The sequence below is a fragment of the Gammaproteobacteria bacterium genome (assembly GCA_013214945.1).
Classification (GTDB): domain Bacteria; phylum Pseudomonadota; class Gammaproteobacteria; order Enterobacterales; family Psychrobiaceae; genus Psychrobium.
Genome location: JABSRT010000012.1, coordinates 1 through 115,343, shown reverse-complemented (window position 1 = coordinate 115,343; position 115,343 = coordinate 1). Strand labels below are relative to the sequence as shown.

At 42.6% G+C, this 115,343-nt stretch carries 102 protein-coding genes, 1 tRNA gene and 2 pseudogenes (1 of these 105 running past the window's edge); 40 read left to right on the top strand and 65 right to left on the bottom strand.

Annotation, left to right across the window (positions count from 1 at the left end; all coding sequences use genetic code 11):
* The 33 genes from queA to HRU23_11065 all read right to left on the bottom strand — a co-directional run.
* Positions 1-535: the 5' portion of a tRNA preQ1(34) S-adenosylmethionine ribosyltransferase-isomerase QueA gene (gene queA, locus HRU23_11225; protein ID NRA54705.1), read on the bottom strand. 515 nt of this gene lie to the left of the window's left edge; only the first 535 of its 1,050 coding nucleotides appear in the window; the start codon lies at positions 533-535; its stop codon lies beyond the left edge, outside the window.
* Positions 536-723: 188 nt separating this feature from the next.
* Positions 724-1,128 (bottom strand): DUF2802 domain-containing protein, encoded by a 405-nt coding sequence (locus HRU23_11220; GenBank protein NRA54704.1) that lies wholly within the window; start codon positions 1,126-1,128, stop codon positions 724-726.
* A gap of 32 nt (positions 1,129-1,160) precedes the next feature.
* Entirely contained in the window at positions 1,161-1,652 is a 492-nt protein-coding gene (locus tag HRU23_11215; GenBank protein ID NRA54703.1) for a chemotaxis protein CheW, read from the bottom strand.
* Positions 1,653-1,682: 30 nt separating this feature from the next.
* Complete coding sequence (locus HRU23_11210; GenBank protein ID NRA54702.1) at positions 1,683-2,426, bottom strand: chemotaxis protein CheW; 744 nt, start codon at positions 2,424-2,426, stop codon at positions 1,683-1,685.
* 5 nt (positions 2,427-2,431) lie between these two features.
* Positions 2,432-3,229: a ParA family protein gene (locus HRU23_11205; GenBank protein NRA54701.1), complete on the bottom strand. Its 798-nt coding sequence runs from the start codon at positions 3,227-3,229 to the stop codon at positions 2,432-2,434.
* 4 nt (positions 3,230-3,233) lie between these two features.
* Complete coding sequence (locus tag HRU23_11200) at positions 3,234-4,199, bottom strand: OmpA family protein (protein ID NRA54700.1); 966 nt, start codon at positions 4,197-4,199, stop codon at positions 3,234-3,236.
* On the bottom strand, positions 4,189-4,941 hold the full coding sequence (locus HRU23_11195; GenBank protein ID NRA54699.1) for a flagellar motor protein: 753 nt from the start codon (positions 4,939-4,941) through the stop codon (positions 4,189-4,191). Before HRU23_11195 ends, HRU23_11200 begins: the two co-directional genes overlap by 11 nt.
* Complete coding sequence (locus HRU23_11190) at positions 4,934-6,058, bottom strand: chemotaxis response regulator protein-glutamate methylesterase (GenBank protein ID NRA54698.1); 1,125 nt, start codon at positions 6,056-6,058, stop codon at positions 4,934-4,936. Before HRU23_11190 ends, HRU23_11195 begins: the two co-directional genes overlap by 8 nt.
* A gap of 123 nt (positions 6,059-6,181) precedes the next feature.
* Positions 6,182-8,320 carry a chemotaxis protein CheA gene (locus HRU23_11185; protein NRA54697.1) on the bottom strand — a complete coding sequence of 713 codons (2,139 nt, stop codon included), beginning with the start codon at positions 8,318-8,320 and terminating at the stop codon, positions 6,182-6,184.
* 14 nt (positions 8,321-8,334) lie between these two features.
* Positions 8,335-9,072, bottom strand: coding sequence for a protein phosphatase CheZ (locus HRU23_11180; GenBank protein ID NRA54696.1), 738 nt, complete (start codon positions 9,070-9,072; stop codon positions 8,335-8,337).
* Between the two features lie 23 nt (positions 9,073-9,095).
* Positions 9,096-9,494, bottom strand: coding sequence for a chemotaxis protein CheY (gene cheY, locus HRU23_11175; GenBank protein NRA54695.1), 399 nt, complete (start codon positions 9,492-9,494; stop codon positions 9,096-9,098).
* Between the two features lie 26 nt (positions 9,495-9,520).
* On the bottom strand, positions 9,521-10,243 hold the full coding sequence (locus HRU23_11170) for an RNA polymerase sigma factor FliA (protein NRA54694.1): 723 nt from the start codon (positions 10,241-10,243) through the stop codon (positions 9,521-9,523).
* Positions 10,236-11,078, bottom strand: a complete 843-nt coding sequence (locus HRU23_11165) for a MinD/ParA family protein (GenBank protein NRA54693.1) — start codon at positions 11,076-11,078, stop codon at positions 10,236-10,238. Before HRU23_11165 ends, HRU23_11170 begins: the two co-directional genes overlap by 8 nt.
* Before the next feature lie 35 nt (positions 11,079-11,113).
* The gene (flhF, locus tag HRU23_11160; protein NRA54692.1) at positions 11,114-12,700 is read right to left on the bottom strand and encodes a flagellar biosynthesis protein FlhF; all 1,587 of its coding nucleotides are present in this window, start codon (positions 12,698-12,700) and stop codon (positions 11,114-11,116) included.
* 14 nt (positions 12,701-12,714) lie between these two features.
* Positions 12,715-14,823 (bottom strand): flagellar biosynthesis protein FlhA, encoded by a 2,109-nt coding sequence (gene flhA, locus HRU23_11155; GenBank protein NRA54691.1) that lies wholly within the window; start codon positions 14,821-14,823, stop codon positions 12,715-12,717.
* A gap of 496 nt (positions 14,824-15,319) precedes the next feature.
* Complete coding sequence (flhB, locus tag HRU23_11150; protein NRA54690.1) at positions 15,320-16,450, bottom strand: flagellar biosynthesis protein FlhB; 1,131 nt, start codon at positions 16,448-16,450, stop codon at positions 15,320-15,322.
* Positions 16,451-17,236, bottom strand: a complete 786-nt coding sequence (gene fliR / locus HRU23_11145; protein ID NRA54689.1) for a flagellar type III secretion system protein FliR — start codon at positions 17,234-17,236, stop codon at positions 16,451-16,453.
* A 3-nt stretch (positions 17,237-17,239) separates the two neighbouring features.
* Entirely contained in the window at positions 17,240-17,509 is a 270-nt protein-coding gene (gene fliQ / locus HRU23_11140; GenBank protein ID NRA54688.1) for a flagellar biosynthesis protein FliQ, read from the bottom strand.
* 55 nt (positions 17,510-17,564) lie between these two features.
* On the bottom strand, positions 17,565-18,311 hold the full coding sequence (gene fliP / locus HRU23_11135) for a flagellar type III secretion system pore protein FliP (GenBank protein NRA54687.1): 747 nt from the start codon (positions 18,309-18,311) through the stop codon (positions 17,565-17,567).
* A complete protein-coding gene (gene fliO / locus HRU23_11130) occupies positions 18,308-18,736 on the bottom strand; it encodes a flagellar biosynthetic protein FliO (protein ID NRA54686.1) in 429 nt (142 codons plus the stop codon). Before fliO ends, fliP begins: the two co-directional genes overlap by 4 nt.
* A complete protein-coding gene (gene fliN, locus HRU23_11125; protein NRA54685.1) occupies positions 18,696-19,079 on the bottom strand; it encodes a flagellar motor switch protein FliN in 384 nt (127 codons plus the stop codon). Before fliN ends, fliO begins: the two co-directional genes overlap by 41 nt.
* A 21-nt stretch (positions 19,080-19,100) precedes the next feature.
* Positions 19,101-20,120 carry a flagellar motor switch protein FliM gene (gene fliM, locus HRU23_11120; protein NRA54684.1) on the bottom strand — a complete coding sequence of 340 codons (1,020 nt, stop codon included), beginning with the start codon at positions 20,118-20,120 and terminating at the stop codon, positions 19,101-19,103.
* Between the two features lie 9 nt (positions 20,121-20,129).
* Positions 20,130-20,666, bottom strand: a complete 537-nt coding sequence (gene fliL, locus HRU23_11115) for a flagellar basal body-associated protein FliL (protein ID NRA54683.1) — start codon at positions 20,664-20,666, stop codon at positions 20,130-20,132.
* A 181-nt stretch (positions 20,667-20,847) separates the two neighbouring features.
* A complete protein-coding gene (locus HRU23_11110; GenBank protein ID NRA54682.1) occupies positions 20,848-23,154 on the bottom strand; it encodes a flagellar hook-length control protein FliK in 2,307 nt (768 codons plus the stop codon).
* A 164-nt stretch (positions 23,155-23,318) separates the two neighbouring features.
* On the bottom strand, positions 23,319-23,771 hold the full coding sequence (gene fliJ / locus HRU23_11105; GenBank protein NRA54681.1) for a flagellar export protein FliJ: 453 nt from the start codon (positions 23,769-23,771) through the stop codon (positions 23,319-23,321).
* Positions 23,764-25,113, bottom strand: a complete 1,350-nt coding sequence (gene fliI / locus HRU23_11100; GenBank protein NRA54680.1) for a flagellar protein export ATPase FliI — start codon at positions 25,111-25,113, stop codon at positions 23,764-23,766. Before fliI ends, fliJ begins: the two co-directional genes overlap by 8 nt.
* Complete coding sequence (locus HRU23_11095; protein ID NRA54679.1) at positions 25,110-26,045, bottom strand: flagellar assembly protein FliH; 936 nt, start codon at positions 26,043-26,045, stop codon at positions 25,110-25,112. The genes fliI and HRU23_11095 overlap by 4 nt, the downstream gene beginning before the upstream one ends.
* A gap of 26 nt (positions 26,046-26,071) precedes the next feature.
* Positions 26,072-27,115, bottom strand: a complete 1,044-nt coding sequence (fliG, locus tag HRU23_11090; protein NRA54678.1) for a flagellar motor switch protein FliG — start codon at positions 27,113-27,115, stop codon at positions 26,072-26,074.
* A 63-nt stretch (positions 27,116-27,178) separates the two neighbouring features.
* Positions 27,179-28,888: a flagellar M-ring protein FliF gene (gene fliF / locus HRU23_11085; protein ID NRA54677.1), complete on the bottom strand. Its 1,710-nt coding sequence runs from the start codon at positions 28,886-28,888 to the stop codon at positions 27,179-27,181.
* A gap of 171 nt (positions 28,889-29,059) precedes the next feature.
* On the bottom strand, positions 29,060-29,389 hold the full coding sequence (fliE, locus tag HRU23_11080) for a flagellar hook-basal body complex protein FliE (protein ID NRA54676.1): 330 nt from the start codon (positions 29,387-29,389) through the stop codon (positions 29,060-29,062).
* Positions 29,390-29,550: 161 nt separating this feature from the next.
* On the bottom strand, positions 29,551-30,891 hold the full coding sequence (locus HRU23_11075) for a sigma-54-dependent Fis family transcriptional regulator (GenBank protein NRA54675.1): 1,341 nt from the start codon (positions 30,889-30,891) through the stop codon (positions 29,551-29,553).
* A gap of 3 nt (positions 30,892-30,894) precedes the next feature.
* Positions 30,895-31,956 carry a PAS domain-containing sensor histidine kinase gene (locus HRU23_11070; protein ID NRA54674.1) on the bottom strand — a complete coding sequence of 354 codons (1,062 nt, stop codon included), beginning with the start codon at positions 31,954-31,956 and terminating at the stop codon, positions 30,895-30,897.
* Between the two features lie 153 nt (positions 31,957-32,109).
* Positions 32,110-33,552 carry a sigma-54-dependent Fis family transcriptional regulator gene (locus HRU23_11065; protein ID NRA54673.1) on the bottom strand — a complete coding sequence of 481 codons (1,443 nt, stop codon included), beginning with the start codon at positions 33,550-33,552 and terminating at the stop codon, positions 32,110-32,112.
* A 298-nt stretch (positions 33,553-33,850) separates the two neighbouring features.
* Here HRU23_11065 and HRU23_11060 point away from each other — a divergent pair, with 298 nt between their 5' ends.
* From HRU23_11060 to HRU23_11030, 7 genes are all read left to right on the top strand, one after another.
* On the top strand, positions 33,851-35,041 hold the full coding sequence (locus HRU23_11060) for a UDP-N-acetylglucosamine 4,6-dehydratase (GenBank protein ID NRA54672.1): 1,191 nt from the start codon (positions 33,851-33,853) through the stop codon (positions 35,039-35,041).
* A 10-nt stretch (positions 35,042-35,051) separates the two neighbouring features.
* On the top strand, positions 35,052-36,212 hold the full coding sequence (locus tag HRU23_11055) for a LegC family aminotransferase (protein NRA54671.1): 1,161 nt from the start codon (positions 35,052-35,054) through the stop codon (positions 36,210-36,212).
* A complete protein-coding gene (gene neuC / locus HRU23_11050) occupies positions 36,205-37,362 on the top strand; it encodes a UDP-N-acetylglucosamine 2-epimerase (hydrolyzing) (GenBank protein NRA54670.1) in 1,158 nt (385 codons plus the stop codon). The genes HRU23_11055 and neuC overlap by 8 nt, the downstream gene beginning before the upstream one ends.
* Before the next feature lie 12 nt (positions 37,363-37,374).
* On the top strand, positions 37,375-38,454 hold the full coding sequence (gene neuB / locus HRU23_11045) for an N-acetylneuraminate synthase (protein ID NRA54669.1): 1,080 nt from the start codon (positions 37,375-37,377) through the stop codon (positions 38,452-38,454).
* Entirely contained in the window at positions 38,447-39,103 is a 657-nt protein-coding gene (locus tag HRU23_11040) for an acetyltransferase (GenBank protein ID NRA54668.1), read from the top strand. The genes neuB and HRU23_11040 overlap by 8 nt, the downstream gene beginning before the upstream one ends.
* Before the next feature lie 191 nt (positions 39,104-39,294).
* Positions 39,295-40,356 carry a CBS domain-containing protein gene (locus HRU23_11035; protein ID NRA54667.1) on the top strand — a complete coding sequence of 354 codons (1,062 nt, stop codon included), beginning with the start codon at positions 39,295-39,297 and terminating at the stop codon, positions 40,354-40,356.
* Complete coding sequence (locus HRU23_11030) at positions 40,346-41,113, top strand: acylneuraminate cytidylyltransferase family protein (GenBank protein NRA54666.1); 768 nt, start codon at positions 40,346-40,348, stop codon at positions 41,111-41,113. Before HRU23_11035 ends, HRU23_11030 begins: the two co-directional genes overlap by 11 nt.
* A 62-nt stretch (positions 41,114-41,175) precedes the next feature.
* On the opposite strand, the gene HRU23_11025 is transcribed toward HRU23_11030, so the two are convergent.
* Positions 41,176-43,656 carry a DUF115 domain-containing protein gene (locus HRU23_11025; protein NRA54665.1) on the bottom strand — a complete coding sequence of 827 codons (2,481 nt, stop codon included), beginning with the start codon at positions 43,654-43,656 and terminating at the stop codon, positions 41,176-41,178.
* Positions 43,657-44,007: 351 nt separating this feature from the next.
* On the opposite strand from HRU23_11025, the gene fliS reads away from it, so the two are divergent.
* Together fliS and HRU23_11015 are read left to right on the top strand one after the other, a co-directional pair.
* Positions 44,008-44,412, top strand: a complete 405-nt coding sequence (fliS, locus tag HRU23_11020) for a flagellar export chaperone FliS (GenBank protein NRA54664.1) — start codon at positions 44,008-44,010, stop codon at positions 44,410-44,412.
* Positions 44,413-44,415: 3 nt separating this feature from the next.
* On the top strand, positions 44,416-44,745 hold the full coding sequence (locus HRU23_11015; protein ID NRA54663.1) for a hypothetical protein: 330 nt from the start codon (positions 44,416-44,418) through the stop codon (positions 44,743-44,745).
* Between the two features lie 32 nt (positions 44,746-44,777).
* Here HRU23_11015 and fliD read toward each other — a convergent pair whose 3' ends face one another.
* From fliD to HRU23_10980, 7 genes are all read right to left on the bottom strand, one after another.
* Positions 44,778-46,160: a flagellar filament capping protein FliD gene (fliD, locus tag HRU23_11010; protein NRA54662.1), complete on the bottom strand. Its 1,383-nt coding sequence runs from the start codon at positions 46,158-46,160 to the stop codon at positions 44,778-44,780.
* Between the two features lie 20 nt (positions 46,161-46,180).
* Entirely contained in the window at positions 46,181-46,612 is a 432-nt protein-coding gene (locus HRU23_11005) for a flagellar protein FlaG (GenBank protein ID NRA54661.1), read from the bottom strand.
* 220 nt (positions 46,613-46,832) lie between these two features.
* Positions 46,833-47,660, bottom strand: a complete 828-nt coding sequence (locus tag HRU23_11000) for a flagellin FliC (protein ID NRA54660.1) — start codon at positions 47,658-47,660, stop codon at positions 46,833-46,835.
* A 300-nt stretch (positions 47,661-47,960) separates the two neighbouring features.
* Positions 47,961-48,788: a flagellin FliC gene (locus HRU23_10995; protein ID NRA54659.1), complete on the bottom strand. Its 828-nt coding sequence runs from the start codon at positions 48,786-48,788 to the stop codon at positions 47,961-47,963.
* A gap of 778 nt (positions 48,789-49,566) precedes the next feature.
* Positions 49,567-50,394: a flagellin FliC gene (locus HRU23_10990; protein NRA54658.1), complete on the bottom strand. Its 828-nt coding sequence runs from the start codon at positions 50,392-50,394 to the stop codon at positions 49,567-49,569.
* 229 nt (positions 50,395-50,623) lie between these two features.
* Positions 50,624-51,451 (bottom strand): flagellin FliC, encoded by an 828-nt coding sequence (locus tag HRU23_10985; GenBank protein ID NRA54657.1) that lies wholly within the window; start codon positions 51,449-51,451, stop codon positions 50,624-50,626.
* Between the two features lie 302 nt (positions 51,452-51,753).
* The gene (locus HRU23_10980) at positions 51,754-52,578 is read right to left on the bottom strand and encodes a flagellin FliC (GenBank protein NRA54656.1); all 825 of its coding nucleotides are present in this window, start codon (positions 52,576-52,578) and stop codon (positions 51,754-51,756) included.
* A 531-nt stretch (positions 52,579-53,109) separates the two neighbouring features.
* Here HRU23_10980 and HRU23_10975 point away from each other — a divergent pair.
* The 6 genes from HRU23_10975 to HRU23_10950 are packed head-to-tail and all read left to right on the top strand — an operon-like array spanning position 53,110 to position 59,088.
* Positions 53,110-54,438 (top strand): N-acetyl sugar amidotransferase, encoded by a 1,329-nt coding sequence (locus HRU23_10975; protein ID NRA54655.1) that lies wholly within the window; start codon positions 53,110-53,112, stop codon positions 54,436-54,438.
* Positions 54,417-55,220: an imidazole glycerol phosphate synthase subunit HisF gene (gene hisF / locus HRU23_10970; GenBank protein ID NRA54654.1), complete on the top strand. Its 804-nt coding sequence runs from the start codon at positions 54,417-54,419 to the stop codon at positions 55,218-55,220. The genes HRU23_10975 and hisF overlap by 22 nt, the downstream gene beginning before the upstream one ends.
* Entirely contained in the window at positions 55,198-55,830 is a 633-nt protein-coding gene (hisH, locus tag HRU23_10965; GenBank protein NRA54653.1) for an imidazole glycerol phosphate synthase subunit HisH, read from the top strand. The genes hisF and hisH overlap by 23 nt, the downstream gene beginning before the upstream one ends.
* A 10-nt stretch (positions 55,831-55,840) precedes the next feature.
* Positions 55,841-56,881 (top strand): N-acetylneuraminate synthase family protein, encoded by a 1,041-nt coding sequence (locus HRU23_10960; protein ID NRA54652.1) that lies wholly within the window; start codon positions 55,841-55,843, stop codon positions 56,879-56,881.
* A complete protein-coding gene (locus HRU23_10955) occupies positions 56,874-57,989 on the top strand; it encodes an aminoglycoside phosphotransferase family protein (GenBank protein ID NRA54651.1) in 1,116 nt (371 codons plus the stop codon). Before HRU23_10960 ends, HRU23_10955 begins: the two co-directional genes overlap by 8 nt.
* Positions 57,982-59,088 carry a hypothetical protein gene (locus HRU23_10950; protein NRA54650.1) on the top strand — a complete coding sequence of 369 codons (1,107 nt, stop codon included), beginning with the start codon at positions 57,982-57,984 and terminating at the stop codon, positions 59,086-59,088. The genes HRU23_10955 and HRU23_10950 overlap by 8 nt, the downstream gene beginning before the upstream one ends.
* Positions 59,089-59,194: 106 nt before the next feature.
* Here the strand turns inward: HRU23_10950 and HRU23_10945 are convergent, their stop codons facing one another.
* The 14 genes from HRU23_10945 to HRU23_10880 form a co-directional block, all read right to left on the bottom strand.
* Positions 59,195-60,649, bottom strand: coding sequence for a flagellin (locus HRU23_10945; protein NRA54649.1), 1,455 nt, complete (start codon positions 60,647-60,649; stop codon positions 59,195-59,197).
* Between the two features lie 320 nt (positions 60,650-60,969).
* A complete protein-coding gene (gene flgL, locus HRU23_10940) occupies positions 60,970-62,226 on the bottom strand; it encodes a flagellar hook-associated protein FlgL (protein NRA54648.1) in 1,257 nt (418 codons plus the stop codon).
* Positions 62,227-62,237: 11 nt separating this feature from the next.
* Complete coding sequence (flgK, locus tag HRU23_10935; GenBank protein NRA54647.1) at positions 62,238-64,253, bottom strand: flagellar hook-associated protein FlgK; 2,016 nt, start codon at positions 64,251-64,253, stop codon at positions 62,238-62,240.
* Between the two features lie 69 nt (positions 64,254-64,322).
* On the bottom strand, positions 64,323-65,258 hold the full coding sequence (gene flgJ / locus HRU23_10930) for a flagellar assembly peptidoglycan hydrolase FlgJ (protein ID NRA54646.1): 936 nt from the start codon (positions 65,256-65,258) through the stop codon (positions 64,323-64,325).
* A gap of 46 nt (positions 65,259-65,304) precedes the next feature.
* The gene (locus HRU23_10925; protein NRA54645.1) at positions 65,305-66,414 is read right to left on the bottom strand and encodes a flagellar basal body P-ring protein FlgI; all 1,110 of its coding nucleotides are present in this window, start codon (positions 66,412-66,414) and stop codon (positions 65,305-65,307) included.
* Between the two features lie 29 nt (positions 66,415-66,443).
* A complete protein-coding gene (gene flgH, locus HRU23_10920) occupies positions 66,444-67,124 on the bottom strand; it encodes a flagellar basal body L-ring protein FlgH (protein ID NRA54644.1) in 681 nt (226 codons plus the stop codon).
* Positions 67,125-67,135: 11 nt separating this feature from the next.
* Positions 67,136-67,924 (bottom strand): flagellar basal-body rod protein FlgG, encoded by a 789-nt coding sequence (gene flgG, locus HRU23_10915; GenBank protein ID NRA54643.1) that lies wholly within the window; start codon positions 67,922-67,924, stop codon positions 67,136-67,138.
* Between the two features lie 106 nt (positions 67,925-68,030).
* Entirely contained in the window at positions 68,031-68,774 is a 744-nt protein-coding gene (locus HRU23_10910) for a flagellar basal body rod protein FlgF (GenBank protein NRA54642.1), read from the bottom strand.
* A gap of 146 nt (positions 68,775-68,920) precedes the next feature.
* Positions 68,921-70,234, bottom strand: a complete 1,314-nt coding sequence (flgE, locus tag HRU23_10905; protein NRA54641.1) for a flagellar hook protein FlgE — start codon at positions 70,232-70,234, stop codon at positions 68,921-68,923.
* 15 nt (positions 70,235-70,249) lie between these two features.
* Positions 70,250-70,942 carry a flagellar hook assembly protein FlgD gene (locus HRU23_10900; protein NRA54640.1) on the bottom strand — a complete coding sequence of 231 codons (693 nt, stop codon included), beginning with the start codon at positions 70,940-70,942 and terminating at the stop codon, positions 70,250-70,252.
* A gap of 10 nt (positions 70,943-70,952) precedes the next feature.
* Positions 70,953-71,372: a flagellar basal body rod protein FlgC gene (flgC, locus tag HRU23_10895; GenBank protein ID NRA54639.1), complete on the bottom strand. Its 420-nt coding sequence runs from the start codon at positions 71,370-71,372 to the stop codon at positions 70,953-70,955.
* 2 nt (positions 71,373-71,374) lie between these two features.
* Entirely contained in the window at positions 71,375-71,770 is a 396-nt protein-coding gene (gene flgB / locus HRU23_10890) for a flagellar basal body rod protein FlgB (GenBank protein NRA54638.1), read from the bottom strand.
* A gap of 243 nt (positions 71,771-72,013) precedes the next feature.
* The gene (locus HRU23_10885; protein NRA54637.1) at positions 72,014-72,847 is read right to left on the bottom strand and encodes a protein-glutamate O-methyltransferase CheR; all 834 of its coding nucleotides are present in this window, start codon (positions 72,845-72,847) and stop codon (positions 72,014-72,016) included.
* Positions 72,837-73,805 (bottom strand): chemotaxis protein CheV, encoded by a 969-nt coding sequence (locus tag HRU23_10880; GenBank protein ID NRA54636.1) that lies wholly within the window; start codon positions 73,803-73,805, stop codon positions 72,837-72,839. Before HRU23_10880 ends, HRU23_10885 begins: the two co-directional genes overlap by 11 nt.
* A 152-nt stretch (positions 73,806-73,957) precedes the next feature.
* Between HRU23_10880 and flgA the strand changes: the two genes are divergently transcribed.
* From flgA to HRU23_10825, 11 genes are all read left to right on the top strand, one after another.
* A complete protein-coding gene (gene flgA / locus HRU23_10875) occupies positions 73,958-74,650 on the top strand; it encodes a flagellar basal body P-ring formation protein FlgA (protein ID NRA54635.1) in 693 nt (230 codons plus the stop codon).
* Between the two features lie 71 nt (positions 74,651-74,721).
* Complete coding sequence (gene flgM / locus HRU23_10870; protein ID NRA54634.1) at positions 74,722-75,066, top strand: flagellar biosynthesis anti-sigma factor FlgM; 345 nt, start codon at positions 74,722-74,724, stop codon at positions 75,064-75,066.
* Entirely contained in the window at positions 75,067-75,495 is a 429-nt protein-coding gene (locus tag HRU23_10865) for a flagellar protein FlgN (GenBank protein ID NRA54633.1), read from the top strand.
* Between the two features lie 251 nt (positions 75,496-75,746).
* Positions 75,747-76,199, top strand: coding sequence for an LPP20 family lipoprotein (locus tag HRU23_10860; GenBank protein NRA54632.1), 453 nt, complete (start codon positions 75,747-75,749; stop codon positions 76,197-76,199).
* A 13-nt stretch (positions 76,200-76,212) separates the two neighbouring features.
* Positions 76,213-77,373, top strand: a complete 1,161-nt coding sequence (locus HRU23_10855) for a flagellar assembly protein T N-terminal domain-containing protein (protein ID NRA54631.1) — start codon at positions 76,213-76,215, stop codon at positions 77,371-77,373.
* Between the two features lie 142 nt (positions 77,374-77,515).
* Positions 77,516-77,592: transfer RNA gene (locus HRU23_10850), tRNA-Arg, on the top strand.
* A gap of 165 nt (positions 77,593-77,757) precedes the next feature.
* Positions 77,758-79,005: a DEAD/DEAH box helicase gene (locus HRU23_10845; GenBank protein NRA54630.1), complete on the top strand. Its 1,248-nt coding sequence runs from the start codon at positions 77,758-77,760 to the stop codon at positions 79,003-79,005.
* Between the two features lie 408 nt (positions 79,006-79,413).
* Positions 79,414-81,066 carry a methyl-accepting chemotaxis protein gene (locus HRU23_10840; GenBank protein NRA54629.1) on the top strand — a complete coding sequence of 551 codons (1,653 nt, stop codon included), beginning with the start codon at positions 79,414-79,416 and terminating at the stop codon, positions 81,064-81,066.
* A 251-nt stretch (positions 81,067-81,317) separates the two neighbouring features.
* The gene (gene ahpC / locus HRU23_10835; protein NRA54628.1) at positions 81,318-81,887 is read left to right on the top strand and encodes a peroxiredoxin; all 570 of its coding nucleotides are present in this window, start codon (positions 81,318-81,320) and stop codon (positions 81,885-81,887) included.
* Between the two features lie 107 nt (positions 81,888-81,994).
* Positions 81,995-83,548, top strand: coding sequence for an alkyl hydroperoxide reductase subunit F (gene ahpF, locus HRU23_10830; protein ID NRA54627.1), 1,554 nt, complete (start codon positions 81,995-81,997; stop codon positions 83,546-83,548).
* Positions 83,549-83,774: 226 nt separating this feature from the next.
* The gene (locus HRU23_10825) at positions 83,775-85,433 is read left to right on the top strand and encodes a methyl-accepting chemotaxis protein (protein ID NRA54626.1); all 1,659 of its coding nucleotides are present in this window, start codon (positions 83,775-83,777) and stop codon (positions 85,431-85,433) included.
* A gap of 129 nt (positions 85,434-85,562) precedes the next feature.
* Here HRU23_10825 and HRU23_10820 read toward each other — a convergent pair whose 3' ends face one another.
* The 6 genes from HRU23_10820 to HRU23_10795 form a co-directional block, all read right to left on the bottom strand.
* Complete coding sequence (locus HRU23_10820; GenBank protein NRA54625.1) at positions 85,563-87,272, bottom strand: bifunctional protein-serine/threonine kinase/phosphatase; 1,710 nt, start codon at positions 87,270-87,272, stop codon at positions 85,563-85,565.
* 140 nt (positions 87,273-87,412) lie between these two features.
* Positions 87,413-88,879 (bottom strand): NarK family nitrate/nitrite MFS transporter, encoded by a 1,467-nt coding sequence (locus HRU23_10815; GenBank protein NRA54624.1) that lies wholly within the window; start codon positions 88,877-88,879, stop codon positions 87,413-87,415.
* A 2-nt stretch (positions 88,880-88,881) separates the two neighbouring features.
* On the bottom strand, positions 88,882-89,235 hold the full coding sequence (nirD, locus tag HRU23_10810) for a nitrite reductase small subunit NirD (protein NRA54623.1): 354 nt from the start codon (positions 89,233-89,235) through the stop codon (positions 88,882-88,884).
* A 15-nt stretch (positions 89,236-89,250) separates the two neighbouring features.
* Positions 89,251-91,773 (bottom strand): nitrite reductase large subunit, encoded by a 2,523-nt coding sequence (nirB, locus tag HRU23_10805; GenBank protein ID NRA54622.1) that lies wholly within the window; start codon positions 91,771-91,773, stop codon positions 89,251-89,253.
* 395 nt (positions 91,774-92,168) lie between these two features.
* A complete protein-coding gene (locus HRU23_10800) occupies positions 92,169-94,838 on the bottom strand; it encodes a nitrate reductase (GenBank protein ID NRA54621.1) in 2,670 nt (889 codons plus the stop codon).
* A gap of 211 nt (positions 94,839-95,049) precedes the next feature.
* Positions 95,050-95,742 carry a hypothetical protein gene (locus HRU23_10795; protein ID NRA54620.1) on the bottom strand — a complete coding sequence of 231 codons (693 nt, stop codon included), beginning with the start codon at positions 95,740-95,742 and terminating at the stop codon, positions 95,050-95,052.
* A gap of 552 nt (positions 95,743-96,294) precedes the next feature.
* On the opposite strand from HRU23_10795, the gene HRU23_10790 reads away from it, so the two are divergent.
* From HRU23_10790 to HRU23_10775, 4 genes are all read left to right on the top strand, one after another.
* Entirely contained in the window at positions 96,295-96,912 is a 618-nt protein-coding gene (locus HRU23_10790) for a hypothetical protein (GenBank protein NRA54619.1), read from the top strand.
* A gap of 99 nt (positions 96,913-97,011) precedes the next feature.
* Positions 97,012-97,788: a hypothetical protein gene (locus HRU23_10785; protein NRA54618.1), complete on the top strand. Its 777-nt coding sequence runs from the start codon at positions 97,012-97,014 to the stop codon at positions 97,786-97,788.
* A 122-nt stretch (positions 97,789-97,910) separates the two neighbouring features.
* A complete protein-coding gene (locus tag HRU23_10780) occupies positions 97,911-101,594 on the top strand; it encodes a hypothetical protein (GenBank protein NRA54617.1) in 3,684 nt (1,227 codons plus the stop codon).
* A 91-nt stretch (positions 101,595-101,685) separates the two neighbouring features.
* On the top strand, positions 101,686-102,186 hold the full coding sequence (locus tag HRU23_10775; protein NRA54616.1) for a hypothetical protein: 501 nt from the start codon (positions 101,686-101,688) through the stop codon (positions 102,184-102,186).
* A gap of 285 nt (positions 102,187-102,471) precedes the next feature.
* On the opposite strand, the gene HRU23_10770 is transcribed toward HRU23_10775, so the two are convergent.
* Positions 102,472-103,938: a bifunctional hydroxymethylpyrimidine kinase/phosphomethylpyrimidine kinase gene (locus HRU23_10770; protein ID NRA54615.1), complete on the bottom strand. Its 1,467-nt coding sequence runs from the start codon at positions 103,936-103,938 to the stop codon at positions 102,472-102,474.
* A gap of 177 nt (positions 103,939-104,115) precedes the next feature.
* On the opposite strand from HRU23_10770, the gene HRU23_10765 reads away from it, so the two are divergent.
* From HRU23_10765 to HRU23_10735, 7 genes are all read left to right on the top strand, one after another.
* Positions 104,116-105,114, top strand: a complete 999-nt coding sequence (locus HRU23_10765) for an AAA family ATPase (GenBank protein ID NRA54614.1) — start codon at positions 104,116-104,118, stop codon at positions 105,112-105,114.
* Positions 105,101-106,903, top strand: a complete 1,803-nt coding sequence (locus HRU23_10760; GenBank protein ID NRA54613.1) for a cobalamin biosynthesis protein CobT — start codon at positions 105,101-105,103, stop codon at positions 106,901-106,903. Before HRU23_10765 ends, HRU23_10760 begins: the two co-directional genes overlap by 14 nt.
* Before the next feature lie 296 nt (positions 106,904-107,199).
* Positions 107,200-107,595 carry a DUF3461 family protein gene (locus tag HRU23_10755; GenBank protein ID NRA54612.1) on the top strand — a complete coding sequence of 132 codons (396 nt, stop codon included), beginning with the start codon at positions 107,200-107,202 and terminating at the stop codon, positions 107,593-107,595.
* Between the two features lie 449 nt (positions 107,596-108,044).
* A complete protein-coding gene (locus HRU23_10750) occupies positions 108,045-109,046 on the top strand; it encodes a TRAP transporter substrate-binding protein (protein ID NRA54611.1) in 1,002 nt (333 codons plus the stop codon).
* Positions 109,047-109,125: 79 nt separating this feature from the next.
* A complete protein-coding gene (locus HRU23_10745; GenBank protein NRA54610.1) occupies positions 109,126-109,722 on the top strand; it encodes a TRAP transporter small permease in 597 nt (198 codons plus the stop codon).
* 14 nt (positions 109,723-109,736) lie between these two features.
* The gene (locus HRU23_10740) at positions 109,737-111,077 is read left to right on the top strand and encodes a TRAP transporter large permease (GenBank protein NRA54609.1); all 1,341 of its coding nucleotides are present in this window, start codon (positions 109,737-109,739) and stop codon (positions 111,075-111,077) included.
* A gap of 73 nt (positions 111,078-111,150) precedes the next feature.
* The gene (locus HRU23_10735) at positions 111,151-111,870 is read left to right on the top strand and encodes a hypothetical protein (GenBank protein ID NRA54608.1); all 720 of its coding nucleotides are present in this window, start codon (positions 111,151-111,153) and stop codon (positions 111,868-111,870) included.
* Between the two features lie 134 nt (positions 111,871-112,004).
* Here HRU23_10735 and HRU23_10730 read toward each other — a convergent pair.
* A pseudogene (locus HRU23_10730) lies at positions 112,005-112,421 on the bottom strand (transcriptional regulator).
* A 118-nt stretch (positions 112,422-112,539) separates the two neighbouring features.
* Here HRU23_10730 and HRU23_10725 point away from each other — a divergent pair.
* The 3 genes from HRU23_10725 to HRU23_10715 all read left to right on the top strand — a co-directional run bounded on the left by HRU23_10725 (position 112,540) and on the right by HRU23_10715 (position 113,696).
* Positions 112,540-112,791, top strand: coding sequence for a type II toxin-antitoxin system prevent-host-death family antitoxin (locus HRU23_10725; GenBank protein NRA54607.1), 252 nt, complete (start codon positions 112,540-112,542; stop codon positions 112,789-112,791).
* Positions 112,788-113,048 (top strand): Txe/YoeB family addiction module toxin, encoded by a 261-nt coding sequence (locus HRU23_10720; GenBank protein ID NRA54606.1) that lies wholly within the window; start codon positions 112,788-112,790, stop codon positions 113,046-113,048. The genes HRU23_10725 and HRU23_10720 overlap by 4 nt, the downstream gene beginning before the upstream one ends.
* 306 nt (positions 113,049-113,354) lie before the next feature.
* Positions 113,355-113,696 (top strand): hypothetical protein, encoded by a 342-nt coding sequence (locus HRU23_10715; protein NRA54605.1) that lies wholly within the window; start codon positions 113,355-113,357, stop codon positions 113,694-113,696.
* A 210-nt stretch (positions 113,697-113,906) separates the two neighbouring features.
* Here HRU23_10715 and HRU23_10710 read toward each other — a convergent pair whose 3' ends face one another.
* Positions 113,907-114,902, bottom strand: coding sequence for a transposase (locus HRU23_10710; GenBank protein ID NRA54604.1), 996 nt, complete (start codon positions 114,900-114,902; stop codon positions 113,907-113,909).
* Between the two features lie 206 nt (positions 114,903-115,108).
* Positions 115,109-115,264 (bottom strand): annotated as a pseudogene (locus HRU23_10705) (transposase).
* Positions 115,265-115,343 lie beyond the last annotated feature (79 nt).

Genomic DNA, 115,343 nt, shown 5'->3' with positions numbered 1-115,343 from the left:
CAGTCGGGGCAGCGACCGCACCAGGATTCTTGTTATAGACCGTTTGATAACGTTCTGTATCACTGTCTTCAGCAGGGCGGTCGATATAAGGAGGTAATGGCATGTGGCCAACGTCTTCCAAAATCTCAAGTACACTGCGCGGATCATCAAATTGTAATTCGAATAACGCATCATGGCGTGCGACCATTGTTACCTCTACGCCACCATCAAGAATGATTTTGCTGCCTGGTTTTGGTGACTTACTCGCGCGAACATGCGCTAAAACACAGTGCTCATCAATAATACGTTCGATCAGGATCTCTAACTTGCCACCCGTGGCTTTACTGCCAAAGATGCGCGCAGGGATCACCCGAGTATCATTGAAAATCATTAGATCGCCGGCATTAAGCTGGCCAACTAAATCAGGAAATTTACCATCAGTCAATTGACCGTTATTACCATCAAGGGTTAATAAGCGGCTCGCACAGCGCTGAGCTTGCGGGTAACGGGCAATGAGTTCATTAGGCAGGTCGTAAGAAAAATTCGATACTTTCATCAATATAGTCAATCACAGTAATATAGCGGGGCTAGTCTATTATCGCCACTGCGATATAGCAAGCAATACAGACAATAAATCAGAGGCAATGATGACAAAATTAAGCAATTTAAATCACTTAATGTTAGCTCGAGGGATATTTTAGTGGGTAGGAGGACTATAAAACTAAAAAAGGGGTTAGATCAGCACTAGCGGCTGTGCAATGAGACTAACAACTCAGCTTCGGCCCGTGGCAATTCACATTCACGAACAATTTCATCGACATCGGCACCGCGCTCAACCAGTTTCATCGCATGGCTGTACAAACGAGATTGTGGATCGTGATATTGAGACTGAGACTGAATTTCGTCTTGCCGTTCAATCGCTTGAGCTAGTTTACCTTCAACTTCCTGAACTCTTGAACCAACACCAAGCGAACCACATCGAATTTCATGAAGCTCAGTTTTTAGATTAGCGATTTGACGCTGTTGCTCTTTAAATAATAACTTAAGTGCCTCCACTTGTCGCTTAAAGCGACGGTGGCTCCACCAATTAAAACTAAAAAGCAACACCATGAGTAAAGCGCTTGAACTGACAACAATATCAATCATCATTACTACTACTCATGATCAAACTACAGCTCGGATTAGAACGATGACAATTCATCCCATTCTTCATCGCAGAGCAATTTATCCAGATCAACTAAAATCAGTAATTCATTGTCACGATTACAAACGCCACGAATAAATTTAGCGCTATCGTCTGTACCAACATTTGGCGCAGGCTCAATTTCTGACGCTTTCATATAAACAACTTCAGCGACACTGTCGACCAAAATACCAATCACCTGTTTATTAGACTCAATGATCACAACCCGAGTATTATCGGTTATTTCGTCCGGCATTAAGCCAAAACGTGCACGAGTATCGATGACAGTAACAACATTACCGCGCAAATTGATAATGCCTAACACATAACTCGGCGCGCCCGGTACAGGCGCTATATCTGAGTAACGTAATACTTCTTGAACTTGCATAACGTTAACACCGTAAGTCTCATTTTCTAAACGAAACGTTACCCATTGTAATACTTCATCATTATCCACTTTAGTTCCTGCGATATCTTTTTCTATACTCATTTGAACGTTCCTCTGATTGCATACGAGACATTAGCCATTATTATCACTTAACAATTGGACTAATGCATCTACGGCTAACAAGCCACACATCCGTTGTTTTACTGTTCCGGCCAACCATGGACTTTTTTTAACACCAGTTCGCCATTTTATATCTTCGTAACTTAAGGTACAGCTGTCGATAAGCTCCTCACACAAAAGCCCCCAATTACTGTCTCCTAATACAATAATATACTTATAATTTAACGATTGTTCTAGTTCGGATTGGCCTTTTTCGTCGAATATGTACTTTACAGTGTCGATAACACTGATATTTTCGCCTCGTTCGACCTGAACACCATGAAACCAACTTGGTTTACCAATTAATTTGGTTACCTCACGCAATGGATAAATAGCACGTAATTTAATTAATGGCACCGCCATTGTGACTCCGGCGACCTTAAAATATAACACAGGAAAGGACTCCGCCATTTCCGATTCCAAGGTATTGGTCTGTAACGGCGACACAACCAACGACTTAGTAACATCAGGTGTCTCTTCAATGGCAGGCAGCACAGTTACATCAGGCTCAGTTACATCGGTCTTAGCTGGATTTACCGGCGGTGGTTGCGGCAACGCTTGCTCGAGCTCATCGCTAATAACAATTTCTGGGGCCGTTTCACTGACCGCAGCGAGTAACTCAGCCAAAGGCTTTTGTTCTAATTCTCTAACCGGTTTGTTATCTTCTAACAGGGTCGAAAAAAAATCGGTAATAACTTTTGTAGAACGTCTATTCATGCCAGTTACCTAACCAACGTTTTCGGTTGGGCACGATCAAGCGACATTAAGTAATTTAATAACTGCCCATAAGCAACCACACCACGACTTCTCGGTTTAAATTGCGGTAATGGTAAATGATGCTCACTGGCATCGCGAAATTGGGTGTCAACCGGGATCACTAAGTCCCACACCCGATCACCGAACTCCTGACGCATTTTCTCTAACGACTCAGGCGCCGCTTTAGTGCGTCGATCGTACATAGTCGGTAATATCGTGTAACTGTAATCGTTGTTTTTCGAGCGCTGCATAATCAATAAGGTTTTAATCATTCGTTCAAGCCCTTTAAAGGCCAGATATTCAGTTTGAACCGGTACTAAAACACGACTACTGGCCGCTAGTGCATTAACCATTAATACCCCCAGCACTGGGGAGCAGTCGACAATTGCGTAATCATACTTATCTTCAACAAAAGATAAGATTCGCTTTAAAATGAGCCCCATGCCTTCTTGATGTCCAAGTTCCCGGTCAATTGTCGCCAAAGCCATCGATGACGGAATTAAGTCGAGATTTTCGACTTGAGTTTGCAAGATCACCTTATCAAGGAAACGGCTGGTGAATTTAGCCGGGCAGGTAAACAAATCATACAAAGTATATTGCAACTCATCACAGTCATAACCTAATGAAAAACCCATCGATGAATGCGGATCAATATCGACTAGCAGTACTTTTTTTCCACGCTTAGCCATCAGCCCAGCGAGCGTTATCGCGGTTGTTGTTTTACCAACCCCACCTTTTTGATTCGCGACGGTCCAGACTTTCACCCGGCTATTCCCCATTCCTTGTTGTGATACGTAAGCCACCGTGGGGTAGCTCAATAATTTTTACTTCATTGTCTGTTGCAGGTGCAATCACCGCGGTTTCAATATCAGCTGTGACCGCTGCAGCAGCAATAATCGTTTTTTCTGGCGGCTGCCAGGCATAACGACTAACAGCAATCACCACCCGACGATTGCTTGAGCGGGTTTGCTCATCAATATTTGCCACTTTGGGTTTATACTGACCATAGGCTTCAATCGCTAAGCGCTGCGGCGCTACCTCTAATTGCTGTAACAATTCAACAATTGCGCTGGCTCGGGCAGAAGACAACTGCCAATTGGATTTAAATTGTTCATTGTTGATCGGTTGGTCATCGGTATATCCCCTGACATGAACAAAATTATTGGCAGGAGCAATAGTCTTAACGACCTTTCTCAGCAAATCTATCGTCGCAGGACGGGTCGCTGCACTGGCACTGCCAAATAACAAGCCACCGCTAAATTCGATAGTCAACCAATTATCGTCTTGTTCTATCTTGGCATACCCATCTTCAAGCACTTCGAGCAAATCGGTTTGTAACTTTTCAACCATCGACGAAAAAGGTGTACCTTCGAGCTTTTTGTCTAAATTAATTAACTGACTATCGCCTTCGACCGGCTCAGTACCAGCTTCATTAAGCAAACCTTTGTTAAATAATTGTACTTCTAACAGCTGATCGCTTGAATCTAGCAGCGAATCACTGACATTATTGAGTTGATTACCCAGTGCACCCTGTTTATTTTGGCCATCTAAGTGAAATATGGTGCCAAATGACTGAGATAAGATCGCATAATTTTCTTCTTTAACAATCGCAAAAGCGTACAACACCACAAACACCGCAAATAACAGCGTCATGTAATCTGCGTACGAAATTAACCAACGTTCAGTATGGGTATTGTCTTGTAATGAACTACGTCGTTTACTGTTAAGTACCATAGTTAACCTGATAGGCATCAAGACGGCGTTTGAGTATTGTCGGGTTTTCACCCTGATTAATTAACAGTACGCCTTCAAGCACCATTTCATAATAGAGTGCTTGTTGAAACACCAAGTTGCGCAGTTTATGGTGAATGGGTAAATATAATAGATTTGCAAAACCAACCCCGTAAATAGTCGCGACAAAGGCTGTAGCAATACCGCCGCCGAGCGCTTCTGGTTGGTCAAGGTATTGCATCGATTGAATTAATCCAAGTACCGCACCGAGAATTCCCAATGTTGGGCTATAGCCGCCCATTGCCTCAAATACTTTAGCGCTATGACCTAATTCGTCACGTTTAAAGAAAATACGCGTTTCTAAGGTTTGTCTAATGTGCTCAGGATCTGTGCCGTCGATAAGCAACATTAAGCTTTCGCGGATCATTGGATCTTGTTCCGCTTCAAGCTCGTTTTCAAGGACCAGAAAACCATCACTGCGCGCAATATGCGACCAACGTGTCATTGTTTCGACCCGCTGCCCAATCGCGAGTTTCGGCGGCCATACAATCCATTTTAACATCGCAAAGCTACGCTTAAATTGATGCCAAGGCGTTTGGATCATAACGGCAGCTATAGTACCCAAGACCACAATTAATAACGCAGGCAAGTTATAAAGTGCTGCAATTGCCCCACCTTCTAACATGTGGCCACCGACCACAGTACCTAGCGCAAGGATCAGGCCAATAACACTGAGTCTATCCACTGGTCATCTCTTTAACAATCGCAGCGCCAATATCAGATATAGAGAAAACTTGATCGGTTAAGCCAGCTTTAGCAACGGCTTGCGGCATACCATACACCACACAGCTAGCTTCATCTTGGGCCCAGACAGAACCACCTTTGCCTGCGAGTAATCTAGCCCCATCACAGCCGTCTGATCCCATGCCTGTTAATACGACGGTCAATACTTTACCTTCGTTATTTTTAGCAATAGATGCAAAAGCGACATCCGCACTGGGTTTATAATTTAAATGATCAGGTCCGGGTGTCACTTTGAGCCGCCGACTACGTTCAAGCAACATTTGCTGGCCGCCGGGCGCCAAATAAGCAAAGCCTGGTTTTAACATATCGCTATCTTGAGCCTCTTTAACCGAAATTTTACATAATCGATTAAGACGCTCGGCAAAAGCTCCTGTAAAAGCCGCTGGCATATGCTGGATTAGAATAATAGGATAAGGGAAATTCGCTGGTAATTTTAACAAAACTTCCTGTAATGCTACCGGACCACCGGTCGACGATGCGATAGCCAACAGACTATATCGTTTGCCACTGGCTTTAAAACTGGTCAACTCGTTCTTTTTAGCGACGTTACGTTCAACAGTCGGCTTAATTGCACGAGTGCGCAGTGTTGATGCCGTGGTAACATCTGGTGCGGCGGTTCGCCCAGTTCTAACAATTGGCCGGACAAGCTTACGTGGTAGACGCTTACCAACAATGGCACGAATACGATTGGTGATTAATTCCGCAGCTACTTTACCTGTTCCTGCGATTTCTTCAAATTTTTTCGGCAGAAAATCAGCCGCCCCAGCATCAAGCGCATCTAACGTCGCTTTCGCGCCATCATGAGTCATTGATGAAAACATTAATACTGGCATTGGTTGCTTATTCATGATTTCACGAACAGCTGAAATACCGTCTAACACTGGCATTTCGATATCCATCATCACAACATCGGGCTTTAGTCTCAGCGCTTTGTCGACGCCTTCACGACCATTTTTTGCAAAGTCAATTACCTCCATGTCAGCCGTCGATTCGATAATTTCACTAATGCGACGACGAAAAAAATGAGAGTCATCGACTATCAAAACCTTAATACTCATTAATAGGTCACCCTCCGACCGATTATATTGATAACACACGTTGTTAGTATTGCGAAGTATCATAACCTCACACAGCTGAGAACTTTACCCACTGAGGCGTAAAGTCCTCAATACTAAAGCGAGTTATGCATATTTATTCAACAGACCGCCAATATCAATGATCAGCGCGATACTGCCATCACTGGTAATGGTTGCACCAGAGATACCTGGTGTACCGTGTAATAATGCACCTAGCGGCTTAATGACCACTTCTTCTTGTCCAACGAGACCATCAACAACAAAACCGACATGCTGTGGACCAATTTGAACAATCACGACATGACCGCCCTGGCTTTTATCGTTACAACCTGCGACATTTAGCCATTGACCAAGATAAAATAATGGAATAGCTTTGCCGCGCACGACGATGGTTTGTCGACCGTCAACCATATTAGTCTTAGATAAATCTAAATTAAATATTTCGCTAACTGCCGCCAAAGGTAAAGCAAATGGCTGCTTACCAATGGTTACCATTAAGGTTGGCATAATTGCTAAGGTCAATGGCACCGTGATATCTAATGTGGTGCCCACACCTCTTTCTGACGTTATCTTAACCGTACCGTTTAGTTGGGTGATTTTAGTTTTCACTACATCCATGCCAACACCACGACCAGAAATATCAGAAATTTCTGTTTTGGTCGAAAAACCTGGGGCAAAAATCAAATTAAAGGCTTCTTCATCAGACATTCTAGCCGCAGATTCCTCGTCGAGTACGCCACGAGTAATTGCAATTGACTTAAGTTTCTCAGGATCCATGCCGGCGCCATCATCGACAATCGACAATTTAATGTGATCGCCTTCTTGCGAGGCTGACAATATAATGGTGCCGTTACGCGTTTTGCCTGATGCTTCACGATCATCAGGCATTTCAATACCGTGATCAACTGAATTACGCACCAAGTGAACCAAGGGATCGGCCAAAGCCTCAACCAAGTTTTTATCCAGATCGGTGTCCTCACCAACCATGGTTAAGGTGATCTCTTTTTCCAGTTTTCGGGCCATGTCTCGAACAACCCTTGGGAAACGTCCAAAGACCTTCTTGATTGGTTGCATACGAGTCTTCATTACTGATCCTTGCAGATCAGCAGTAACCATATCCAGATTCGCGACAGCCTTAGACATTTCTTCATCGCCACTGGCTAAACCTAAGCTAACCAAACGATTACGAACTAAAACCAACTCACCGACCATGTTCATAATTTCATCAAGTCTGGCAGTATCAACACGAACGGTAGTTTCAGCTTTAGGCGGAGCAGAAGCACCGCCCGATTTTTTCTCACTAACTGCGGCTTTAGGTGCAGGAGCCTTAGGTGCAGCTGGTTTAGGTTTAGATACAGGAGCTGCAGGCTTAGGCAATGATGCTTTAACAACAGATTTAGTTGTAGCCGCTGCTTGCTTTTTACTATCTATTTCATCAAGCATCGCCTCGAATTCAGCGTCGGTGATTTCATTATCACTGGCAGCGATTGTCGGTGCGTTTACTTTTTTAACAATCGAATTAACCGAGCTAGGCGCTTGCTTAGCACCGTGAAGTTGATCAAGAAAAGCTTCAAATTCTTCGTCTGAAATGTCGTCACCAGCAGGAGGAACAATCGCTGGTTCTGGTTTTTTATTACCGTGTAATTCGTCTAATAAAGCTTCAAACTCTTCGTCTGATATTTCTTGATCTGAACTTGAACTTACACTTGTTGAACTAACAGCTGCTGCAGGTTTTGCCTGATGAAGTTCATCGAGTAATGATTCAAACTCGTCATCAGATATTTCCTCATCACTCGTTGCAACGTCTTGCGAAACCACTTTCTGTTCAGGTGCAGCCGCGGCTGATTCACTGCCTTCCGGATGGCTTAATCGCGCAAGTTCAGCAAGTAATTGCGGCTCTGCAGGTGAAATAGGCTCTCGCGCCTGAACTAAGGTAAACATGTCATTAATACTATCAAGACCTTCTAGTATGACATCCATTAGTTCAGCCGAGACACTGCGCTGATTCGTTCGTAATAAATCAAAGATATTCTCGGCGCCATGACAGACATCGACTAGGTCTTTCACCCCCATGAAACCAGCACCACCTTTAATGGTATGGAATCCCCGGAATATAGCATTAAGTAGTTCCGAATCATGCGGGTTATTTTCTAATTCAACCAACTGTTCCTGCAATAATTCTAATATTTCACCAGCTTCAATTAAGAAGTCCTGGAGTATATCTTCATCGACATCAAACGACATAGGTTAGTGTCCTTTTAAAAACCAAGGCTAGAAAGTAAATCATCAACTTCATCCTGCCCTGAGACCACATCGTGTTGTTTAGCACTAGGCACTACAGGACCATCAGCAATTATACAATTATCAATTCGCTCAACCACGGTATTATCTTGGTGCTGACCAAATACTTTTAGCAAATTAATGAGATTTTCTTCAACATCTTGGACTAAATCTGAAATTTTATATAATACTTGACCAGTAAGATCTTGGAAGCCTTGGGCTAATAAAATCTCGTTAAGTTTGCTATTCAATATTTCGGCATCAGAAACTGATTCAGTAAAGTATTGATCAAGTTTTTCTCTTAGCTCACGAAACTCGCCAACCTTAATCTTGCAACTTTTTAAACGCTCCCAAGACGGTTGAATTTGAACAACCTGCTCCCGGTGTTTTTGGGCTAACGGGATACAATCATCAACAGCATCCATCGTTTGAGTGGCTGCTTTAGCTGTCATATCAACAACATATAACAGTCTCTCTTTAGCGTCGGGCAAAGAAGAATTGACCATTGAAGAAAAACTGTCATCTAAACTAAAGTCAACTACAGAATCATGTAGCTGCCTAGTGACTTTACCGATTTCTTCAAAAAGTTCTTGTTGCATATTTCGGCTGAGTTCTTCAAACAATTCGTTAGCACTGGTAACATTTCCCTGTCCCAGTAAAGTAACTAACTGATTTGCCTGTTCTAACGAAATGTGCGAAAGCTTTTCATCATCCATATTTATATCCATTAATATGTTGGTTAAGACTCAATTCGCTGAAATATTTTATCGAGTTTCTCTTTTAAAGTACCCGCAGTAAAAGGTTTAACAATGTAACCATTAACACCAGCCTGAGCTGCTGCAATAATTTGTTCACGTTTGGCTTCAGCTGTTACCATCAATACTGGTAAATGCTTCAAACTGTCATCGGCACGAATATGCTTGAGCAAATCGATACCCTGCATGCCAGGCATATTCCAATCCGTTACCACAAAATCGAAATCACCATCTTTAAGCATAGGTAAGGCTGTTTGACCATCATCAGCTTCGAAGGTGTTTGTTAACCCCAGGTCGCGTAATAGGTTTTTAATAATTCTTCTCATGGTTGAAAAATCATCAACAACCAAGATTTTCATTTTTTTATCCAAAATATTCTCCAATTTATAACTGCATTGTCCTTATGCAATCAATTCCATTCACGCAGACGTTGCTTTAATCTGATTACTGCTTGCGAGTGGATTTGACTAACCCTCGACTCACTTACACTTAATACTTGCCCTATTTCCTTTAGGTTTAATTCCTCATCATAATATAACGATAACACAAGCGCTTCCTTTTCAGGTAATCCACTAATAGCTTGCGCTAATGCCGATTGAAAACGATCTGATGCCATTACATTAAATGATTCATTATGCGATTGATCACCATCGGCGACAATCACATCTTCAGAAACACCTAGGTCTTCAATGCCTATTATTTTTCCTGATACTATATCATTAAGCATTTGAGCATATTCGTCTAGACTTATTCCCAACTTTTCTGAAATTTCATAATCCTGAGCCGGTCGACCCAGCTCTTTTTCCAAACTATCGATAGCTGCAAGCACCGCTCGATTATTACGATGAACGGAACGAGGAACCCAATCACCACGGCGAATATCGTCAAGCATAGCGCCCCGGATCCTAATGCCAGCAAAGGTTTCGAAACTAGCCCCTTTGTTCGCATTAAAGTTTTTAGCCGCTTCCAATAACCCGATCATGCCTGATTGAATTAAATCATCCAGTTGAACATTTGCTGGTAACCGACCTTTAAGGTGATGGGCAATTTTTTTGACTAAACCAGCATGACTCATAACGAGTTGATCGTCATTATGGTATGAGTTGCGATAAGCCGCTGCCACTTTATTCACCAAAGGCATCTCTATGTGGTTGATTATTGCGCACTAACTGCTCAATGAAAAACTCTAAATGGCCACCTGGCTGACTAGGAATCGGCCAGCTATCGACCTTGCTTGCTAATTTTTTATAGGCCAAACTTGCCGGTGACTGTGGAAATGTTTCAACCACCAACTTTTGTTTACGCACTGAACGACGGACATTTTCATCAAAAGGAATAATCGCTGATAATTCTAACGCGACATCTAAAAAGCGATCAGTGACTCGTGTCAGCTTGGCAAACAATTCTTGTCCTTCGCGTAAGTTGCGAACCATATTGGCCACAACTTTAATTCTAAACACGCCGTGCTCACGACTAAGCAACTTAATTAAGGCATACGCATCTGTAATTGAAGCAGGCTCGTCACAAACTACCGCGACAACGTCTTGTGCTGCTCGTGAAAAGCTCAATACCATATCGGATATGCCTGCGGCAGTATCGACTATCAAGATATCAAATTCGGTTCTCATTTCACTAAAAGCACGAATTAAACCAGCATGTTGTGCCGGAGAAAGCTCGACCATACTCTGCGAACCTGAAGTGGCAGGAATAATAAAAATACCTTTAGGGCCGTGAATAATGACGTCATCGAGTTCACACTCGCCCGATAATACATGCGATAAATTTCTTTCGGCACGTAAACCTAGCATCACATCAACATTCGCTAAACCAAGATCGGCATCTAATACCATGACTTTTTTACCTTGCTCAGCAAGAGCTACTGCCATGTTAAGTGAAACATTGGTTTTACCAACGCCACCTTTTCCGCCTGTAATTGCGATAACTTTAATCATTTTTGACTGATTCATTTTTCTTAAACCGCTTGCTTGATCCACGTATTTGCCTACCTGTTAAAACTAACAAATTGTGCTGGCGACGACGCAAAGTTTTGTTGTTTGCCATCGTTGCCTAGCTGTTCTATAACGCCGTTAACTAATGCATTGATATCAACTACACCGATATCCTCAGGAACGCGCTGACCATTAGTAACATATCCTATCGGTAAGGAATTGCCAATAGCAACACTTATTACCTCACCGGCCCCTAATGCTTCGTCCATTTTAGTTATGATACACCCGGCTATCGGGATTTTTCTAAATTGTTCTATTGCTTCTTGCAGAACTTTACGTTGTGCAGTTGCCGGCAAGACTAAATAACTACGAATATTAACATGACTGCTATTAACTAAGGTAGATAATTGCTCACTCAGTCGTAAATCACGCTGTCCCATGCCAGCAGTATCGATAAGCACCAATCGCTTATTGCGTAACTGGTACAGCGCATCAGCTAATTGTTGTGCATCTTTAGCCACTTTGACCGGACAACCCAAAATTTTCCCGTAGGTATTAAGTTGCTCGAAAGCACCAATACGATAACTGTCAGTGGTAATTAATGCCACTTGCTCACTACCATAAGCCATTGCATAACGTGCGGCTAATTTAGCAATCGTCGTGGTTTTCCCAACACCTGTAGGCCCAAGTAATGCCACGACCCCACCTTGCTCTATCACGTCATTATTAGTGCTCAATAAACGTTTAAAGATAGAATTAGCAATTGCTTGCTTAGCGGTTTCGAGCGCGCTATTAGGGGGAATATCAAGCACCAATTGTTCGGCAATAGCGACATCAAAACCAGCATCCACTAACTGGGTCGACAATATTGAGCGAGTAGGATCACGCCGCGCAACATCTTGGCTTACCAGCCCATTAACCTGATGTTGTAATAACTGGCGCATTGATGCCATTTCTTGGCGCAACTGATCAATCGCCTGATTATTGCCATCAACACCAAGTGAACTCGCTTGAGTCGCACTAAACTGACTTTGTCCCTGATGATTAAATCCAGTGGTATTGACTTGATTGTTCGGTACCTGCGGCGCCATCGTGCCCGTTTTAGCCCACTCTGGTAATGGGCTGTGGCTATCAGGTTGGCGCCGCTCAAGCGGGGTCATCACCGACTCGTATTTACCTGACTGGCGGTTACTTAAATTAGGATTAGCGATAGGTGTGCGATCCTTCGCAAGAAATTGCTCTGCTTGAACCTGTATTTGTTGCTTAACTAACCGCTCTTGAAACCCTGATAAAGAAACTTGATCATCGATAACTTCACGCGTACCAGGCTTCGCCATTGCACTTGTATTACTAGTTGCATTAGCACTTAAATTAGCGGCCGGAGCAGCCTTAACACCCACTGGCTGATTTTTAGCAATGTTAGCAAAGGGATTTAAATCTGACTTCCCAGGCGCCTTATTAGCCCCATGAACGGTACTTTTAGGGATCGCAGCAATATTATCGTCATCAACGGCAGCCACTATTTCAACCCCGCCATCCACTTTTTTATTAGACATAATGATGGCGTCAGGACCTAACGCGACCTTAATTTCATCCAATGCTGAACGAATGTCTTTTGCAAAAAAGCGTTTAATTTTCACTGTAATACCTCAAACTATTGCCCGACCGAACTAACAATTTTTATTTGTTTGTCATCGGGTATTTCCTGATAAGACAACACACTTAAACCAGGGATAGTATTTTTTACAAACCTTGAAAGCGTTGCACGTAATACTCCTGAAGTTAACAGGATTGCAGGCATACCTTCAAGCTCTAATTGTTCTGTCGCCTGTACGAGTGAGCTTTGCAAGCGTTCCGCCAGTCCAGGCTCCATGCCAGCAGCATCGCCACCGGAGGTTTGCATAGATTGATGCAACATCTGTTCCAGATCTGGTGCTAAGGTTATCACAGATAACTCATCACCTACACCATTGATTTCTTGTACTATTAATCGTTTCAATGCGATACGTATTGCCGCTGTTAATACGTCAGGTTCTTGACTACGAACCCCATACTCTACCAAGGTCTGTACTATAGTTCGTAAATCCCGGATCGGAACCCCTTCATGTAATAAATTTTGTAACACCTTAACCACAACGCCTAATGACAGTGTATCGGGGATCAAACCTTCAACGAGCTTTGGATACTGACGTTGTAAAATATCCAATAAATTCTGAACTTCTTCATGGCCTAATAATTGGGCTGCGTTATTCGTTAACAGTTGACTCATGTGAGTAGCAACGACCGTTGCGGCATCCACCACGGTATACCCCAGCGTTTGTGCATGTTCTCGTTGCTCTGGCTTAATCCACACGGCTTCTAAACCAAAGGCAGGATCAGTCGTTTTAGCCCCTTCAATAGTCCCAAACACTTGACCTGGGTTAATTGCTAGCTCATTATCATGGCGAATTTCAGCTTCACCAATTGTTACGCCCATCAATGAAATACGGTAAGTATTAGCATTTAAATCTAAATTATCTCGGATATGAACGGCTGGCACTAGGAAACCAAATTCCTGCGATAGTTTTTTTCGCACCCCTTTTATCCGCGACAGTAATTCGCCACTTTGACTGATGTCGACCAACGGGATCAATCGATAACCCACTTCAAGTCCAATAACATCAACTTGGCTAACATCATCCCAGCTAAGTTCTTTGACCGGTTCAGCCGCTCGTTTTGCCCCTGCACCATCAGCACCTGCAGCACTAACAGCTGTTACATCAGTGACTGCATTGCCTTTTTTATGGATCAAATAACCAATACCCAGACTAAGGCTGGCCATCGACAAAAAGGCAAAATGAGGCATTCCAGGCACAACGCCCATGGTAAATAACACCCCTCCTGCAACTATCAATGCCTTAGGATCTTTGAGCATTTGATTAAAAACAATGGTGCCCATTGATTTTGCTTCATTTTGGCGGGTTACCATTAACGCTGCAGCGATTGACAATAATAAAGAAGGTATTTGTGCGACCAAACCATCACCAATGGTTAATAGAGTATAGATTTCAATCGCTTCATTAAGTGTTAATCCATGCTGGACCATGCCAATCACAAAACCGCCAACGATATTGATCACCAAAATAAGCATGCCCGCTATCGCGTCGCCTTTTACAAATTTAGAGGCGCCGTCCATCGAGCCATAAAAATCAGCTTCGCGAGTTACTTCACTACGACGGTCACGTGCTTGTTCTTGATCAATAATACCGGCATTTAAATCGGCATCTATCGCCATTTGTTTGCCTGGCATCGCGTCGAGGGTAAAGCGCGCGCTGACCTCTGCTATTCGACCTGCACCTTTTGTTACTACCGCAAAATTAATAATTACCAGAATCAAAAAAACCACTAAACCAACTGCATAATTTCCGCCAATAACCACAGAACCAAAGGCTTCAATAACCTTTCCTGCGGCATCTCCCCCTTCATGGCCTTCGAGCAAAACCAACCGGGTCGACGCGACATTCAATGCCAATCGTAATAACGTCGCAATAAGCAGTACACTGGGAAAAGAAGCAAAATCAAGCGGGCGCAGTGCATAAATTGCAACTAATAGCACCACCAAAGATAATGAGATATTAAAGGCAAACAACACATCAAGTAAAAATGTTGGCATCGGTAAAATAACCATGCCAAGTGCCGCTAACACGAACAGCGGAGTACCGATGCCTTTAATGACAGCTATATTGTCTGCAAATATTTGTGCGAATTTGGCTTTAATATCCATCAAAAAATTATACCTGACAGCACCTGTTATGAGAAAGTTATATTGCTTAAATCTTAGTACCATCATTAAGCAAATATCGGACCAATATTTTACCTTAAAATAGCTAGAATAACCTCACAAATAACAACGAACTATCAATTATTATTACAAACTGAGTTGTGTCATTAAAATGTCAGGTCACCATTGTGATAACAAGCTGTAACAACTGGTAAGCCAATTACATTATATTTATGGCCTTGTCGTGCGTGGAGAAAATTAATTTAGACAAAGTGCTCGATTTATTTCGACTCTGATGTCGACATTAGGGCATCCATAAGCGCATGGACGCGCGTAATTAGAATAATGTAGGAGCAATTATCGAGGAGCAACTTCCGGCGTAATAGCGAGTAATTAGGAATGAAAACAACGAAGGATTAATGGGGTTTATCAAGCACAGACGGTCACTTAATTAATGGGACTGGTATTAAGCCCATACTTTGACAAAATCTCGGTCGTATTAATGCTTTAAATCGTCAGGAATATCAAATTCTCGGGGTAAGGACGTTGGCCTGCCGCCGCGGCGTTTTTTAAATTGCTCAAGTTGGTAAACGTAAGCCAGTATTTGGGCGACCGCTCCAAACAAACCGTCGGGAATTTGTTCTTCGATCTCAGTGGTATGATAAATTGCCCGCGCTAATGCAGGAGTAGCCACAATAGTAATGTTGTGTTCGCGTGCAATATCTCGAATTTTAAACGCCATATGATCAGCACCTTTAGCGACCACTGTCGGCGCCCTGTTACCATTTTGGTCGTACTTAAGTGCAACTGAAAAATGGGTAGGGTTAGTCACAATCACATCTGCGGTCGGGATATCCTGCAGCATTCGCCGCTGCGATATTTCACGTTGAATTTGGCGCTGACGGCCTTTTACTTCTGGTTTACCTTCGGTGTTTTTATATTCGTCTTTAACTTCCTGCAGTGTCATTTTTAATTCGTTATTGTGTTTCCAAATTTGATACGGGGCATCAACCAGTGCAATCAGCAATAACGAGCAGCACAGTAAAATAAACATCCACAACAAAATATCCAAAGCCCCCAGTACATTCAATGGAAAAGCGGTTTGGCTCAGTTTCAAAATTAACGGGAAATAATGGCTTAGTAAGGCCCAGGCTAGCGTTGCGATAACCCCAAATTTGGCGATAGCTTTAGTGAGTTCGACTAAAGCTTGAACCCCAAACATGCGCTTTAATCCTTTGGGTATACTCATTTTAGACAATTTTGGGCTGGCGGCGTCGACACTAAACGTAATGCCTCCTAACGCGACACTACCGATAAAAGCTGCGACAAATACCGTGCATATAAACCCCATTAATGGCCAAGCGATGGTCCGCATTACTTGCGCCCACATTAAACCAAATTGAGAAGTATCGAAGGCCTGCTCGCGTTTAAGACTGAGCAATTGATGCATGACATCAAATAACGATTTGGCGATTGCAGTGCCAAAAATATACATACCAACGGCCGACGCTATCAGTACCGCCGCTGTCGCTAGATCTTTAGAGCGTGGAACTTGGCCTTTTTTTCGCGAGTCAGCTAATCGCTTGGGCGTCGCTTGTTCTGTTTTTTCCTGCCCAGTTTCTTCAGCCATTTAAAACTCGCATTTAGTTGCAATCAGTTCACACATTAATCCCAAGGCCCTAACCCACTGAGTATCAAAATGGGCCATTACCGACTCAAGTGTTAACCATAATACCGTTAAACCGGCCAGCATGGTGACCGGAAAACCGATCGCAAAGATATTTAGTTGAGGAGCAGCACGGGTTAAAATACCAAAGGAAAAATTAATTAACAGTAAAGCGACAATCGCCGACATTGACATCGCTAACGAGGCTGTAAACATCCAGCTGCCCCACAGTGCTAGCTTTTCTAAACTAACTCTTGATAGACCATTAAATCCGATAGGCATGGTTTCAAAACTTAATATCACCATCTTTATCATCGCCAAATGGCCGTCTACGGTAAAAAAAATCAAGGTTGCTAAGATAAGAAAAAATTGACCAACCACCGGTACTTGTTGCCCAGAAGCAGGATCAACCATCGAGGCAAAACCTAAACTGGTTTGCATCCCAATGATTTGGCCCGTTAATACGAACGACTGCATCACCAGTAATGAGACAAAACCCAAAGCAATGCCAATCAATATCTGCTGAGCAACAATAATAAAGCTGCCTAACGAAAACAATTGCACCTCGGGCATTGGGCCCAAGGCAGGCACTACCGCAATGGTCACCGCGACCGAATAAACCAGTCTGATTTGCATCGGCATATTACGACTGCCAATGCCCACCATCACCATGAACATGCCGGCGATCCGGCAATACGGCCAAATATAACTGGCCAGCCATGCCATCATGGTATGTTGATAAAGTTCCATTGGTTAACCAATAACCCGCGGGATTTCATTGATTAGTCCAATCATAAAATCCATTAAGGTTTGAGTAAACCAATGCGCGCCAATAATCAGCGTCATTAGTGTCATCATCAAACGTGGTAAAAAGCTCAATGTTTGCTCGTTAATTGAGGTTGCGGCCTGAAATACCGCGACAATTAAACCAACCAGTAGGCTGGGCACCACAATAGCAGCCACAATAATCATCACAACAAATAAAGCTTCTCTAAAAATACCAACAAAGACTTCAGGAGACATACCAGACCTTCTTTAGTTAAACGCGCAGTGGTTTAGAACAATGGCCAACGCCAAGTCAGGCTCCTAAACCAAAGCTAGTGGCTAAGGTACCCATCACTAAAGCCCAGCCATCGACTAACACAAATAACATCAGTTTAAAGGGTAATGAAACGATCATCGGCGATAACATCATCATGCCCATTGCCATCAAGACACTAGCAACCACCAAATCAAGCACTAAAAAAGGAATGAATAACATAAAACCAATTTGAAATGCGGTTTTTAATTCACTGGTGATAAATGCCGGAATTAAAATAGTCATTGGGGTTTGTTCGGCACTTTCGATATCTTGGCGACCAGAAATTTCAAGGAAAGTTGCAATGTCCTTATCTCTAGTCTGCGCCAGCATAAACTCACGGATCGGTATTTGCGCCTGTTCAAAAGCAGCCATGGTCGTGATTTCTTCATTTAAATAGGGTTGAAGCGCATTTTCATTAATTCGTTCAAGCACTGGCGTCATGATAAATAACGTCATAAACAGTGATAAACCAATGATAATCTGATTCGATGGTGCCTGTTGCAACCCCATCGCTTGGCGTAAAATAGAGAGTACGATCACAATCCGGGTGAATGAAGTCATCATAATTAAGATCGCAGGAATAAAACTCAGCGCGGTCATCAGCGCTAAGACTTGCAATGTTATGGTGTACTCTTGCCCACCGTCAGGACCTGGCAATACCGTAACAGCAGGTATACCAGCGGCATGGACCAGTCCCGTTGGTACAATCAAGCACGCGAGCAATATCAAAAACAGCCTAATCATGAATTTCCTTTTTTTATCCGATTAAATAAGCTATCAATACGTGCTGATGCAATACCATCGCCCATCACCGAGGCCGCCTCGACTTTGTGGGGCAGCTTTTCTATTAATTGAACTTGTTGACTGGTCACGCCAATTAAGTATTGCTGGTCGCCTACTTCAACGATAATTAATCGTTCTTTAGCGCCAACCGACAATGTTGCAACTTGCTTAATCGCACCTTGACCCGTCATCCCAATATTGAAACGTTTGGCTAACATCGCTAACGTAAAAATAAGCCCTATAACCAGCAACAATGATAGCAGCATGTTGAGATAATCAGGTGCCGTGGGCCCAGTGCTCGCGTTGACCGGGGCGGCCATTACGGCCGCCATCATAATCACAGGATTAACGTAACTTTTTAATACGTTCTGTTTGACTAATAACATCGGTTAATCTAATACCAAATTTATCGTTAACTACAACTACTTCGCCATGGGCTATTAAAGTCCCATTGACCAAAACATCTAAGGATTCACCGGCAACGCGATCTAGCTCAATCACCGAGCCCTGATTTAGTTGCAGCAAATTACGGATCGTAATGTTGGCTCGCCCCACTTCCATCGATATTGTCACAGGAATATCGAGTATCGCATCGAGTTTTTCATCACCAGAGGATGCTAAACCTCCGGTGGACTCATCTTCTAGATTTTCAAGCTCAACCTTGCTTGCCTGTGCTTCCGATTCTTCTTGTTCTGCTAGGGCATCAGCCCAATCATCCATATCACTCATAAGTTAACTCACTTTGCCTGCTTAATTCGCCGGCTTAATTTTACGCTGTAATAACTGAAATTCAGACTTTTGGCTTTCCGGACGCGGGATCACTGAGGTAACTTTTATTCCAATATTATCATTTACTTGACCAAGCTTGCCACGAAATGACGGTAAATCTTCGACCCGGACTAACACATCATCAGGCATCTCAAATGGAATAATATCACCCACTCGCATTTCCATAATTTGGCGTAACGTTAACTCAGCTTCACCCAACGAGGCGTCTAGTTCAACTTCGACATCCATAATTTCATCTTTTAACGCGGCGCTCCAACGCTGATCGGTATCTTCTTTATCACTTTGAACACCGGCATCAAGCAATTCTCGAATCGGCTCCAACATTGAATAAGGTAAGGCAATATGGAAGTCCCCGCCACCACCATCGAGTTCAATATGGAACGAACACACGACAATAACTTCAGTTGGGCTGACAATATTTGCCATTGAGGGGTTAACTTCTGAGTCTAAAAATTCAAACTCAACATCCATTACCGGCGCCCACGCTTCCATGTAGTCTTCAAACACTATTTTCAATAACAATTGAATAATACGACGTTCGGTCGGGGTAAATTCTCGGCCTTCGATTTTTGCCGGATAACGGCCATCACCACCAAAGAAATTGTCTACTAGAATAAACACTAAACGTGCCTCTAGCGTAATTAACGCCGTGCCTTTAAGGGGTCTAAAACGCACCATGTTAAGGCTCGTTGGTACAAATAGCGTGTGAATATATTCACCAAACTTGAGCATTTGCACACCGTTAATCGATACTTCCGTTGTCCGACGCATCAAATTAAATAAACTGATCCTTAAGTGGCGCGCAAAGCGTTCATTAACCATTTCAAGGGTCGGCATGCGCCCACGAACAATTCGGTCTTGCGACGAAAAATCATACTCGGCGGCATTCTCATCACCGCCATCACCAGTATCATCGTCATCTACATCATCAACGCCATGCAGTAGCGCATCGATTTCATCTTGGCTTAGCAGATCATTCACAACTGATTCCTACTGCATTACAAAACCGACAAAAAGCACTTTATCAACCACGGGGTTTCCAACCACGGGTTCAAGCGCTTTTTGGACAGCTTCTTGAGCATTGATTCGTAACTCATCTTTACCAGTGCTGGTCGCGAGTTTTTCGGCATTTGAGCTACTAAAAATGGTTAACATCACATCTTCAATCAGCGGAATATGCTTACGTGCAGCAGTATCGTTATCAGCACCTCGTACTAACAACTGAACTTTTATTTGTACTAATCGATCGCGCCCGTAACCTGAGACGTTAAACACAAATGGTCGCGGCATGCCAACGTAAAAAGCATCGCCAATTTCAGCTTCTTCTGGCTCTTCTTCCTCTTGGGCTACTTCTTCGCCTTCAACCAGTTCTTGACCATCAATAGTTGGCTCTTCTTCACCACCAAGCATAAAGAAAGCTGCCGCACCGCCGCCACCTAAAACAATCAAGGCAACGATAATAATAATAATGAGTTTTTTCTTACCACCGCCGCTACTTTCTTCATTCTCAACTGCATCATCAGCCATAACATTATTCCTTTAGCTAAGCCTTGCCTCATTGGCAATCAGCTCAGTAATATAAAATTTCTAACGAAGTGACAACCATTTAAATAATATGCTTTGATATTATCAGCGTAAAATTGCCAACGTTAAATATAAAGGCTCAAAAGTAACATAAAATATCAACTGTTCATACGAGCTTATCTATTTAAGCATAATAATCAATGCCATCAGCCGATTGTTTGTTCAAGGTTAATACGACAACGTCTTGATCGCTTTCAAACTCGTGTTCTTGGCCAGTTGCTCGCTGTTGGTTTGTTTGTTGCTCTTGTTGTTCAGAGCTGTCTTTATGTTCAACATCACTGTCGGTTAAGGCAATGCCCTGTTCTTCTAACATTTCTTTGAGCTTGCTCATTGCATTTTCGAGCATTTCTTTAGCTTGGGCATTTTGTACTTGAAATTGCACGCTCATTTGATCATTTTGCAGTTGCAGTCTGATTGACATACCGCCAAGCTCTTCTGGATCTAACTGGATGATTGCTTGCTGCACATCCCCTTTCACCATCATACTCAATTGTTCTTTAAGTACCCGCGCTGCTTGCGCATCTTGGCCTAATGGTAATTTAGTCACCAGGTGTTCAGCCGCTAACTTTTGAGCCGTTGTCGGCTCTTTCTGCGCCAACGCCTGTGTTTTCTCCGAATCTAATTCTTGAGCTGCGGTGCTCGCAAGCTCAGCGGCACTAGCAGCAACATTCGAACTCGTTGCGGGTCGTGCTTCAAATTGTTTTAATAAACGCTCAATACTTTCATTGCCCTGAGGTTTTACGGCTAATTCGTCTTCTTGAGGCAGTGTAAACTCTGGGGGTTGCTCGTCGAATTCAACGTTATCGTGATTGTCTTGTTGATTAAGTTCTTGTTGATCGAGTCCTTGTTTCTTGGCGTCTAAGTTCACTTGATTGGTAACCATTGCCGCCGCTGACATATTCGATAACGCGGCAGCGCTACTGCTGGTATTGGTTTGTTCTCTTAATGCACTGCGTGAACGACTTTCTTCAAGGGCAATAGTGACAGCGGCACTGATTGAGGCCAGATCACGCCCTGCTAGTTCAGCACTTTGGGCGTTCGCCGTTGCTTGTTCTGACTTGGACACCGACGTAACATTGGTCTCACTATCATGTACCGTACTATCATTAATCGCACTAGCATTGACCGTACTATCATTGAGTGCCGCTTTGAGTTGTTGTTGAGTAGTAAGCGGTAATTTGTCTACCAATGATTTAATCTGCTGGATAATTTCCTTAGAGTCACCGGGCTTATCGTTCAATAAATCTGACTTCGATAAGTCTGACTGAGCGACTTGATTAATTAACTCGCTAATTGGCTGATTAACGCGCTGCTGAATAGCTTGCTCAATGTCACTCGTTGCCGCGGCCAAATCTTGTTCGGCCAACTCTTGTTCGACCATCGTTTGCTCTGGCATAACTTGTGCTTCGATGGCTTGTTTTATTCGCCCAAGCTCAGCTGTTATTTGTTGATTGTTAGCCAGTGGTTTAATCATCTGTTCTAACTTAGTTATTAATTGGCCAATCGGTAAGCTATCGATTGATTCTTCCTGAGCTATCACAGCTGATGAATTAAGCTCTGTGATTACCGTTCGAACCTGCTCTTTAAGGGCGAGTTTGTTTAGTTGCTCGACACTTATTCCGCTCAGTTTTGCTAACTGTTCGAGCTGAGTTGGCGTCGCTTGGGCGAGCTTATTGGCCAATTGTTGGTTTTTGTCAGGCTCAACAAAACGCGCTTGCTGTGATGAGTCGCTCTGATTAACCGTCTGCTCACTGCTGTCTTGAGCCAACAGGTCGTCTAAGCTTGTTGAAATGACAGCCATAGCCTGTTCATCAACTTCAGCTAGGATACGTTGCCAATTTTCTTTATTGCTATTAGCAACATCAGCTCCGCTTTCAACTTCAACTTCACGTTCAACATCACGTTCAACATCACGCTCAACATTACCTTCAACATCACGTTCAACATTACCTTCAACATCACGTTCAACATCACGTTCAACATCACCTTCAACATCACGTTCAAGTTCACGGTCATTACCAAGTGACGATTCGTTAGTAACCATGGCGCGCAATTGTTTCGCAAGTTCGGCCAAAGAAAAATTATCGCCTTGTGGATCTTCTGCAGCTTGCTTTACCGTATTTGATTTTAGTTGCTTTAGTTGCTCGTATATTTCGTTAACAATGTTGGCAATATCTTGTTCATCGACCACATCATTATTTTTCGTTTTCATTGAATCATTGCCAGGCTCGCTCGTAAGCGATGTCAGCTTATGCTGTAGCATTTGATTAAATTTTATTTTAGTTGGAGTATTGTTCATTACATCCCCCAGACGCCCAGATTCAAGTGACGGGTTATCTAAAGCGGCAAAAATTGCCGCTTGTTCACTCGAACCAGACAATTTACTATTTGCACTGAGCGGCATTAATATGCTGTTTAAATTGTCGATCATTCACGTCTCCAAGGCTTTAGCTGGCCTTCATCTAAAAACATCTGAGTTAGCTTGTTCGGTGATTAAGCATGCACAGGCCATCATAAGTGATGTTTGTCTATTATTAAGTAATACAATGCAAATAATAAGCCAACCTACCAAAAGATGATGATGATTGGCTAAAATTAACGGCTAGCCTTGAGTTTTCGATAATAGGCCATCATTGCAAATTCATCAGCGAGTTTTTGTTCTTTTTTAAGCTCAACATCGATGATCTTTTGCTCTGAGCTGCTAATGAGATGGCTGATTGAGTCAAGATATTGACGTGCCTGTTGCCATTGAGTCCGCCGAGAGTTAACAGCCAATTGCGCCCGCGCGATAATGTCACGCTGTTGAGTTAACGAGGTATCAATTTTAGCGAGGAAATTTTGTAACAAGAGTAAATTAGCCACCGTTACGCCTTCGCGGCCAGTGGCTGATATTTGCGCGACATAATCAGTTTTGTATTGCTGCAACGTCTTTAATTGCTGCTGCAACCCCGCCATTTGCTGCTGGGCGGCACTGAGCGCTTGCAACGCCGTACGCTCTTTTTTGAGTGCCAGTTCTTTTACAATATTCAATTGCTTAAGATCAGCCATTTAAAGCATCCCCTAATTGAGTCAGCGCCAGCAAAGAGTTGTCATAGAAATGAGTTTCTCGCATCGTTTGTTGGCAAAATGCTTCGATCACTTCATGAAACTGAATTGCTTTGTCAACACGCGGATCGGCGCCTTGCACATAAGCACCAATCGCAATCAAATCTTTATTTTGTTGATACAGCGAATAATACTGTTTGACGACTCGGGCATAAGCAAGGTGCTGTTCACTAACCACCATCGGCATTACCCTCGAAATCGATGCCTCAACGTCGATTGCCGGATAGTGGCCAGCTTCAGCTAATTTTCGCGATAACACAATATGGCCATCTAATATCGCCCGTGAAGCATCTGCGATAGGATCTTGTAAATCATCACCTTCGGTCAACACGGTATAAAATGCGGTGATTGAACCTTGCCCATCGCCGCCATTGCCCGCCCGTTCGACCAGCTGCGGTAATTTAGCAAACACCGACGGTGGGTAGCCTTTGGTCGCCGGAGGTTCCCCAACCGCTAGGGCTATTTCGCGCTGCGCTTGAGCAAAACGCGTTAATGAGTCCATCAGCAGTAATACATCCATGCCTTGATCACGGAAATATTCAGCAATTGCCACTGAGGTCTCACAAGCCTTAAGCCGCATTAAAGGCGATGTATCGGCTGGAGCTGCCACAACCACCGAGCGACTACGCCCTTCTTCTCCTAAAATTTCTTCAATAAACTCTTTAACTTCTCGACCACGTTCACCCACGAGTCCGACTACAATTACATCGGCAGTAGTGCCACGTGTCATCATGCCGAGCAATACACTTTTACCAACCCCAGAGCCTGCAAATAAGCCCATCCGTTGGCCTTTACCCACGGTTAGCATCGAGTTAATCGCACGAATTCCAACATCAAGTGGTTGCGATATTGGACGGCGATTTAACGGATTCATCGGTTTCGCTTTGCCTGATAAATGATTTTTGGTTTTTAGCGGCCCTAAACCATCAAGTGGTCGGCCTACACCATCAACAACTCGGCCCAACAACTCCATACCAACCGGAAGCCCTTTTTGATGTAATAACGGCTTAACCAGCGCCCCAGGCAATACACCTTGCACTTCTTCACTTGGCATTAAAAACAACACGTCATCAGAAAAACCCACCACTTCTGCAGTGATTTCACCGTTAAGCGTTTCAACACTGCATTGACTGCCGATAGGCGCACGACAACCAATAGCCTCCATTGTCAGCCCTACGACTCGCTTAAGCTTTCCTGATGCGACAGATTGAAATTGATGCGCATTTTGTTGATAAGCCGTGATTTTTTTCGCCCAATCAGGTCTTTGGTTCGTTAATGAACTCATGACGTTTCACTGTCGTTACTATCGTCAGATACAGCCTCTGAGGCTTGGTCCGTTCGCGGCACTTGTTCGGTGTGCGAGAGTTCTGCTTGCTCTAGAGCTTCTGAACCTTCTTTGAGTAATTCAGGCTCAACTTGTGGCGCTGGTCGGGAATAAAAATCACTAAAAACTTGTTCTATTCGTTCAGATAGCGCTAACGATACACTGCTCATTTTTGATTCAATGTGGCAACTGCCAAGTGTCATCGTAAGATCAGGTTCAAGTTCAACACCGCGTTTTTCTAGCTGTTCTTGTGGCCATACACTAAGCACGCTCTCAATATCTTGCGGGTGTAATTGCACCGTAATGGGTTCATTGCGACCAAGTACCTTAATACCATCGGTAATCGCCGTGATAATTGGTTGATGACTTTGAGTGACTTCGGTGTGAATGACTTTTTTGGCGACATCGAGCGCCAAATCAACCAATGCTAGTTCCAATTGCTGCTCTTGTTCATGTAGCGGCGCTTCAAGCTGTGCAACTAACTGCGTTAACAGTGCCACTTTCGCGGCGATTTCTTCTTGTCCGGCATCCATTGCTTGTTGATGCCCTTCTGCTTGCCCTTGAGCCAAGCCTTGTTCATAGCCATCATCATGACCCGCTAACACACCTTCTGACTGACCTTTACTAAAGCCAGCATCGTATCCTTCTTGTTGGGCACTTTGGCGAATCTCGTCAAGATCTTGCGCCGTTAACTGCGCTGACTCAGCTTCAGATTCTGGTTCGGCAACCTCTTCCACCACAGTGACTTGCTGTCGTTCAGCCATCTGCTGTGCCGTCAAGCCAAAGGCATTCGTTGTCTCTTGACTGACAGCCTTGGTGACATCGGGCGCATACCAACGCTTCAACAATTCTAACTGTTCTTCATTTGGGCGAAACACCCGATCTGATGACATCAATGGTCCCCTCAAAGGTTAATTAATTATAAAAATTCATCACCGCCACCACCACCTAGCATAATTTCACCAGAATCGGACAGACGAGTAGCCACTGAAAGGATTTCTTTTTGGGCCGCTTCAACTTCACTAACTCGGATTGGCCCCATGGCTTCAAGATCATCAACCAACATTTCAGATGCACGTTTAGACATGTTCTTAAGAAACTTATCTTTAAGCGCTTCATCGGCACCTTTAAGCGCTTTCATCAAATCATCTTGCTGCACGTCACGCAATATCGCTTGAATGCCACGGTCATCAACATCAATCAGGTTTTCAAATACAAACATCAGATCTTGGAGCTTTTGTGCCATTTCTTCATCAGTATCACGGATTGAGTCCATTAACTGGCCTTCAACATTGTTATCAAGATAGTTCATAATATTAGCAGCAGACTTGAGTCCGCCCATCTTCGCTGCCTGTGCTCCCGCTTGACCAGCAAATTGTTTTTCCATAATGTCGTTAAGTTCTTGCAAGGCGGCTGGCTGAACTTCTTCAAGATTGGCAATACGCATCATTAAATCAAGGCGAACTTTTTCACTGAACTGCGCCATAATCTCGGCCGATTGCTCAGGATCTAAATAAGACAATACAATCGTCTGGATTTGTGGGTGCTCACTAACAATGATATTGGCAACCTGACGTGCGTCCATCCATTTCAGGGATTCAAGCCCTTTAGCACTACCGCCCAAGATGATTTGATCGATAATATTCGATGCTTTGTCTTCACCCAGTGCGGCGATCAATGCCTTACGAATAAAGTCTTCAGAGTTAAGACCGATTGCTGATAAATCTTGAATTTCATCCAGAAACAGCCGCATTACCGCAGCCACTTTGGCTGGCGAGAAATCATCAAGCCCCGCCATCGCTTGGCCAACATATTGCACTTCTTTAGGCTCAAGTGCTTTTAAAATGTTCGCGGCATCTTCTTCTTTTAAGCTCAACAGCAAAAAAGCCGTCCGTTGTAAGCCAGTGAGGCTTTTCGCGTCAAACTCTTCAGTCTTTTCTTGCACTGCGTTTTCGTCAGCCATTTGTCAATTTCTACCTATTGGTTTAGCATTACATTGATTGGTAATGGGTAAAAGCAGTAACGATTAATCTTCTTCGTGTAACCAGTTTTTGATTACTTGAATTGATAAATCTGGTTCATTTGCCACCAACGCTCGCACCGCTCGTAACAAATCATCATCTTTTCGTAAATCCGGTAATTGAATTGAGCCATCTTCTGCATAGCTGTAATCACCATCTGAGGCCGCCAACATGTCAACAGTGTCTGCTGCGAACTGGTCGTCAAAATCAGCCATGTCGCCTTCACCCAATTCATCTTCTTCTTCAACTTCAGGGTAAATTAAGCGATTGAGCATTGGGCGAACCAGCACTAATAATATAACGACCACAATAAGTGCGCCCAGCACCATTTTTATTAACTTAGCAAACCAAGGTTGTTCCCACAGTGGCAGCTCAGCAACTTCATCAAATGTTTCTTTATAAAATGGCACAGTAACCACTTCAAGATTGTCACCTCGTGCTTGATTGAAACCAATACTGCCTTCGAGCAATCGGCGAATATTAGCCAGCTCGGCGGGTTCACGGGCTTTAGTTGTTGCTTCACCCTCAGCGGTTGCTGGCCCCTTGATATAATCGAGAGCAACCGAGACACTCAGGCGTTTAATAACCCCGACTTGCTGCTGAATATGACTAATGGTGGTGTCTAGTTCATAGTTACGCGTGGCTTCTTTTTGAAACTGACCTCTTTCTCTCGAGGTGGTCGAACCAACTTTAGCCGAATTAACTTCTTGGGGAATATCTGATTCGAGTGGCGGTTGGTTCGACAAAGCGCCAGCAATGCCACTGATAATATTGCCAATATTACTATTTTCCATCGTCCGCTCACTGCGGATTGCGGGTAAATCGGGGTTAAAGCGCTTTTGCGTTTCTTCTACACTGGTAAAATCCATCGTCACATCGACTTGGGCCGTGTAATTACCAATGCCGATAACTGGAATTAGAATTGAGTCTATTTTATCGAGATAGAGGCTTTCTCGTTTCTTTTCTTGCTCGAATTCTTTGCGACTTCTAATGCTCGACGGATCTTCATTGCCCGACTTTAGCGAGCGACCGTTTTGGTCAGCAATTGATACCCGACCAGGCTCTAACATCGGCACAGCCGAAGCGACAATATCGACAATTGAATCGATTTCTTCTTGTGTTAACGCACGGCCACGGTTAAGCGTAATAACCACAGTCGCACTGGCTTTTTTATTACGACGCGAAAATACATTTTCTTTGGGAATAGCGAGCAATACACGAGCGCGAGCCACATTTTTTAATTCTGCAATCGCCGAAGACAGCTGACGTTCTCGGCTATGTTTAATCCGCTCACGTTCCATCCGTTGACTCACCCCAAACCCCATATCTTGCATCAGAATTTCATCACCGTTAGACGGTTCTGCGGCCATGCCAGCACGGGTCATGGCGAGTTTTATTTTGGCATAATCAGGCTGAGGCACCCAAATACTGTTGCCTTTAATCTGATAGCCTTCGAATTGATTTTGATCTAGAAAGTCAAGTGCTTGGGTAAATTCGGTCGTGCTCATTTCACCCAGAGGACGATATTCAGTTTCTTGGGTCCATAATACAACCATCACCGAAATAGCCAAACAGGCAGTTACTGCAACAATCATGATGACTTGTCGAATGGTGTCGGCACCACTCAAACCAGAAAATAAGCCGCCGCTAGGGCTGTCAACCTCAGGTGTGCTACCGGAATTTATAATAGCCGATGATTCATCGCTTACAATCATGTCGGTTGTTTCGGTTGGTTGTGCCACTTAAACGTTCCTTTATCAAGCCTATTACTGGGTTAGCAATTGATTATCCTATATTCAACGTTTGGGTGCGAGCTAAACTGTTAACTATTCGTTAAGTCTATCTAGGCCCGATATTATTGCTATATTAGGACGCTAACTAGTAGATTAAACAGGCATATTCATTATTTCTTTGTACGCTTCCACAAATTTATTTCTTACTTCAACCGTTGCCGTAAACGCCACACTCGATTTTTGCGAAGCAATCATTGCATCGGCTATGCTAACAGAGCGATCGCCCATTTCAACAGCATTTTGCATCGCGTTTGATTGTTTTTGAATTGAATTAACATTATCGACTGCCATTTTTAGCATGCTTGAGAAGTCGCTCGCGCCAGGTTTGGTGACCTGAAGCGACTCCATGGCCGGAGCGGACATTTGAGTTTTTGAAATCATACCCTGCATTTCATTAAACAGCGAACTTGAGTTGATATTCATAAACGAATCTCCTGACATTTAATTGACGATAATCTAATCTTACTCAATTAATGCAAAGATCTTGCCAAAGTAACTAAAATAATCCCTACCGCGCAAATGGCAGTAGAGATTATCAGGCAATCAATGGCGACAGGTATCTAACTAACTGGTTAATAAATGCTTTACACTGGCAACTCGATCCCCATTTCTCGCATTTTAGCCAATTTATAACGTAAGGTTCGTGGACTTATGCCCAATTTGTCGGCGACATCTTTACGTGAACCATCACACAATACCAAGGTATCAAGAATAATTTGATTTTCTTGATGTTTGAGTTCATGACCAAGTGCTTCGGATGGCAGTTCAATATCGGACACAATTTGCGGTGGCTGATATGCGATACTGTCGTTAAGATCCTCAATAATAAGTTCAGCAGATGTTACCTGACGACCATCGCATAAAATAAGTGCGCGTTGGATGACGTTATCTAATTCGCGGACATTACCAGGCCAGCTATGGGCAAGCAATCGATGCTGGGCATCGACAGCTAAAGCAATATTACCTGAACCATGACGACTCATCAGGTAATTTGCCAGCGGCACTATATCGCCTGGTCGCGCTTTAAGCTCAGGCCAACTGAGCGGGAAAACATTGAGCCGGTAATATAAGTCTTCCCTAAATTCTTTCGCGCTAATAGCCTGACGTAAATCGCGGTTTGAAGTGGCCAATACACGCACATTTAATTTAATTGTTTTTCGCGAACCCAAGCGCTCAACTTCTTTCTCTTGCAATACCCGCAGCAGTTTCGCTTGCAGACTAATGTCCATTTCGGTAATTTCATCGAGTAAAATCGTGCCGCCTTGTGCTTGTTCAAATTTCCCAGGGCACGCTTGCAGCGCACCAGTAAATGCACCTTTCTCATAACCAAATAGGGTTGATTCCAGCATGTTTTCTGGAATTGCAGCGCAGTTAATCGCAACGAAAGGCTTGTCACGCCGCGTCGAATGATTATGAATGTAACGACACAATACTTCTTTGCCTGAGCCCGACGGGCCGCTGATCATGACCGAAGCATCACTAGCCGCTACTTTTTTAGCGAGTTCTAATAGCGCGATAGATTTAGGATCTGCCACCACCGGGTCGCTGGTATCTAGCTGTTCCGCTGGCATATATCTGCTGACCAAGTTTAATAATACCTCGGGTGCGAATGGTTTGGCCATATAGTCAGCAGCACCATCTCGCATCGCACTTACCGCATCATCAATGGTCGCAAATGCCGTCATTAGCAATATCGGTAGGTCTGGCCATTTAGCCTTAATACTGCGTAACAAACTAAGGCCAGACATGCCGCCCATTTGCACGTCAGAAACCACCAGCGAGACCTTGGTTGTTTTTAGTGTCAGTAAAGCTTCTTCGCCACTTTCACATTCAATGCAGTCGTAGCCACCCAACATCAGCGTATCAACCAGCGCTTCTCGCAATCCAGCATCGTCTTCAACCACAAGTATTTTATTAATGGTCATTGCTTATCCTCCGACCGCATGTTGCATAATAACAGCGGCTTCACGCTGTAATGGAATAATCAGTGAAAACCGTGAACCTTGACCGATCTTAGAGACTAAACTCAAACGGCCATTGTGTGATTTCACCACCGACTGCACCACGGCTAATCCGAGTCCAGTCCCCTGACTTTTGGTGGTATAGAAAGGTTCGAATATTTTGCGCTGTAATGCCCCCGTAATGCCTGGTCCATTGTCGATTAATGATATTTCAACTTCGTGCTCGCCAAGTTTTTGCGCCATCAAATGTAACATCAACCCGTTAGGTTTAGCTTGCACCGCATTATGGATTAAATTATTAATAGCGCCAGCTAACGTACTGCGGTTTCCCATAATAAGTAGATCAGGCTCTGGAATAGTGACCATTAACCGCGCCTGATGTTGCGTCATCATCGCCTCACAACCGGCTTCAACTTCACCAAGCAGCTCTTGCAAGGATAATTCAACCACCACCGGATTATCATCATTTTTAGCCAACATCAGCATATCGTTAACTTGTAATTCAAGATCTTTAAGTCGCGCCATCAATTTAGTTTGAAAAGCATCGCGCGAATGGGCTGACATTTGAGTATTTTTAAGATTGGCGGCATAAAGGATCGCTGCAGACAGTGGCGTCCTGACTTGATGTGCTAACGAAGCAACCATCTTGCCTAAGGCAGATAAGCGCTGCATGTGCGCCATTGAGTTTTGCAGTTGACGGGTTTCGGTCAAATCCGTTAATAAAATTAACTGACCCGCTTCAGGTTCAAGCGAAGTAATCGCAATTTTTAAGCGCCGGCCATCTTTTAATGATACTTCGTGACCGTCATCGGCCCGTGGTTGAAATGAACGATTAATCACATCTAACCAGCGTTCGTTAATTAATGGGTCGCCCAATAATGAAATGGCCAATTGATTAGCCTCTTCTACTATGCCATTGCCATTAATAATCACTAAACCCGACGGCAAAATATCCACTAAATGAGCTAACCGACTACTAGAAACAGTCTGTTGATCTGGGGTGTTTTTATAAGCAACATTTGCAACCATGGCAACCTCGTCAATATTTTGTCTTAACAACTATATATTTGACTAATGCAGGTTGTGTGCCAATGTTTTAAGTGTGATAAATCAGTAAGTAAAAAAAACATCACCCTGTTGGTGATGTTTTTTAATCGTATTATTTTTATCGCAGCGAGTCGATTAACTTTCTTTCGACATGCCGTATTTACGCATTTTCTCAACCAGTGTAGTCCGGCGCATCCCTAAAACTTCTGCGGCGCGTGACACAACACCATCTTGTTGTTCAATCGCCTGACGAATTAAATCAATTTCCAATTCAGACAGCATTTCTTTCAAATTTACCCCTTCAGCGGGTAACTCTCTGGTCATAGCGCGCTCGGGAATTTCAATTTCTTCTTCACCGCTAAAGATTGCAGCAAACACGTCTTGCTCTTGCAGCTCTTCTGGATAATCGGGCTCATATTCAGGCACATCAAGATGTCGATATTTGACCGGTAAATCGTTAACATCGACTAAATTATTAGGATATAAAATCACTAATCGTTCAACCAAATTACTCAACTCACGCACGTTGCCTGACCAACCATGTAACATTAACGACTCAATACAGCGCTGAGTAAACCGTATACTGGTGTTATAAGTCGATTCCATCCTTGACACCAACTCTTGTAGTAAGAGCGGCACATCGTTTTTTCGATCCCGTAACGCCGGCATGTCAATTGGGAACACATTCAATCGGTAATATAAATCTTCACGAAACTTACCGGCGCTAATCATCGATTCTAATTGTTGATGAGTCGCCGCAATAATCCGGACATTACATGCAATGGTCTTTGTGCCACCGACCCGTTCAAAAGTACGTTCTTGCAAAACCCGTAATAATTTAACCTGCATCGGTTGTGGCATATCACCAATTTCATCAAGAAATAAGGTACCACCTTCGGCTAATTCAAAACGTCCTTTTCGCGCAGTAAAAGCACCTGTAAATGCACCCTTTTCGTGACCAAACAGTTCACTTTCTAATAATTCTGGCGGGATAGCACCACAGTTAATAGGAATAAATGGCCCTTCACGACGTTTAGAATAATAGTGAACATTACGGGCCACTACTTCTTTACCGGTACCGGATTCTCCCAAAACCAACACATTGGCATCGGTCGACGCAACTTGTTCAATAAGGACCCGAACATCTTGAATTTTTTCACTGCGTCCAACCAAACTGCGAAACAGCATCGATTGTGAGCCAGCAATCGCCATTGTGGTGGGACGTTTATTGAGAAAGTCTTGGCTATTGTGCAGTTCTTGCGTCAGTTGAGCATATTTAAACGGCAACTGAATTTGACCGATAATATTACGGCCTAACTCAAGCTGATCGTTTACACCAATAAATAAAAATGGCTGGCGTAAAAAAGCATCACATATGCTCTTTGCGTTAGCGCTAACAGAATCATCAATAATAACAGTTCGAAACTGTTCGTTATTACATTCACTCAATAGTTCGGTTAGTTCCGTTACGCTATCTAGACATCTGACCGATTCGCCAATAAACTCAAAAATGGTGACTAATTGTTGTACTTGCTGTGAATTGGTTCCACAAATCAAAATTGTATCTGAGGCCTGCATTTTGACACTATACCCTTACGATTTGGACTCCCGCCCATAAAAATACAAAATACTTGTAAAATAAAGTATTTACTACTTTAAAATTGCTGCGCCATTTTACCCATCTTCATAAAAGGTTAGCAACAGTCAATTTATTGACAGTGAGTGGAATTAAACCACATCCTCACCGTTTTTTCGATTTAAATTGTATCTATGATCCGTTTTAAGGTGTTTTTTTGATATCGGGCAGCTAATATAGGAAATATTAAGTTATAGCTTATTCATTAGTTTGAATAAATTTCAAATTGGGACCTGTTCGATGTTATCTACTTTACAATTGCTTGACCGCCACGAGCCTTTATTAACCCGCGATATCGCGATCCACCAGCAACAACTGGAACAGGTTATTTCTCGTTCCAGTTTTTTGGTGCTGGGCGGTGCTGGCACCATTGGTCAAGCCGTTTGCAAAGAAATATTCAAGCGCCAGCCTCTCAAACTGCATGTAGTCGATATTAGCGAGAATAATCTAACCGAATTAGTTCGGGATATTCGCAGTAGTTATGGTTATATCGCCGGTGATTTTCAAACATTTGCGCTCGACATTGGTTCAAGTGAATATGACGCATTGATAGAATCTGATGGTCGTTATGACTATGTGCTTAACTTGTCAGCTTTAAAGCACGTACGCAGCGAAAAAGACCCCTTTACCTTAATGCGAATGATCAACGTTAATATCTTTAATACCACCAAAACGATTGAGCAGGCGATTAAAGGCGGCGCTAAGAAATATTTTTGTGTCTCAACCGATAAAGCCGCTAATCCAGTTAATATGATGGGCGCATCTAAACGCATTATGGAAATGTTTTTAATGCGTGCCAGTGTAAACATTGATATTTCGACCGCGCGCTTTGCCAATGTCGCATTTTCGGACGGTTCTTTATTACACGGTTTTAATCAACGCCTTGAAAAAAACCAGCCGTTAGTCGCGCCAAATGATATAAAACGTTATTTTGTTACAGCTCAAGAGTCAGGTGAATTGTGCTTAATGTCCTGTATATTGGGTGATAATAGAGATATTTTCTTTCCCAAGTTAAGTGAATCACTGCACCTACAAAAATTTTCCGATATCGCTGTAAAATATTTAGCACTGCGGGGTTACATCCCCTATTTATGTGACAGTGAACAGCAAGCTAGAGAACTCATGACCACCCTGCCTGCGCAAGGTCAATGGCCTTGTTTATTTACCGCCAGCGATACCACGGGTGAGAAAGATGCCGAAGAGTTCTTCACTGAACACGAGCATCTAGATCTACAACGTTTCGATAACTTAGGCATTATTAAGAGCAAACCAAATTTTGATTCTGATCTGTTAGCAGCATTTGAAAATAAGATTGTACAATTTAAGCAACAAAAATCCTGGTCAAAACAGCAACTCGTTGAGTTATTTAACCAGACTCTGCCGGAGTTTTCTCACCAAGACACTGGCAAGTACCTCGACGGAAAAATGTAGCGGAATCAAAATGAACAAAAAATTAATCAGCTTTATTCAAGATACATATCAAACTAACGAGTTTATCCCGTTGCACGCACCGCACTTTGGGGGTAACGAAAAAGTGTATGTCAACAACACCCTCGACAGCACTTTTGTTTCGAGTGTCGGCCAGTATGTTGATCAATTTGAGCAACACATAGAACAATATACGGGTAGCGCCAAAGCCATCGCCACAGTTAACGGTAGCGCAGCCTTGCACACAGCCCTATATATGGCAGGCGTTAAAGCTGGCGATCTGGTATTGACTCAAGCGCTCACCTTTGTTGCCACCTGTAATGCCCTATTTCACATGGACGCCGAACCGGTATTTATTGATGTATCAACCACCAGCCTAGGACTGTGCCCAGTCGCATTAGCGCATTATCTTGAACAACATGCGGTGATAAATGATGCAGGGCAATGTATTCACAAAAAGACTAAGCAACAATTTAAAGCCGTTATGCCAATGCACACCTTTGGCCACCCCGTTGAAATTGATGAATTACTTATCATTTGTCAGCAGTGGCATTTAACCTTGATTGAAGATGCTGCCGAAAGTTTAGGCTCATTTTACAAGGGACAACACACCGGAACGTTTGGTCGTTTTAGTGCGCTAAGTTTTAACGGCAATAAAATAATAACCACTGGCGGTGGCGGCATGGTGTTATGCAAAAGTTTGGCCGATGGTAACCACACCAAACATATTACAACGACCGCCAAAAAGCCTCATGTTTACGAATTTTATCATGATGAGCCAGGTTTTAATTATCGCCTACCCAACCTAAATGCCGCCTTAGGTTGCGCGCAAATGGAAGTGCTACCACAGTACATTGAACAAAAGCGCACATTAGCCAACCATTACCAAAGCTTTTTCGAGACAAGTGATTTTCGCTTTGTGATTGAACCCCCTTATGCCCAATCAAATTATTGGCTCAATGCCATTATCTGCCCAGATAAAGTCAGCCGTGATACATTATTAAAAGCCACGAATGATCAAGGCGTGATGACCCGCCCGGTGTGGACTTTAATGCACCGGTTACCGATGTTTAAAGATAGTTTACGTGGTGAATTGACTAATTCAATTTGGCTTGAAAGTTGCTTGGTTAATATTCCAAGTTCACCGATAATACGGAATCAATCTCATGCGTAACATTACAGTTTTTACTGGTACTCGGGCTGATTACGGTATTTTGTATTGGTTGCTACATGAACTTAAACAATCTTCTGACTTTGAGCTGCAATTGCTGGTTTCGGGCAGTCATCTTGGTTCTGCCTATGGCGATACCTATCGCCAGATAGAACAAGATGGCTTTAAGATCAACGAAAAAGTAGATATGCTGCTCGCAGCAGACTCATCGCAAGCCATGGTAAAAAGTATGGGCTTAGGTTTGATCGGCTTTGCTGATGCACTAACCAGGCTTAAACCAGATTTGATCGTTATTTTAGGAGACAGGTTCGAAGCACTTGCTATAGCGCAAGCAGCAATGCTCATGAAAATACCTATCGCTCATCTTCACGGCGGTGAGCTAACCCATGGTGCCTTAGATGATAATATGCGCCACGCCATCACTAAATTAAGTACTTTGCATTTAACTTCCACTGCACAATATCGCCAACGGGTGATTCAGTTAGGTGAGACTCCGACACGAGTACATTGTGTCGGCGCGCTAGGCAATGAACATATCACTCGCAGGCCGTTAATGTCCTTAACGCAATTAGCCACGTCTCTCGATTTTTCGTTAACGTCACCCTTTATCTTAGCGACCTATCATAGCGTTACTTTAGCTGATGAATGCCCAGTCGAGTCGATAAGTGCATTACTCAAAGCGTTAGAATTACACCCAAAGTATCAAATCATTATTACTTACCCGAATGCTGACCTTGGTGGCCAAAAAATTATTCCATTGTTAAGTGCTTTTCAGGTTAAATATCCAAGCCGAGTTTGTCTGGTTAAGTCCCTTGGACAGGTGCGTTATTTAAGTGCGGTCAAACATGCTGCATTGGTCATTGGCAATTCTTCCAGCGGTTTAATCGAAGTGCCTGCATTATCGACGCCAACGATAAACATTGGTCAGCGCCAAAAAGGTCGGTTAGCCGGCCCTTCAGTTTTTCATTGCCAGGCCGATACCCTAGCTATAGGTGAAGCAATCAGCAAAGTGACATCGCCGCAATATCTAACGCGACTAGATCCCGCGAAAAATCCATACGGTTCAGGATTGGTCAGTCACAAAATTATAGATATCTTAAGATCTTATGATTATTCACCGCAAAAAGAGTTTTATGATATTCAAGCACACTAGGACTAAACAACCATGACAGCCACATTTATTATTGCAGAGGCCGGGGTTAATCATAACGGCGATGAAACTTTAGCATTCAAGCTAATTGATGCGGCAGTAGCTGCTGGTGCCGACGCGGTTAAATTTCAAACTTTCAAGGCCAAAAATCTGGTAACTGCGCAAGCATCTAAAGCGCGCTACCAGCAGGAGAATGATCCGATTGATGAATCGCAAATGGACATGTTGGCTAAACTTGAGCTGCCTTTTGAGGCTCACCATAAGCTCATGAAATACGCTAAGCAGCAAGGAATTATGTTTCTTTCTTCAGCCTTTGATCACGACAGTTTGGATTTTTTAGTCAACGATTTAGGTTTGACCTTATTAAAGATCGCATCAGGAGAAATCACTAACTCGCCATTTATTCTGGCCCATGCCAGAACCCAATGTCAGCTGATTTTATCAACTGGGATGTCTAACCTCGCCGAGATTGAACAGGCCTTAGCTGTGATTGCTTTTGGTTATACGGCCGCGCCCGATGTGCCGCCATCACATACTGCATTTAAGCAAGCTTATCACAGCGATCTAGGACAAGCGGCCTTACGTGAAAAGGTCACCTTATTGCATTGCACCACCCAATATCCAGCACCATTTGAGCAAATTAACCTTAATGCCATGAGCACTATGGCTAGTCACTTTAACTTAGCCGTTGGTTATTCAGATCATAGTCAAGGTATTGTCGTGCCTATTGCCGCAGTCGCACAAGGCGCTTGTATCATTGAAAAACACTTTACCTTGGATAAAACATTGCCAGGGCCTGATCATCAAGCATCGTTAATACCAGCAGAGCTGACAGCAATGGTAAGCGCTATCCGTAATGTTGAGCTTGCATGTGGTAGCCATATCAAGGTTGCGAGTCAATGCGAAATAGAAAATAAATCTGTTGCTCGCAAAAGCTTGGTTGCCAAAGTAACCATTAGCAAAGGCCAACCACTAACCTCAGCTAACCTTGACATAAAACGCCCCGGCCACGGTATTTGTCCAACCCAATATTGGCATTATCTTGGCACAACAGCGACCAAAGCATATCAACCTGGCGAACTGATCAATGAATAAGCCCGTTTCAATGCCGATAATAGTGCTTGGCGGTGGGGGCCACGCTGCGGTACTCATTGATGTTTTGCTACAGCTAAACTATGAAATTATCGCTTACGTTGCGCCGTCTCAAAACCTTAATGAACCAATTTTTTCACCGTTAACATGGCTCGAGCAGGATGAGCACGTATTATCTTACGATCCCACTAAGGTCATCCTAGTTAATGGCATCGGCTCGATACCCGGATCTTCATTACTGCGTCGTGACTTGTATCAGAAATTTAAAGTCGCGGGTTTTGACTTCTTAACCGTGGTTAGTAACAGCGCTACGGTCTCTCGTTATGCAGAACTAGCAGAAGGTGTACAAATTTTACCAGGGGCAATCGTTAATTGTGGAGCGAGGATCGGCACAAATAGCATCATCAATTCCGGTGCTATTGTCGAACATCACTGTCACATTGGTCAGCACAATCACCTAGCACCCAGAGCGACTTTAAGTGGTGGCGTCGTTACCCAACATCAAGTCCATATCGGGACTGGTGCCAACATCATACAGTCACTTAACATCGGAGAGAATGCGGTGATTGGTGCAGGTGCGACAGTCACCAAAGACATCGCTAATAACGAGATAATATATCCCGCACAATCTTTCATCAAGCGGGTGAACTAATCGAGCCAATTGCTTGGCAAACTGCTGTTTTTAAGAGAAGATTAGAATAAATTAAATAAGACTGACTCATCCAACCTATATCTTAGCATTAACAGGTTGGCATTGAGGAGCTCACTCATTATATCCGCCGGCAGTTAACGTCGGATTACACATTCATTAATAACCCAAGATCCATGATCCTAGGATTTTATATGCAACCTAATTGGCAAGACATTTTAATTGCACCTTCGACATCCATGGAACAAACCATTAGAGTCATTGATAAAGGCTCCTTGAAACTGGCCTTAGTTGTTGACGATAATAACAGACTACTTGGCATCGTGACTGACGGAGATATACGCCGAGCCTTAATCAGTCACAAAAAAATGTCGTGCCCAATTGAACAGGTAATGAACAACAAACCTCAAGTCGCTCAAGTTGATGATTCTCGAGCCAAACTATTGCACATGATGAATAGCAAAGGCCTACTGGCCATTCCCTTGCTCGCTGATGAGGTCGTCGTAGGCTTAGAGACCTTACAGCAAATTATTGAGCGTCCAAGATACGATAATCCAGTGGTGCTAATGGCTGGCGGTTTTGGTACTCGTTTGCGCCCGCTAACCAACAATTGCCCAAAACCCCTGTTAAAACTCGGTGAAAAACCAATTTTAGAAACTATTATTGAAAACTTTATAAGCTCAGGCTTTCACCAGTTTTATATTTCAACCCATTACTTGCCTGAAACTATTGTTGAGCATTTTGGTGATGGATCTAAATGGGGGGTAGATATCCATTATATTCATGAAGATACCCCTTTGGGCACCGCAGGCAGCTTAGGGCTGTTGCCCCCAAGCCTTCCAGACTTACCGATTATTATGATGAATGGTGATGTGTTAACTAAAATTAACTTCGAGCAACTGCTCAGTTATCACAATAAACTCCAACCGCTGTGTACTATGTGTGTCCGTGAAGACCAATATACCGTGCCTTATGGCGTTGTTGAAGCTGACGGTACCCGCATCACCAGTTTAATTGAAAAGCCAACCCATAAATATTTCATTAATGCCGGGGTCTATATTGTCAGTAAAACCATGGTCAACGCCGTGACTAAAAACCAGCATGTTGACATGACCGATTTAATTGAACAATATTTGCAAAAACAACAATATATTGCGATGTTTCCGGTACATGAGTATTGGTTAGATATCGGAAAAATGGTTGATTTTTATCAGGCACAAAAAGATGTCTCACACGGTGGTAACTATGCAAAATAAAGAGGAAAGTATTGGGTTCGAAGCATCGATTGTTCTCCCACAAAAACGCATTATCGCTATTATTCCAGCACGTGCTGGCAGTAAACGGTTGCCAGGTAAAAACACCAAAGACCTGTGCGGTAAGCCCTTAATTGAGTGGAGCATTGAAGCGGCTTTACAATGTTCTTCGATAAGTAAAACATTAGTAAGCACCGACTGCCAAGACACGGCGGCCCTAGCAAAATCAATGGGCGCTGACGCTCCCTTTATTCGCCCAGCCGACTTGGCAGGAGATACCGTCGCCAGTATCGACGTAGTATTGCATGCGCTGACCTACTTGGAAAATAACGGACAAGAATTTGATTATGTAATCTTGCTGCAACCCACCTCGCCGTTAAGAACCACACAAGATATTAGCCAAGCAATAAATCAACTAAACGAGCAACAAGCTGCTGCGATAATCAGTGTCTGCGAATGTGAACACTCGCCGTTATGGACCAATACTTTAGATCATCATGGCGACATGACTAATTTTTTAGTGGGTGGGTCGGAAAATAATACTCGCAGCCAAGATTTACCTACTTACTACCGCCTCAACGGCGCAATTTATATTGCCAATGTTTCGGCCCTACGCGAACAAAAAAACTTCTTCTTAACAGAGCGGGTATTTGCCTACACTATGGCTCAGCAACACTCAATTGATATCGATAGCGCTATCGATTTCAAACTGGCCGAACTGTTGCTTTCAGAACGTCTAACAGCAGAGTTAGCTAGCTAAAGTAATATAACGCACCAGACCAATTGATTTGGACTGGTGCGTTATAAACGCTCAATAGTTGGCTACTGTGCTAACCAATGCAAGGCTGTTTTGTTTCCCGGTTCCAATTGTAAAACAAACTCGTAAGCCATTTTCGCCGATTCAGGACTCGAGATATCAGTGAACAATTGCGCCAACTCTAACCACACCTTAGTATCGCGATTATGAATTTCTAAGTAGCGCGAATAAGCATCAATTGCCTGATCTTGTTTATTATTAACTTTTAAAATACTGGCATATAGTGGTAAGTGGATGCTTATAAGGTCACTTAATTTTTCCAGCAGAGCCTCGGCGTGCTCGTATTGTTCAAGTGAAATACAAATTGACGCCATATGTTTATAATCAACGTCGTGTAAATCTTGCTCCGCAACTTGTTCAAATGCAGTTAAAGCCGCCGCCAATTTATCGTCAAATAAATATTGATAGGCCTGAGCCATAGCTAACAAACTCGCTGTAACGGCATCATCTTGCTTCTGCTTTTTGTGCTTTGTTAACTGATTAATAATTAATGCCAAACCTTGCTCATTCATTTCAAAAAATAAACATCTTATTTTGTAAGGAACTTTAGCTAACGAAGTCGTTTGTTGCGCATATTTCTTCTCAATCGCTTGATGGTGTAATTGTAGTGACCTAGAGTTATCTTCAAGTAGCTTGTTGCAAGCTTCGCTCGTTCGTTCTGGTGCGGCAGCATGTTTATCCGCCCAACGCGCTAAACAACCAAACTCATGTTGCGCTCGCCAGTAATCATTGATTAATTCAAGATCAACCGACGGTTGCTCAGCAGCAAGCCGAATATCGAGCCGTTTGCCTGCGTTAACAATGAACTGTAATAACTGCTCAGCCCCTTTTATATATGCCTGATAATACAACCGCCCCGCTTGTTCTATTTCGCTATTAGATAAACTTTCATTAGCCTGCTTATCTAGAGTTTTAACAAATTCACCAATGGCTATTTTTTTTATTAAAGCAGATAAATAACCGTATTTATTGACCAATTTATTTTCTATCTTATCAAGCTTTATTTTGTTGTCGCCCTGAACCTTCTTACTTGACTGTGGAGCACACATCTTTTGATTAATTGTTATTGCTTCATTGGCCAATTTTTTAATCGTAGCTAAGTCAGTTGAGACACGCTTGAATTCATGCTCGAGTGCTAACAGATGTTCACGGTGATTGGGTTGGCTATAACTGGGGACTAATCGATCGATCAATTGTTGCGTTGTTTGACCTTCATCGGTTAGCTGAACGTCATTAATCGCAATAAAGTCGATGTTATCGACAATGGCCGCATCAAATGAGAGGTTAAACACCTGACAATTCTTTTGCTTAGCAAATTGAGCTTGCACTCCTAATATTTTAGTCGCCATCGCAAAAGGCGCGGTCGTTTCAGCCTTCTTTCCTGAATATGTATCAACCCATAATCCCTGATGAGAGATATCAACGCCTTTATTAGCTTCAAAGCTTCCTTGCGTATGGGAAGCACCATCGAGGTTAAAGCATAAATCAGCACCCGTTAATAAGATATTTTTAAAACCCATAGCAGCTGCGACTACGAGACCAAAGTTCACTACATTAGGACCACCACTGGCACCTAACTCTGGGTTTAATTTAGTGTCCCATGGCAGTAGTGCATCTGAAAATACTGACTTTCCACGCCACTGGCTCAAAAGTGATGGCACAATATGGCTTGAGTTAATTAATAAAGTGCTAGGCGGGAAATCCAACATCTCTTTACTGTTATCGTAACTTAATAATGTCGGGTCAACTGATACCACAATATCAGGGATCAGTGCTTCACTAAGCAGTTTCTTCGAAATTCGGGCCACTGCAATAATAGTCAAGTTTTGTCTATTGCGTTTGATCCATTCAAGATGTAAGTCAAGAGATGGTCCGCCGCCCAAAATGACACAAGTTTTAGCGCTAAAGTGGCCATTAAGCAATGCTGAACTATACATGTTATCAACAGAGTTGGTTATTTGGCGTTCAATAAACAATGAGTTACCAAACAGACGTCGAATCTGAAAAATAAGATCATCATAGGCATACTCAATCTCAATCCTAGCCTGATGGTAAGCGGGGTTGTGGACCTCGATAGTCGATAGCGAACGATGAATCTTGACCCGACTATTATAGAGATATGGCGTAATAGCATCACGATCGAATTGTTCGGCCCATTGCTGTGGGGTACAAAACTTCAGAACATTTTGCCACTCAGGAGGTAACTCAGGACGAATAAGTTCAATGTATTGCGGTAACTCGATAAATAAATAACATGAATTATCTGCAATACCTTGTTCTACTAAATATTGAATTAATAAACCAGAGTCGGTACCAATTACTACGTGATAGGTATTTTCATCCCAGAATGACTTATCTATATTTTTTTTAAATACCTCACCTGCGTTTTGCTTTAAAAATGAATCACCATTAATTGAATGTAAAAATTGATCACCATAATTGTTAGCTAATACGGGTTCAAAACCACTATTTTCAGCAGAAGTCATTAATTAGTTTCCTATTTAGATATCTCTCAAACCGACACAATAATCCATCGGTTGTTCTTTACTTAACATTATGCAAAATTTACTCCATAATGAAACATATTATTTTAACATAACAATAAAAATTGACGTTTAATCAAGGTGGTAGTCAATCTAATTATTTTTTGCAGTATGGCGCATTTTTCGCATAGTAAAAATGGTGTCAACTTTATGACAGCGCGACTGGGCACTTTGGACTTGGAATGACGTTGTTGATGCTATCAACTTTAAATTTATATCTTTGTTTAAATTTGCCTGATAAGTTTCAAATAATCGGATATTATAAACAAAGAATTACAAAAATTAGGTGTAACCATGACTAGGTTGTCAATAAGAACATATAAACAAACGAGCATTTCTGGCGCTGCTGACAACAACCCACACCAACTTGTTTCTGCCATCTATCGTCAACTTTTAGGCAATGTAGCCGCCGCTAAAGGAGCTATAAACCAAAATGATATCCCTAAGCGTAATGAATTAATAAACAAAGCCGTTATGCTAATCGGTGTGCTAGAACAGTCTTTAGATTTCAAAACTGGAGGCGAAATATCAGATAATCTGGCCGCTCTTTATGAGTACGCAAGTTTCTTGTTATTTGAAGCAAACCGCCACAATGACAGTGACAAACTTGAAGAGGTGATACAACTGCTACTGCCAATAAAGTCAGCGTGGGATCAAATACCAACTGAAGAACGAAACAAAGTCGGCTTTGTGAATTAACTAATGATAGAAACTCAATTACATCAACTTCTCGAACTCTCGGCTCAGATAAAAGCGATATTTGTGACATTTGATATAACTATTGATAACACAAAATCGCTTGAGCAAGCGGGCAAACTTATCGCCCAACGTGATCGTGATACTAGAAAGTTTTTTACACTTTACTCACCAGAGCAGCTAACAGAGTTCTCATCATTATTAAATGATTTAGTCAAAGACGACCTAGCACTGCAAGTCATTTCAAGTGAGCTGAAGAGTAAAATGAGTAAACAGATAATACAACAAAAGCGTAAAACAAAGGCGACTCAAGCATACATCAAAGATAACTCCTAAAAATACTTCCATGTGCTTTGTTAGGAACTTATTTAGTTATTAGAGACAACCCCTGGCATGCTATTTAACTGCGACATAACAAAACTGCCGGTTGCGCTCATATTGGCAACCATTGCATCCATTGCATTATATTGGGCGAATAGTCGAGCTTCGTATTTATCCATCTTCAATGTAAACGCTTCAGAACTATCATTTAGGCGAGTCATTTGCTTATTGTATCCTTCAACTCTGCTGTCTACTAATCCACTACTTTCAGTGTAGTTCTTGATAAATGAATTCATCGATGCCGCAAAACCGGGAGTGGTCTCACTGCCGATAAAAAAGGCCTGGACAGCCGCCGGATTATCACTGAGTTGGTCAGCGAGCTCTGTCTTATCAAACGACAATACACCATACCTATCTGCGCTAACACCTAACTGTGTTAATGCTAGAGTATCTCCATTAACTGTATCGTATGAAGAACTTAAAAAATTTCGTAATTTCGAAGTAACACTGCGCAGCATCGAATCGCCGGCTAATACGCCAGAGGCTTCATCCTCGCCGCCAGCTTTGCTCATTTTAGTAACGAGCTTGCTCAATTCGTTATATGCTGACACATAAGCTTCAAGACTTTCTTCAACAAGGGTATTATTTTCTTCAATACCTAACGTCGATTTATCATCAACATCGTGTGACTGTAATACGTTGATAGTTACACCTTGGATAGCATCTTTAAACTCATTCGTAGTACTGGTGAGATTGATCGCACCATCCACTGTTATTGATGCATCAAGAGCTGGTGTGAGTTCGGTTAAATTAGTCGTTGTAAAATCAGCAACACGCCCACTAGCTCCCGATGCTGATACTGTTATTGCATTATCAATCCCTGTTTCTTTTGAGCTCATCACTAGCCGCTGAGCGCCATCAGACTCAGTAATTATAGTCGCAATAGTAGAGCTATTATCAGTAGCGTCATTAATCTTATTACGAATATCAGATAAGGTATCAGTAGGATCTACAACAATATCAAAACTTGAACTAGCATCCGCTGTTGCGAAGGTTAATGTGCCACTACCCACTGCTTCTGTATCAGTGAAACTCGAGGTCACTGATTTATGTGCTTGGGCTAAGTTATTAACTTTTATATCAAATTTACCAAGCTGCGCCGATGAATCAGAAGACACCTTAATAAACTCATCGGTGCCTGTCGCTGTACTCTGCTTAAAGCTATCGAGATCACTAAGTTCTTCTATCGAGGTTTGCAGCTTATCTAAAGCGCTTTTAAAGGCTCCCATGGCAGAAATACTGGTCGTTAAGTCAGCTTTTTTATCTTCCATGCGCGCTTCGAATGGCGTTCTTTCAGCTTCAACTAAACCAGTCACAATGTCGCTGACCGGTAAACCTGAACCAATACCTGTAAATGAAATACCTGACATGAATCACCTCAATAAAAGCATTACGCCTTCGAGTTTACAAAGTTACCTGCCGCATCGGACAAATTGGCTATTAAATCTAAAACTTCTTCCGATGGATATTGGCGAATAACTTCCTGGGAATCACGGTCAATCACTTTAATCACATCGCGCCCAGAATCTTTATCAACACTAAATTCAAGGCCTTTGTTTAACGAACCTACAAACTCCTGCAGTTTTTGAGCCATGTTTTCTAGCTGTTCTCGCTGAAGAGTTGCTTGCTGTTTTTCTTTCGCTTCAACGGCTGGTTTATCGATAATTTTATTAACACTAGCTTGTTCAGCCACAATGTTAATTGCAGTTGAGTCTTGAGTATTCGCTTGCTTTTCAGCCGCAGAGTTATTTAACTTTGAGGTGATGTCAACTTGATCATTGCTCGAGACACCTCGATTTTCCGGCGTATTCTTTACATTCATTGCTGATGCAGTCAATGATAAATCAATATTCATATCACTCCCCTTTTATTAACCAACCCACTTATGGTTATTATGCCAAATGGCGCACAATATTTAAACATTTAAAACGAATTAAACCGTTGCGAAAAAATCTGGCAACGGTTTAAAAACTGACTTTAATACAACTGTTGTTTCTAAACCGTAGTAAAATGTCGTTAGTTAAAAGTCAATTATTCTATCATTAGCCTAATAAGCTTAATGCTGACTGTGGTAACTGATTTGCCTGAGCAAGAATCGAGGTACCTGCTTGTTGTAATATTTGGTTACGAGTCATCGCCGCTGTTTCTGTCGCAAAATCGGTATCACGGATACGGCTACGAGACGCAGATACATTTTCTTGAACATTTGCTAGGTTAGAGATGGTGTGTTCAAAGCGATTTTGGACCGCACCTAAATCTGCCCGCTGAGCATCTACCGTTGCAATCGCCGTATCAATAAGGCCAATTGCCGTTTGTGCTGATGCCGCTGATGCTACCCCTAAATCGCCAGCTTTAACTCCTAGAGTAGAGGCATCCATGTTAGCAATAGAAATTGTAATTGTTTCGTTTGCTTTGGCACCCACTTGAAATTCGACACCAGCAGCAAAGCTACCTTGTAATAAGCTACGGTCACCAAAAGATGTCTTATCGGCGATTCTCGTTAACTCAGTTTGCAACGCAGTAATTTCTTTACCAATCGAGGTCCTGTCAGCCGAAGAATTCGAGCCGTTAGCCGCTTGCACCGACAAATCTCGCATCCGTTGCAAAATGTTAGTTGATTCTTGCAACGCGCCCTCAGCTGTTGCCGCCATTGAAATACCGTCTTGAGCATTTCGTTGTGCCACACCTAAACCATTTATCTGTGAAGTTAAGCGGTTAGATATCTGCAGGCCTGCAGCATCATCTTTTGCACTGTTAATCCGCAAACCAGAAGACAAGCGCTGCATCGACGTTGCTAACGAATTAGTTGAGTTGCTCAAATTTCGCTGCCCGTTTAATGACGCGACGTTAGTTTGTACGAATAATGACATAAATCGTCTCCTGAGTTGCTAGTCACAACATATTAAAATTAGTTGGGTTATCCCCTGATACTTAACTTAACGGCATATTTAGCGATAACTTTAATCTTTTTTTACATTTTTTATAAACCAACTAAATATAAGCTAAAAAATTGTTGATGCCTGTATTTAATATACTTATAACGGCTCTAAATTAGCGATAGGCTTGGCTTTCATCCAATATTAGACACGGTAACGTTACTTATAATGATTAAAATAAAAAGGCCATCACCTTATCAAAGATGATGGCCTTAAAATTTGTCGAAATGGACTTTAACCTAATAAGCTTAATGCTGACTGTGGCAACTGATTAGCCTGCGCCAAAATTGAAGTGCCAGCTTGTTGTAATATTTGATTACGAGTCATAGCGGCAGTCTCTGTCGCAAAATCAGTATCTCGAATACGGCTACGAGACGCAGATACATTTTCCTGGACATTAGCCAAGTTAGAAATGGTGTGTTCAAAACGATTTTGCACCGCACCTAAATCGGCACGCTGAGTATCAACTGCCGCAATAGCTAAATCTATTTGGCCAATTGCCGACTGAGCCGATGCTGCAGTACCAACACCTAGTGCCGCTCCATGAACCCCTAGCGTTGAAGCGTCCATTGAGGTGATCGTAATTTGAATCGTTTCATTCGCTTTGGCGCCCACTTGAAAATCAACCCCAGCAGCAAAGCTACCCTGTAATAGCTTACGGTCACCAAACGATGTTTTATCAGCTATTCGAGTTAACTCAGTTTGCAACGCAGTAATTTCCTTACCAATCGAGGTCCGGTCAGCCGTTGAATTTGAGCCGTTAGCCGCTTGCACCGACAAATCACGCATCCGTTGCAAGATATTTGTTGACTCTTGTAACGCGCCTTCTGCTGTTGCCGCCATTGAAATACCGTCTTGAGCATTTCGCTGCGCCACGCCTAGACCATTTATTTGCGAGGTTAAGCGGTTGGATATTTGTAGTCCTGCAGCATCATCTTTAGCGCTGTTAATACGCAAGCCAGAAGACAAACGTTGCATTGACGTTGCTAACGAATTAGTTGAGTTGCTTAAATTACGTTGACCGTTTAACGAGGCGACGTTTGTTTGTACGAATAAAGACATAATCCAACTCCTGACGTTTTAACACTAAAGTTTAAATTGCTGGGACATTTCCCTGATAATTAACTTAACGGCACCAAAAACAATAACTTTAATCTTTTTTCCCTTTATTTATAAAATTCCACTCCCATTCGCTCAAATCCACTAAATATAGCCAAAATCTAACCTAACTTACTCCACAATGTAGTACATGGTTCTAAAATACCGTAAGCAATAACTATCTACCCCCTGAAATTGTAAGGAAATAGCATTCGATAAATGTTTAAAACTGCGTTACACGCCTGCTCTACGTAATTAAGCTAAGCTAGACCAAGTATTTATCATTACACTCTTATTAATATTTTATACCAAGTGTATTTTCTTTATGCCCATTAGCTCGGGGGGCAATTATCATTCAGTTAAATATCAGTCATTTTCTGACATGCTGAAGCCTAACTAGCGTACCAATTTTAGTTGCTGGCCACATTTAACTGGGACATCACCACTTGCATGTTGAATTCGGGCATTTAAAAGGTGTGCTTGTTGTGCGCGGGGGAAATAAGCTCGAACACGCTGTTGCCTACAGGAGTAGCTAGGGAGTGCGCTGACTAAGTAGAAGTAAGTGCTAAACACGGTCTTTTATTATAATAAATGTGATTAATGAAGGGATCTGGTGAGGCGAAGGTCGAATCATCAACTACAGGCGCTAAATTTTCTTACAACTAGCTCAATTAAAGAAAAAAGCTGTCACGTATATTACATGACAGCCTGATTGATTTCGCTTAATTTAGAACGCTCGCTATTAGCCTAACAAGCTCAGTGCTGATTGCGGCAACTGATTCGCCTGCGCCAGAATTGAAGTACCTGCTTGTTGTAATATCTGGTTCCGAGTCATCGCAGCAGTTTCTGTCGCAAAGTCGGTGTCACGAATACGGCTACGTGACGCTGATACATTTTCTTGAACATTAGCCAGGTTAGATATAGTGTGTTCAAAGCGATTTTGCACCGCACCTAAATCGGCACGCTGAGTATCTACAGTGGCAATTGCGGTATCGATTAAAGCAATCGCTGTTTGAGCATCGGCAGCAGTTGAAACGCCTAAGGTGCCAGATTCAACCCCTAATTTAGATGCATCCATAGATGCGATAGTGATCGTGATCGTTTCATTAGCCTTGGCACCCACTTGAAACTCAACCCCAGCATTAAAACTACCCTGCAATAGTTTGCGGTCACCGAAAGATGTTTTGTCAGCAATTCGAGTTAGTTCTGTTTGCAGTGCTGATATTTCTTTACCAATAGACGTACGGTCAGCTGTTGAGTTCGAACCGTTAGCCGCTTGCACCGATAAATCACGCATTCGTTGCAAGATATTAGTTGATTCTTGTAACGCACCTTCTGCCGTTGCTGCCATTGAAATACCATCTTGAGCATTTCGTTGTGCTACCCCTAATCCATTTATTTGCGAGGTCAAACGGTTAGAAATCTGCAGACCTGCGGCATCATCTTTGGCGCTATTAATTCGTAAACCAGAAGATAAGCGCTGCATCGAAGTAGATAAAGCATTTGTTGAATTACTTAAATTACGCTGGCCGTTTAATGAGGCGACGTTTGTTTGTACGAATAAAGACATAATCCAACTCCTGACGTTTTTAACACTGGGTTTAAATTTCTAGGGTATTCCCCTGATACTTAATTTAACGGCACCATGTTCAAAAACTTTAATGCTTTTAGCAAAATTTATTATAAATTCAATTTGTTATTAAAATTAAAGTGACGAGAAAGCTTACTGCTCACGAACAAAAAAGGCCGCCACGTATAACGTGGCGGCCTTGATACTTCCTAAGTTTTAGTTTTGGGTGTTAACCTAATAAGCTTAATGCCGACTGTGGCAATTGATTAGCCTGCGCTAAGATTGAAGTACCTGCTTGTTGTAATATTTGATTTCGAGTCATTGCAGCTGTTTCAGTTGCAAAATCAGTATCACGAATACGACTACGTGACGCTGATACATTTTCTTGGACATTAGCCAAGTTGGAAATTGTGTGTTCAAAGCGATTTTGAACCGCACCTAAATCTGCACGCTGAGCATCAACCTTTGCAATTGCACTATCGATTCGACCAATAGCGGCTTGCGCAGCAGAAGCAACACTCACACCAAGATCCGCAGCCGCAACAGAAAGAGTTGTCGCATCCATCGTAGTAATTGAGATTGTAATAGTCTCGTTAGCCTTAGCCCCCACTTGGAATTGAACACCACCAGAAAAACTACCTTGCAATAGTTTACGATCGCCAAACGCTGTTTTGTCTGCAATACGGGTCAATTCCGTTTGTAGTGCGCTAATTTCTTTACCTATAGAGGTACGGTCAGCGTCTGAGTTCGAGCCGTTGGCAGACTGTACAGCTAGGTCTCGCATCCGCTGTAAAATGTTAGTTGACTCTTGCAACGCCCCTTCAGCGGTCGCCGCCATCGAGATACCATCTTGAGCATTTCGTTGTGCAACCCCTAAACCATTAATTTGCGAAGTTAAGCGATTCGAAATTTGCAGGCCTGCAGCATCATCTTTAGCGCTATTGATTCGTAAGCCAGAAGACAAACGCTGCATAGAAGTTGATAATGCATTAGTAGAGTTGCTCAAATTACGCTGACCGTTTAATGAAGCAACGTTTGTTTGGACAAATAAAGACATATTGTTCTCCTAATTAGCTTAGCGCTAAAGTTAAACTTAAATTTGCTAGGGATGACGCCCGATAATTAATTTAACGGCCTCTATCAAAAAAACTTTACATTTATTTCGTTATTAATTTCATAAAAAACTCATCTCTTTGATTTAAATTAATAATCTGTCGTATATTTTTCTAGAAGGTCAATTTGAAAAGAGTTTTTAATGAATAAAAAGGATATTTTGATCATGCAGGAACTAAGCGGTAGTCACATAAAGCAACGTGGCTACCGCTATATACATCTTATAATCTAACTATGGGCTTTAACTTATCCCAATAGGCTTAATGCAGATTGTGGTAATTGATTAGCCTGAGCAAGGATGGAAGTACCTGCCTGCTGGAGTATTTGGTTTCGAGTCATTGCTGCTGTTTCAGTCGCAAAGTCAGTATCACGAATACGGCTACGCGACGCCGATACGTTTTCCTGAACATTAGCCAAGTTAGAAATAGTATGCTCGAACCTATTTTGAACCGCACCTAAATCAGCACGTTGCGCATCAACCGTAGCGATGGCAGTATCGATCTTGCTAATAGCATCTTGCGCTGCAGAAGCAACACTCACCCCAATATCGCCGGAGTCAACAGCAAGTGTCTCTGCATCCATTGAGCCGATATCAACCTGAATTGTTTCATTGGCTTTGGCACCAACCTGAAAATCTACCTTAGAAAAACTACCATCTAACAACGTTTGATCACCAAACGATGTTTTTTCGGCAATTCGGGTTAATTCTGTTTGCAGCGCACTAATCTCTTTGCCAATAGAAGTACGGTCAGCGTCTGAGTTCGAGCCGTTGGCAGATTGCACCGCCAAATCTCGCATCCGCTGTAAAATGTTAGTTGACTCCTGCAGCGCCCCTTCAGCGGTCGCAGCCATTGAGATGCCATCTTGAGCATTTCGTTGTGCGACCCCTAAGCCGTTTATTTGCGATGTTAAACGATTCGAAATTTGTAAACCTGCCGCGTCATCCTTCGCGCTATTAATCCGCAAGCCTGAAGATAAACGTTGCATTGAGGTCGACAACGCATTCGTTGAGTTACCTAAATTACGTTGACCATTTAATGAGGCAACGTTTGTTTGAACAAATAAAGACATAGAAATCTCCTTGATTACTGAGTCACTAATAGTTAAATTTTCAGGGGTACTCCTGATATCGAACGTAACGGCCTCTTTTCAATAAACTTTAATTTTTTTATAATTTTATGGAAAATTATAAAAAACAGACTATTAAAAAGTGATTAAATTCTTAAAGAACAAATAGCTATTCACATACATTTTTAAAGCAGTTTTAATGTCCTTGTCATGTCCTCAATAAAACTTATGTTTACCAGGCTAAATGGCACTTTTGACCAGCGATATTTAACTAACTGTCTTACAAACGGCGGGTCTTAGTAAACATTAATAACACCCTAGTTATTAATGTTTAGGTTAAGCTCAATTACCCTTAGCCCCCAGTTGAACTTAAGTTCCTGAACTGTATAATAACTCTAATAAAATCGAATTTAACCACTAAGATTTCGACCCAGCATTAGCGATTATCAGCAGCACTGAAGTAGCGTCAATAGCATAGATACAAGACGCTACAGCGCCAAGATAGCTGAGATTAAATCCAGGAACGTGAAATATATGCCACATATTATACCTAAGCCACAAACCGTAAACTACGATGACTTTTCGCCGTCAAACCAAGATCTCAAGATAAAATATGGCCTGCCTGGCGAGGTGCTTTTTTGTAAGAAATGTACCATTTCAAACCAACGTCCTAATTCCGTCGTCGAATATAAACACACCAAAGACAGCCTCAAGAAAACAATAAACTTTGACGCTGAAGGAGTTTGCGACGCCTGTACAATGGCAGAACGCAAGCACAATACAATCGATTGGCAACATAGAGAACAAGAGCTTAAAGCACTATGTGACAAGCATCGCTCTACCGATGGTTCTTATGATTGCTTACTGCCTGGCTCTGGTGGCAAAGACAGCTTTTATGCCGCCCACATCCTAAAAGAAAAATATGGCATGCATCCTTATACGGTGACCTGGGCGCCACATATGTATACCGATTGGGGCTGGCGTAATTTTCAGCGCTGGATCCACGCCGGTTTCGATAATATGCTAATGACACCCAACGGTCGGGTTCATAGACTACTAACCCGTTTGGCGGTTGAAAATTTATTCCATCCTTTTCAGCCATTCATGATTGGTCAAAAAGCGCTTGCGCCTAAAATGGCGGCAATGCTTAACATTCCTTTAGTCTTTTTTGGCGAAAATGAAGCCGAGTATGGTAATCCCATCGCTGATAATGAAACAGCCCAGCGTGATTGGGACTATTTTACGATGGAAGACCAATCTAAAATCAATATTAGCGGTGTATCAATTCAATCTTTAAAAGATGATTTTGGTTTGACCAAAGCCGATCTAGACCCTTACATGCCAGCGAACCCAGATACTTTACGCAAGGCTGGGGTACAAGTTCAATATTTGGGTTATTACCTAAAATGGCATCCACAAAGCTGCTACTACTATACTCATGAGCATGGAGGGTTTGAAGTTTCTCCTGAACGTAGCCCGGGTACTTATAGTAAATACAATTCAATTGACGATAAGATTGATGATCTGCATTATTTCACCACCGCGACTAAGTTTGGCATTGGGCGCGCTACGTATGACAGCGCACAGGAAATTCGCTCACTGGATATTGAACGTGAAGAAGGTGTAGCCTTAGTTAAACGCTTTGATCATGAATTTCCAGACCGTTTTATTGACGAAATATTTACCTATTTATCAATACCAGAGTCGGAGTTTCCGCTTGCAAGCAAACAATTTGAGCAGCCGATCATCGACCGCAGTTATTTTGATCAATTAACGGATAGTTTCCGCTCCCCCCATCTGTGGCAGTTCGACCAACAGACTTGGCAAGTTCGTGATGCGGTATGGCAGGACAAGCACCAGTGATCAGATTAATACCAAGATTAGACATAAAAGGGAAACATCTAATCAAAGGCATTCACCTAGAGGGGTTACGAAAAGTCGGCGCCCCAAATGAATTTGCTCAACGTTATTACCAGCAAGGAGCTGAAGAACTGATATATATGGACGTTGTAGCATCACTTTATGGCCGTAATTCTTTAACCGAGCTCGTTAAAGAAGCCGTCAAATCAGTTTTTATCCCCATTACGGTCGGTGGCGGTATTCGCTCGATAGCTGATGCCAAAGCATTGCTGCGTGTTGGTGCCGACAAAATAGCAATTAATACCGCCGCGACTAAAACTCCCGAACTCATCAATCAAATGGCCAAGAAATTTGGTAGCCAAAGCGTTGTAATTTCGATTGAAGCAAAAGAAACTACCCCAGGCCACTGGCAAGTCTATACCGATAATGGCCGTGAAAAAACAGGTCGAAATGTTCTAGACTGGGTAGTTGAATCCGCTGAGCGTGGTGCAGGAGAATTACTGCTGACATCAATCGATCGTGAAGGTACTCGTCAAGGTTTTGATCTTAATTTAATTAAGCAAGTTCGCCAATTAGTCAACATTCCTATTATCACCTCTGGTGGTCTTGGCAGTACAAATGATGCAGTTGCAGGGATCAATGCAGGAGCCAATGCCATAGCCCTAGCTGATGTTTTACACTTTGACCGCTTAAGCCTAGGCGAGATACATCAAGAGTTACGCCACCAGGGTTTCCCGGTGCGCCCAACGGAGCATTTCACCGATGAGAAAGCCAGCCCACGTTAGCATTATCGATTACGGTGCCAGCAACATGGCCAATGTTCAACACGCTTTTGAGCATATCGGAGTGACTGTTAATATTGTGACCACTGCGGAACAAATATTGAATGCTGAACGCCTAGTTTTCCCCGGCGTAGGCTCATTCCCTGATGCCATGGCGCAGTTACACCGTGACGGTTTGGCCTGTGCAATTAAAGAAGCAGCACTCAATAAACCATTTTTGGGCGTTTGTCTGGGCATGCAGATGTTACTGTCGAGCAGTGTTGAGTTTGAATTAACCCCAGGTTTAGACCTCATTAAAGGCCAAGTAATTAAATTACCTCAGGTAAATAGCGCTGGGCAGGCCTTAATCATACCTAATACTGGCTGGGCCAGGATTGAATTGCAACGCAAAAGCAAGTTACTAACGAATGTGCCAGCCGACAATGCCTTTTATTTTGTTCACTCGTACCATGCTCAAGTCAATGATCCGAGTCATCAACTGGCGACTAGTCAATTCGATCAATATCCAATTAGTGCCATTATTGGCAAAGACAATATTCTCGGTTGCCAATTTCATCCTGAAAAATCAGGTCAGTTGGGACTAAAAATAATACAAAACTTTTTGACCATTTAGGATAATAATTATGAGTCGCTCTAATTTCTGGCAACAATTATCCACCCCCTTTTTTTTACCTGACATTGGGACCTTTTTTAATCAAGATATTAATCTCGCGCTAGATTTAATCAATCAATTGGCACAGGCTAAGGTTTCTGTTTTAAAAGGTGAAATTTTACACAGTGCTGATATTTGTCTTGCTGGCGATACCATTGAAAAGTATTACAATAGTGCGAACAACACGATGGTTAAAGAGAACTATCGGGCGTTAATTGAGCGCAAAGTGGTTTCGCTTGACGATTATCGACTTATATTCGATCACGCGCGTGCACAATCGATGGCAATAATCTTGTCGGTATATGACGAGCAAGGAGCTGACTTCGCCAAAGAGATCGGTTGCATGGCGATTAAAATCGCATCGTCGAATATAACCCACCAACCTTTAATTGAATATATTGCAGCAAAGCAGCTACCAATGATCTTAGATACCGGACATAGCACGCTCGAAGAGGTTTTACGTGCAGTCAGTTGGGCGCGTGATGCTGGCAACTATGATTTACTGATTGAGCATAGCCCACCCGCACCACCAAACGATGTAAAACTGCACAACTTACGCTTTATGCAGACCATGGGACAAGCCGCTGGTACCCCTTTTGGTTTATCAGATCATCACAATGGTGATGAAATGCTCTTTGCCGCTACGGCAATGGGAGCAATCATTTTAGAAAAAGGTGTTTGCCCCAATAATATGGCAGCTGAGCAAGACGGCGCGCATGCGATGCCGATTAACCAAGTTGCTCAAACAATTGAAAAAATAAATAATATCGCGTCGGCGCTGGGTAATGGCTACCGTGAATTACCAAGATATCGAGCAAAATATCATTCTAGAATGGGCTTAGTGGCTAAAGTTGATATCGCCCAAGGTCAATGCTTATCTCTGGCTAATGTTAGCTTTGCCTTTCCTGCTTTAGGCATAGCAACAGAATATTGGAGTGAAGTGCAAGGGGTCAAGACTAGCCGAGATATTACAGCCAAAAGCGTTATAAACTGGTGTGATATTAATGGCTAAGCCGAGTGAACTCAATACTGTTCGAGTCATTAATCCGACAGCGAACGCGATAACTATGCCAGCGTTTAGTCAACTAGATCCGAAGATAGTATGGCTATCGATGACAGCTCCACAGCGCAAATCAATCAGTCGTTATAGTGGTCTTAACGGCCACTGGCAACGGCTATGTACCGAGCACACTTTTCCTCAAGGCTATTATAGTTGCCAAAGTACTGCGCAAACATATTTTGTCAAAGTACTATTACCTGAGCATGGTAATAGAACTATTGCAGCGGATCACATTGTCAGCTATCTCGCACAGCATAACTTTATCGTTAATCGACTAATTGAGTATCGAGTGCTAGATTTAGCACAAGGCAGTTTCTTTATTTTGGTTTACCCACAACTAGAGTTTAGATTAAGTGATTTTTCAAGTGCAGATATTAGCGCCTTGGCAACCGTAACGGCCAAAATCCATCAGCTACTACGCCATTATCCACAGCAACAGCAGGTACAGAGACGTAGTGGCGATAAACATCAAAAATTAGTCGCGCATTGGCAACTATTATTAGACCAACCGGATCAACTAAATAAGTTACCTCATCCCGCACAACTTATCTTGCAAGCGCACAGACCCTCGCTGCTTAATATTTTACAGATAGAGAGTCAGGTTATTCATGGCGATCTCAATGTCGGAAACATTTTATTTACCCAGCAAACATTGCCCTGCATTATCGATTTTGAAGACTGTTTAACGTCATGGGCCTCACCACTGCAAGATGTCGCATTTATTATTGAACGTTTTATTCTTATCCAGCATCAACCTCAGAAGTTTACCGAGCTGTTGACGCTATTTTTAGAACGCTATCTAGCCAAGTTGGCTTGTCCGCTGATAATCGATAACCTGCAACGTCAGCCTGCTTTGATTAGCCAGATATTACAAGCGCTGGCGGTCAAAACATTGGTGATTCTTGCTCAACAAAATCACGGATTTGATGGCATTAACTTACCCGATGAGTGGAACAAATTCATTCAGCTCTATCAGCTAAGTGTCATCAACGAACCGCTAGTAACTCAATTAACTCAGGCAGTGGTCAATAGCTTGCCACTAATACCCAGCCATGATTGATATCATCAGTCTGATAATAACTGCACGCGACCCTGCCACGGTATTATCTTTTAATAAGTTATTACCAGCACTGGCTTGCAACCACCAATTTGAAGTAATTGTGTTAACGCAAGAGCCCGCAAGCTCGCTCGTGGTCAAAGTAAATGGCATTCGTTATTTTTCTTTAACTACCGAGCAACTTGCAATAGCACAGCTCCAAGCGATTAATGAGCGTAAAAAAATAGATGCGGTCTTAACTGGGATCTCAGGGCCAGATAGAGGGATCGATGAAATAGCGCTTGAATTTGCATATTCTCAGAAAATCCCAAATTATGCTTTGCAAAGTTTTTGGGGTGATTTCAATCCCAGTGTCGCCATCATACCTGATACGCTATTTACGCTTGATCAACAGGCAAGTGATAGCAACCAAGCCCGTTTCCCCGATAGCAGAAATATTGCGATTGGCTCAATTAAACATATTGATTATTCATCCATAAACTCAGCTGAAATCCGACAACATTTTCGAGATAAACTGGTGTTAGCACAGTCAACCGTAATCGGGTTTTATGGACAGCCCCTTGCAGAAGTCGAAGGTTATCTTGCAACTCTAACCCAGTTAGTTGACGAGCTACAGCGCTGGGATCGTCAGTTTACATTCGTTTACCGCCCACATCCCAAAGAATCAGCTAATTTAAAAACTCAATCTTGGCAACTATTCCAACAAGCTTTTGGCGTTAATGCTCATTTAGATACCACGGGTGATGTAATTGACAGTTTATGCGGCTGTGACATCGTCGTTAGTGCCTTTTCAACCTGTTGTATTGATGCTGTTTACCTAAATATAAACAGCAAACAAGCGATCAATAGCAGTGTCTACCTGTTATTTGAGCCTGAACTTGTCGCTTGGTGGCAACGGTATGCAAAAATAGAAGAAATGCCGCTAACAGGAGAACATGCACTTATCTTAAAAGCCACCATGCCATCGAGAATATTGCCGGTACTTGAACAAGCATTAGCCGATAAATCGAGTTTAAGATCCAACGCAATCGCTTATCTCCCCTCTCCTAAACAAGCCGTTAATTTAATTATTGAGACCATCAAAAACGATATCTTAGGTTAACGATGTGAATCTAAAAATAATATATTGTATTCAGAAATGACAAAAGCCCATCCTTATGGATGAGCTTTTGTCTGGTGCGCTAGCAGTAGTTTTTTTACAGCAGGTATTAGCCGCCTAATAATTGAACCGCTGCCTGTGGCAACTGGTTAGCCTGAGCTAAAATAGAGGTACCTGCTTGTTGCAATATTTGATTACGCGTCATTACTGCTGTTTCAATCGCAAAATCTGTATCACGAATTCGACTTCTTGCCGCAGAGTTATTTTCGACGACATTTGCTAAGTTAGAAATAGTAGACTCTAAGCGATTTTGAATCGCACCCATCATGGCACGGTTGCTGTCAATAAAGGCTAATGCCGAGTCAATGACTTCAATCGATAACTGCGCGCCAAGGGCTGTACTTACATCTACAGAATCTACCGAGTCAAGCGCTGCGGCACTAACAGTAAGTGAACTGACAGATACATCAGATCCTTCAACGGTATAGTTAATTGGCGACGATAATCGTACAACACCTGTGGCTACCCCGGCTGCCGGCCCCGCAGCTCCTAAAACGAACTGATCGCCATTTGCAGTACCTTCATAATCCATCGCGTTCATTGTGACATCGAGTGTGCTGGTATAACCTGAAAATCCAATGTCGTCACCACGCTCACTGGTTAATACCACTTCGTTGTTAACGACTTCGGCTGTAACACCTGTTTTACCAGAGACTTTATTAATTTCGTTGACCAAGGGATCTAAATTTGGGTGTGTCACCGCCGCAGAAACCGTAATCGGAGTACCGTTTGAGCCTGTTAGTCCGAAGGATAAAGAACCACCAGCACCGAAAGTGGTGAGATCAAGCGATACCGAGGTTCTCGCATCGGCACCAGCTGATGAACTACTACTATTGATGTCATCAGCCAAGTCTTTCGCTGATGACAGGGCGCCACCTAATCCAGTATTAATCCCTTGTGAGCTAACAATTTCTAACGAACCATTTACGTTATTAGCGGCTCCAACTGAGCCATAACCATCTGCGCCATCACCAGCGATATCAGTTGAGTAAGAACCAATATCTTTTGCGCCAAAGGCAGCTAGTGACATATTGATGGTTTCGAACGATTTAGCCCCAACTTGGAAGTTTTCGGTGCCAAACGAGCCATCAAGCAATTTACGCTCACCAAAGGTGGTCGTTTCAGAAATACGGCTGAGCTCTTGTTGCAACTGCGTCATTTCTTCTTGAATCGCGCGTCGATCTTCTGGTGCATTAGAGCCGTTAGCTGCTTGAATTGACAGGTCGCGCATTCGTTGTAGAATATTTGTCGACTCTTGCAATGCCCCTTCAGCTGTTTGCGCCAAAGATATACCATCACCACCATTACGAATAGCGACATTGAGGCCAGTTATTTGAGAGGTTAAACGGTTTGAAATTTGTAAACCAGCCGCATCGTCTTTAGCGCTATTAATACGTAAACCTGAAGACAAGCGTTCCATAGAGGTGGCTAATGCACTGCCCGATTGGCCTAAATTACGCTGCGCGTTTAACGATGCCACATTTGTTTGAACTGTAAGAGCCATTAGATAGCCTCCACGTTGATGGCTGATGCATCAACGTAGGATGCCAACAAGCCGGTATAATTATTAAAGTTACTGCTTAGCTAATTAACAAGTTGCAATGGATGTGCCAATACTGATGTTTATTTATTTAAATATGTAAATATTTGCTAGAACTAGCAATAGCTAGTGTTTCAGAGGCATTTATTGTGCGGTAAGTTATTGTAAGTTTGCGCTATATGGCAAAAAACCAGTCAATTTTATGACTGGCTTTAAGTTTGGTCAGGATGTTTGCCAGCGGCAAAGTGCTTGCCGCCTAATTATTGACAATTATTGCCGCTTGGTTACAAGTAATTTAACAAGCTCATTCCTTGAATTTGTGAAAAGGCCGTTTGCGATGCCTGTAAGGCAAGTTTTTGCCGTTCAAACTGTGAAATTGCCTCAACCATGTCTAAATCTTCAAGGCTCGAACGTGAGGTTTCTAATGTCAGATCATAATCCAAATGTCGTTCATTCTGACTTTCAGTTAATTGGAGTCTAGTCCCTATTTCAGCGCGCACATTACCAAGTTTTATTTGGCTGGCATCAATATTACCAATAATATGACCGATATCTAACTGGCGCTGCGCCTCATCAATACCAACGCCGTTCGGTTCTTTCAGCCAGTCAATCGCTTGCTGAATTGTGGTAAAAATATCAACACTGTCTTGGGGCGTTAAACTAATGCTATCACCGTCTTGAGGTTGCTCTGTGATAACCACTTCAACCCCATTAAACGTAATTGGTTCACCAGCAACATAGACTTGTGATGTAGCTGGCAACGTAGGAAACACCTGAGTAGGCGTTGAATCAAATACCGTTAATTCCATTTCATCAGTCGCAGTATTTCTCACAAAGTCGATGGTGTAATCATCTTCAACGTAGGTGCTGCGATCGCTAATGACTGCACTAGCTACTCGTGCGCGGTCGACGGGCTCGTCGACTGCAGCGCCAGATCCCGCCACCATGCTGTAGGTAGGTTTAAAATCACCAACGGCATTAGGTACATCCATGAAAACTTTTTGTCCCGAGTCACTTGTTGCCACTTGCACGCCCGGTCCAACGGTCGTTTCACGTTGACCAATATCGCCAACATAATTAATGCTGTCGTCCGATTGACGCTCAAAGGGTGGCGTGGTCGTTTGAAAACCACCAAAAACATAACTACCCGATTCATCTCGGCTATTGGCCAATGACAACAATTCGTCATAGCGTGCTGCGAGCTCTTCTGCAATAGCATCACGAGCAGCATCATCGTTGCCAATACTATTCCCCTGAAGAATGAGGTCTTTTACCCGAAACATCACATTTTCAGCCGACTCTATCGCGCTTTCTTCAACGTTAATCCGCGTTTCCGCATAATTAATGTTGGTTCGATATTGGTTGATTAGTGCTTGCTCTTGGCGAATATTTAAAATTGAGTTGGCGGCAACCGAATCATCGCCCGCCGTTATCACGCGTTTTCCTTCCGAAATACTCATCACCGAACCATTAACATCAGACTGACGGTTAAGAATATTTTGAGTATTAACACTGTAAAATTGACTGGTTGAAATTCGCATGACCTACTCCTTTATCTTACTGCTTGCAGTATGGTTTGAAAAATTTCATTGGCGGTTGAAATCACTTGCGCACTTGCTGAGTACGCTTGTTGAAAGCGCAATAAATTTGACGCCTCTTCATCAAGATTAACCCCTGAAGTATTAGACATTCTTGCAGTAGCTTGATCATAAAGTGTTTGTGCCGCACCCGCTTCTATATTTGCGGTTGCGCTTTGTGAGCCGACATTGGTCACGGCTTCTTCAAAGACATCGGCAATGGTGGACTTGCCATTGTTCATTAATTTTTGATCTGTGAGCTGCGCCATCGCTAACATATTTTTAGAGTTGCCTGAACCAAATGCGTAATCTATATCATAAACCTCAGGGGCATTGGCTGTTTGGCCAGTCGGATCACCAGTGAGCTTAAAGGTGATGCCTGCGGCTTGAAATTCTATCGAGCCGCCACTATAGCTAGTTAATGCGGCGCCACTTAGATCGGTCAGTGGCACTGCTGTACCGCTACTATCAACCATCGCCAAGTTAAACGTGCCAACAGGTGACTCATAAGCTTGCAGCGATAAACCACCAGCAGTTGTAGGGAAATCGGCAGCACTGCTATTATCAACGCTGCTAATGGTTAATTTAGCGGTATTAACATTATCACCCGACGGATAAATTTCGACAATTGACGAGGCGGCAATTTGGTCGGCAGATGTTAAATTAACTTCGAGGTTACTGGCGCCAAGACGCGTTGGTTGCAGCTCAAATTTATCACCGTCAAGTGGAATACCGCCGGCTTCTTTAAAGATAAACCCGGTGTCTGGGCTAGTGGCTTCAAATGAACGAGCGCCTACCGCCGGTGCTGGGGTTTCCACCACTAAGGTCATCGCCTGTGACTGACCACTGCTTAAATTCGTTAAGGTATAAGTTCCTCCCGAATATTGAAGCCTAAAATCATCACCGCTTAATTGATTAACATTAGTAATTTCAACCCCACCGGCTAGCGTACCGGTGTTAGATGTAGCACCCAATGATCGTAACCTTACAGCATTGGGATCATTAATATCTTCAAATAAATTTTGTCCAGTAAGACCGTTTAGATCAACACCTTGAGATTGCGCGGTGTTAAAAGTATCGGCAATTGCAATCGCGGTTAATCCCACTTTATTGAGGGTTTCAGTTAATGCGCCATCACGGTAAGATATCAACGCGCCAACCGACCCGCCCATATTTTTGCCATCAATGTGTTGCAATGCGCTAGAGGGCGATTGGATCACCACCTGCAGTTGTTTTGGATCGGGGGAACCCGCTACCGAGGTTACCGAAAAACTTGATGTACCAGTCACTAAGGTTTGACCATTGGCAATATAAACATTAAGCGCGCCATCTTGGGTTGCCACCGTGCTAACCTTGGTAAATTCAGCAAGCTCTATTAATAAGTTATCCCTTTCATCGAGCAAATCATTTGGCGTAGCGCCACCGGCCGATGCGGTAACCACGTCGCGGTTAACCCGGGCCAATTGCTCAGCGATAGCGGTCATCCTTTCTACTGAGCTTTCAATATCTTCATTAACTGAGCTATATTCTGCTTCAAGCGTTCGCTGCATTGATTGGGTACTAACGGCTAAGGTATCGGCTTTGGCGAGCATCACTTGACGTAACCCGACATCACCGGGCACATCAACCAAGGAATTAACAGCGGCAAATAAATCGTTCAGTGAATTTGTGATATTAGGCCCAACCAATGACATGGTTTCATCGAGTCGCCCCAATTTGCTCGCGCTGGTTTGGGCGCCACTGTTGGTGGACTGATTAAAGACAACTTCATTGTATCTAAATTGGTCAAAGACTCGCTGTACATCTTTAATTTTGCTGCCGGTACCAAGGAAGTCAGAACCTGAATTAAAGGGCGTTGTCGTTTCTTGAATTACCCGCTGGCGTGAATAGCCGTCGTTATTAACATTGGCAATATTATGACCGGTGGTTGATAACTGCTGTTGGGCGGTAGAGAGTCCACTAATGCCCAATTGTAATAAATCAACACCCATAACAGCATTCCTTTAATAGCTAAATATGAAAATAAAAATGTTAGTAACGGATAACCACAAGATTAAAAATTATCGCGCAAGCTCGGTGACTTTATTTAATACACCGAGGATCTTAGTTGCATAATTTGGGTCCGTGGCGTAACCGGCCTCCTGTAATGAATGCAAATAGCTTGCCGGATTGCCAATATTTTTCATTGCGTCTTGATATCGGTTTGAATTTTTAATAAAACCAACGTAATCGTTGAAACTTTGTTCGACATTTTCGTAACTTCTAAATTTAGCCTGCTCGCGTACTGCAATGCCCTCGCGGTATTCAAGGGTTTTAACGCTAGCTTTATCACCCTGCCAACTTCGGTCAGCTTTAATGTTAAATAAATTAAAGCTGGTATCACCATTACCCTTAGCGACAACTTTTTGACCCCATCCAGTCTCTAAAGCCGCCTGCGCCAACAAGACGCCTGGCGAACCACCCAGTAATTTTGCCGCTTTTTTGGCATATGGCATCAATTGGTCAACGAAGTCTTGCGGTGAACTAAAGGTCATCGACGTTGGGCTTGCCGAAGATGGCGCGGCATTGTCATTAGCAATGGTATTCGACGCCGTCGTTTGACTAGGATTAATCTCTACTTGAGTTTCAGTAGCTGACTTGCTCATGGCTAACCCCTGCGTCCGCAACGCCGATGCCGGCATAAAATTTCCCTGCTGAGTTCCCAGTTGCTGCACAATTAAGTCAGCCAAACCCAAGCTGCCTTCCTCACTTAAGTTCAATGCCATTTGTTGATCATGCATATCGCGATACATCTGAGTGCCAGCGCCATTAAATGGTGAATCTTCCGCCTCGAAAGCAGCATTTGCTTGGCGCATACTTTTGAGCAACATTTGCATAAAAATGCCTTCAAACTTCTTGGCAACTTTTTCTAGCGCTTTATTTTCGTCTTGCTGGGCTTCTTGACGTAAATTATCCAGCGATGCGATATCTTGAAAGTTATCAGCAGCGCCATTCATTAAGGGACTAGCAAATGAACTATTTAATGTATTCATCTCTATCTCCTTAAATGACGATAAGTTCGCCGTGCAGTGCACCGGCTTGTTTTAATGCTTCTAAAATCGCCATCAGATCTGAAGGTGAAGCACCGATTAAATTAACCGCACGAACCAGTTCATCTAAGGTGGTACCAGGCGCAAAGGTAAACATCCGAGAATCGTCTTGAGTCACATCAACAATTGACTGACCTGCGACCACAGTTTCACCGTTCGCTAATGCGTTAGGCTGCGAAATGACCGGTGATTCGGCGATGGTCACTGTTAACGACCCGTGGGTAATAGCGGCCGGCATTAATCGAACTTGCTGACCAACCACTATTGTTCCAGTGCGCGAGTTTACAATAATCTTGGCTGCCGCCGTTGCAGGGATAACCTCAAATTCTTCCAACACCGCTAAATACGATACCCGCTGCGATACATCTCTGGGCGCGCTCACCCTAATAGAGGTGGCGTCAAGCGGCATGGCGACACCTTCACCCAAAACCTTGTTAATTGCTTGGGCAAAACGTTTGGCGGTTGAAAAGTCAGAATGATGCAGATTAAACGTAATGTGATCGCCTTGACTAAATGAACTGGCCACTTCACGTTCGACAATCGCGCCATTGGGGATCCGACCTACGGTTGGCGTATTTTGAATAACCTTTGAGCCATCAGCGCCTTCGGCACTAAAGCCCGAGACCATTAAACTGCCTTGAGCGATTGCATAAACATTGCCATCGAGGCCTTTAAGAAAGGTGCGTAATAACGTACCACCACGCAGACTTTTAGAGCTGCCAACCGACGACACGGTAATATCGATCGTTTGCCCAGGCTTGGCGAAAGCTCTCAACTCGGCATGAATAGCCACGGCTGCAACATTTTTTACTTTAGGGCTAACGCCTTCAGGCATTGAGATGCCAAAATTACGTAACATAGTGATAAAACTTTGATCGGTGAACGGACTTGTTTCACCGGTACCTGGTAAACCTACCACTAAACCATAACCCACTAGCTGGTTAGACCGAACGCCCTGTATTGATGCTAAATCTTTGATTCTTTGAGCGTTAGCGTTACTAATACTGAGAAACAAAATAGCTATCAGCAGTGGAATTAACGTATTAAAGTTGATGTTTTTCATAATGGTTCACCTGACGAATTTTTGACGATTTAGAACGGCCACCATGTACCATTGAAGAATCGTGCCAACCATCCCATTTGTTGACTATCAGCGAAAGATCCTGTGCCAGAATACTGAATTCTTGCGTTGGCAATCTTAATTGATTTGATTTGGTTATCGGCGCTAATGTCTTGTGGACGTACCATGCCCGTAAGACGAATAAACTCGTCACCGTTGTTTAAGGTTATCCATTTTTCGCCGCGAACAATTAAATTACCATTGGTTAATACCTGAATAACATTAACCGAAATCGAGCCAGACAAGCTATTGGACTGATCGGCATCAGATGCCCCAGTAAAGTCGCTACTTTGAGTTAGTTCCATTTCAAGCGGGTTGCCAGCGATTGTTGCGGCACGGCCAAATAAGGTAGGCGGTGTTAAGCTGAAATTATTCGCTTTAGACGAACTATTGGCAGCCTTTTTATTGGCTTGAGTACTTTCACTCAAAATAACTTCGATAATGTCACCAATATTGCGCGCTTTAACATCGGCATACAAACTATTAGGGGTTGCCATACTAAATAACGAACCCGTCACGACCACATTTTTCGCCGCTGGTGCGGGTAATATTGGCGCGTAATAAGGGTCATCTGCTATCGGTTTATTGGCGGTACTGCTACAACCACCCAGTAAAACGATCGGCAACATCCAAACTAACAATAATAATTTCATCGGATTAGTTCCTATAACTGCTGAGTAACAAAACTCATCATTTGATCCACCGCCGAAATAACTTTAGAGTTCATTTCGTAAATACGTTGTGATTCAATTAAATTAACCAACTCTTCGGTCACGTTAACATTCGATGTTTCGAGCGCGCCCTGACGCACAGAGCCTAGACCATCTGTGCCTGGAGTGCCCTGTACTGGCGCGCCACTAACCCCGGTTTCAAGGTATAAATTCTGGCCAATTGGCTCTAGTCCCTGCGGATTAATAAAGTTAGAGACTGTTATCTGGCCTACGACGGTATTTTCTGCCTGCCCGCCAAGACGAACCGACACTTCCCCTTCACTAGATACTGTAATACTCTGAGCGTCAGCGGGAATAGTGATAGTAGGCTGCAATATATCGCCACTGCCAGGGGTAACAATTTGCCCCTCTTCATTCAGCATAAATTGACCATTACGGGTATAAGCAATATTACCGTCTGGTTTCAAAATTTCGAAGAATCCAGAACCTTCGATCATCATATCAAGAGAATTTTCAGTGGTTAACATATTGCCTTGCGAAAATTCTTTTTGAGTTGCAACGACTTTAGTTCCGGCGCCTAACATAAGACCTGCTGGTAACTCGGTATTTTGCGATGATTTACCACCTGGCTGATTGATGTTTTGATATAACAAATCTTCAAATACCGCACGGCTTTTTTTGTAACCAATCGTACTGGCATTGGCCAAGTTATTTGAAATTGTTGCAATATCAGTTTGTTGAGCATCTAAGCCCGTTTTACTTATCCATAATGCAGCATTCATCACAAACCTCCAGAGGTCGTCTTTAAATTTGTTAGGGTATCGCCATAAATTGCGTAAGCCATACCTGGTAATTTACAAAATATCGAAGTCATTACAGCGCCCTAGCTTAAGTTAATCGCAACAAGGTATCTTGTGAGCGATCTATTTCTTCTGCCGTTTTCATCATTTTCACTTGAGTATCAAACTGGCGTTGCAAGGTGATTAAGTCGACCATTTCACTGATAGTATTAACATTGCTGCCTTCTACCATGCCACTGGCCACCTTTATCTGAGCATCATTTTCAAACTCACCACCGTCTTTAAGACGAAATAAACCGTCAGTGCCTTTAGTCAACTCAGATTTATCAGGGTTTACCAAAGCAAGCCGGCCCGCTTCTTCAATGACATTTCTTGGCGCACCTTGCGGATGCACCGTAATAACACCATCACTACCAATTTGTAATTTATCGATTGGGGTTGGTATAGCTATCGGGCCAAAATCTCCCATTACTAACAAACCAGAGCTATTACGCAACATGCCTTCGCTATCAATTTGTAGCGAGCCTGCGCGAGAAAGCGCTGGCGAGCCATCTTTTGATTCAACGACTAACCAACCTTCCCCCTGAATCGCAACATCAAGATCACGACCAGTAGTGACCATTGGGCCCGATTCAAAGTTTTGGGCCGGCCGCTCAGTCAGTGAAAAGACTCGTGTAGGCATGCCTTCACCATAAGCTTGCATCGAGCGTGCTTGCTCAATATCTGCTTTAAAGCCTGATGTTTTGGCGTTAGCCAAATTGTTTGCTCGTATAGCGGTTGCATTAAGATTTTCTTTTGCGCCACTCATGGATATATAGAGTAGTTTATCCATCATTTGCCCCGTCAATAAATTAGCGATTAAACTAGTTATTTATTAATATGCAACTGGTATGCCATAAGTGTAAAGAATTAAGAAAGAGATAAAGAGGGAAAATGAATTGAAGTGAGATAGCCCGCTTGGCGGGCTATCTAGTGAACTTATCGTATTTGTAAAATTGTTTGAGATAAGGTCTGATTTACTTCGAGCGCTCGTGAGTTCGCTTGGAAGTTACGCTGCGCCGTGATTAAATCGACCAATTCAGTGGTTAAATCAACATTGGCCTGCTCTAATGCCGCCGAGTTAATCGTACCAAACGTACCCGAGTCAGCCTCGCCCGCCAGCGGTTCGCCAGAGTCTAAGCTCTGTTTCCACGAGGTATTACCGGTTTGCGTTAGCCCTTGCTCATTTCTAAAACGCGCCATAGCAACACGCCCCAAAGCTTCAGCACTACCGTTACTGTAAGTCGCTTTAACTAATCCATCAGCGCCAATTTCAACCCCCGTTAAACGCCCGACCGTTAAACCGTCTTGTTCAAGTGAAGTCACTTCAAAACCAGCTGCAAACTGAGTTGGCCCATCTAATTTCAGGGTTAAAAATTGTCCGCCATTAGGTCCTGCGGTATAAACACCAGCCCCAGGCGTGCCTAGTGCTTCTAATGTCGTATTAGGCGGAGTATTGGGTACATGAACACCACTTGAATCAAAAGTGACCGGCACCCCGGTATGGGTACCGGCAGTTTCTGCCGCCGTAGGGGCCGGCGACGTAACATTCACTGGCTTACCGTCAACACCGGCAAAGGCAACCCAGCGGTTGGGATCCGTGGCAATGCTATCGTCTTTAACAAAATAGGTCGTTTGCACATGCGCTTCACCGAGCGAGTCATAAATAGTAACCGAGGTAGAATGGTTATAAGTAGTTGGATCGTCTATATCAAAGGCGCCAACTGTTTTTCCCGTTGTACCAGCCGGTAAATTCATCGACATCGTGACATTTTCGGACATCTGTGGCACCCCGGCAGTTTCAGGGATCTGCAAACCAGTAGTAGTCGTCAAATTAATGGCAGAAGACGACCCGTCAGAATTAACCGGGTAAGTTTGCAAATAATTGCCGTTTGAATCAACAATAAAATTATCATTGTTTAGTTTAAACGCTCCCGCGCGGGTAAAACTCAAATCTTTACCGTCTAAACCATCAGAGGTAACAAAAAATCCCGGACCGGTTATCGCCAAATCGAGTGCATTATTGGTAAATTTTAAGCTGCCTTGGTGAAATTGCTGTGCGACCTGAGCCGTCGTTGCGCCATCACCTGCTTTGGTCTTTGAATTAGTGAACAGTGACGAGGCATACACGTCAGCAAATTCAGCGCGCGATTCTTTAAAGCCAATGGTACTGACATTGGCAATGTTATTTGCGGTAACATTCAAATCTTTGGTTGCTGCTGCAATACCACTTAATGCGATATTAAAAGACATAATATAATCCTCTTTCTATTTATTTTCGGCAACAGCTAACACATCATTAAGTGAAATGTTGCCAAGGCCTCTAAGATTTAAAATAACGCCGTTGGACGTATTGCCCAAACTCACGCTAGTGACATGCGCATAGGTTGATACAGCAAGCTCTTGTTGCTCACCATCAACTAAACCAGATGCATTTATTGTATAATCGCCCCCCGGTACTGCCTCACCATCATCATCGGTGCCATCCCAGGAGAAATCTGTATTACCAGCCGGTACATTGACCATGTTAATGGTTTTAATTAACTCGCCCGATGAATTTTCTATTCGTAGTTTCAAACTTGCCTGCGAGTCGGGTAGGCTCACTACACCATCAACACCTTCACCGGCTTCTTGATAAGTCTCATTGGTTGGGATCAAAACTTTTTGCCCAACCAAGGTTGACGCCTGCAAAGCTTGTGATGACGTCATTACAGAGTTTAAATCTTCAAATTGCGTCGTCATTTGTGAAATACCTTCAACGGTACTAAAAGACGCCATTTGTGAAATCATCGTGTCATTATCAACAGGTTTTGACGGATCTTGCATCGCCAATTGCTGGGTTAGCAGCTTCAAGAAATCTTCTTGGTCCAGCGATTGGTTTTTACCATCATCAACTTTTACTTGCTCAGTTTGCCAAGTCATCGAATCAAGGTAAGCGTTGGTATTAGAAACTGTGCTCATGAATTACCCCTTATTTACCAAGCTGTAATGTTTTCATTAACATTTGCTTGGCGGCATCTGCAACTTGAACATTGGTCTGATACGAACGCGATGCAGAGATCATATTCGCCATTTCTTCCATCACATTGACATTCGGCTTGTAAATATAGCCATTGTCATCTGCCAGTGGATGATTAGGATTATATTCTTGGCGCAATGGGTCTTGATCTTCAACAATACCTAAAACTTCAACCTTAACCGACGCTGAGTCTTGACCAGCGGCAGCTTCTTGCATCATGGCGGCAAAAACTGGATGGCGGCCACGGTAGGTTTCTCCGGCACTGCTGCTGATATTATTCGCATTAGCCAAGTTAGATGCGGTGGTGTTAAGTCGCAATGATTGCGCACTCATGCCTGAACCAGCGACATCGAAAATATTATATAAGCTCATATTTAAGCTCCTTTAATGGCTAGGTTCAGCCCTTTAAATTTACCGCCAAGAAACTGCAAACTCGATTGATATTCTAAGGCATTTTTCATATACAAATTACGCTCCACCTGGACATCAACCGTATTACCATCACCCGTATCAGGTTGATTTGGTATGCGAAATGATATTCCATCACTAATACTCGCATTAATATTAAAATGCTTTTCATGCGTTCGTGACATACTCGAACTCATGGTTGATTTGGCGTTACGCATGGCTGTTGCAAAATCTAAGTCGCGTGCCTTGTAATGAGGAGTGTCTGCATTAATTATATTACTAGCAATAATCTCGGCTCGCTGTGAACGAATACCAATTGTATGTTGAGCTAGTCCAAGTGCCTTATCAAAAGAAATTGCCATAATTTTGTCTCTCGTTACCTTTGTTAATACAAATGCAATCGCTGTGCCAAAATATGAAATATATAGATTTTTTTTACTTAGGGGCAAGAAAGCCTAGATTAGGCCAATTGGACCGGGGTACCGACTCTACTGGGGGCTAATAGTATTGGCGTTGTATCGTAGAGAAACTATAACTTTATAGGGAAGAATAAAAAACTAAGGGACAATTTGTCCCTTAGTTTTTAACATGGCATAAGGTTGCCACTATTTTATTGATTTATATACGATACCAGAACTGCATCGGTTCATTTCAAAACTTTCAGTTAAGCCATTAATTGACTCCGAAGCCCCTAACATCAAATAACCATTTGAGTTAACAGCCTTGGCAAAATTGCCAAAAATTTGCCGCTTAATCTCAGGAGAAAAATAAATCAACACATTACGACAGAAAATAATGTCAAATTTACCAAGAATAGCAAACGAGTCCAATAAGTTAAATTGACGAAACTTAACGTGACGCTGTAATTCTGGTTTTACTTGATAACATCCTTGCGAGGACGGAGTAAAGAATCGTTGTAAACGCTCTTTTGATAAACCTCGCCCCAGTGCTAACGCGTCATACTCACCTTTATTACAATGGGCTAACATACTTGCCGAGATGTCTGTGCCTAACACTTCAAACCCGCGCGTCAAACATCCAGGATTTTTAGCCTGATATTCTAGACATGTCATCACAATAGAATAAGGTTCTTGACCTGAAGAGCTGGCTGATGACCAAATTCTAAGCGGACGTGACAACTTACTAAATTCAGGCAGCAAGCGTTTAGTCAACAACTCGAATGGATATCTATCTCTAAACCACAACGTTTCATTGGTCGTCATTGCATCGATAACTACTGCACGTAATTCTCGCTTACGAACGTCCATCACTTGCTTTATTAAATCAGATAAACTGTCACAGCTAAACTGACTTAATAATGGCCCAAGCCGACTCTTGACCAAATACTGTTTGTTTTTCCCCAGAACAATACCGCAGTGCTGTTCTAGAAATTTACAAAAGTCGAGGTACTCTCTGTCTGAAAAGATATTATTTGTCACTCACAATTTCCCGAGCGGGCTCAGAATGCAAAATATTAATATTTCGTTCTACCGCAGCTGCTAAATCATCAGGGTTAAATTTTGCAATAAAATCATCAGCACCGACATTATCGACCATTGCTTGGTTAAATACGCCACTTAATGAGGTATGTAAAATTACCCGCAAATCTTTAAGTTTTTCTCTGCTTCGAATCTCAGAGGTTAACGTATAACCATCCATTTCTGGCATTTCAATATCGGATATTAATAAGCCGAGCTTCTCAGTTACTGATTTTTCACAAGACTCACTTAACTCGACTAATTTCTCGAGAGCTTCGCGGCCATTTTTTGCTGTAATGATTTCGATGCCTAACGGGGTTAAAGCGCGTTTAATTTGATTTAACGCCACCATCGAGTCATCAGCAATCATCAGAAACTTATCACTATCGCCAATGATTTCTTGCGTTTCAGCTAATAAATCCTCACTCATTGTTTCATTTGTTGGCGCAACTTCCATCAAAATTTTCTCGACGTCCAGTACCCCAACTATTTCGCCATCAACTTCGGTAACAGCGGTTAGATAATTAGTATCACCAGCACCGTCTGGTGGAGGTAATATTTGTTCCCAATTTAAATTAATAATCCGTTCAACCGAACCGACCAAGAAACCTTGCACTGAGCGATTATATTCCGTGATGATGATGAATCTATTTTCAAGATCATCAATTGGTTCCTGCCCTGTCGCCATACTAAGATCGATAACAGAAATTGTTTCACCGCGAATATGTGCCACACCACGGACGCTTGGGCGCAGACTTGGTAAAGCGGTTAATCGAGGGCATTGCAAGACTTCTTTAACTTTAAATACGTTAATTCCGTATCTATGCTTGCTATTGTTTAACTTAAATAACAGCAACTCGAGGCGATTTTGCCCAACTAACTGCGTACGTTGATTGACTGAATCTAGAACACCGGCCATAACAACTCCATATTATTAGACTGAAATAAATTGATTTGTAATAGTTACTTCCATGTATCACTACACTACCTTACACTACATTCTAGAATAAAAATGTAGATATAGTTAAATCTTATAAAAATTATGAAAGATAAGATAGTGTAAAAAAAAATATGCTTAAAATAAATTTGATTATAACTTGTTGTTTTATTTTGCTGTCAGCGCCAGTTTATGCGTTAACGGATAACCAACAACGGTTACATAAAATTGAGAAATTAGTTCATGCCTATATTGAACAGCAACTAATTAGCCGTGGTGACGAACGAATTGAAATCACCGTTAAAGCGCTCGACCGACGAAAAAAGGTCGCGTTATGCCCGCAACCGCTTTCTTTATCATTACCAGGCAAGACACGTCTGTCACGTCATACCACCGTTGAAGTAAAATGCGAACAACAATGGAAAATCTACGTGCCAGCACGTATTAAACGTTTGCAGTCTGTTGTTGTTGCCAGTCAAAACATGTCGGCAGGTACCCTGCTAACGTCCAGTAATTTAACATTAGCTTACAAAGATATTTTAACGCTGCGTGGTTCAACCTTATCTCAGCTAGAGAACATATTAGGCTCAAAGATAAAACGGCAAATTCAACGTAACCAAGCTATTATCGCTAATAACATTTGCTTGGTTTGTCGTGGTGACCCCGTGACAATCTATGCAAGAAGCGGTACGTTAACTATTAAATCTGTTGGCAAAGCCCTCAGAGATGGCAGTATTGGTCAAGTAATTTCAGTTAAAAACAGCAGCTCTGGACGTCGTATTGAGGCGCTTGTGATCGCGGTTGGTGTTGTTGAAATAAAATTATAATAAAAACTAAAGATAGGTTAAACTTTGCCGATAGAAAGGGATGAAGAATTAATTTCGAAAGGAATAAAGTTATGGCGATAGATATGAATAAGGTTGCTGGCGCTCATAGTCAACAACTTGACAATTTAAAACTTAAGTCGCAAAACGCTAATCAAACTGTCAAGCAAGAGACAGTGCAAAATCAAGCGCAAGCGCAAGCAAGCAATAAACCACAGGCGAAAGACTCAGTGTCTTTAACGCAACAGGCACAACAGTTGCATAAGATTAAAGAGAAATTAACTAATACTTCCTCTATTGATCAAGCAAAGGTTGAGAGTATTCGCAAAGCAATTTCAGCTGGCGAATACAAGGTCGATCCGCAAAAGCTTGCTGCCAATATGGCAAAGTTTGAGGAAGCGCTAACAGCAGGTAATTAAATGGATACCGAACAACTAACGCTACAATTAAATATTCAGTATCAAAAATCAGAGCAGCTATTAACCTTACTTACTGAGGAAAATAAAGCTTTGGTTGAACGTGATATTGATAAAATTGAGACACTCGCGCGTGATAAACAAAAGATCCTCAGTGAATTGGCGACCGCTGACCAGCAAATTAAGCAACTTGTAACGTCAATTAATGAGTTACCTGCTGAATTAATGAAGCTTAAAAATGTTATCGTTGACAATATCACCAAAGGTCAGCTGCAAAATGACATAAATGGTAAAGCTATTGCGTTAGGCATCAATAGCCTTGAGCGCCTACAAACCTCTCTTATTCGTAAGCGAGCTGGCAACAGCATGACTTACAACCAAAAAGGCAAAACCCGCGGCGGTGGTATTCGTGGTAGTTACATTTCAGCCTAGTCCACAATGTTTCCTGAAATACAGTCATTTATTCGCCCTCTTATTCGTAGTCAGTGAGAATAATTCTTTGTTGTGGTTATTTCATTTGTTATAAATGACTAACTGGCTCAAATATTGCTTATTCAAATTACGATAAAATATAATTTTTAGTGCCAATATTTAGACACCTTAAGCTTTAGCCAATTTCTCTTATCACAGACAGGCTAACTTATTGTCGTTTACGGTACCGATGATGATCCGAGGTAATTTGTATGAGACTCTCCAGCATTATTTTAATGATGTTACTTGGCCCATTAACCGCCTGCAGCAGTTTTGGTGACAAGTACATTGAATATCAGGTTATGCCTCCGACTGAGTTTGCAGTATTACATGCAACAGGTTATGCGCCGATTCAGTCACAGTCCGGCAGTAACGATACAGAAAAGATGCTCAATGCAATTCAAGCTTCAAAATTAGCTGCTTATCGTGAATTAACCGAACAAGTTCATGGTCAGCAAGTCTCGGGGCAGTCTTCGATAAGTGATTTAGCACTCGATAGCTCATCCTTTAAAGCGTCGATCAGCGGGCTTATCCGCGGTGCCCGTGTGGTACAGAGTTATCCGCTTAATGATGATATTTATGCGACCGAATTAGAGCTTGATTTTAAAGTTGTCTATCAATTATATCAATCAACCGCAATGCCACGGCGTGTCATGAAAAACTAACTGGGGCTCACTTATGAATCGTAATTGCCAAATACTCGTTACCGGCCTAAGCCTGGCTTTATTATCATTTAATATTAATGCGCAATGGCTTGAGTCAAAAGGCCAAGCCCGTATTTTAAATAATAATATTGAAATTGCCCGCAATAACGCGGTGCAGAATGCACTGCGTCAATCATTGATTGTCGCAGGTGCACGTGTCAGCAGTATTCAGGAAATAAGTAATGGCCTGCTTACATCAGATCGCTTTGAAGTACGAAGTCAGGGATCTGTTCGCGATATCCAGCTGCTCAATGAGCGTCATAAAAATGGCTATATTACGGTCACGATCAGAGCCGATATTGTGCGCGAATTTGAGCAATGCAGCGGTACTAAATTAACCAAGACCTTAGTGTTAACTGAATTTCCATTGAGTGCACGCTCACAAGCAGCTACCGGCGGAATTTTTGAACTTGGTAAATATACAGCCCAGCAACTACATCGACAAATTAATAGTTTAAATGGGGTTACGCGCATCACCCAACTATTACCGTTGCAGCAACAATGGCAGCAACAGCTACAACCTATGGCTAGCTCTCCCTTCATCACGTTAGCAAATCGCAGCAACGCTCAATATGTGTTAACCGCACAAATAACCGATATTTCAATGTTCCAGGCCAATACCAAGTGGTTAGGTTTTGTTACCGAGTCGCCGCTACGTCAATTTTCGCTTAATGTGTTTATATACGACGGTTCCAACGGCGAACAAGTGTGGAATAAACAATATCAAACACAAGCGGTTTGGATCTATCAGCGCCAAACTCAAGTCGATGTCAGTACGAGTGCATTTTGGCAGTCAGCCTATGGGGCGGCAATAAATGACCAATTGATTCAACTTACAGATGATATTAACGACAAACTTCGCTGCGAAGCGATTTCAGGGCGTATTGTCAAAGCAACAAAAGACCAATTCACTATCAACTTGGGTAGTGAACATGGGATCAAAGCTGGCGATCAGTTAATGGTGATTCATCAGGGAAGTTTTATCGATCTTGACGGCACCAGACACCAGACTCAACAAATTAGTGACGCCAAGCTAAAAGTTATTCAACTTGGCCGCTATAACCTCGTCGCTGAGCCTGTTGATGTGGCATTAGCCGGTGGTATTCAAATTAGAGATCAGATTGTCAAAGAATAACTAACTCCAACTACTCAAGTCCATTGCATAGCACTAAAAATCGGGTGATATGCAACGTTGTTTATATTTAGAAATAAATTAAAACCGATAATTTTTATATACCTAGCATACATTTTGATCAACAATATGGTTTGTAACACATGTCCCCGTAGCTCACTTGGATAGAGCGGTCCCCTCCTAAGGGACAGGTAGCAGGTTCGACTCCTGCCGGGGACGCCATCAACTTCCTAGCCAATTTATTATTTTGACAATCAGCAATTACTCAATTTTATCCGGTAAATTTTGATGTCCGTGTCTCACTATCAAATTTTAATTGCCAACAACTCATACATCTGATCAACATTGAGGTATAATGCGGCTTTTATTCGCTAACGATTTGTGAACATGACTATTTTCGCCGAACTGGGCTTAAACGCTACGCTGCAAGCCAATGTAAAACGCCTAGGTTACAAAAAACCTACCTATATTCAAGAAAAAGCCATTGGCTCTGTACTTTCAGGTGCTGATACCTATGCCATAGCACCAACAGGTACCGGAAAAACTGCCGCTTACTTGCTGCCTACTTTGCAAGAACTTAGTCAGGTTGATCACAGCAACGATCAAGTACGACCGATCCGCGCCGTATTTTTAGTGCCGACCCGAGAGCTCGCTCAACAGGTTGAAGACTCAATCAAGTTATATGGCAAAGATTTGGGCTTACGTACTATCACCGTATTTGGTGGCGTGCGTATGCAGGCGCATCTTAATCGTTTTAAACGTGGCGCCGATATTATCGTTGCGACACCCAAGCGCCTAGTGGATCTACTAAAAGTAAATGCATTTTCATTTGCGAACATCCAACACTTTGTGATGGACGAAGCTGACCGCCTTGTGAGCATGGGCATCCATCAAGAACTCAGAACTATTATTGAAGCTTTGCCGGCAAAAAAACAGATTATTTTATTTTCGGCAACTGATTCTAAAGCCCTCGCTAAATTTAGTGAAACGCATCAGGTTAATACCAAAACAGTTAAAACTGAAGATCTGCAGCCTGCGCTCAATAAAATAGTGCACACGATGTATCGTTGTCACCGTGAAGAAAAAACCAAAAGCTTATTTAAGCTAATCGAGATGCTTAACTGCGATCGTGCTCTGATCTTCACTCGCACTAAGCAAGATGTCGATCGTATTACTGAGCAACTAACGAATCAAGGTTATAGCTGCCAAGGCATCCACAACGAAATTCCACAAAAGAAGCGTCAAGAATTCTTATCTGGATTTAAAAATAAAGAATTCAAATTCTTAGTTGCTACTGATATCGTTGCTCGTGGTATCGATATTAACGATCTATATTACGTCATTAACTATGACTTACCTGTTAATAGTAACGATTATATTCACCGTGTTGGACGTACCGCCCGCACCAAAGTCGTGAAGTTAGAAAAGAAGAAAACCATGGCGGATAAAGCATCTAAACAAGCTTTATCTCAAGAAGTTACCGCTCAGCGTCCTGGCTACCAAGCTCCAGAAACTGCTGTTAATAACATTTTAGGCCATAGCTTCTCTTTTGTTTCTCCAGAGCAAGAGTCTTTATTACCACGTATTATTAAATCAGTGGGTAAAGATATTAAATTAGAACGCATGCACTGGTAATTTTTTATCATTATCTCTGCCATTGGGCTGCTTATTGTAATATAGAGCCCAATGAACAGAGATATGACTGCACTTTCACAATCTATTGTTCTTTTAATACTTCCCCTGCATAAACTTACATTTAACAATATTGCTATAAAATCAGCTCACACCGACGAGCAAACACCGAGCCAAACAGGTCTAATCAGATTGTTTTTTTAGGCATCATCGGTCTGTTCTAACCTAACATGCCCCCCTAGACTTATCACTTGCCGCAGTGCCACTAATATCAAAATAACTCCATTGTTATAAAAATTTGCCCTCTTAATATTCAAGATCAACTTTTATTGAGTATTAATTCTACTTTACCTCACTTTTATTTGTGTATATGATTTATTCGGACATTAATTGCAAAGTTAAGGAAGACGAATGCAGTCATTTTTCAATAAGTTAAAAATTAGAGCAAAACTCTATTTCATTGTGGCGGTCGCGATATTAGCGATTGTGATAATCCAAATAATTTCCACTAATCAACTGTGGCAGGATCTGAAAGATAACAAATATGCCGAGCTGGCTAATATTACCCAAACTGCGGTATCTGTTATTGAAAATGAACGTAAAAAGGCGCTAAGCGGCCATAAAACAACCTTACAAGCACAAACAGATGCCAAAGCACTAATTAGCGCCATGCGATACGGTAACAACGAATACTTCTTTATCCTTGATCATACCTATACCGTTTTAATGCACCCCATAAAACCGGCCCTAAATAACACCATGAAGAGAGAGTTTGTCGATAGTAATGGGGTTAGGCTATTTGAGTTAATGGTCGACGGTGCGATCAACAATGATCTCGCTTTAGTTGATTACGTCTGGCCTAGAGCTGGCTCAGACAAGCCGGTCGATAAAACATCAGTCGCTATCTATCAGCCCCAGTGGCAATGGATTGTTGGTACTGGTGTTTATAGTGATGATCTTAAGATAGCATTAGAGCAAGAGATCTTGGAAAAAGTAGAAGCTACAGTCCTCGTTATATTAGTCATGCTGTTTGTTGCTTATCACTGTGCAAAATCAATTATTAACCCGGTCGAACGTCTAAAATCGAGCATGAAAACTGTCACCGAGACTCGAGATTTGACCTTAAGAATCAACTTAGAAACTAAAGATGAACTCAAAGACATGAGTGATGCTTTTGATCAAATGCTCGATAGCTTTGAACAAATATTATCTGAACTTAGCGTCGCATCATCGCAAGTTTCCTCGACTTCGGTTGAGCTTGCTGCCACCACATCACAAACCTTAGTCGGTATGGAGCATCAAAAAGCCGAGACCCATCTTGTGGCTAGTGCTATGACCCAGATGTCAGCGACTGTCACCGAAGTAGCAACTAATATCGGCGAAGCATCCAATGCTTCTTATGGGGCGTCAGAAGCGACCAGACAAGGTAAATTAGTTGTCGAGCAATCGCTTAATTCTGTGGTCGATTTAACGAATAAACTGCAACAGTCTGAAACTTTAATTATTAACCTCGAGCAGCAAAGTAACGATATTACAACAATTTTAGAAGTTATCACTGGTATTGCCGAGCAAACTAATTTACTGGCATTAAATGCTGCCATTGAAGCGGCACGAGCCGGTGAACAAGGCCGAGGTTTTGCGGTAGTCGCTGATGAAGTTCGCAACCTGTCTTCGCGCACTCACCAATCAACCAATCAAATAAGCGAAGTTATTACTAACTTACAAGCGGGATCGCAAGCGGCAGTTAAAGCGATGAAAGAAAGTAAGCTAGCGGCAGAAAAAGTTGAACAGCAATCTTCAAGCGTGCGAGATGCATTAGACACTATTGCCAACGCAGTAGCTAAGATAGATATAATGACATCTCAAATAGCCGATGCATCAGCGCAACAATCAAGTGTAGCGGAAGTTATCAATAAAAATATTGTTAACATTAATGAAATCACTGCGCAAAGCGCCTCAGGCTCAAGTCAAATTGATGCCGCGAGTAGCGAATTGGCTAGCCTGGCAAATAATTTACAGCAACTCGCTAATCGATTTAAAGTTAACCAGAGACTCGTTACTTAATAGACAAAAGTTCGGTTCAGCCACCGCAAGTATAAAAACCGACTTGCCATGGCTGCACTACTGTTCTGACTCACTTATTAATATTTACCCTACTGTTACAAATAAAAATCAATAGACAAACCTCTCAACACGCACACATAAATAGGCAAAACCTATTAAATCAATAATAACTATCGATTTAACAAATCAACAGTTAAGGCTTATGATTATCCCGTCTTAAAGCAAACCACTTTTAATTACGGGAGTTCAACATGAACCAATCAATTATCAATACTAAATTACAACCTTTTAACGCTACCGCATTTCACAATGGTGAATTTGTTGAGCTAAGCGAACAGAACTTAGCGGACAAATGGTCAATTGTCTTTTTCTACCCAGCTGATTTTACCTTTGTTTGCCCAACTGAACTCGGCGATATGGCCGACCATTACCAAGAGCTGCAAAGCATGGGCGTAGAGGTTTATTCGGTATCAACCGACACTCACTTTACCCATAAAGCTTGGCACGATACTTCTGACACCATCAATAAAATTAAGTATCCAATGATTGGTGACCCTACTGGCGCAATCACCCGCAGTTTCGGCGTGATGATCGAGGAAGAAGGTTTGGCCTTGCGCGGTACTTTTGTCATTAACCCTGCGGGCGAAATTAAAATTGCTGAAATACATGACTTAGGCATAGGCCGCAGTGCGGCAGAGTTATTGCGTAAAGTTAAAGCCGCGCAATATGTTGCAGAGCACGACGGTGAAGTTTGTCCGGCAGCATGGCAGCCAGGTGCCGAAACATTAGCGCCGTCTCTAGATTTAGTTGGAAAAATCTAATTTAGCAAAAAATATACACTAGCAAGCCTGCTTGTAACAACCGCTTATCACACAGTTTTGTTACAAGCAGTAGCCGCACAATTTTGGAGATTACGATGCAAAAAGTTATGTTAGACGCCACCTTAACCAATCAATTAAAAAGTTACTTACAAAACCTTAAAACGCCGGTCGAGCTCAGTGCTTTTACCGACGATAGTCCTAAATCAAATGAACTCAAGGCCCTGGTTAATGAGATTGCGAAACTATCATCATTAATCTCCTTAGTTGAGCAACCCGCTATTAACGAGCGAGTGCCCTCGATGTTAGTGCGCTCGGTGGCTAGCGGCAGTGAAATTCGTTTTGCCGGGTTGCCAATGGGCCATGAATTTACCTCGTTAGTGATGGCCTTATTACACAGCGGTTCACATCCACTGAAATTATCAACCGAAGTAATAGAACAAGTTCGCCAACTTAAAGGTGAGTATCAGTTTGAGAGTTATATTTCTTTAAGCTGCCAAAACTGTCCGGATGTCGTGCAAGCCCTTAATATGATGGCTGCGATAAATCCGAAAATTAAACATGTGATGATCGACGGTTCGTTATTCCAAACCGAAGTATTCGATCGTGACATCATGGCCGTACCCAGTGTTTACTTAAATGGCCAACCTTTTAGTCAGGGCCGTATTTCATTAACCGAAATATTAAACAAGGTCGACACTGGTGCAAATTTACGACAACAGCAACAATTAGCTGACAAACCAGCCTTTGATTTTCTCGTAGTGGGTGGTGGCCCTGCCGGTGCGGCTGCTGCCATTTATGCTGCGCGAAAAGGAATAAATACGGGCATCGTCGCCGATCGCTTCGGTGGTCAAGTCAGTGATACCATGGCGATCGAAAATTTCATCTCAGTATCGCAAACTACAGGTCCCAAATTGGTCGCCAGTCTTGAAGCGCATGTTAGTGACTACGAGGTTGATATTATGAATAACAACCAAGCGAAACGCGTATCGAAAAATAGTGAAACCGGCTTAATCGAGATTGAACTTGAAAATGGCGCTACCTTAAGCAGTAAGGCGGTCGTATTAGCCACTGGTGCCCGCTGGCGTGAAATGAATGTGCCAGGCGAGCAGCAATATCGTGGTAAAGGTGTGGCGTATTGTCCCCACTGTGATGGCCCATTGTTTAAAGGAAAACCGGTTGCTGTCATTGGCGGTGGTAACTCAGGCATTGAGGCAGCTATTGATTTAGCCGGTATCGTCGAACATGTAACGGTGCTCGAGTTTGCCCCGAGCCTGCGGGCCGATGATGTTTTAGTTAAAAAAGCCAATTCGCTTAAAAATATCACTATTATTACCAACGCCCAGACCAGTGAAGTGGTTGGAGACGGTAAACGCGTTACAGGGCTAACATATACTGACCGCCTCAGCGGTAACAGTCACCCGTTAAACCTAGCAGGAATATTTGTGCAAATTGGTTTAATACCTAACAGTGAATTTTTACAAGGTGATATTGAGCTAAGCAATCGTGGAGAAATAATTACCGGACCACGTGGGGAAACTTCAATTGACGGTATATTTGCCGCGGGTGATGTCACTGACAGCCCATACAAACAAATTATTATTGCGATGGGCAGTGGCGCCAATGCCGCACTCGGAGCATTTGATTACCTTATTCGCCGATAATTAATACAAACCAATGAAACGTCAACCGGCGTTTCATCAGTTCAAGTGTCATCAAAATGTTAAAACTTGGCCCTAAAGTGTTAAAATATGCTTCCAAAGTAAGCAAACGAACAGTAATCCGTTGAGTTTTAATGAGAATAGCTCGTGAATGTAGATACTTTGTTATTTATTCAATATGATTGGACGCTCGAAAATAAAGCTCAATTTGAGTATCGACGGAGCACCAATGCAATCTATTTTGAAAAAATTAAAGATTAAGGCCAAACTTAATTTTATTGTCGCCGTAGCAGTATTGGCAATTATCGCAATTCAGGCTATTTCCCTCAATCAACTGTGGACTGATTTACAACAAAGTAAATACGATGAGCTCGCTAACATCACCGATACCGCCCATTCCATTATTGATAATCAACGGCAGTTGGTAAACCAAGGTGTAAAAACCACACCTCAAGCGCAGCAGGATGCTAAAGCATTAATCAGCGCTATGAGATATGGCAACAACGAATACTTTTTTATTCTCGACAGCAACTACAAAGTATTGATGCACCCGTTAAACCCAGCCTTAAATAACACGGTACAAAAGAACTTGTCTGATAGTAATGGGGTTAAGTTATTTCAATTATTAGTCGATAACTCCGTTCAAAATGGCAGTGCCATCGTCGACTATATGTGGCCGCGTACGGGCTCTAATCAACCGGTTACTAAAACATCTGTCGCGAAGTATTTGCCTGAGTGGCAATGGGTTATCGCCACGGGTGTCTATACAGACGACTTAGAAGCAGCGCTCGTTGAGCAAATCTGGGCCAAAGTACAATCAACTATCGCAGTGATCTTATTAACGATTTTTGTTGCCTACCAATGTGCTCGCTCGATTATAAAGCCCGTTGAAAAACTTAAAGAAAGCATGATCGCCGTGTCTAAAACCCGAGATCTCACATTAAGAGTTAACTTAGATACCGAAGATGAGTTAAGTGATATGAGCAATGCGTTTGATCAAATGTTAGAAAGCTTTGAACAAATCCTCGCCGAGCTCAATGTCGCATCATCGCAGGTCTCAGCGACTTCAGTGGAGTTATCGGCCACCACCGCCGACACACTGATCGGCATGGAACACCAAAAAGATGAAACGCGTCTAGTCGCAAGTGCGATGACCCAAATGTCAGCAACGGTAACCGAGGTAGCAGATAACATCAGTGTCGCCGCGACAGCTTCACAAGGTGCATCCGAGGCAACTAAACAGGGCCAATTAATCGTTGAACAATCACTAGAGTCGGTGTTAGATTTAAGTAACAAACTGCAACAAGCTGAGCTATTAACCCAAAACCTTGAGCAACAAAGCAGCTCAATATCAACGATTGTCGAAGTAATATCAGCAATCGCTGAGCAAACAAACTTACTGGCACTTAATGCCGCAATTGAAGCGGCACGCGCTGGTGAACAAGGTCGAGGTTTTGCGGTCGTGGCCGATGAAGTACGTAACCTGTCATCGCGAACTCATCAGTCAACCAACGAGATATCTGAGGTGATTAGTAATCTTCAGGCTGGATCGCTAGCGGCAGCACAGGCAATGAAAGAAAGTAAACTTGCCGCCCAAAAAGTCGAAACCCAGTCGTCAAGTGTGCAAGAAGCATTACGTGCCATCGCGCTAGCGGTAGAAAAAATTGATTCAATGACCAGTCAAATTGCCAGTGCTTCAGCACAGCAATCGTCAGTCGCTAAAGTGATTAATCAAAATATCATCAATATTAATAATATTTCACAGCAAAGTGCTGCAGGTTCAATGCAGGTTAATTGTGCGAGTACCGAGCTTGCTAGCCTGTCTAATCATCTTCAGGAAATAGCGCAACGCTTTACGCTTAGCACAACGTCTACAATAAGGTACTAAGCTGAGCGATTAAACTTAACTATTATTTTACCTATAAAGCTCAAGTGCTAAAAAAACAATAAGCCTAGCTCGGTATGCTAGGCTTATTGGGTTTTCTAAGCTTATTTTACTTAGCTAAACTTATTCTCGTTAGCTAAACACTGAAATAACTAATAACAGTAGTAACACGGTACTAACCCCCTGCCAAAAGCGCACCGGATCTCGTTCGATCAAGGGTAATTTACGGACTTTAGCCTGCCTACCTATCGAACCATTAAGACCCGCGATAAACTCTGAATAGTTAGCATAGCGATTTTTAGGATTGGCTGCTAACGCCTTTGATAACACCAAATCTAACCAATCCGGTAAATCATTACGGTGCGTGGTTATCGGCCGATATCGCCATAAATTATATTGTGCCGGTGCTTGTTGCGGCTGACTAAGTTCTTTATAAGGTAATTGTCCCGTCAGTAGCTGATAGACTAAAACCGCCAGCGAATATAAATCTGACTGGTGGTTATGCACCGCCCCCAAAAATAACTCAGGCGCGGTAAAGTTTAAGGTGCCTTTAGGCAACGCCGATGCTCTGGCCAGTTCAAGCGCCCCAATCTCGCAGCTTCCAAAATCAATCAATTTGATTCGACCATCGCTATCAATCATAAAATTATCGGCTTTAATATCACAATGCACCACATCGTGACGTTGTAATACTCGCAACGATTTTACCAGTTGCGCGACAATATCACGCACTTTAAGCAAAGCAGGTTTAGGGTTGTCAGAACTCCAAGCTGCCAATGTCTGGCCTTGAATATATTCACAAGCATGATAAATAAATTGGCTCGGCGGCGTCAGATATATTTTCATCACCGCCGGGTGGTCAAGTTTTTGGCCGATCCAGCCTTCTTTGACAAAATCAGTTAAATACTGCTCGTCTTCACTAAAATTGACCGACGGCGCTTTAATGACGACCAATCGTTGATCGGTCAAGTCTTTAGCCAAATATACATGGGAACGGGTAGATTGTTCAAGCACATCAATTATTTCAAAATGATCGAGCTTGGCACCCGTAGGTAATGGTGGTGGAATAACTTGCTGCTTGCGGGCAAAAATTAATTGTTCAAAAGCCTGAGCGGGCAATTGCTCAATCCTTATCAGCAGGCATGTTAGGTTATCTAAAGAGCCTTGCTGCGCTGCGAGCGCCGTAATTGCGGTGCTCGCTTGTTCTAAATCTTGATGTTCACTCAGTAACTGCTTAACTTGTTGCGGCTTAACAAATTGATGCACGCCATCACAACTTAGCATCAATACATCACCAACCTCTAACAGCGTTGACGAGGTATCAACCTCAACATGGGTGCCGGCACCAATCGCCCGATTAAGCAATCCAGCTGGGGTGGAATGTTCAGCGGTTAACACCTGATAACCATCTTTATTAATTTTAGCGATTTGACAATCGCCAACATGAAATAGCTGGGCGCGATTACCTTTGAGGATCAACGCTGAAAAAGTACTAAACCACTCTTGTGATTCACCTGTCTCATCACTGATTAAAAGTCGTGAATATAACCAATGATTTAGCGAAGAAATGACCTTTGCAGCTGCTTTGCTTACCGACCAACTATCAGGAGTAGCCAAATATTCTTCAATGAAATGACACACACTCATTTGACTGGCTTTAGCGGCATAATTAGCACTAGAAACACCATCGGCAATCACCGCAACATGGCCTTTGAGTTCTAACTCTAGCCCACGATTAATTTTAAGCGCAAACGCGTCTTGGTTCTCATCTTTAGCCCCAGCAGTGGAATAACCACCGGCACTAATCACTAAACTATCTTTTGATTTATCAATATTTGCCATGTTAGATGCACTTCGCTTAACAGTTTGTAATAGAATCTCTTAAGCAATTTCTTGCAATATATCATTGCTCGCAAAAGAAAATGACACGCCAGCAAGGCGTGTCATAAAGTCAGACTTAATATATTGGTACCAACAAAAGCTTAATCAACCTTAATCAATTCCACGGTACCATCAGGTAAAATCTCAGCCATATTGCCCTTGGGTTCCTGCATGAAAAATAACATCATTAGCCCAACAAAGGCACTAATCGCAATAACCCAGAAAAAGAACGAATAACTGACAAATGACAACACGGTTAAATAACAAACTGCGCCAACATTACCATACGCCCCTGTCATTCCTGCAATTTGGCCCGTTAAACGACGCTTAATTAATGGCACCGCGGCAAAAACTGCCCCCTCACCTGCTTGCACAAAGAACGAACAACTCATCGCAGCAATAACCGCCAAGACCAATGGCCATTCACCGGTAATAGTCGCCATCACTGCATAACCTAAACTTAGGCCAGTGGTTAAGATCATTAAAGTTTTTTTACGACCATATTTATCACTGATCCAACCGCCTAATGGCCGCGATAATAAGTTCATAAAGGCGTAGGTCGATGCCAGTAATCCAGCCAGAACCAAATCTAAACCAAAGGTTTCGGCAAAAAACAACGGTAACATCGATATCACCGCCAACTCACTGCCAAAAGTGGCAAAATACAAAACGTTAAGCACCGCTACCTGTTTAAATGAATACTGGTGTAAAGGTTCAACCGGCGTAGTAAACACACTTTTGTTAACCTGATAGGCGATATAAACTTCGTAAAAGAACAGCGCAACCAAACCAATATAAATGATTAATGCGCTCGTTTCGTCAATTAAACTAACACCCGACGGTGATAACTTCCAATTGAGTAAAAACAACGCGCCAAATAATGGTATCTTCATTAAAATCAATAGGTAGAAATCGCCAACACTGGTCACTTCCATCGCTTTAGAGCTTTTTGGCTTAAAGTAAGTTGCGCCAGCTGGCGTATCACGAACCCCATAATAAAAGATAAAGGAATAGACAAAACAAATAACGGCCGTAACACCAACCGCCCAGCGCCAACCGTCATCGCCACCAAAAGCCAGTGCCAATACCGGTAAGATCATCGCTGCGGCTGCTGAACCAAAGTTACCCCAGCCGCCATAAATACCTTCCGCGGTGCCCAATTGATTAGCCGGAAACCACTCACTCACTAGTCGAATACCAATCACAAACCCAGCGCCGATAAACCCGAGTAAAAATCGTGCGAGCGCCAATTGCTCAAAAGTATCAGCCAATGCAAACATTGCACAAGGAATAGAACACAATAACAGTAACAAGCTATATGTCTTTCGCGGCCCGTACTGGTCGGTTACCATGCCAATGATAATTCGAGCGGGAATAGTCAGTGCGACATTAAGAATTAACAAGGTTTTAATTTGCTCGGAGCTTAACCCTAAAGATTGCGCGATCAATCCCAACAAAGGTGCATGGTTAAACCACACCAAAAAGCTAATAAAAAAGGCGACCCAACTGTAATGAAGAATCTTCATATTAGCCGTCAGCGAAAAAAGCCTAAACTTAGACGTACTCATGATTACCCCTCCCTCAGCTGAACCAGTCCATCATTAATACGCGCGTCAAACGTCGCAATTGAAACCGTTTCGTCTTGTTGACAAAGACCCGTGTTTAAACAAAATTGTTGCTTAAGCAATGGCGACGCCACAAAATATTGCTCGTCCATTTCGGTTATTAAGCCCCGTGATAACACATTGGCGTGGCCAAAAGGGTCGTAATTTGCAACGGCTTTAATTGCACTAATGCCACCCAATTGCGCGGAGTTTAAGTGGAATAAGGCCACTTGCTTGCCTTGGTGTTCGGCGCAAATCCCGGTGTTTTTAGGAATATCGCTTAAGCGACAAACATCAATCCACGTGGTTAAATCTGTCATGTTATTCTCCTAAAATTATAATTCGGTTGCGAGCTGATATTTATCAGCCGGGCTAATCTGTTGACGTACCGTGGTGAAAATAATGTTGTCGTCGGGCTTGTCGCTATTGATGAAGTGATTAAAACGTTTAAGTTTTTGCGGATCTGCCAGGGTGGTTTTCCATTCACATTGGTAGGTGTCTACCAAATGGTCCATCTGGGCCAACAACTCATCGTTGATCGCAAGTTTGTCTTCAAACACCACTTTTTTAAGATAATCGAGCCCACCTTCAAGGTTTTCCATCCACACCGACGTACGTTGCAGGCGATCAGCCGTGCGAACGTAAAACATCAAAATAATGTCGATATAACGAATAAGTGTTGCATCGTCGATATCACTGGCAAATAAATCCGCATGGCGTGGGCGCATACCACCATTACCACAGACATATAAATTCCAGCCATTATCGGTTGCTATTATCCCAAAATCTTTGCTTTGGGCTTCGGCACATTCTCGGGCACAGCCCGACACCGCCATTTTGAATTTATGCGGTGAACGTACCCCGCGATAACGCTGCTCAATCAAAATTGCCATCGCGGTGCTGTCTTGCACCCCATAACGACACCAGCTGTTGCCAACACATGATTTTACGGTTCGCAAAGCCTTACCATAGGCATGACCCGTTTCCAGACCAGCATCGACCATCTTCTGCCAAATGGGTGGTAACTGATGCAGTTGTGCGCCGAACAAGTCAATTCGCTGGCCGCCTGTTATTTTGGTATATAGGTTATATTCTTTGGCAATTTCACCAATTAGAATCAAATGATCTGGGGTAATTTCACCACCGGGGATCCGCGGCACAATTGAATAAGTACCATCTTTTTGCATGTTGGCGAGGAAATTGTCATTGGTGTCTTGCAGGGCAACAAGATCGTTGTCTAGTACATGATCATTCCACAATGATGCCAACATTGAGCCAATCGCTGGCTTACAAATTTCACAACCGTCGCCGCTACCACATTCAGCCACTAGCGCGTCGAAACTACGAATTTGTTTCACCCGGATAATGTCAAATAATTCGGAGCGTGAATAAGCGAAATGACGACAGATATCATTGTCGACGCTAACCCCTAATTTGGTTAACTCGCTATTAAGTACCTGCGTAACTAATGGCACACAGCCACCACAGCCCGTACCAGCGCCAGTGCATGATTTAATTGCCGCAATGTCTTGCGCGCCACCAGCAACGGCATCGCATAATGCTTGCTTGCTAACGTCATAACATGAACAAATTTGCGCCGCAGGTGGTAAGGCATCGATGCCCGCACTAGCACTGCCCATTTCGCCATCCATTTCAGGCAGTAATAAATATTCTGGTGGGTGAGTTAATTCAATTGAGTTCAGTGCCAGCTGCAACCACTGGCCGTAATCACTACTGTCACCGACTAATACGGCACCTAATAATATTTTTCCGTCGCTGTTCATGACTATTTTTTTGTAAACACCGGTCGCAGAATCAATAAAACTGTAACTTTGAGAATCAGGTGTATTGCCGTGAGCATCGCCAATACTGGCCACCTCAACCCCTAGCAGTTTCAATTTTGTGCTCATATCAGCACCAGTAAACAACTTTTCACCGCCAGTTAAATGACTAACGGCCGCTTTTGCCATCGCATAACCTGGTGCGATTAAGCCAAATATTTTATTGTCCCATAACGCACATTCGCCGATCGCATAAATATCAGGATCACTGGTTAAACACTGGTCGTTAATCGCAATACCACCGCGCTCCCCTAGCGCTAGGTCACTTTGACGCGCTAAATGATCCTGTGGTCTAATGCCCGCCGAAAATACAATGGTATCTGTTTCTAAAAAAGAACCATCGGCAAAATTCATGCGGTAACGGCATTCTTCACCTGCAACGATTTCTTTGGTATTTTTTTCGGTATGAACCTTAACACCTAAATCTTCAATCTTTTGGCGTAATAAAGCGCCGCCGCCTTGATCTAACTGCACTGCCATTAAACGCGGAGCAAATTCAACGACATGAGTTTCAAGCCCCAGTTGCTTTATGGCATTGGCTGCTTCAAGCCCGAGCAAACCACCACCAATGACCACACCAACCTTCGACGTTGTTGCTGATTCGGCAATGCGGTCTAAATCATCAAGGGTACGATAAACATGAATATGTGGCTGATCTTTACCAGGTACCGGTGGAACAAAAGGAAAAGAGCCGGTCGACAAAATTAACTTGTCGTAGCCAATGCTATCGCCACTGGCGGTCGTTATTGTCTTGTTGGCGCGGTCAACAGCAGTTACTTGCTGATTGATATGATATTCAACCCCTTGAGCGTCATAGGCGTCGGGCGTTGTCAGCGCTAAATCATCGGCGGTATTGCCAGTATAATAACTGGTTAACATCACGCGATCATAAGCAAGACGACTTTCCTCAGCAAAAGTCACAATTTGATACTGCTCACCATAATTTGTCGCTAACTGATCTATAAAATGATGGCCAACCATACCGTTACCGACTACAACTATTTTTTGCTTTTTCATATTGCTCACCAACTTAGATTTATAATTTTATTACCTAAGTAATGGCAACTTTGATACCAGCTCGATAAAACCCCAACAAATACATTTTAAGCCACTGATATATAACGGATATATGTATTAGTTATAATTAATTTACCCACGACAGTGTTAGGTTACCCATATGCTTATGCCCAACAATAACCCAAGCATTGCACTGTAGAGGGGCACAAAAAAAGCCTGCGTATGCATTACACGCAGGCCATTTAGTACTATTTAAGCAACAGTTGGCATGCTGCCAAATTAAAAATTATAAAGAATCTCTCTTTCGAGCATCTGGTGGCTAATTAGAATGAAATTAACTATTACAGACAATTGCCATTATTGCTGCCGTTTTATTTTTACCATTATGTAATGGTTTAGCCAGTGACACACGCCGATTCTATCAACAATGATATATCACCAATACAGCTGCCACAGCCGCCGCCTGCACCGGTGGCAGCACGTATTTGTGCCACGGTTAAATCACCAGACTCTAACGCGTTAGTAATTTGTCCTACGGGAATATTTAAACACTGACAAAACGTTTTTTGTTGCTGCTGCTGCTTAACATCACCAGATATAAAACGGCGTTTGGCTTCGTTATCATCTGTTGTTTGGTAAAATTGACTGAGCCAGCCATTGGGTAACTGGCCTTTAGTCTCTGCCACCACGACACCGGCAGCTAACTGACCAGCAACCAGATAAGATTGGCGATAATATTGCTTGCTAGGATCGCTCGCACTTAATCGTTCAAATGATTCAAACTGGTGATTAGCTAATACTAAGGTATTTAATCGCTGATATAACAGCTCGGGTTGCTCAGCACTGGCCAAATGATAGCAATAACCGCCCTTTATCCGCTGCTCTACTTGGTACTGGGCAATGTCTAAGCTTAGCGGCTGCTTTACTATAATCATCGCTTCGCTATTAACCGACAGCGGCTCAATATCAACCTTTGAATGCTTAAATGCCGGCTGGCCAGAAATTGGATCGTAAACCGGCTTAACCAATTTGCCAACACCACCTTGATTATTGTTGCTGTGCGACCAGTGGATCGGGATAAATAGATCGCCACGCCGTTGCATAGTACTGATATTGGTACGGACTATTAGCTTGCCTTGATCGCTGGTTAACACCACTAATTGCTGATCAACAATTGCGCGCGATTTAGCATCATCACGATGAATGTCGACCAAAGGTTCAGGATGATGATTGGTTAAAATAGCCGTTTTACCCGTTCGGGTTTGGGTATGCCATTGATCGCGATTTCGACCCGTGTTGAGGGTAAACGCCCTTGGGCTGATTTGAGTTGGCCCTGCTGACACATTAACTAGCCTGACTTTTTTATTCGCAGTGAAATAACGGTTATCACTAAAAAGTAACTGGTCACTGACCACCAAAGGTTGCCCTTGTGGCTGCGGCCATTGTCGTGGCATAAAGTTGTCATATTGAGTTTGGGTTAAGTGACTAAAGGCGGAAATGTCAAATGCGCGCGAGCCGCTATTTTCCAAACCCGATAATTTAGCATGCTCAGTAAAAATATCTCGCGCACTGTGGTAATCAAACTGCTTGGCAAAACCCATACGCTGGGCAACCTGCGAGATTATCCACCAGTCTGCTTTTGCCTGGCCAAACGGGGTCAAAAAATTACGTTGCCGAGAAATGCGTCGCTCTGAATTTGTCACGGTGCCTGATTTTTCCCCCCAGGTTTGAGCCGGTAAAATCACATCTGCCAGCGCTAAAGTATCGTTGCTCGCGACACAATCACTGACAATCACCAAGGGGCATTTTTCTAATGCTTGTCTAATCTTGTTTTGATCGGGCAGACTCACTAAGGGATTAGTCGCCATAATCCAGATTGCTTTAATTTTTCCTGCGTCAATCGCATCAAACAACTCAACCGCTTTAAGACCGGGCGTAGTTGCTAAGTTTTTGGTTTGCCAAAAATCACTTAGCGGTTGCAACAACTCAGTATCGTCAAATTCAATATGGCCTGCCAAAGTATTAGCCAACGCCCCAACTTCACGGCCGCCCATCGCATTTGGTTGACCGGTTATCGAAAAGGGACCACAACCTATTTTACCAATTTTACCACTGGCCACATGACAATTGATAATTGCATTGCTTTGATCTGTGCCCTGCTCAGACTGATTAATGCCTTGCGAAAACAGCGTTACAACCCGTTCACTTTGGGCGAACCATTGAAAGAATTGTGCCGTGTCAGCATCTGCCAAGCCAATTTCGTTTAACCGTAAGTAATCGTCGCTAGCACTATTCAGTACTTTATTAAGCTCATCAATTTGATCAGCGGTCTCAAAACTGGGATCGATCAATTGCTGCTGATTCAAATAGTGCAGTAACGAATTAAACAAGATCAAATCACCACCAGGGCTAATCGGTAAATGCAAATCTGCTAATTCTTTTGAGGCTGTTATGCGTGGATCTATCACCACTATTTTAAGCTCAGGCCGGCGCTGCTTTTCGTCGCGAATACGTTGATAAATAACCGGATGGCACCACGCAAGGTTCGAGCCCGTTATTACAATTAAATCGGCTTTGGTAATATCGGAATAACTCATTGGCACAATGTCTTCACCAAAGGCCCGTTTATGCCCCGCTACCGCTGACGACATACATAACCGTGAGTTAGTATCAATGTTACCTGTGCCAATAAAGCCTTTCATTAGCTTATTAGCGACATAATAATCTTCGGTTAAAAGCTGGCCCGAAACATAAAAAGCGACCGAGTCTTTACCGTGCTCACTTATGGTTTGATTAAGTTTGCTCGCGACATAATCTAGCGCCCGTGGCCATGACTGCGGTAACTTATTTATCTGTGGTAAATCAAGCCGGTTGTGATTGTCTAGCGTATCACCGAGGTTTTTACCTTTAATACACAGTTTGCCGAAATTGGCGGGATGATATTTATCGCCACTGATCATCGCCTTGCCGTTATTGGATGTAACGTCAATGCCACAGCCAACACCACAATAAGGACAAGTGGTTTTAATGGGCTGTGAACTGTCGTTTAAACTATCGACTAAAATCGGCGCTGCTGGTTGGCTTTGATTCGACACAAAGATTCCTCATGAACAAAAAGATAACTAACGTTAGAGGTTGCAATGGTTAAGCCAACTGGAAAAAGATTATATGTAACTGTTATTTAATACTTATTTATTATTTAAGTCAGATTTTTTAATTTTAATGCACAACAACGGTGCATTAAAATTAAAAATAAGTGGCAAGATAGCGATACAGCTATTGGTTGTTAGCCCGTGACGGTTTGCGGATTAAAAAACCATTGTCCATATAAAGCTGACGTTGATCTTTCTGCTGCTCTATTTTCAGCTGTTTTTCAGCCTGTTCAATTAACAACAGCTCTTTGGCAGTTTTTTGTTTGACCGGTACTTCGGCATAACGTGACAAGTTTTCTCGTGAAATAAACGCTTGAGCACTTGCTACTACAACCTGACTTTGTAATCCGACCATACGAGTGCTTATATATGCACCACCTTCATATTGATCAATTGTGCCACTCACCAAATAATCAATGGCCTGTTCATTTTTTAATTTTTTCCAATCACGGCTATGAATAAAGTCACCGTCAGTTCGTACTTGAATCGTGCCTGTTAGCTTAAAATCCACCACCCTAAACCCATTATCATGAAGATAATGCATAATACCTTCTGAGATTTGGTTGCCTAAACGGTTTGCGGTGTTTAAGTCTTTTAAGTCAACCATCGACGTCACCGCAATGGCATTTTGCCGACCGACAAATTGATTGTTCGATAACATCTCCGCCACTAACGATCCGACCAACAGATTGAGTTCATTTTTAGGTGGTTTTTCATCTGCGTTAAAAAGTTTAAATCCGAGATTAAAATCAGGATCAAAGCCAGAACTACATGCTGACAATAACAGTATCCAACATAATGTTAATCCGGTTTTCATCTTTGTGGTACTCCATACAATTAATGACAAAATTCTGTCGCTGCTTATTACAAGCATAATACGCGCCAAAATGTCTAATATTATCTTCTGATTTTTTAGGCCTTAATTTCAGGTATAATAATTAATGAAAAAGGCTTAGATAAAAGACAAAAATCTCACGTAGTGGCAGCTATAATGAGAAGTAAGGCTAACTGTTGCCGTCGAACCTCAAGCCTAACGCCAAATAATTGGTGGTTGGTCGCATGATTTGTATAGTATTTAAACTACTATAGATAGCTTAAATACTCCCCATGGAACCAACTAAAAATTATAGTTAAATATCAACACGTTAACAAGAGTCAATTAAGCGTATCAACGTAGGCACGATTTTTGCTTATTAACGGAACAGCCAATAGTTAGAAAAATATTTTTTTTATTCTAAAGTTTCAGTTGGTTGGGTCGATAAATGATTATAAGCGGTCGTATCCACATTAATTACCGCTCAGTTAACTAAGTTCGAGTGATAAAGCACCGTCAACGAACAATTTTTACTATATAGTGAGGAAATAAAAAATGAACTTAAATAATACTTTTTCTGTATTTAAAAAGACCGTTTTAGGCGCAACTGTTGCAACTGTCGTAGCAACATCGGCTCAAGCCGATACTTTTACCTTTAGTGTTGATACTATTGCCCCAGTAACGATTACCGAGCGTCAGGCCTTATTATTTGGCACAGCACTAAAACTTGATCCGTTAGCAACTTGTGAAATCACACCTTTAGCAACTGGTGATGATTGGGATTCTGGCGAACCCTTTGCTATCACTCTAGCACAACACACTGGTGTTGCAGCTGCAGGCGGCGGTTGTGCTGACACTTCAGGAACCACAAGTAATTATGGTCACTATTTGATCGCGGGTGCAGTATCGACACCAGTGAAAATTACCTTAGTTAGTGGCGGCGCTGATGATGCCAGCTTTACCTTTGCCCCAGCTGGCATTGCAGATAATGACTCGGCAGGTGCCTCTGCTGCTGGTGAACAACTTATTACTGCAGATAACCAAGTAACTGTTACCTCAGATACTAGTGGCAATATCGGTTTAGCTGTCGGCGGAGAAATAACTGTTGGTGTCGGTGGTTTAACCGCTGGTGCCTCAATCCCTGCAAGTTTTGATATTAACGTTGTTTATTAAATAACGAGTTAAATATAACAAAGCCTTATTTTTATAAGGCTTTTTTTTTTGTTTAAATTTTGATATTTTAAATACAATCGTATTGATCATAGGAAAACCATGATTATTTTCAAGCGTCACCCTCTTCTTATCAGCAGCCTGATTTTTATGCTGCTATTACTAACATTTAAAGCTTCTGCACAAATTGAGTTTTCCCGCTACCGGATTTCCTTAGACGAGAAACAACGAAATTATTCATTGCTCGTACTCAATAGCGGAAAAATTGATAGCCGCTGTACTTTAGGTTATAGCTACCAGCAAGTGCAAAAAAATGGCGATACAAAACCAGTAAAAAAACGTGAGGAGATCTTTAATAATGCTGATAAATTGATTCGTTATTCACCAAGTCGAGTCACTATTGCTGCAGGTGGCAGCCAGACCGTTCGCCTAACAATGAGACGACGTAAAAATCAAGTTGATGGTGAGTATATCAGTTATTTAAAAATAGCCTGCCGCGAAATTGTTACAGCTAAAATTGAAGAAGGCTTACAGCAAAATATGGTAACGACGCGGGTTATTTATAACATTCCGATCGTTGCTCGTGTCGGTAAACTAAGTGCTATAGCCACCTTATCTGATGCAAAAGTTCTCAATAATGAGCTAAAAGTACTACTTAATCGCAAAGGTGATCGCTCTTTGTACGGAAAAATAACAGTTACAGATCATAATAATGACGTTATTGGCACCCAAAATGGCGTGGCAGTCTTTTTACCGGTAACTATGCAACAAGTCACGATAAAACTAGAAAAAAGTCCCCGCGGCCCACTTAAGATAAAATTTGAAGAATCAAAACGCGAAGGTGGCAATCAAAAGTCATCGTTAACACTGAATCTTTAATCAGTAGCGGATATACTAACGCATTTTCAATACTAGAGATTACGTTGCAGTACATTATCACAAATGATTAACCATCAAGCTAACAATGGCTATGTGCTAAGTAAAATGAGACAGGGCTTTATATGACAGTAGTAATTTCAAAACGCGTTTCTCGTTTTACTCAATGCCTTAGCGGCTGTTTAATGCTTTTAATCAGTATAGAATCGCTGGCCAACCAATTTCAAGAGGTTGATTTAGAGAAAAGTGACTTTTTATTGCTCGACATTCGATTACAAAACAAACGACTATTAAGTTCAATTGAAGCATTCCAAAGTGGCGAGCAAACTTTGTTACCTGCCAGTTTACTCGTTAGTGCCTTAGGTGCTAGAGCTGAAATTAACATTGAGACAGGCAAGTTATTAATAACCCATGATGGTATGACTTCGGTCATCGAGCTTGTTAAAAACAATAGTTCTATCTCTCTACTCGAGAATGATGCAGATTATTCGTGGGGCCGCGATGATTTTGAGATATACCTCTCGCATTTAGTCCTAGAACAGCTACTACAAGGGAAAATAGAGGTTCTTTTATCACAATTAATAGTCAATTTAAAATCTGGGGTTAAACTTTTCCCAATTGAAAAACAATGGAATCGTAGCCAGGTTAGGCAAAAACAACAAAAAAAACAACTATCTAATAGATTTTACGTATCTGATGTTTATCAACTACTTACTCCTCCCACAGCAGATATATCTCTGAGGCTAGGGGCACAAAAAGATCATGATAATATTCAAGGTGGTTATAGCATTCAAACATCATCTGATATTCTTTATCACAGCGCCGCAATTTCGTTATTTCAAGATATTCAAACTGGTGATGTCAATTCACGGATTAATTTTTCCCGTCACCAACCAAACCCAAATGAGACACTCTGGGGTGGACTACGTCAATATAGCTTTGGCGACATATCTGCAACATCCCACTCATTATTAAGCAATGTACCATCGGGGCTCGGATTTGAATTATCACGTCGACCTGATAATTTCAGTCGAAATTTTGGTAGCAAAGATATTGAAGGGGATGCGACTCCTGGCTGGGAAGCCGAGTTATATCACAATGGTTTTTTACTTAGTACCCAAACTGTGCCAGAAAATGGCCATTTTCTATTTCGTGATATTGATACTGATTATGGGAGTAATCAGTTTGAAATCCGTTTATTTGGTCCGTTTGGTGAAGAAGAGGTTCGTCGTGAGAATCTCAATGTTGGTGCTAATTGGCTACCCAAGGGCGAATTGGCCTATGACGCTTACGTTCTTGACCGAAATAAAACTTTGCTCGACGGCGACGGCTCCGATACTGTCGCTGGCAGTTTTGGTACAGACATGGGGTTTTCCGTCGATTATTCACCATTTAACAATACCCATATCGGTTCGTTTTTTCAGCGTAGCCGCGACACCCAACAGTCAAATGATAATAAACAACTAAATCAACATTACCTTGGTAGCCATATTCAGTCAGCTTTTAATAATCTAGTGATTGATTTGTCATTGGTAAAACAACAAAACTATGGCCATCATTTATTATTGCAGGGTATTGGCTCATTTTCTTCTGGTCAAAACTATAATATAACTTTAGAAGAGCAACGTGACTTTTCAAGTTCGACAATGCCAGATGATCACCACAACTATCAAATGGCCTTTGCCACTGGTGGCATCTTGCCTTTTAGCCGTGGGATTGGTTATCGTAGCTCAGTAACATACCGCGGTAATGATGAGCATATAAATAGCTGGCTGTTTGACTCTCGATTATCTTGGCGTCTATCAAATTTACATTTCAGTAATTCAACCAATTACCAGACTTTTGATATTGATGGCGTTTCCAATTTATTCGCAGGAAACCTCACCGTTAGCTCGAAGTGGGGCCCTTTTAAGCTTCGTGGCGCAGCCAATTACACAATAGAACCAGACACTCAGTTAAACCGTGTTACAGCCAGTGCATCATGGCGATTAAACGATAGGAGCATTCATACGCTCAGAAGTGGTTACTCTCCTGCTATAAACGCTCAAATCGTCGATAAATGGGATCTAAATTACAGTTACAACACAACATTCGATACTTTTGGTTTAAGCATTTTTGGTGACATCGATTCAGAAAAACAGTGGTCGGTAAACTTAGGACTCAGTTTTTTCATTGATTATGACGCTCATAATCAGCGATTTTTATTCTCAAGTAAAAACTCTGCCGCCTCCGGAAATTTAAATGTGACCAGCTACCTAGATCGCAACAGTAATAACCGACGCGATGAGGGAGACTGGACTCTAGACAATGTTGAGTTTTCTCCACTGCCGCTATGGCGAGGGCTAACAACCAGTAAACAAGGACGAGTTAGTCTACCTGGCGTTCCTGTTTATACCCCTTTTACCTTTACCGCCAACTGGCAAGATGGTGTAGCAACCAAAGACAAGTCTTATACTATATATACTCATCCAGGCAGCCGAATTGACATCGAACTCCCCTTCGTTTTGAAAACCAACATTTCAGGTTTTGCTGTGATAGGTCCTGAAGACCGAGAGCAACCCCTAACATCGGGAACTATTGAACTAGTTAATCGTAATACTGGTATTAGCCAAGTTTTAGCAATTGATATTGACGGTTTTTTCGAAGTGATCGGACTTAATCCTGGTCATTATACTTTGCAAGTAGCAAACAAAGACCTTAATCGACTTGGTTTAGTGGCACAGCGTGGCAAGCTACATTTTGTTACACCAAAACAAGGTGGCGATTACGAAATCGCACCTCTCGTATTACTTAGAAAAAACACAGCACCGACAACACTGCCAGAGTCGAGCACCTTGACATTAGATCCAAGTAATGGGGACGCATTTTACTTTGGCGAAGATATTGCGGCACAACAAATTTATGCAGTGCCTTGGGAGCCTCGTGTAGCCATTGTAAATAAGGCCAACAATCGTAATTTTTCGACGCCAGCAAACTATGCTCAAGATGGTCCCAAGCCTTTAACTCTGGCAGCATCACCTAGGGCAACTAACAACGCTGACTTAAAAGCTGAAGCGAGCGAAAGTATTATTGATGACCTAACTGTCGCAGTGCCACCATCAGCAATTGCCAGTGATACTGCTTTACGTGCTGAAGCCAATGGTCAATTTCAGCGACCAATAACACCAAGCTCAGAAAAGCCACAGCCAGAACAACCACCAAAAACGCAGATTAGCAATACAATAGTGCAACCTGTTGTACAAGCTACCCCAGCGATATCACTACCGTCAGTCACACCAAACAAACAACTTGCTCCAATAGAAGCTGCTCAGCCATTATTCCAATTGCAACTTGGTGCCTATGCGCAACGTAACAATGCCGAAAATTGGCTAACCGACCATCCTCAACTGGCCAACGACTGTACAGTAGTAAAAAAATCCTTGTTACATCTTATTCGTTGTAAGGCATTTATCCAGCGTCAGCAGGCAGAACAGTATCAACAGAAATTTAAGTCTGATAACCCAGGGATTTCATCAGTTATCAAAACGATAACCGGACAAAAAACTCAACCGAACTCACTGCCGCTAGAGGCAAGCTCCAATGATTTTACAATTCAATTACTAGTTGCCTCACAACCGAAAACCATCGCAAGCTTTATCGAACATTATCAGCTCAACCGCGATGAACTCACAGTGATTAGTAAACAACTTAATGACCGAACGTTACAAGTATTAAGCTTGGGCAGTTTTAAGAGCGCTAGCGCAGCAAAAAATGCCGCGGCTAATTTATCAACAGAGTTACAACAACTTGCTTGGGTTAAAAAACGTTAATCTTAAAATTATTATTACGCTATATAAGCCACAACAACCGTCGGTAAAATAGTTTTTAATTCGTCGGCTTAATTGGGCAGGAAAATATATTATGACTAAAAAAATTCGTCTTTTTTACATCGGATTACGACTAGCAATTATTAATATCACGCTTACAGCGCAAGTTTTTGCCACTGGGCATGTAACAGCAATAATTCAGCCACTTACATTTGGTGCCGTAGTACCTATTACCGGTCAATGTCAGATGGCATTTTCTACCGGAATATTTACCAGTGATTTTAGTAATACGTGCCCAACTCACAACGGCTTACCTGGCCATTATCGTGTTCTCGCACCGAAAAATACTTTCATGAGAATTACTCCTTATACCTTTACCTACCCCGGGAATTTGTTTACTTTTAAGCCAACGGGTGAAGTGAGCAGTGACACTGAGACCAAAACAATGATAGCCAATAATGTAACCATCATAGATAGTGGTGCTAGCGGAATTCTCGATATTCATGTCGGTGGTATTTTAAATGTCACCGTGCCACTAAATACAAGTAGCAGTTACTTAGTCGATTTAGAAATAGACATTTCCATTTCCCCATAAATCATAACAGTTTCCAGCCCTTCAACTTTGCCCGCTGCTGTTGAACTATAATCGATATTTAACAGCGTTCTATGTTGTTAGGGTTAATGGCTACCTCAAGTTAAAACCATCTTTTAATTTGAGGTAGCCAGTGGTTCTAGTTGCTTTAGTAATATCACAGGGTCATCAGAAATTTAACTTTAAGCTGCTGATCATTACTATCTTCAAACTCAATGCGATTAGGCAGTGCTGTTTTTCACTGAATGTAATCGATGTTATACGTCGGCGCCCCTAATTGCCTTAATCTCAAACGATTGCTGTGGCACATTTAGTATTTGAACCGTCCCCCCCGCTTGCCAGAACCTGAGCGACCTCGTTTACCGTCGCTGAGCTTTTTGCCACCACCACGCAGCGGTGTTTTAACAGTTGAGCAATCAGCGCTAGTTTTTCAACGGCCACTTCATCTGACATTACACCACCAAGCACCAAATAACTTGGCCCGAGTTTCAAGGCTTCTAGTGCCTGATAAAGACTATTGACCTTAATTCCTAGCCGCAGCCCCGCGTCTTTAATCACGGCCAAGTCGGCCTGAGCGCATTGTTCTAACGTTAGTTCAATGCCATATGCCGCATGTTTAACCGCCAGTTGCCAGTGCTGTGCTATAAACACCCGCGCTTGATATTGTCGCCCTAAGGCTACGCCCTCGATCACCGCACGTTCAATTTCTCCCTTGTCATCACTGCAAGCTAGCAAGGTTGTGCTTTTTACTCCAAGTTTAAGGATATCCTCGAGCAATCCCACATGATCTACAGTAATAAACAGTCCTAAATTAGTGGCACAAGCTCTCGATGTTATCGCGGAATATACCAGCTTGCTTAAGCTATTATTTTGAGTAGATTGAGCTATAAATTGCTCGAAGCTATAACATTGTGGCAAGTCATTAAAGCCATTAACCGGGCTAAGTTGAAACACATTCTCACGTGCATTACCCAATGGATGGGGTTGATATATCGCCTGTGCCATAATGCCTTGCGCCAAAATCAACGCATCAACATAACCGTAATTTTTGGCTAACAGACTGGCTACCACACTTGAGTTCGTACACTGCGAAGCTGGCAAGTTTGGCGTTGCTTTTTGGCTGGTGACCATCACCATGTTGTCAGCGGGCTTGAGCGAGAAGTAATAATGGTTAGTCTGAGCGTGTTGTGGCTCGGAGACCTCAAGCGACAGCCCTAACTGATAGTGCTGGCTAAATTTCAGCCCAACTGAAATTGCTTGTGATCTGCTCGCGACCGACTGCTCGGATAATATCGTCATTGCAACGTAATTCACCATCAGCAAATCAACTTGTGGTAACAAATAACGTGTTATTTGCGTGATCGCTTGCTGACTAAGAGCCAGTTCGCCTTCATCGTCAACCAACACAGGTTGATAAATAACGGTTAGTTCGGGGTTAATTTGGCGGTAATCCCTTAGCTTATTCGCCAGCCACAATATTTGCTCAGCATTAACCAACAGGCCTATTTTACAAACATTGGTCGATGACTCGAGGGCTATTGTCCGCCACTGTATTTTGAGCAGTTCAACCGACGTCGCCGCTATCTTATTGGCTGTGGTACTGGTCGCACTAATACTGCTAATAATAGTCGCACAATGCACATGGTTAGCGCCGGCGACACGAATGTCGGCCGCGACCCCGAGTTTATCGGCCCCACCTATCGCCCAAATCGACGGTTGTTGATGGCTGTCTGAAGACAATAAATTTTGCTTCATCAATTAATCCTTTATTAGCGCTAGTTTGTTACAAGCAGTATAGAAGTGCAGTCAATTACACTGCAAGCCAAGGACGTTACTGGCACCATCGGTGACTTTGCACTGGCTCCGTTGCGTAATAGCTAAATTACATACACTTTGCTTAATATATATTGCAGTAAGTAATAGGAATTTTTGATGTCTGATATAACCATTGATAAACCCGATATCATGCTGTCTGTGCGCGACGTCTTTGGCATCGATAGCAACCTTAAAGTGCCCGCTTTTAGTCAGCGCGATAGCCATGTCCCAGATATCGATAATGCCTATCAATTTAACCCAGAAGTGACCTTGGCTATTTTGGCCGGTTTTTTTCGTGATCGCCGGGTAATGGTCCAAGGCCTGCATGGCACCGGTAAATCTACCCATATCGAGCAAGTCGCGGCGCGGTTAAACTGGCCTTGTGTTCGGGTGAATCTCGACGGTCATATCAGCCGGCTCGATTTAGTCGGCAAAGACACCATTGTATTGCGTGATGGCAAGCAAATTACCCAGTTTCAAGAAGGCATAGTGCCGTGGGCATTGCGCCGACCTACTGCGTTAATTTTTGACGAAATAGATGCCGGGCGTCCCGATGTGATGTTTGTGATCCAGCGTATTTTAGAACGCGATGGCAAGTTCACCTTGCTTGACCAAAACGAAGTGATCACCCCACATCCACAATTTAGACTGTTTGCGACCGCCAACACTGTCGGGTTAGGCAATAGCAATGGCCTGTATCATGGCACCCAAATGGTTAATCAGGCGCAAATGGATCGCTGGAATATTGTTACGACCCTCAATTACTTGCCAACCAATGACGAAGTAAAAATAGTGATGGCGCGGGTACCTAGTCTGAAGGGCGGCTCTGATGAACTGTTGGTCAGATCGATGATCGCGGTCGCCGACATGACCCGCAGCAGCTTTGCCGCGGGCGATATATCCACCTTAATGTCACCTCGCACTGTCATTTCGTGGGCCGAAAACAATGAAATTTTCCAAGATATTGCGGTCGCTTTTCGCCTGTCTTTCCTCAACAAATGTGACGAAGCCGAGCGGCCAATTATTGCCGAATTCTTCCAACGCTGTTTTGACCAAGAACTCACCGAATCTTGGGCGCATCAAGCCGCTAAGGTGATGGCCGATGGCCAACTATGAACAATTTAGTGGCAACAGCAGCTACCGCGACCTAAGCAGCGAACCTGCCAACGAACCGTCACCTGCGTCTCGAACCGATAAATTGCAGCAACAGGTTGAAGAACTGTGCGGTGCAACGATTAGAGCAGTATCAGGCGAAAAGAACTTTCGTTTTCGTGGCCGCCGGCCCGAAGTTAATGGTCAATCATCGGGCATTCGTGCGCCACACTTGCAGCCCGACTTAAGCAAAGACGATTATCAATCGTTTCGCGGCGCTGCCGACGGTATTGCACTGCGCTTAAAACATAGCGATGCCCAATTACACCAACAATTGGTGCCTGCTAGTGCGGTCGGCCAAGTCATCTTTGAGCTGCTTGAACAACTACGGGTTGAGTCACTGGTTAGCCAGAATCATCCCGGTGCTAAAGCCAATTTAAAACATCGCTACCAGCAATGGTGCAGTGATTTTAGTCATTCAGACATGATTGAAAATCACATTGGGTTGCTGGTTTATACCATTGCTCAAGTGGTATGGGCGAGACTAAACCGTCATGGTGTAAGCGAGGCAACTGAAGATTTAATTGAACCGCAACGCATGATGTTAGCACCGCACATTGGTGGTTATTTAATGGGACTGCGCAATAACCCGCGGCACCAAAAAAACTATGGCGAAAACGCATTAGGCATCGTTAAGGTAATCGACGAAATTGTTAACGCGATGGCGGATGGCGACGACGATGAAAACAACGATGCCACCAGTAAAGCCGAAGCCGCGGTCGCTGGGTTTAGTTTAATTTTATACCCTGAGGCCAACCCAGACGGCCAATCACCCGGTGCTACCGAGCCAAGTTATCGCAATGAATACAATAAATTAGTGAAGCAATTAGCCAATTACCAGATTTTTTCCACCAGCAACGACCGCATAGTGGCCGCCGAACAACTTATTTTGCCGCATCAAAGTAAAAAACTGCGCCAGCAGCAAGACTTACTGATTGCTGGACAAGGGGTTAATGTGCCTCGATTGGCCCGTGATTGGACCACAATTTTAGCAGCGCCGCGCCGTGAAGGCTGGAACTTTGGTCAAGAAGAAGGTTATATTGATGCCAAACGCCTGACCACGTTAGTGACCTCACCTAACTTTAGACAATTATTTAAAACAGAACGTTATCAACCGCACAATGATTGTTTAGTCACTTTTTTAATCGACAACTCAGGCTCTATGAAGCACCACATTAGTTCAATCGCCATGTTGGTTGAATTAATGACGAAAGCGCTGGAACTCGCCGGTGCCACCAGCGAAATTTTAGGCTTTACTACCCGTGCTTGGCAAGGCGGCAAGCCATTAAAGCAATGGCGTGCGCGCGGCAGTTTGGCCAATCCTGGTCGTTTGGCCGAGCTTGAACATATTATTTATAAAGATGCCGACACGCCATTAAAACGGGCACGTCATCAGCTGGTCGCATTGCTAAAGCCAGAATTATTTCGCGAAGGCATCGACGGCGAAGCGCTATTATGGGCCGCATCACGGATGCAAGCGCGCCCAGAACCACGCAAAATCCTTATTGTACTGTCCGACGGCTGCCCAATGGAAACGGCGACCAACCAAGCCAATGAGCCCGGTTATCTCGACAACCATTTACGCCAAGTGTGCGAGATGTTAGAAGCACGCGGTGATATCGAGTTACATGCACTGGGTTTCGGGCTCGACTTAAGCAGTTACTATCGTTCGAACTTGGCTCTAGACCTGCCAGAGGTGTTAGAAAATGGGGTGTTTAAAGAGATCCTACAGCTTATTGCCAAAGGTCAATAGCGGCTTAAGTCCTTAGTACAAGATGATAAATATAAGCCAAAATCAACTGGCTCTATCGGTTTGGCCAACTGGTCCTAACTCAAGGTAATTTACTCACCTACACTGCCGCCCGAAACACCAATATTAAAAATGGTGACAGCTGAACCCAATAGCTAGCCAATGCTAGCGACCCAGCTCGAATAATAATCCTTGTTATCTGATCTATTCAATTATTGTTGAGTTTATCGAGCGCCGTTAACCTATTTTAAAGTCCCGTGCTTAGCGAGCTAAGCGCCAAATTGTGAGAACAACACATCATGTCAAATTACCCAACCTTAAACCAAATGGGCATTAAGTCAGTTGACAACGTACAAAAATATACCTTGCGTCAGCAGGGTAATACCGATGTGCTAAAGATTTATTATAAACGCCCAAAAGGCTCGTTTTTATCACGAACCAAAAAGTTTTCCTTTATCCGTAATCGCTCAGCGTTGCCGGTTGAAGTTCGCCACTCGAAAGCATTCGATAACATGGCAAAGATAAGCCCTCAGCTGGTGTTAGCACTGCAAGAACTAAAACAACTTGATGCAACCCGTCAAGAGGCCGTACCGGTAGATGCTAAGCAGAAATTCCTGTCTGATCTAGACCATTTAGAAAAAGTAATGACGGCAAAAATGGACGAAATTCGTCGCCAAATAAAAGAATTAGACTAATAATATCTACCGCGCTATTAAAAGGGTTAGCCACAAAAATACCGGCTAGCCTTTGCACGACCCCATCACCCAGTTAATTGTCAGCAGTCACGCTATTCCCCCACGATTAAAGCCAACAAACACCACTGATATACCATGCAAGTTTATTTAAAATCAACAAGTTAAAATGTGGCCCCAATTAGATCCGATGGCTGGTTCTAAAAAACAATGCGCTGAACGTTAACTATGTAATCACATTATTAACCAACAACTAAATTTGAAGTGGTCAATGTCGTTTTTGAAGCAGTAGCGACCATATCGCCATTTTATGATAGTGCTGCACAATAATGAAACCAAAGAATAATGAAATCACATAATCATAAAACCAAAGTCTTGTTAGCGTATTAATTGAAACGTCAAAGGCTACTATGCTCCGCAATCAAGGAGCGATTAACATTATGGAGAAACAGATGAGTAACAATAATAACATCGCCAAAGCACTTATCCTCGCCGCCAGCCTCATGCTTGCCACCAATACCGTCAGTGCTGCTAAATTTAACATTGCCGTTGGTGACGGTGCAGGCGGAACGCAAGAAGCGCTAGGTAAAAAATTCATCGAAGAACTATCAGCCCATACAAAACACAGTGCCAAATTATTCTTAAATGGCCAACTCGGCAGCGAACAAGACACCGTTAATGACGCGTCAATTGGTACCTTAGATTTTTCAATCCTGGCGATCAATAATGTCACGCCTTTTTCACCCTCGGTCGGCCTGTTAACCTTGCCTTATATGATCCAAAGTTTGGAAGATGCTGTTACGCTCACTCAAGGTGATATTGGCAAAAAGCTGATCGAAAATACCAAACGTGATGCTGGCGTGCGTATTATTGGCTGGGCTTATTCGGGCTTTCGCGTATTAAGCAACTCAAAGCGCCCAATCAAAACGCTCGCAGACCTTAAAGGCATGGTAATTCGGGTACCAAAGAATGAAATCATGATCGAAACCTACAAATCTTGGGGCATCAATCCAACACCAATGGCATGGTCTGAAACCTTTACCGGCTTGCAACAGGGCGTTATCGACGGCCAAGACAATCCATACATCACTATTTACGCGATGAAGTTTGACGAGGTCCAAAAGTACATCACCAACGTTCGTTATTTGTTTTCAATTGAGCCGTTAATCGTCAGTGAATCAGTATTCCAAGATCAAAACAAAGCAACCCAAGCCGCAATTCTCGCTGCAGGTAAAGCTGCAACTGATTACAGCGCTAGGTCTTTGGTCTCCAGCGAAATAAAAATCAAGGCTGAGCTCATTAAGCGTGGCATGGAAATTACTGACCCTGCCAACGGTGAAGTCGAGTGGATTAAAAAAGCGACCGACGCAGTATGGCCACAATTTTATGAAAGTATCGGTGGCAAAGCGAAAGTAAACAACGCATTAACTGTCTTAGGACGTGAAAAAGTTTAAGCCATTATCTCTTAATCTATTATCACAATTGACCGGTGCTAATGCCATTAGCACCGGTCTTATCTAAGAGGGTGCAGTTATGGGTCGTAAGATCTTTAAATTTCTCGATAACATTGAAAGCTACATTTGTCGGACCTTGCTCGCGGCGTTTGTTTGCATTTTATTTGCGCAAATAATTTCGCGGCAATTGTTTGGTTATTCGTTGTCATGGAGTGAGGAATTATCGGTTTATATGTTTGTGTGGTTTGTTTTTTTTGGCGCAAGTTACGCCGCTAAACTTGCAGCGCATAACCGGGTAACCTTTCAATATAAATTAATGCCTCCTAAAGTAGCGACTTTTCTAGAGTTTCTATCTGACGCAATTTGGATTGCCTTTAATTGCTATTTCGTCTACCTGTCATACGACTTTGTTTTTCATAAAATGAATTTATTCTGGAAATCTCAAACCCTTGGCATTCCGATGAAATACATCTATCTAGTGTTGCCAATTGCCTTTAGTTTAATGACCTTTCGGATCATTCAAGTCAACTATTACAAGTTTGTAAAAGGCATCGACATTCGAGATCCAGATGCTAAAGAACTAGAACAATTAAACGAATTAGAGCTCGACTTTGACGAAAAAAGCGATAAAAACAACAAAAAACCTGCTAACCGCGTCGATAACGACAGTAAATAGCTCAGGAGTTACTCATGGATTCAAATATAATACTCGTACTCTTTGGCACATTCACTGTCTTATTATTTATCGGTGCGCCCGTTACCGTCGCACTTGGCGTTTCAGCACTGTGTAGCCTATTTTACCTCGAACAAAATCCCATAAAAATGGTTCAAATAGCCTTTACCTCTGTCGGTTCATTTCCCTTAATGGCACTGCCCTCGTTTATTTTGGCGGGTGCCTTAATGGAAGCGGCAGGCATTTCGAAACGCTTAGTTAACTTGGCTGAGAGTTTCGCCGGTCCAATTACCGGCGGCATTGGCGCGGCAACCATTTTAGCCTGTATGTTTTTCGGCGCGATTTCCGGCTCAGGTCCTGCCACCACAGCAGCAGTTGGCATGTTAATGATCCCGGCGATGGTTAATCGCGGTTATGACAAAGGTTATGCGTCAGCGCTTACCGCGTCATCGGGAGGTCTGGGCATTATTATTCCGCCATCAATACCAATGGTTATTTTTGGGATATCAGCGATTGGCTTAACGGTGCCAGAAGCGGCACTTGCTGAACACGGCAGTTTTCAAACAGTGTCTATTACTAAAATGTTCGTCGCTGGCTTTTTACCCGGCTTAGTTTTTTCATTAAGCTTATTGACCATGAACTACATTCGTTGCCGTCGCAACGGTTACATGGGCACCGAAGAAGGTTGGGACATTAAACATATCAAAAGCGCTTTTCGGAGCGGAATTTGGTCGGTGATGGCACCGCTGGTTATTTTGGGCGGCATATACTCAGGGTTTTTCACCCCGACAGAATCAGCCATCGTCGCTATTTTTTATACTTTGTTTGTCGGAGTATTTATTCACAAAGAGCTTAAATGGGCGGATCTATTTCGGTCACTTGAAACCACCACTTGGTTATCAGGACGAGTCTTATTAATCTTATTTACTGCCACAGTATTTGGCCGAGTATTAGTCGAAAATAATATTCCGGGTGTGGTGGCAGAGTCAATGTTAAGTGTGACCGATAACATTTATATTATTTGGGCCTTAATCATTGTGTTCTTGTTGTTTGTTGGCATGTTTATGGAAACGCTTGCGGCAATTATGATCTTAACCCCCGTGCTACTGCCCGTCACTTATAGCTTGGGCATTGATCCTGTCCACTTTGGTATTGTGATGGTTTGCAGCTTGTCGATTGGCTTCTCTACCCCGCCCCTGGGAGAGAACTTGTTTGTTGCGTCGGGCATCTCGAACATCTCGCTCGAAGAAGTCACGGTTAAAGCATTGCCTTTTGCCTTTGTCTCGACGGTCGCGGTATTTATCATTGCATTCGTGCCAGAAATCACCTTGTTCTTGCCACGGCTATTTGGTTACTAATTGTTAATCTGCCAGTTAAACCTAAAGTAAGGCGTGCTAGTTATAGTACGCCTTTTTTATTGTGAGCTTGATAATGAATAATAAAACCGCGCAACAAACTACCCTGCCCACATTAATGCATCATAACTGGAGCCAGCCTAATGCCTTGGTTGGCAGTGGGTTTGATATTCGCAGCAGTGAAAATGCCCTATTAACCCTTTTTTATGGCAGCCTTGAACGCGCCGCCCAATTTGAATGGACCAATGCCGGTCGTACCTTAGTTGATAAAACCTACCTTCATATTTTGTGGCAAGCTAAAACCCTGCCCAGTGTTGGCATGAGCCATCACGATATAGCCCCAAACATTGAACTGTTTGTCCGTGAATATTTACAGCCGCAATGGCCACAACTAACACAACCTATAAACTTCGACAACGCGTCAGCTAAAGCTGTTTTAGCAGCGGAGCTGGTCGCGGCTGCCGCGCAGCAGTTGTTTGGCAGTAGCTACCAAGAGCAAGCCGCTAGTTGGTTACTATTTTATTTGTGCCCGAATTTACCGATTTACCCGGTTTGCCCTACTTTACTAACGGCAACAAGCACCCATAATTATCAAGCCCATAATAGTCATTGCAGCGCCTTGTTAACCGCGTCAACAGGCAATATAATGCAGCACTCATCCAACATCACACAACCGGCAGCAAGCTATGGCAGCGCTAAAGAACAAGCATTAATCGATAAGTTATTAAGTGAAAGTGATTGGTGGCAACGTTATTGTTTGACTGAGCAGCTATTACTTGCCGGATCATTCGAGTAAAAGTACACGATATTTGGATCACAGTATCGTGCCTGCATATAAATTAGTACGAACTAAGATCCATCTAAATATCCTTTTTTATTTCCCTGATACTTCGATATTACTTAATTGAACTCCACCACGATTAAGTAATATTAAATAAATAGCAGTGGGGATATTCCAAATCTATTTGATAAGGCTTTGATATGTTGGAGAGATAATTTTCTTTTTTTATTCAAAATCATAGATACCATGCTTTTCCCACCAATCTCGTTTTTAAAATCAGTTGTATTAAGCTTATGCTGATCCATTAGCACTCTCAAAACAGATACTCCGCTGTCTAAACATTCAATTTTGGCATTGAATTGAGCAAATTCTTCTGATTATTCTTCCCAGCGCTCAATAGAGATAGAAAGTACTTCGATTAATGGTTTTTGCTCATCATAGTCTTCAATAAGTTCATCCATTAATTCTAATGCCGATTCATAGTCGTCTTCATTTTGAATATGAGTAATGAAACCAGCACTTGAAAATAGTGACTTTGCTTGTTCTTTTAATCTAGCTATGTTCATTACTATGTCCTCTATGAATACTTCTTACAAAGTTTGTCATACTCAGCGTGAGTTGCTTATTATGTGCCATTAGACTAACATGTACAGCATTAAGTACATGAACACTTTGGAGAACCACATGGATGCTATAAGCTATACATCTGCTCGTGCCAATTTAGCCTCAACTATGGCGCAAGTTTGCAATGATCACGCACCAATCATTATTACGCGAAAAAGTGAGGCTCCCGTTGTAATGATGTCTCTTGAAGATTACCAAGCAATGGAAGAAACAACATACTTACTCCGTTCGCCAGCCAATGCAAGGCATTTGCTCGATTCAATTGCAGAACTTGAAGCAGGCCAAGGTACCGAACGAGAGTTGCTTGAATGAAATTAACGTTTGCAACAAAAGCATGGGAAAACTATCTGTACTGGCAAACTACCGATAAAAAAATGTTAAAGCGAATTAATACGTTAATTAAAGAAATACAACGATCGCCTTATAGCGGAATTGGTAAACCCGAACCACTAAAACATGGGTTAGCTGGTTACTGGTCTCGACGAATAAACGATGAACACCGTATTGTGTATAAATACCAAGATGATACGATTCTCATTGCTCAACTGCGATATCACTACAGCACATAACTCGAATTGATATTCGTACGTGGTGCACTTCACCCTGATGAAGCTACGGCGTGAGACTCCCTTGGGTTACTTTGAGTGATAGGTGGTCACATGTAACCAAGGGGTTCTAAGGGGGGGGTCACACTAGGGTGCAGCATCAAGGGTTTCAGAGGTGTATATCACTATACAGAACTATTCACTCAGTTCTTTATTATTACGTAACTGCTGTTGGGATGATAACATTTGATGTAACTTCCATTTAAAGCAATTGATTTCAAAGATAAAAGTATTATTATTAAATTAATTATGGATAATTAAGGTAATAATATGGGATTTTTTTCTGGAATAAAAAATACGGCTTATAAATCTAAAGCTCTTACTCACATTAGACTGTTCTTGGATGCATATGAAGTAAACTATAATGTATCAGGTAATAACCTGCGCATAGCTAATCATTTAGTTAATGAAACTTATGATCAAAATCCTCAATTATTTGATGGTAAATATGGTTCTAGGCCTCACGATTTAATCTTAGCGGCGATGACATTTGTATTTGCAATAAATATGAGCGAAGGGCGCGAGTTTACCGAAGGAGATGATGTTGAAAAGATACTCAATTACCGTGAAGCCTTCATTGACGGTTTGTATTTTACATCAAAAGAAAAATAGACACCCAAATAATTTAGACGGCTAAACTTCTTGAGTCAATTGATTACTAACTGCTCTCTTTTCGTTTCTGCTTTATTGTTTTTCTAGCACTGATTTTTTGTAAGGTGATTAGAGCCAAATTTACCTACAATTGTTGAATTTCAGGCATGACAAAGCCAGCCTTAAGGCTGTTAGAGGTTGTATTTACCGTGGTGTATTTATCTTGCCGTTTTAGCCGACGCCTTTATGCCAACACTGTCCGTGGTCGTTTGCACATTGCCGCAACGCGTATTCGCTGCCAGCAAAGTGACCATATTGTCGCCTAAAGTTCTTTATCACTTCTATCCAATCGTCGGGACTTATCCCTAGCCTATCAATCAGTTTTGGGGTGGTGTCGTCAATCGAACCACTTTTGTTGGGGTGTATCGCTCGCCCACTCCAATCGGCAAGCTCTAAATAGTCGTACAGTGTAAACGCGATAGCATTGTTGTCTTCACTTGAGCCAAAGGGCATTAAATAGCGCGGTTGTTCTGGGGGTTTGCCAGTCGGCTTGTTGCTAGTCTGGTCTTGTGATGATTCTGTGTGCTGCTGGTATTGTGCAATGCGGGTTTGAATCGAAGTGTAATCACTATGTTCTAAGTCATCACACATACCTGCACGGACAGGGTTTAAATCAACATACATCATGCAACTCAGCAAGGCTTGTTCATCTAATAACGCTTGGGAGTAATATCGTCCTTCCCAGTAACGCCCTTTACACTTATCTTCTTTGTTCGCTTCTCTGGCAATATATTCATTAAGGTTACGCATAAACCAACTGATGTCATACAAACGCTCTCGCCAGAGCGCTGCAAACTCAGCGACTTTGTTGAGGCTCGCTTCATCGTCAATCATGCCTTTACGATATAAATCAACCAAGGCGTTGCCATTATAAAGGCGATACCAACGCTCTATCACTTCATCTTGAGACCATGCTAGTCCTTGGTCACGGTCAACGCGTAACACCAGATGATAGTGGTTACTCATAATCGCATACGCGGCAATATCAATGGCAAATATGCTAGACAACAGATGAATTTTGTCTAACACCCATTGTCGTCGGTGGTTGTAATTTTTACCCGAGTATTTGTCTTCGCCACATAAATATGCACGCCGAACACACCGTGAAACCACGTGATAATAAGGGGTCGCCGATAAATCGATGAGACTTCCTCTCGCTCTAGCCATGATGCTACTCCCACTCTCATTTAGTAGGACTCTAGCCTAGTACAAAAAGTAATTAGCCGTCTAAAAATTATGGGTGTCTAAAATTCAAACGCGATAGCATTGTTGTCTTTACTTGAGCCAAAGGGCATTAAATAGCGTGGTTGTTCTGGGGGTTTGTTATCAGTATGCTTATTGCTAGTCGGGTCTTGTGATGATTCTGTGTGCTGCTGGTATTGTGCAATTCGAGTTTGGATGGAAGTGTAATCGCTATGTTCTAAATCATCGCACATGCCCGCACGGACTGGGTTTAAATCAACATACATCATGCAGCTCAACAACGCTTGTTCATCTAATAACGCTTGGGAGTAATATCGTCCTTCCCAGTTGCATATTAACATCCATGGAGATCACCTAATAACATCGATGGAGATCATTCAATAACATCCATCAAGATCAGCTAAT

Coding starts and splice junctions, on each gene's coding strand:
- HRU23_10880 (NRA54636.1), bottom strand. CDS start 73,805: ATGGCCGGTGTTCTAGATTCAGTCAATCAACGTACGCAGTTAGTTGGG.
- HRU23_11190 (NRA54698.1), bottom strand. CDS start 6,058: ATGAGTATTAAGGTTTTGATAGTCGATGACTCTCATTTTTTTCGTCGT.
- HRU23_10845 (NRA54630.1), top strand. CDS start 77,758: ATGACTATTTTCGCCGAACTGGGCTTAAACGCTACGCTGCAAGCCAAT.
- HRU23_11040 (NRA54668.1), top strand. CDS start 38,447: ATGAATAAGCCCGTTTCAATGCCGATAATAGTGCTTGGCGGTGGGGGC.
- flgM (NRA54634.1), top strand. CDS start 74,722: ATGGCGATAGATATGAATAAGGTTGCTGGCGCTCATAGTCAACAACTT.
- HRU23_11005 (NRA54661.1), bottom strand. CDS start 46,612: ATGAATGTAAAGAATACGCCGGAAAATCGAGGTGTCTCGAGCAATGAT.
- fliD (NRA54662.1), bottom strand. CDS start 46,160: ATGTCAGGTATTTCATTTACAGGTATTGGTTCAGGTTTACCGGTCAGC.
- HRU23_10755 (NRA54612.1), top strand. CDS start 107,200: ATGTCAAATTACCCAACCTTAAACCAAATGGGCATTAAGTCAGTTGAC.
- HRU23_10860 (NRA54632.1), top strand. CDS start 75,747: ATGAGACTCTCCAGCATTATTTTAATGATGTTACTTGGCCCATTAACC.
- HRU23_10980 (NRA54656.1), bottom strand. CDS start 52,578: ATGTCTTTATTTGTTCAAACAAACGTTGCCTCATTAAATGGTCAACGT.
- HRU23_10780 (NRA54617.1), top strand. CDS start 97,911: ATGACAGTAGTAATTTCAAAACGCGTTTCTCGTTTTACTCAATGCCTT.
- HRU23_10775 (NRA54616.1), top strand. CDS start 101,686: ATGACTAAAAAAATTCGTCTTTTTTACATCGGATTACGACTAGCAATT.
- HRU23_10840 (NRA54629.1), top strand. CDS start 79,414: ATGCAGTCATTTTTCAATAAGTTAAAAATTAGAGCAAAACTCTATTTC.
- flgA (NRA54635.1), top strand. CDS start 73,958: ATGCTTAAAATAAATTTGATTATAACTTGTTGTTTTATTTTGCTGTCA.
- fliE (NRA54676.1), bottom strand. CDS start 29,389: ATGAATATCAACTCAAGTTCGCTGTTTAATGAAATGCAGGGTATGATT.
- HRU23_11210 (NRA54702.1), bottom strand. CDS start 2,426: ATGAATAGACGTTCTACAAAAGTTATTACCGATTTTTTTTCGACCCTG.
- fliJ (NRA54681.1), bottom strand. CDS start 23,771: ATGGCTGATCTTAAGCAATTGAATATTGTAAAAGAACTGGCACTCAAA.
- fliQ (NRA54688.1), bottom strand. CDS start 17,509: ATGTCTCCTGAAGTCTTTGTTGGTATTTTTAGAGAAGCTTTATTTGTT.
- fliP (NRA54687.1), bottom strand. CDS start 18,311: ATGATTAGGCTGTTTTTGATATTGCTCGCGTGCTTGATTGTACCAACG.
- HRU23_10760 (NRA54613.1), top strand. CDS start 105,101: ATGGCCAACTATGAACAATTTAGTGGCAACAGCAGCTACCGCGACCTA.
- HRU23_11075 (NRA54675.1), bottom strand. CDS start 30,891: ATGACCATTAATAAAATACTTGTGGTTGAAGACGATGCTGGATTGCGA.
- flgE (NRA54641.1), bottom strand. CDS start 70,234: ATGTCTTTTAATATCGCATTAAGTGGTATTGCAGCAGCAACCAAAGAT.
- fliS (NRA54664.1), top strand. CDS start 44,008: ATGACTAGGTTGTCAATAAGAACATATAAACAAACGAGCATTTCTGGC.
- fliO (NRA54686.1), bottom strand. CDS start 18,736: ATGTTATTAGTCAAACAGAACGTATTAAAAAGTTACGTTAATCCTGTG.
- HRU23_11095 (NRA54679.1), bottom strand. CDS start 26,045: ATGTCATCAGATCGGGTGTTTCGCCCAAATGAAGAACAGTTAGAATTG.
- HRU23_10900 (NRA54640.1), bottom strand. CDS start 70,942: ATGAGCACAGTTTCTAATACCAACGCTTACCTTGATTCGATGACTTGG.
- HRU23_11015 (NRA54663.1), top strand. CDS start 44,416: ATGATAGAAACTCAATTACATCAACTTCTCGAACTCTCGGCTCAGATA.
- HRU23_10955 (NRA54651.1), top strand. CDS start 56,874: ATGGCTAAGCCGAGTGAACTCAATACTGTTCGAGTCATTAATCCGACA.
- fliR (NRA54689.1), bottom strand. CDS start 17,236: ATGGAACTTTATCAACATACCATGATGGCATGGCTGGCCAGTTATATT.
- HRU23_11165 (NRA54693.1), bottom strand. CDS start 11,078: ATGAATCAGTCAAAAATGATTAAAGTTATCGCAATTACAGGCGGAAAA.
- HRU23_10815 (NRA54624.1), bottom strand. CDS start 88,879: ATGAGTACGTCTAAGTTTAGGCTTTTTTCGCTGACGGCTAATATGAAG.
- flhA (NRA54691.1), bottom strand. CDS start 14,823: ATGGATATTAAAGCCAAATTCGCACAAATATTTGCAGACAATATAGCT.
- HRU23_10750 (NRA54611.1), top strand. CDS start 108,045: ATGAGTAACAATAATAACATCGCCAAAGCACTTATCCTCGCCGCCAGC.
- flgG (NRA54643.1), bottom strand. CDS start 67,924: ATGAATGCTGCATTATGGATAAGTAAAACGGGCTTAGATGCTCAACAA.
- hisH (NRA54653.1), top strand. CDS start 55,198: ATGAGAAAGCCAGCCCACGTTAGCATTATCGATTACGGTGCCAGCAAC.
- ahpC (NRA54628.1), top strand. CDS start 81,318: ATGAACCAATCAATTATCAATACTAAATTACAACCTTTTAACGCTACC.
- HRU23_11200 (NRA54700.1), bottom strand. CDS start 4,199: ATGGTACTTAACAGTAAACGACGTAGTTCATTACAAGACAATACCCAT.
- flgC (NRA54639.1), bottom strand. CDS start 71,372: ATGAGCTTATATAATATTTTCGATGTCGCTGGTTCAGGCATGAGTGCG.
- HRU23_10975 (NRA54655.1), top strand. CDS start 53,110: ATGCCACATATTATACCTAAGCCACAAACCGTAAACTACGATGACTTT.
- HRU23_10790 (NRA54619.1), top strand. CDS start 96,295: ATGAACTTAAATAATACTTTTTCTGTATTTAAAAAGACCGTTTTAGGC.
- HRU23_10785 (NRA54618.1), top strand. CDS start 97,012: ATGATTATTTTCAAGCGTCACCCTCTTCTTATCAGCAGCCTGATTTTT.
- flgL (NRA54648.1), bottom strand. CDS start 62,226: ATGCGAATTTCAACCAGTCAATTTTACAGTGTTAATACTCAAAATATT.
- nirB (NRA54622.1), bottom strand. CDS start 91,773: ATGAAAAAGCAAAAAATAGTTGTAGTCGGTAACGGTATGGTTGGCCAT.
- HRU23_10865 (NRA54633.1), top strand. CDS start 75,067: ATGGATACCGAACAACTAACGCTACAATTAAATATTCAGTATCAAAAA.
- HRU23_10725 (NRA54607.1), top strand. CDS start 112,540: ATGGATGCTATAAGCTATACATCTGCTCGTGCCAATTTAGCCTCAACT.
- neuC (NRA54670.1), top strand. CDS start 36,205: ATGCGTAACATTACAGTTTTTACTGGTACTCGGGCTGATTACGGTATT.
- HRU23_10960 (NRA54652.1), top strand. CDS start 55,841: ATGAGTCGCTCTAATTTCTGGCAACAATTATCCACCCCCTTTTTTTTA.
- HRU23_10770 (NRA54615.1), bottom strand. CDS start 103,938: ATGAAGCAAAATTTATTGTCTTCAGACAGCCATCAACAACCGTCGATT.
- HRU23_11030 (NRA54666.1), top strand. CDS start 40,346: ATGCAAAATAAAGAGGAAAGTATTGGGTTCGAAGCATCGATTGTTCTC.
- HRU23_10745 (NRA54610.1), top strand. CDS start 109,126: ATGGGTCGTAAGATCTTTAAATTTCTCGATAACATTGAAAGCTACATT.
- HRU23_11215 (NRA54703.1), bottom strand. CDS start 1,652: ATGAGTATAGAAAAAGATATCGCAGGAACTAAAGTGGATAATGATGAA.
- fliL (NRA54683.1), bottom strand. CDS start 20,666: ATGGCTGATGATGCAGTTGAGAATGAAGAAAGTAGCGGCGGTGGTAAG.
- neuB (NRA54669.1), top strand. CDS start 37,375: ATGACAGCCACATTTATTATTGCAGAGGCCGGGGTTAATCATAACGGC.
- HRU23_10820 (NRA54625.1), bottom strand. CDS start 87,272: ATGGCAAATATTGATAAATCAAAAGATAGTTTAGTGATTAGTGCCGGT.
- HRU23_10855 (NRA54631.1), top strand. CDS start 76,213: ATGAATCGTAATTGCCAAATACTCGTTACCGGCCTAAGCCTGGCTTTA.
- HRU23_10950 (NRA54650.1), top strand. CDS start 57,982: ATGATTGATATCATCAGTCTGATAATAACTGCACGCGACCCTGCCACG.
- HRU23_10795 (NRA54620.1), bottom strand. CDS start 95,742: ATGAAAACCGGATTAACATTATGTTGGATACTGTTATTGTCAGCATGT.
- flgJ (NRA54646.1), bottom strand. CDS start 65,258: ATGAATGGCGCTGCTGATAACTTTCAAGATATCGCATCGCTGGATAAT.
- ahpF (NRA54627.1), top strand. CDS start 81,995: ATGTTAGACGCCACCTTAACCAATCAATTAAAAAGTTACTTACAAAAC.
- HRU23_11185 (NRA54697.1), bottom strand. CDS start 8,320: ATGTCGTTTGATGTCGATGAAGATATACTCCAGGACTTCTTAATTGAA.
- HRU23_10735 (NRA54608.1), top strand. CDS start 111,151: ATGAATAATAAAACCGCGCAACAAACTACCCTGCCCACATTAATGCAT.
- HRU23_11065 (NRA54673.1), bottom strand. CDS start 33,552: ATGCAGGCCTCAGATACAATTTTGATTTGTGGAACCAATTCACAGCAA.
- flgB (NRA54638.1), bottom strand. CDS start 71,770: ATGGCAATTTCTTTTGATAAGGCACTTGGACTAGCTCAACATACAATT.
- HRU23_10765 (NRA54614.1), top strand. CDS start 104,116: ATGTCTGATATAACCATTGATAAACCCGATATCATGCTGTCTGTGCGC.
- nirD (NRA54623.1), bottom strand. CDS start 89,235: ATGACAGATTTAACCACGTGGATTGATGTTTGTCGCTTAAGCGATATT.
- HRU23_10715 (NRA54605.1), top strand. CDS start 113,355: ATGGGATTTTTTTCTGGAATAAAAAATACGGCTTATAAATCTAAAGCT.
- flgH (NRA54644.1), bottom strand. CDS start 67,124: ATGAAATTATTATTGTTAGTTTGGATGTTGCCGATCGTTTTACTGGGT.
- HRU23_10825 (NRA54626.1), top strand. CDS start 83,775: ATGCAATCTATTTTGAAAAAATTAAAGATTAAGGCCAAACTTAATTTT.
- HRU23_11055 (NRA54671.1), top strand. CDS start 35,052: ATGAACAAAAAATTAATCAGCTTTATTCAAGATACATATCAAACTAAC.
- HRU23_11000 (NRA54660.1), bottom strand. CDS start 47,660: ATGTCATTATTCGTACAAACTAACGTCGCGTCATTAAACGGGCAGCGA.
- HRU23_11060 (NRA54672.1), top strand. CDS start 33,851: ATGTTATCTACTTTACAATTGCTTGACCGCCACGAGCCTTTATTAACC.
- HRU23_11035 (NRA54667.1), top strand. CDS start 39,295: ATGCAACCTAATTGGCAAGACATTTTAATTGCACCTTCGACATCCATG.
- HRU23_11070 (NRA54674.1), bottom strand. CDS start 31,956: ATGGTTGCAAATGTTGCTTATAAAAACACCCCAGATCAACAGACTGTT.
- hisF (NRA54654.1), top strand. CDS start 54,417: ATGGCAGGACAAGCACCAGTGATCAGATTAATACCAAGATTAGACATA.
- HRU23_10995 (NRA54659.1), bottom strand. CDS start 48,788: ATGTCTTTATTCGTACAAACAAACGTCGCCTCGTTAAACGGTCAACGT.
- HRU23_11025 (NRA54665.1), bottom strand. CDS start 43,656: ATGACTTCTGCTGAAAATAGTGGTTTTGAACCCGTATTAGCTAACAAT.
- fliI (NRA54680.1), bottom strand. CDS start 25,113: ATGAGTTCATTAACGAACCAAAGACCTGATTGGGCGAAAAAAATCACG.
- fliF (NRA54677.1), bottom strand. CDS start 28,888: ATGATTGTAAGCGATGAATCATCGGCTATTATAAATTCCGGTAGCACA.
- HRU23_10945 (NRA54649.1), bottom strand. CDS start 60,649: ATGGCTCTTACAGTTCAAACAAATGTGGCATCGTTAAACGCGCAGCGT.
- HRU23_10740 (NRA54609.1), top strand. CDS start 109,737: ATGGATTCAAATATAATACTCGTACTCTTTGGCACATTCACTGTCTTA.
- HRU23_11110 (NRA54682.1), bottom strand. CDS start 23,154: ATGATCGACAATTTAAACAGCATATTAATGCCGCTCAGTGCAAATAGT.
- HRU23_10925 (NRA54645.1), bottom strand. CDS start 66,414: ATGAAAAACATCAACTTTAATACGTTAATTCCACTGCTGATAGCTATT.
- fliN (NRA54685.1), bottom strand. CDS start 19,079: ATGAGTGATATGGATGATTGGGCTGATGCCCTAGCAGAACAAGAAGAA.
- HRU23_10910 (NRA54642.1), bottom strand. CDS start 68,774: ATGGATAAACTACTCTATATATCCATGAGTGGCGCAAAAGAAAATCTT.
- HRU23_10990 (NRA54658.1), bottom strand. CDS start 50,394: ATGTCTTTATTCGTACAAACAAACGTCGCCTCATTAAACGGCCAGCGT.
- HRU23_11220 (NRA54704.1), bottom strand. CDS start 1,128: ATGATGATTGATATTGTTGTCAGTTCAAGCGCTTTACTCATGGTGTTG.
- HRU23_10720 (NRA54606.1), top strand. CDS start 112,788: ATGAAATTAACGTTTGCAACAAAAGCATGGGAAAACTATCTGTACTGG.
- HRU23_11180 (NRA54696.1), bottom strand. CDS start 9,072: ATGGATGATGAAAAGCTTTCGCACATTTCGTTAGAACAGGCAAATCAG.
- flgK (NRA54647.1), bottom strand. CDS start 64,253: ATGGGTGTTGATTTATTACAATTGGGCATTAGTGGACTCTCTACCGCC.
- fliG (NRA54678.1), bottom strand. CDS start 27,115: ATGGCTGACGAAAACGCAGTGCAAGAAAAGACTGAAGAGTTTGACGCG.
- HRU23_10985 (NRA54657.1), bottom strand. CDS start 51,451: ATGTCTTTATTTGTCCAAACAAACGTTGCTTCATTAAACGGTCAGCGT.
- HRU23_10710 (NRA54604.1), bottom strand. CDS start 114,902: ATGGCTAGAGCGAGAGGAAGTCTCATCGATTTATCGGCGACCCCTTAT.
- flhB (NRA54690.1), bottom strand. CDS start 16,450: ATGGCTGAAGAAACTGGGCAGGAAAAAACAGAACAAGCGACGCCCAAG.